This is a genomic window from Pseudohongiella sp. (genome assembly GCF_011050365.1).
Lineage (GTDB): Bacteria > Pseudomonadota > Gammaproteobacteria > Pseudomonadales > Pseudohongiellaceae > Pseudohongiella.
The window spans coordinates 1-115,343 of sequence record NZ_DRFV01000017.1; the positions used below are offsets into that span (position 1 = coordinate 1).

The 115,343-nt window shown below is 56.7% G+C and carries 105 protein-coding genes, 1 tRNA gene and 1 pseudogene; 37 read left to right on the forward strand and 70 right to left on the reverse strand.

Going from position 1 to position 115,343, the window contains the following annotated elements; all coding sequences use genetic code 11:
- Positions 1-228: 228 nt before the first annotated feature.
- From msrQ to ilvY, 4 genes are all read right to left on the reverse strand, one after another.
- Positions 229-873, reverse strand: coding sequence for a protein-methionine-sulfoxide reductase heme-binding subunit MsrQ (msrQ, locus tag ENH71_RS14585; protein ID WP_294136140.1), 645 nt, complete (start codon positions 871-873; stop codon positions 229-231).
- Positions 874-902: 29 nt separating this feature from the next.
- Positions 903-1,946 (reverse strand): protein-methionine-sulfoxide reductase catalytic subunit MsrP, encoded by a 1,044-nt coding sequence (gene msrP, locus ENH71_RS14590; RefSeq protein ID WP_294136142.1) that lies wholly within the window; start codon positions 1,944-1,946, stop codon positions 903-905.
- 80 nt (positions 1,947-2,026) lie between these two features.
- Positions 2,027-2,869, reverse strand: coding sequence for a CDP-diacylglycerol--serine O-phosphatidyltransferase (gene pssA, locus ENH71_RS14595; protein ID WP_294136143.1), 843 nt, complete (start codon positions 2,867-2,869; stop codon positions 2,027-2,029).
- 77 nt (positions 2,870-2,946) lie between these two features.
- A complete protein-coding gene (ilvY, locus tag ENH71_RS14600) occupies positions 2,947-3,843 on the reverse strand; it encodes an HTH-type transcriptional activator IlvY (RefSeq protein WP_294136145.1) in 897 nt (298 codons plus the stop codon).
- 151 nt (positions 3,844-3,994) lie between these two features.
- Between ilvY and ilvC the strand changes: the two genes are divergently transcribed.
- Entirely contained in the window at positions 3,995-5,464 is a 1,470-nt protein-coding gene (ilvC, locus tag ENH71_RS14605; protein ID WP_294136147.1) for a ketol-acid reductoisomerase, read from the forward strand.
- Positions 5,465-5,784: 320 nt separating this feature from the next.
- On the opposite strand, the gene ilvN is transcribed toward ilvC, so the two are convergent.
- The 5 genes from ilvN to rluD all read right to left on the reverse strand — a co-directional run bounded on the left by ilvN (position 5,785) and on the right by rluD (position 12,968).
- Positions 5,785-6,276 carry an acetolactate synthase small subunit gene (gene ilvN, locus ENH71_RS14610; protein WP_294136151.1) on the reverse strand — a complete coding sequence of 164 codons (492 nt, stop codon included), beginning with the start codon at positions 6,274-6,276 and terminating at the stop codon, positions 5,785-5,787.
- 1 nt (position 6,277) lies between these two features.
- Complete coding sequence (locus tag ENH71_RS14615) at positions 6,278-8,002, reverse strand: acetolactate synthase 3 large subunit (RefSeq protein ID WP_294136153.1); 1,725 nt, start codon at positions 8,000-8,002, stop codon at positions 6,278-6,280.
- 441 nt (positions 8,003-8,443) lie between these two features.
- Positions 8,444-11,056 (reverse strand): ATP-dependent chaperone ClpB, encoded by a 2,613-nt coding sequence (gene clpB, locus ENH71_RS14620; RefSeq protein ID WP_294137932.1) that lies wholly within the window; start codon positions 11,054-11,056, stop codon positions 8,444-8,446.
- Positions 11,057-11,217: 161 nt separating this feature from the next.
- Complete coding sequence (gene pgeF, locus ENH71_RS14625) at positions 11,218-12,012, reverse strand: peptidoglycan editing factor PgeF (RefSeq protein ID WP_294130808.1); 795 nt, start codon at positions 12,010-12,012, stop codon at positions 11,218-11,220.
- The gene (gene rluD / locus ENH71_RS14630) at positions 12,012-12,968 is read right to left on the reverse strand and encodes a 23S rRNA pseudouridine(1911/1915/1917) synthase RluD (protein ID WP_294130806.1); all 957 of its coding nucleotides are present in this window, start codon (positions 12,966-12,968) and stop codon (positions 12,012-12,014) included. The genes pgeF and rluD overlap by 1 nt, the downstream gene beginning before the upstream one ends.
- Before the next feature lie 88 nt (positions 12,969-13,056).
- Here rluD and bamD point away from each other — a divergent pair, with 88 nt between their 5' ends.
- Positions 13,057-14,067 (forward strand): outer membrane protein assembly factor BamD, encoded by a 1,011-nt coding sequence (gene bamD, locus ENH71_RS14635; RefSeq protein WP_294130804.1) that lies wholly within the window; start codon positions 13,057-13,059, stop codon positions 14,065-14,067.
- Between the two features lie 43 nt (positions 14,068-14,110).
- Here bamD and ENH71_RS14640 read toward each other — a convergent pair whose 3' ends face one another.
- The 3 genes from ENH71_RS14640 to thiO all read right to left on the reverse strand — a co-directional run bounded on the left by ENH71_RS14640 (position 14,111) and on the right by thiO (position 17,716).
- Positions 14,111-14,710: an SIS domain-containing protein gene (locus tag ENH71_RS14640; RefSeq protein WP_294130803.1), complete on the reverse strand. Its 600-nt coding sequence runs from the start codon at positions 14,708-14,710 to the stop codon at positions 14,111-14,113.
- Positions 14,711-14,758: 48 nt separating this feature from the next.
- Positions 14,759-16,444 (reverse strand): NAD+ synthase, encoded by a 1,686-nt coding sequence (locus ENH71_RS14645; protein WP_294130802.1) that lies wholly within the window; start codon positions 16,442-16,444, stop codon positions 14,759-14,761.
- 150 nt (positions 16,445-16,594) lie between these two features.
- Positions 16,595-17,716, reverse strand: a complete 1,122-nt coding sequence (gene thiO / locus ENH71_RS14650) for a glycine oxidase ThiO (protein ID WP_414704681.1) — start codon at positions 17,714-17,716, stop codon at positions 16,595-16,597.
- A gap of 152 nt (positions 17,717-17,868) precedes the next feature.
- Here thiO and ENH71_RS14655 point away from each other — a divergent pair, with 152 nt between their 5' ends.
- The gene (locus ENH71_RS14655; protein ID WP_294130800.1) at positions 17,869-18,444 is read left to right on the forward strand and encodes a GspH/FimT family pseudopilin; all 576 of its coding nucleotides are present in this window, start codon (positions 17,869-17,871) and stop codon (positions 18,442-18,444) included.
- A 29-nt stretch (positions 18,445-18,473) separates the two neighbouring features.
- On the opposite strand, the gene ENH71_RS14660 is transcribed toward ENH71_RS14655, so the two are convergent.
- From ENH71_RS14660 to pilV, 3 genes are read right to left on the reverse strand one after another with little or no spacing between them, the layout of a single operon-like run.
- Entirely contained in the window at positions 18,474-19,025 is a 552-nt protein-coding gene (locus ENH71_RS14660) for a pilus assembly PilX family protein (RefSeq protein ID WP_294130797.1), read from the reverse strand.
- Positions 19,022-19,771, reverse strand: a complete 750-nt coding sequence (locus ENH71_RS14665) for a PilW family protein (RefSeq protein WP_294130795.1) — start codon at positions 19,769-19,771, stop codon at positions 19,022-19,024. The genes ENH71_RS14660 and ENH71_RS14665 overlap by 4 nt, the downstream gene beginning before the upstream one ends.
- Positions 19,771-20,265, reverse strand: a complete 495-nt coding sequence (gene pilV / locus ENH71_RS14670) for a type IV pilus modification protein PilV (protein WP_294130793.1) — start codon at positions 20,263-20,265, stop codon at positions 19,771-19,773. The genes ENH71_RS14665 and pilV overlap by 1 nt, the downstream gene beginning before the upstream one ends.
- A 211-nt stretch (positions 20,266-20,476) precedes the next feature.
- On the opposite strand from pilV, the gene ENH71_RS14675 reads away from it, so the two are divergent.
- Positions 20,477-21,235, forward strand: a complete 759-nt coding sequence (locus tag ENH71_RS14675) for a sulfite exporter TauE/SafE family protein (protein ID WP_294130791.1) — start codon at positions 20,477-20,479, stop codon at positions 21,233-21,235.
- Between the two features lie 33 nt (positions 21,236-21,268).
- On the opposite strand, the gene ENH71_RS14680 is transcribed toward ENH71_RS14675, so the two are convergent.
- The 4 genes from ENH71_RS14680 to ENH71_RS14695 all read right to left on the reverse strand — a co-directional run bounded on the left by ENH71_RS14680 (position 21,269) and on the right by ENH71_RS14695 (position 24,269).
- The gene (locus tag ENH71_RS14680) at positions 21,269-22,654 is read right to left on the reverse strand and encodes an ATP-binding protein (RefSeq protein WP_294130787.1); all 1,386 of its coding nucleotides are present in this window, start codon (positions 22,652-22,654) and stop codon (positions 21,269-21,271) included.
- Between the two features lies 1 nt (position 22,655).
- Positions 22,656-23,330, reverse strand: coding sequence for a response regulator transcription factor (locus ENH71_RS14685; RefSeq protein ID WP_294130782.1), 675 nt, complete (start codon positions 23,328-23,330; stop codon positions 22,656-22,658).
- 3 nt (positions 23,331-23,333) lie between these two features.
- Positions 23,334-23,666 (reverse strand): PepSY domain-containing protein, encoded by a 333-nt coding sequence (locus ENH71_RS14690; protein WP_294130780.1) that lies wholly within the window; start codon positions 23,664-23,666, stop codon positions 23,334-23,336.
- Between the two features lie 75 nt (positions 23,667-23,741).
- Positions 23,742-24,269, reverse strand: a complete 528-nt coding sequence (locus tag ENH71_RS14695; RefSeq protein WP_294130778.1) for a glycine zipper 2TM domain-containing protein — start codon at positions 24,267-24,269, stop codon at positions 23,742-23,744.
- Between the two features lie 557 nt (positions 24,270-24,826).
- Here ENH71_RS14695 and ENH71_RS16180 point away from each other — a divergent pair.
- Positions 24,827-25,033, forward strand: a pseudogene (locus ENH71_RS16180) (cold-shock protein); the annotation flags it as partial.
- Between the two features lie 37 nt (positions 25,034-25,070).
- Here ENH71_RS16180 and ENH71_RS14705 read toward each other — a convergent pair.
- Positions 25,071-25,292, reverse strand: a complete 222-nt coding sequence (locus ENH71_RS14705) for a SlyX family protein (RefSeq protein WP_294130775.1) — start codon at positions 25,290-25,292, stop codon at positions 25,071-25,073.
- A gap of 277 nt (positions 25,293-25,569) precedes the next feature.
- On the opposite strand from ENH71_RS14705, the gene ENH71_RS14710 reads away from it, so the two are divergent.
- The gene (locus ENH71_RS14710) at positions 25,570-26,832 is read left to right on the forward strand and encodes an acyl-CoA desaturase (RefSeq protein ID WP_294130773.1); all 1,263 of its coding nucleotides are present in this window, start codon (positions 25,570-25,572) and stop codon (positions 26,830-26,832) included.
- 22 nt (positions 26,833-26,854) lie between these two features.
- The gene (locus tag ENH71_RS14715) at positions 26,855-27,385 is read left to right on the forward strand and encodes a TlpA family protein disulfide reductase (RefSeq protein WP_294130771.1); all 531 of its coding nucleotides are present in this window, start codon (positions 26,855-26,857) and stop codon (positions 27,383-27,385) included.
- A gap of 24 nt (positions 27,386-27,409) precedes the next feature.
- Here the strand turns inward: ENH71_RS14715 and srkA are convergent, their stop codons facing one another.
- Positions 27,410-28,420: an SrkA family protein kinase gene (gene srkA / locus ENH71_RS14720; protein WP_294130817.1), complete on the reverse strand. Its 1,011-nt coding sequence runs from the start codon at positions 28,418-28,420 to the stop codon at positions 27,410-27,412.
- A gap of 171 nt (positions 28,421-28,591) precedes the next feature.
- On the opposite strand from srkA, the gene ENH71_RS14725 reads away from it, so the two are divergent.
- Entirely contained in the window at positions 28,592-29,869 is a 1,278-nt protein-coding gene (locus tag ENH71_RS14725) for an aspartate aminotransferase type Ic (RefSeq protein WP_294130770.1), read from the forward strand.
- A gap of 40 nt (positions 29,870-29,909) precedes the next feature.
- Here ENH71_RS14725 and ENH71_RS14730 read toward each other — a convergent pair whose 3' ends face one another.
- Positions 29,910-30,437, reverse strand: a complete 528-nt coding sequence (locus ENH71_RS14730) for a hypothetical protein (protein WP_294130769.1) — start codon at positions 30,435-30,437, stop codon at positions 29,910-29,912.
- A 138-nt stretch (positions 30,438-30,575) separates the two neighbouring features.
- Complete coding sequence (locus tag ENH71_RS14735; RefSeq protein WP_294130767.1) at positions 30,576-30,908, reverse strand: DUF1820 family protein; 333 nt, start codon at positions 30,906-30,908, stop codon at positions 30,576-30,578.
- A gap of 154 nt (positions 30,909-31,062) precedes the next feature.
- On the opposite strand from ENH71_RS14735, the gene miaB reads away from it, so the two are divergent.
- The 7 genes from miaB to holA all read left to right on the forward strand — a co-directional run bounded on the left by miaB (position 31,063) and on the right by holA (position 39,091).
- Complete coding sequence (miaB, locus tag ENH71_RS14740) at positions 31,063-32,406, forward strand: tRNA (N6-isopentenyl adenosine(37)-C2)-methylthiotransferase MiaB (protein WP_294130765.1); 1,344 nt, start codon at positions 31,063-31,065, stop codon at positions 32,404-32,406.
- Between the two features lie 126 nt (positions 32,407-32,532).
- Positions 32,533-33,585 (forward strand): PhoH family protein, encoded by a 1,053-nt coding sequence (locus ENH71_RS14745; protein ID WP_294130816.1) that lies wholly within the window; start codon positions 32,533-32,535, stop codon positions 33,583-33,585.
- Complete coding sequence (gene ybeY, locus ENH71_RS14750; RefSeq protein WP_294130763.1) at positions 33,569-34,054, forward strand: rRNA maturation RNase YbeY; 486 nt, start codon at positions 33,569-33,571, stop codon at positions 34,052-34,054. The genes ENH71_RS14745 and ybeY overlap by 17 nt, the downstream gene beginning before the upstream one ends.
- 50 nt (positions 34,055-34,104) lie before the next feature.
- Positions 34,105-34,977: a CorC family transporter gene (locus ENH71_RS14755; protein ID WP_294130761.1), complete on the forward strand. Its 873-nt coding sequence runs from the start codon at positions 34,105-34,107 to the stop codon at positions 34,975-34,977.
- A gap of 87 nt (positions 34,978-35,064) precedes the next feature.
- Positions 35,065-37,551: a leucine--tRNA ligase gene (gene leuS / locus ENH71_RS14760; protein WP_294130757.1), complete on the forward strand. Its 2,487-nt coding sequence runs from the start codon at positions 35,065-35,067 to the stop codon at positions 37,549-37,551.
- Between the two features lie 38 nt (positions 37,552-37,589).
- Positions 37,590-38,069: an LPS-assembly lipoprotein LptE gene (locus ENH71_RS14765; RefSeq protein ID WP_294130754.1), complete on the forward strand. Its 480-nt coding sequence runs from the start codon at positions 37,590-37,592 to the stop codon at positions 38,067-38,069.
- A 14-nt stretch (positions 38,070-38,083) separates the two neighbouring features.
- Positions 38,084-39,091, forward strand: coding sequence for a DNA polymerase III subunit delta (gene holA / locus ENH71_RS14770; protein WP_294130753.1), 1,008 nt, complete (start codon positions 38,084-38,086; stop codon positions 39,089-39,091).
- 35 nt (positions 39,092-39,126) lie between these two features.
- Here holA and ENH71_RS14775 read toward each other — a convergent pair whose 3' ends face one another.
- The 3 genes from ENH71_RS14775 to ENH71_RS14785 form a co-directional block, all read right to left on the reverse strand.
- Positions 39,127-39,384, reverse strand: coding sequence for a DUF4404 family protein (locus ENH71_RS14775; protein ID WP_294130752.1), 258 nt, complete (start codon positions 39,382-39,384; stop codon positions 39,127-39,129).
- Between the two features lie 142 nt (positions 39,385-39,526).
- Positions 39,527-40,147 (reverse strand): hypothetical protein, encoded by a 621-nt coding sequence (locus ENH71_RS14780; RefSeq protein WP_294130751.1) that lies wholly within the window; start codon positions 40,145-40,147, stop codon positions 39,527-39,529.
- Positions 40,135-40,686, reverse strand: a complete 552-nt coding sequence (locus tag ENH71_RS14785) for a methyltransferase family protein (RefSeq protein ID WP_294130747.1) — start codon at positions 40,684-40,686, stop codon at positions 40,135-40,137. Before ENH71_RS14785 ends, ENH71_RS14780 begins: the two co-directional genes overlap by 13 nt.
- A 192-nt stretch (positions 40,687-40,878) precedes the next feature.
- On the opposite strand from ENH71_RS14785, the gene ENH71_RS14790 reads away from it, so the two are divergent.
- The 3 genes from ENH71_RS14790 to ENH71_RS14800 all read left to right on the forward strand — a co-directional run bounded on the left by ENH71_RS14790 (position 40,879) and on the right by ENH71_RS14800 (position 45,041).
- Positions 40,879-42,261 carry a nucleotidyl cyclase domain-containing protein gene (locus ENH71_RS14790; RefSeq protein ID WP_294130742.1) on the forward strand — a complete coding sequence of 461 codons (1,383 nt, stop codon included), beginning with the start codon at positions 40,879-40,881 and terminating at the stop codon, positions 42,259-42,261.
- Between the two features lie 126 nt (positions 42,262-42,387).
- Positions 42,388-43,860: an aspartate kinase gene (locus ENH71_RS14795; RefSeq protein ID WP_294130739.1), complete on the forward strand. Its 1,473-nt coding sequence runs from the start codon at positions 42,388-42,390 to the stop codon at positions 43,858-43,860.
- An 11-nt stretch (positions 43,861-43,871) separates the two neighbouring features.
- Entirely contained in the window at positions 43,872-45,041 is a 1,170-nt protein-coding gene (locus ENH71_RS14800) for an aminotransferase class V-fold PLP-dependent enzyme (RefSeq protein WP_294130736.1), read from the forward strand.
- 43 nt (positions 45,042-45,084) lie between these two features.
- Here ENH71_RS14800 and ENH71_RS14805 read toward each other — a convergent pair whose 3' ends face one another.
- The 14 genes from ENH71_RS14805 to ENH71_RS14870 form a co-directional block, all read right to left on the reverse strand.
- The gene (locus tag ENH71_RS14805) at positions 45,085-46,437 is read right to left on the reverse strand and encodes a sodium-dependent transporter (protein ID WP_294130733.1); all 1,353 of its coding nucleotides are present in this window, start codon (positions 46,435-46,437) and stop codon (positions 45,085-45,087) included.
- 24 nt (positions 46,438-46,461) lie between these two features.
- Positions 46,462-47,451, reverse strand: a complete 990-nt coding sequence (locus ENH71_RS14810) for a peptidylprolyl isomerase (RefSeq protein WP_294130730.1) — start codon at positions 47,449-47,451, stop codon at positions 46,462-46,464.
- Positions 47,448-48,113 (reverse strand): lipoyl(octanoyl) transferase LipB, encoded by a 666-nt coding sequence (gene lipB / locus ENH71_RS14815; RefSeq protein WP_294130727.1) that lies wholly within the window; start codon positions 48,111-48,113, stop codon positions 47,448-47,450. The genes ENH71_RS14810 and lipB overlap by 4 nt, the downstream gene beginning before the upstream one ends.
- Positions 48,110-48,406, reverse strand: coding sequence for a YbeD family protein (locus ENH71_RS14820; protein ID WP_294130725.1), 297 nt, complete (start codon positions 48,404-48,406; stop codon positions 48,110-48,112). Before ENH71_RS14820 ends, lipB begins: the two co-directional genes overlap by 4 nt.
- A 1-nt stretch (position 48,407) precedes the next feature.
- Complete coding sequence (locus tag ENH71_RS14825) at positions 48,408-49,556, reverse strand: D-alanyl-D-alanine carboxypeptidase family protein (protein ID WP_414704683.1); 1,149 nt, start codon at positions 49,554-49,556, stop codon at positions 48,408-48,410.
- An 86-nt stretch (positions 49,557-49,642) separates the two neighbouring features.
- Positions 49,643-50,443: a septal ring lytic transglycosylase RlpA family protein gene (locus ENH71_RS14830; protein WP_294130722.1), complete on the reverse strand. Its 801-nt coding sequence runs from the start codon at positions 50,441-50,443 to the stop codon at positions 49,643-49,645.
- Between the two features lie 135 nt (positions 50,444-50,578).
- Positions 50,579-52,552, reverse strand: coding sequence for a penicillin-binding protein 2 (gene mrdA, locus ENH71_RS14835; protein WP_294130720.1), 1,974 nt, complete (start codon positions 52,550-52,552; stop codon positions 50,579-50,581).
- 124 nt (positions 52,553-52,676) lie between these two features.
- Entirely contained in the window at positions 52,677-53,147 is a 471-nt protein-coding gene (rlmH, locus tag ENH71_RS14840) for a 23S rRNA (pseudouridine(1915)-N(3))-methyltransferase RlmH (protein WP_294130718.1), read from the reverse strand.
- Positions 53,137-53,505, reverse strand: coding sequence for a ribosome silencing factor (gene rsfS / locus ENH71_RS14845; RefSeq protein WP_294130716.1), 369 nt, complete (start codon positions 53,503-53,505; stop codon positions 53,137-53,139). The genes rlmH and rsfS overlap by 11 nt, the downstream gene beginning before the upstream one ends.
- 19 nt (positions 53,506-53,524) lie before the next feature.
- The gene (nadD, locus tag ENH71_RS14850; protein ID WP_294130713.1) at positions 53,525-54,193 is read right to left on the reverse strand and encodes a nicotinate-nucleotide adenylyltransferase; all 669 of its coding nucleotides are present in this window, start codon (positions 54,191-54,193) and stop codon (positions 53,525-53,527) included.
- Positions 54,190-55,449 carry a glutamate-5-semialdehyde dehydrogenase gene (locus ENH71_RS14855; RefSeq protein ID WP_294130711.1) on the reverse strand — a complete coding sequence of 420 codons (1,260 nt, stop codon included), beginning with the start codon at positions 55,447-55,449 and terminating at the stop codon, positions 54,190-54,192. The genes nadD and ENH71_RS14855 overlap by 4 nt, the downstream gene beginning before the upstream one ends.
- A gap of 114 nt (positions 55,450-55,563) precedes the next feature.
- Positions 55,564-56,520, reverse strand: coding sequence for a YbgA family protein (locus ENH71_RS14860; protein ID WP_294137923.1), 957 nt, complete (start codon positions 56,518-56,520; stop codon positions 55,564-55,566).
- Between the two features lie 32 nt (positions 56,521-56,552).
- Positions 56,553-56,858, reverse strand: a complete 306-nt coding sequence (locus ENH71_RS14865) for a GIY-YIG nuclease family protein (protein WP_294130707.1) — start codon at positions 56,856-56,858, stop codon at positions 56,553-56,555.
- Positions 56,851-57,819 (reverse strand): MBL fold metallo-hydrolase, encoded by a 969-nt coding sequence (locus ENH71_RS14870; RefSeq protein WP_294130706.1) that lies wholly within the window; start codon positions 57,817-57,819, stop codon positions 56,851-56,853. Before ENH71_RS14870 ends, ENH71_RS14865 begins: the two co-directional genes overlap by 8 nt.
- 112 nt (positions 57,820-57,931) lie before the next feature.
- Between ENH71_RS14870 and ENH71_RS14875 the strand changes: the two genes are divergently transcribed.
- The 4 genes from ENH71_RS14875 (at position 57,932) to ENH71_RS14890 (ending at position 61,799) form a co-directional block, all read left to right on the forward strand.
- On the forward strand, positions 57,932-59,128 hold the full coding sequence (locus tag ENH71_RS14875; protein WP_317622349.1) for a phosphoglycerate dehydrogenase: 1,197 nt from the start codon (positions 57,932-57,934) through the stop codon (positions 59,126-59,128).
- Between the two features lie 66 nt (positions 59,129-59,194).
- On the forward strand, positions 59,195-60,283 hold the full coding sequence (gene serC, locus ENH71_RS14880) for a 3-phosphoserine/phosphohydroxythreonine transaminase (RefSeq protein ID WP_294130703.1): 1,089 nt from the start codon (positions 59,195-59,197) through the stop codon (positions 60,281-60,283).
- The gene (gene greB, locus ENH71_RS14885) at positions 60,280-60,786 is read left to right on the forward strand and encodes a transcription elongation factor GreB (protein ID WP_294130700.1); all 507 of its coding nucleotides are present in this window, start codon (positions 60,280-60,282) and stop codon (positions 60,784-60,786) included. Before serC ends, greB begins: the two co-directional genes overlap by 4 nt.
- A complete protein-coding gene (locus tag ENH71_RS14890) occupies positions 60,744-61,799 on the forward strand; it encodes a GlxA family transcriptional regulator (protein ID WP_294130697.1) in 1,056 nt (351 codons plus the stop codon). Before greB ends, ENH71_RS14890 begins: the two co-directional genes overlap by 43 nt.
- Before the next feature lie 28 nt (positions 61,800-61,827).
- Here the strand turns inward: ENH71_RS14890 and ENH71_RS14895 are convergent, their stop codons facing one another.
- The 4 genes from ENH71_RS14895 to ENH71_RS14910 all read right to left on the reverse strand — a co-directional run bounded on the left by ENH71_RS14895 (position 61,828) and on the right by ENH71_RS14910 (position 64,650).
- Positions 61,828-62,082: a DUF1244 domain-containing protein gene (locus tag ENH71_RS14895; protein ID WP_317622351.1), complete on the reverse strand. Its 255-nt coding sequence runs from the start codon at positions 62,080-62,082 to the stop codon at positions 61,828-61,830.
- Between the two features lie 219 nt (positions 62,083-62,301).
- A complete protein-coding gene (gene hpf, locus ENH71_RS14900) occupies positions 62,302-62,721 on the reverse strand; it encodes a ribosome hibernation-promoting factor, HPF/YfiA family (RefSeq protein ID WP_294130693.1) in 420 nt (139 codons plus the stop codon).
- Between the two features lie 122 nt (positions 62,722-62,843).
- Positions 62,844-63,923 carry a lytic murein transglycosylase gene (locus ENH71_RS14905; RefSeq protein WP_294130692.1) on the reverse strand — a complete coding sequence of 360 codons (1,080 nt, stop codon included), beginning with the start codon at positions 63,921-63,923 and terminating at the stop codon, positions 62,844-62,846.
- Between the two features lie 160 nt (positions 63,924-64,083).
- A complete protein-coding gene (locus ENH71_RS14910; protein ID WP_294130691.1) occupies positions 64,084-64,650 on the reverse strand; it encodes a M15 family metallopeptidase in 567 nt (188 codons plus the stop codon).
- 140 nt (positions 64,651-64,790) lie between these two features.
- On the opposite strand from ENH71_RS14910, the gene ENH71_RS14915 reads away from it, so the two are divergent.
- On the forward strand, positions 64,791-66,719 hold the full coding sequence (locus tag ENH71_RS14915) for a beta-ketoacyl synthase (RefSeq protein WP_294130688.1): 1,929 nt from the start codon (positions 64,791-64,793) through the stop codon (positions 66,717-66,719).
- 6 nt (positions 66,720-66,725) lie between these two features.
- Here the strand turns inward: ENH71_RS14915 and ENH71_RS14920 are convergent, their stop codons facing one another.
- From ENH71_RS14920 to ENH71_RS14940, 5 genes are all read right to left on the reverse strand, one after another.
- Positions 66,726-67,238, reverse strand: coding sequence for a periplasmic heavy metal sensor (locus ENH71_RS14920; protein ID WP_294130685.1), 513 nt, complete (start codon positions 67,236-67,238; stop codon positions 66,726-66,728).
- A complete protein-coding gene (locus tag ENH71_RS14925) occupies positions 67,238-67,708 on the reverse strand; it encodes a hypothetical protein (protein ID WP_294130682.1) in 471 nt (156 codons plus the stop codon). Before ENH71_RS14925 ends, ENH71_RS14920 begins: the two co-directional genes overlap by 1 nt.
- Complete coding sequence (locus tag ENH71_RS14930) at positions 67,698-68,270, reverse strand: sigma-70 family RNA polymerase sigma factor (protein ID WP_294130680.1); 573 nt, start codon at positions 68,268-68,270, stop codon at positions 67,698-67,700. Before ENH71_RS14930 ends, ENH71_RS14925 begins: the two co-directional genes overlap by 11 nt.
- A 116-nt stretch (positions 68,271-68,386) precedes the next feature.
- A complete protein-coding gene (locus tag ENH71_RS14935; protein ID WP_294130678.1) occupies positions 68,387-68,779 on the reverse strand; it encodes a hypothetical protein in 393 nt (130 codons plus the stop codon).
- 86 nt (positions 68,780-68,865) lie between these two features.
- Positions 68,866-70,395 carry a fumarate hydratase gene (locus ENH71_RS14940; RefSeq protein ID WP_294130675.1) on the reverse strand — a complete coding sequence of 510 codons (1,530 nt, stop codon included), beginning with the start codon at positions 70,393-70,395 and terminating at the stop codon, positions 68,866-68,868.
- Between the two features lie 113 nt (positions 70,396-70,508).
- On the opposite strand from ENH71_RS14940, the gene ENH71_RS14945 reads away from it, so the two are divergent.
- Positions 70,509-73,922 carry a hybrid sensor histidine kinase/response regulator gene (locus ENH71_RS14945; protein ID WP_294130672.1) on the forward strand — a complete coding sequence of 1,138 codons (3,414 nt, stop codon included), beginning with the start codon at positions 70,509-70,511 and terminating at the stop codon, positions 73,920-73,922.
- Here the strand turns inward: ENH71_RS14945 and ENH71_RS14950 are convergent.
- Both ENH71_RS14950 and ENH71_RS14955 read right to left on the reverse strand, forming a co-directional pair.
- A complete protein-coding gene (locus ENH71_RS14950; protein ID WP_294130671.1) occupies positions 73,899-74,606 on the reverse strand; it encodes a response regulator transcription factor in 708 nt (235 codons plus the stop codon). The genes ENH71_RS14945 and ENH71_RS14950 overlap by 24 nt on opposite strands.
- 147 nt (positions 74,607-74,753) lie before the next feature.
- Entirely contained in the window at positions 74,754-77,054 is a 2,301-nt protein-coding gene (locus ENH71_RS14955; RefSeq protein WP_294130669.1) for a TonB-dependent receptor, read from the reverse strand.
- A 150-nt stretch (positions 77,055-77,204) separates the two neighbouring features.
- On the opposite strand from ENH71_RS14955, the gene ENH71_RS14960 reads away from it, so the two are divergent.
- The 4 genes from ENH71_RS14960 to ENH71_RS14975 all read left to right on the forward strand — a co-directional run bounded on the left by ENH71_RS14960 (position 77,205) and on the right by ENH71_RS14975 (position 82,368).
- Entirely contained in the window at positions 77,205-78,509 is a 1,305-nt protein-coding gene (locus tag ENH71_RS14960) for a GntP family permease (RefSeq protein WP_294130666.1), read from the forward strand.
- A gap of 69 nt (positions 78,510-78,578) precedes the next feature.
- Positions 78,579-80,198, forward strand: a complete 1,620-nt coding sequence (locus ENH71_RS14965) for a long-chain fatty acid--CoA ligase (RefSeq protein ID WP_294130663.1) — start codon at positions 78,579-78,581, stop codon at positions 80,196-80,198.
- Positions 80,199-80,268: 70 nt separating this feature from the next.
- Positions 80,269-81,468: an E22 family MetX-like putative esterase gene (locus ENH71_RS14970; RefSeq protein WP_294130659.1), complete on the forward strand. Its 1,200-nt coding sequence runs from the start codon at positions 80,269-80,271 to the stop codon at positions 81,466-81,468.
- Positions 81,469-81,600: 132 nt separating this feature from the next.
- Entirely contained in the window at positions 81,601-82,368 is a 768-nt protein-coding gene (locus tag ENH71_RS14975; RefSeq protein WP_294130657.1) for an enoyl-CoA hydratase, read from the forward strand.
- On the opposite strand, the gene ENH71_RS14980 is transcribed toward ENH71_RS14975, so the two are convergent.
- On the reverse strand, positions 82,335-83,093 hold the full coding sequence (locus ENH71_RS14980) for a J domain-containing protein (protein WP_294130654.1): 759 nt from the start codon (positions 83,091-83,093) through the stop codon (positions 82,335-82,337). The two genes, ENH71_RS14975 and ENH71_RS14980, sit on opposite strands and share 34 nt — an antisense overlap.
- A 10-nt stretch (positions 83,094-83,103) precedes the next feature.
- Complete coding sequence (locus ENH71_RS14985) at positions 83,104-83,838, reverse strand: VWA domain-containing protein (RefSeq protein WP_294137924.1); 735 nt, start codon at positions 83,836-83,838, stop codon at positions 83,104-83,106.
- Positions 83,839-84,024: 186 nt separating this feature from the next.
- On the opposite strand from ENH71_RS14985, the gene ENH71_RS14990 reads away from it, so the two are divergent.
- From ENH71_RS14990 to ENH71_RS15000, 3 genes are read left to right on the forward strand one after another with little or no spacing between them, the layout of a single operon-like run.
- Complete coding sequence (locus tag ENH71_RS14990; RefSeq protein ID WP_294130648.1) at positions 84,025-84,615, forward strand: (2Fe-2S)-binding protein; 591 nt, start codon at positions 84,025-84,027, stop codon at positions 84,613-84,615.
- On the forward strand, positions 84,612-87,053 hold the full coding sequence (locus ENH71_RS14995) for a xanthine dehydrogenase family protein molybdopterin-binding subunit (RefSeq protein ID WP_294130645.1): 2,442 nt from the start codon (positions 84,612-84,614) through the stop codon (positions 87,051-87,053). Before ENH71_RS14990 ends, ENH71_RS14995 begins: the two co-directional genes overlap by 4 nt.
- 10 nt (positions 87,054-87,063) lie before the next feature.
- A complete protein-coding gene (locus ENH71_RS15000) occupies positions 87,064-88,053 on the forward strand; it encodes an FAD binding domain-containing protein (protein ID WP_294130642.1) in 990 nt (329 codons plus the stop codon).
- 118 nt (positions 88,054-88,171) lie between these two features.
- Here the strand turns inward: ENH71_RS15000 and modC are convergent, their stop codons facing one another.
- The 10 genes from modC to ENH71_RS15050 form a co-directional block, all read right to left on the reverse strand.
- Entirely contained in the window at positions 88,172-89,239 is a 1,068-nt protein-coding gene (modC, locus tag ENH71_RS15005; protein ID WP_294130639.1) for a molybdenum ABC transporter ATP-binding protein, read from the reverse strand.
- Entirely contained in the window at positions 89,236-89,922 is a 687-nt protein-coding gene (gene modB, locus ENH71_RS15010) for a molybdate ABC transporter permease subunit (RefSeq protein WP_294130637.1), read from the reverse strand. The genes modC and modB overlap by 4 nt, the downstream gene beginning before the upstream one ends.
- Positions 89,923-89,951: 29 nt before the next feature.
- On the reverse strand, positions 89,952-90,707 hold the full coding sequence (gene modA / locus ENH71_RS15015) for a molybdate ABC transporter substrate-binding protein (RefSeq protein WP_294130635.1): 756 nt from the start codon (positions 90,705-90,707) through the stop codon (positions 89,952-89,954).
- Positions 90,704-91,528 carry a molybdenum-dependent transcriptional regulator ModE gene (gene modE / locus ENH71_RS15020; RefSeq protein ID WP_294130634.1) on the reverse strand — a complete coding sequence of 275 codons (825 nt, stop codon included), beginning with the start codon at positions 91,526-91,528 and terminating at the stop codon, positions 90,704-90,706. Before modE ends, modA begins: the two co-directional genes overlap by 4 nt.
- Positions 91,529-91,670: 142 nt before the next feature.
- The gene (locus ENH71_RS15025; RefSeq protein WP_294130633.1) at positions 91,671-93,614 is read right to left on the reverse strand and encodes an acetyl-CoA hydrolase/transferase C-terminal domain-containing protein; all 1,944 of its coding nucleotides are present in this window, start codon (positions 93,612-93,614) and stop codon (positions 91,671-91,673) included.
- Positions 93,611-95,122, reverse strand: a complete 1,512-nt coding sequence (locus ENH71_RS15030; RefSeq protein ID WP_294130631.1) for a GTPase — start codon at positions 95,120-95,122, stop codon at positions 93,611-93,613. The genes ENH71_RS15025 and ENH71_RS15030 overlap by 4 nt, the downstream gene beginning before the upstream one ends.
- The gene (locus tag ENH71_RS15035; protein ID WP_294130629.1) at positions 95,109-96,266 is read right to left on the reverse strand and encodes a YcjF family protein; all 1,158 of its coding nucleotides are present in this window, start codon (positions 96,264-96,266) and stop codon (positions 95,109-95,111) included. The genes ENH71_RS15030 and ENH71_RS15035 overlap by 14 nt, the downstream gene beginning before the upstream one ends.
- A gap of 220 nt (positions 96,267-96,486) precedes the next feature.
- A complete protein-coding gene (locus ENH71_RS15040) occupies positions 96,487-97,221 on the reverse strand; it encodes a hypothetical protein (RefSeq protein ID WP_294137925.1) in 735 nt (244 codons plus the stop codon).
- A gap of 201 nt (positions 97,222-97,422) precedes the next feature.
- Positions 97,423-97,507 (reverse strand) — tRNA-Leu (locus ENH71_RS15045).
- Between the two features lie 80 nt (positions 97,508-97,587).
- Positions 97,588-98,367: a methyl-accepting chemotaxis protein gene (locus tag ENH71_RS15050; RefSeq protein ID WP_294130626.1), complete on the reverse strand. Its 780-nt coding sequence runs from the start codon at positions 98,365-98,367 to the stop codon at positions 97,588-97,590.
- Between the two features lie 220 nt (positions 98,368-98,587).
- Between ENH71_RS15050 and ENH71_RS15055 the strand changes: the two genes are divergently transcribed.
- Positions 98,588-99,175 (forward strand): superoxide dismutase, encoded by a 588-nt coding sequence (locus ENH71_RS15055; RefSeq protein ID WP_294130624.1) that lies wholly within the window; start codon positions 98,588-98,590, stop codon positions 99,173-99,175.
- A gap of 111 nt (positions 99,176-99,286) precedes the next feature.
- Here the strand turns inward: ENH71_RS15055 and ENH71_RS15060 are convergent, their stop codons facing one another.
- From ENH71_RS15060 to ENH71_RS15070, 3 genes are all read right to left on the reverse strand, one after another.
- Complete coding sequence (locus ENH71_RS15060) at positions 99,287-99,886, reverse strand: outer membrane beta-barrel protein (RefSeq protein ID WP_294130623.1); 600 nt, start codon at positions 99,884-99,886, stop codon at positions 99,287-99,289.
- Positions 99,887-100,040: 154 nt separating this feature from the next.
- Positions 100,041-101,987, reverse strand: coding sequence for a CASTOR/POLLUX-related putative ion channel (locus ENH71_RS15065; protein ID WP_294130621.1), 1,947 nt, complete (start codon positions 101,985-101,987; stop codon positions 100,041-100,043).
- 148 nt (positions 101,988-102,135) lie between these two features.
- Entirely contained in the window at positions 102,136-104,706 is a 2,571-nt protein-coding gene (locus ENH71_RS15070) for a TonB-dependent receptor (RefSeq protein ID WP_294130619.1), read from the reverse strand.
- Between the two features lie 191 nt (positions 104,707-104,897).
- Here ENH71_RS15070 and ENH71_RS15075 point away from each other — a divergent pair, with 191 nt between their 5' ends.
- The 4 genes from ENH71_RS15075 (at position 104,898) to ENH71_RS15090 (ending at position 109,650) form a co-directional block, all read left to right on the forward strand.
- Positions 104,898-105,353 carry a hypothetical protein gene (locus ENH71_RS15075; RefSeq protein WP_294130618.1) on the forward strand — a complete coding sequence of 152 codons (456 nt, stop codon included), beginning with the start codon at positions 104,898-104,900 and terminating at the stop codon, positions 105,351-105,353.
- 46 nt (positions 105,354-105,399) lie between these two features.
- Positions 105,400-107,925, forward strand: coding sequence for a protein translocase subunit SecD (gene secD, locus ENH71_RS15080; RefSeq protein WP_294130617.1), 2,526 nt, complete (start codon positions 105,400-105,402; stop codon positions 107,923-107,925).
- Between the two features lie 134 nt (positions 107,926-108,059).
- Positions 108,060-108,869 carry a motility protein A gene (locus ENH71_RS15085; RefSeq protein ID WP_294130616.1) on the forward strand — a complete coding sequence of 270 codons (810 nt, stop codon included), beginning with the start codon at positions 108,060-108,062 and terminating at the stop codon, positions 108,867-108,869.
- Positions 108,859-109,650, forward strand: coding sequence for an OmpA/MotB family protein (locus ENH71_RS15090; protein ID WP_294130615.1), 792 nt, complete (start codon positions 108,859-108,861; stop codon positions 109,648-109,650). Before ENH71_RS15085 ends, ENH71_RS15090 begins: the two co-directional genes overlap by 11 nt.
- Positions 109,651-109,663: 13 nt before the next feature.
- Here the strand turns inward: ENH71_RS15090 and ENH71_RS15095 are convergent, their stop codons facing one another.
- Genes ENH71_RS15095 through purE form a run of 3 tightly spaced genes read right to left on the reverse strand, consistent with a single transcriptional unit; the run spans position 109,664 to position 112,222 of the window.
- The gene (locus ENH71_RS15095; protein WP_294130613.1) at positions 109,664-110,587 is read right to left on the reverse strand and encodes an alpha/beta hydrolase; all 924 of its coding nucleotides are present in this window, start codon (positions 110,585-110,587) and stop codon (positions 109,664-109,666) included.
- A 48-nt stretch (positions 110,588-110,635) separates the two neighbouring features.
- Positions 110,636-111,724 (reverse strand): 5-(carboxyamino)imidazole ribonucleotide synthase, encoded by a 1,089-nt coding sequence (locus ENH71_RS15100; protein ID WP_294130611.1) that lies wholly within the window; start codon positions 111,722-111,724, stop codon positions 110,636-110,638.
- 6 nt (positions 111,725-111,730) lie between these two features.
- Positions 111,731-112,222 (reverse strand): 5-(carboxyamino)imidazole ribonucleotide mutase, encoded by a 492-nt coding sequence (purE, locus tag ENH71_RS15105; protein WP_294130609.1) that lies wholly within the window; start codon positions 112,220-112,222, stop codon positions 111,731-111,733.
- Positions 112,223-112,499: 277 nt separating this feature from the next.
- Between purE and ENH71_RS15110 the strand changes: the two genes are divergently transcribed.
- Positions 112,500-113,633 (forward strand): OmpA family protein, encoded by a 1,134-nt coding sequence (locus ENH71_RS15110; RefSeq protein WP_294130608.1) that lies wholly within the window; start codon positions 112,500-112,502, stop codon positions 113,631-113,633.
- 85 nt (positions 113,634-113,718) lie between these two features.
- Here ENH71_RS15110 and ENH71_RS15115 read toward each other — a convergent pair whose 3' ends face one another.
- Positions 113,719-115,194 carry a hypothetical protein gene (locus ENH71_RS15115; RefSeq protein WP_317622348.1) on the reverse strand — a complete coding sequence of 492 codons (1,476 nt, stop codon included), beginning with the start codon at positions 115,192-115,194 and terminating at the stop codon, positions 113,719-113,721.
- Positions 115,195-115,343: the final 149 nt, after the last annotated feature.

A 115,343-nucleotide genomic window follows, 5' to 3' on the forward strand; every position in this document is an offset into this window, starting at 1 on the left:
TATACGCGTTTCAAGCAATCTGGCAAGCACTTTTTTTCACTTTCTTTGCCAGCTTGTCACCGGCAAATAACTCTGAAAAAACTGCTGCTGTCTTCCCTTGACCAGAGCGTTATCTCGTCAAGGGCGCGCATTATGCCACAGTATTAATTTGCTGCAAGTGTTTTGTCAAAATTTCGCTGAAAAATTGCGACTATCTTGTGAACATCATCTGTCGTTTACGGCTACAGCCTATGCCGTTTGCCGACGACCGGATTTGACGCGCCGTTTAAGACGGGTCACCAGACGATATCCCAAAAGCAGGAGGAGAAGTGTACCATAAAAAACTGCATCAAAAAGATCTGTGCGCAGAATCCACAACAAGTGCAGCAACGCCAGCAATGACGCCAGATACACCAGCTGATGCAGGCGTTTCCAGCGTCGTCCCAGACGGCGCATCATGGCCTTGGTTGAGGTGACGCCCATGGCGACAAGAATCAGCAGCGCAGTAAACCCGACAGTAATATAGGGGCGCTCAACAATGTCGCTGCCGATTTCGGACCAGCGCAGCTCCAGCAGAAACACCATATAGATGATGAAGTGCAGCACCGCATAGAACAGGGCAAACAACCCCAGTGTCCGGCGCAGCGGGAACAGACCGGCCAGCCCGGTCTGTTCCCGCAAGGGCGTTATGGCCAGACTCATCAGCAGAAATCGCAGTGCCCAACGACCGGTCTCCAGCGCCAGCTCCCGAGCCGGGTCCGCGCCCAGGGTATTCAGCACCGCGCCCTGCAACAGATAAGCAAACGGCAACAACGCCAGACAAAAGATCACAGCACGCACAATCCGCCAGAATCGCGGATTGCGCAGAGCCTTTACCTGTGACAACGATCTCAAAAGACAACCACCAAGAGAAACCCGCTGGCTTAATAGTATCGCGCCAGATCCATGTCCTGATACAGATGCGCTACCTGATCTGCGTAGCCGTTAAACATCCGCGTTTCTATACGCCCGGAGCTGAACAGCGTCGTGGGCAGACGCGTTTCCATGTCCTGGCGCCAGCGCGGATGATGCACTTCGGGGTTCACATTGGCATAAAAACCGTATTCACTGGGCTGCAACATATTCCACGAGGTCTCGGGTTCTGCTTCAGTGAAATGAATACGGACAATGGACTTGATGCTCTTGAAGCCATACTTCCATGGAATCACCAACCGGATCGGCGCACCGTTCTGCGGCGGCATGTAATTGCCATACAAACCAACGGCGAGGAAACTCAGCGGGTTCATCGCCTCGTCCATACGCAGCCCTTCACGGTAAGGCCATTCAATCACACTGAAGCGCCCACGCTGCCCCGGCATCTGCTCCGGATCCAGTAGTGTTTCAAACGCAACGTATTTGGCTTTGGACGTGGGCCCGACCCGCTTGATCAAATCCGCCAGCGGAAAACCGATCCAAGGAATCACCATAGACCATCGCTCCACACAGCGCAGACGGTAGATGCGCTCTTCCAGCTGGTGCGGCTTCATGAAGTCTTCCAGATCATACGACCCCGGATTGTCCACTTCGCCGGTAATCTCGATCGACCACGGATCGACGTTGAAACTTTGCGAGTTCTGGAAAGGATCTGACTTGTCAGTACCAAATTCGTAAAAGTTGTTATAGCTCACGACATCGCGATAGGGCGTCAGATCCTCATCCGTCCAGAACTTGCCGCCTCGTTCAGCAGCCTCAATGCCGGCAAACTTCTCCTGCCACCAGGCTGCCGGCGCCGAACGCTCCATGTCAGCAGGTGCGCGGGCACGCAAGCTATCGCCGGAAGCGCCAAACGCAGATATCGGCATCGCCGCCAGGCCACCGGCCGCAGCTCCAAACTTGAGCGCATCACCCATGAATTGCCGCCGGTTGCGGTACACCGACTCCGGCGTAATCTCAGAAGGCAGGATATCGGGGGCTGATTTGATCAACATAACTACACCTCTCACGCCCTCAGGCGGGCATCGGATACAGGGCCTGTGCGGCCCGGCGTTTCACGAGTTCATGGCACTTATTACGCTGCCGGATCGCTCTCGGTTTTACGCTTGCGGGCCGAAATTTTTCTATACAAAGAAATAACCGGACCGGAAATAGCGTACACAACACACATTAACAATAAAACTTCATGTGGACGCTGGGCAATCACCACCAGCAGCACCACCGCCATCAGGAATACCACGTAAGGCACCGTGCCCTTGAAGTGGATCTCCTTGAAGCTGTAATAACGATAATTCGACACCATCAGCAGACCGACAAAGGCCGTCAGCACTGCAGTGGCACCCGACAACCAGACACCCGGCTCAATACCATACTTGTAGGCAACCCACACCACAAAGGTGACCAGGCCTGCCGCGACGGGACTTTGCAGGCCCATGAAAAACCGCTTGTCGACAGTACCAAGCTGGACGTTGAATCGCGCCAGCCGCAGCGCAGCGCACGACATAAAGATGAAACTCGCCGCCCAGCCCGCGTTACCAATAGACGACAGCGTCCAACTGAACACGATCAGCGCCGGTGCCACACCAAACGACACCATATCAGCCAGGCTATCGAACTGAGCCCCGAATGCGCTCTGGGTATTGGTCATGCGCGCAACCCGCCCGTCCAGACCGTCAAGCACCGCCGCAATCAGTATCGCCCAACCGGCCGCGTTAAAGTTACCGTTCATGCCCGCAATGATGGCGTAGAAACCCGCAAATAATGCGCCCAGCGTCAGCAAATTGGGTAACAGATAAATCCCTTTGCGACTTATTTTCTTGCCATCCTGAGAGACAAACTCCTCATGTTCATCAATCGGAATAAAGCTGTCTTCCAGCTCCTGGGCATCATCGCCTGGTGGATTTTTCTCCGTCTCCATACACTACCCCTGGCCAGTTAAAGTGTTGATTATACACGTCCGACAGTGGCTTGCGAGGCCCGACATGCATCGCGCTACTACTGGCCTGCAGCGGCAACCTGCCACAATGCATTCACCAGCGGATTGGCAAATTTGCGACGCCGGGCGCACAGCCCGACTGTGAACGGACGCAACTCATGCATCACCGGCAATATCTCGATCCGGTCACTGACCGGGCTATTGTCCACCACCACTCTGGGCACCACCGCGACACCGCAGCCCAGACTGACCATACTGACCATGGCCTCATGGCCACTGACCTGGGCGTACACCCGCGGCTTCTGACCGCGCTGCGCAAACCAATGTTCCAGCCGCGACCGCGCCAGGCCTGTCTCCGGAAGGATCACCGGCAGCGCCTGCCAGTCATAATCACCGCTGTCCCTGCCCTGCTCCAATAACTGCCGCACCGGGCATGACAGCACCGGCCCGATGCACACCAGCGGGGACTCACCCAGTGGCAGGAATGCCAACGAGGCCGGCAGCCGATCGGGCATGGCAGCAATCGCGATATCGTCCTGCCCCGCGATGACCCGCTCCAGAGCCAATGCTGAGTCGCCGGTATGCAACTGCAGCTCCACCTGCGGGTAGACGGCACGAAACTGTTGCAGCAACTCATGCAGAAAACTGTAGCTGGCCGTCACCGAGCAGAACAGGCTCAGCGTGCCATGCAGGCCGTCGCCGCGACGCTGCAGGTCGGACTTGAGCTGCAGCAACTGGTCCAGCGTCTGCACGGCATAGTCGCGCACTTGCAAGCCGGCGGTGGTCAAACGCACGGTTCGGTTGTCCCGCTCGAACAGGGCGACGCCGAATTCGTGCTCCAGCCGCTGTATGGCGCGCGTCAGACCCGACGCACTGATATGTAATTCCTTGCTACTTCTGGCAAAATGCAGGGTTTTACTGAGATGAAGGAACAGCCGGAGGTCTTTGAGGTCCATTTTTAACGTCCAGTTTAAGAGCCGACAAGGCTTTACGTTGCGCGAATCGAAACAGTTGATTGCAAATATATCATTTTACGCAATCCGACCAAACCTTTATCATCCACCCCGACTTTTAATTGCCAGATAAACGGCCCAGAGGAATACCAACATGAACTACTTCAACACCCTGCCCTTGCGCCTGCAATTGCAGCAACTGGGCAAATGCCGCTTTATGGATCGCGCTGAATTTGCTGACGGCGTTAACCGCCTGTTAGGCAAAAAGGTTGTCATCGTCGGTTGTGGCGCCCAGGGCCTGAACCAGGGTCTGAACATGCGCGACAGCGGCCTGGATATCAGCTACGCACTGCGTGCGGAAGCGATCGCCGAAAAGCGTCAGTCCTGGAAAAATGCGTCGGAGAACGGCTTTAATGTCGGCACTTACGAAGACCTGATCCCCCAGGCAGACCTGGTACTGAACCTGACCCCGGACAAACAGCACACCGCCGTGGTCAAGCAGGTCATGCCGCTGATGAAAAAAGGCGCTTGCCTGGCCTATTCCCATGGTTTCAACATCGTTGAAGAAGGCATGCAGATTCGTGACGACCTGACCGTCGTTATGGTGGCACCAAAGTGCCCGGGCACTGAAGTACGTGAAGAGTACAAGCGCGGTTTTGGCGTACCGACACTGATCGCCGTACACGCGGAAAACGATCCCAATGGTGACGGCCTGGACATTGCCAAGGCTTACGCGGCCGCCACCGGTGGTCACCGCGCGGGCGTGCTGGAATCGTCCTTCATCGCCGAAGTCAAATCCGACCTGATGGGTGAGCAGACCATTCTTTGCGGCATGCTGCAGGCCGGTTCCATCCTGTGCTACAACCGCATGATTGAAAAAGGCGTCGAAGCCGGTTATGCCTCCAAACTGATCCAGCACGGCTGGGAAGTGGTATCGGAAGGCCTCAAGCACGGCGGCATCACCAACATGATGGATCGCCTGTCCAACCCGGCCAAACTCGTTGCCAACTCATTGGCACAGGAACTCAAGGATATCATGGCGCCGTTGTTCCAGAAGCACATGGACAACATCATTGCGGGCGAGTTCTCTCGTGACATGATGGAAGACTGGGCCAATGACGACAAGAAGCTGCTGACCTGGCGTGAACAGACTGCCGAAACCGCGTTCGAGAAATCCACCCCGGGCAACATGGACATCTCCGAGCAGGAATACTATGACAATGGCATCCTGATGGCCGCCATGTTGAAAGCCGGCGTTGAGCTGGCCTTCGAAACCATGACCGCTGCCGGTATCATCGAAGAGTCTGCCTACTACGAGTCACTGCATGAAACCCCACTGATTGCGAACCTGATCGGCCGCAAAAAGCTGTATGAAATGAACAAGGTAATCTCCGACACGGCAGAGTACGGCTGCTACCTGTTCTCACACGAATGTGTACCGCTGCTGAAAGACTTCATGCAGAAAATTGACACCGACGTCATCGGCAAAGGTCTCAACGTCAAGGACAACAGCGTCGACAATGCGGAGCTGATCGCGGTCAACCAGGGCCTGCGCAATCACCCGATCGAAGTTGTCGGTCGTCGTCTGCGCTCCTACATGACCGCCATGAAAAAGGCCATCTAAGCCCTTTTCCGGCGCTCAATAAAAAAGGGCCGGAGCCACTGAATTATCAGTAAGCTCCGGCCCTTTTTATTTTCAACAATTATCAATGCTGCCCGACGGCGCTGGCTGAGGAGCAAGTGGCAACGAGCGACCAATCAGGCCGCGCTTTTCCGCAGCAAATCCGCCCGATAAAGCGCGAGGATTGTCCGAGTCCCGAGCGCAAGCGAGGTCGAGTTCCGCAGCGCCGGGCGGATTTGCGGAGGAAGCGGTCGGTCGCGACTGCTACTTGCTCCTCAGCCAGCGCTGCCACTGAACTCATACAGGAGGACTCGCATAGTCCCTCAGAGACTAAGCACCTTCTCCCCCCGAGAGATACCCGTCACCCCGGTCCGCGCAACCTCCAGCACAGAAGCATTGCCAATGGCCGCCAGAAAACTGTCCAGCTTATCCGACGCACCCGTCAGCTGAATGCTGTACACCGTGCTCGTCACATCCACAATCTGACCCCGGAAAATATCCGTCGTGCGCTTGATCTCCGCCCGCTGTGCCCCCGTCGCCTTCACCTTCAGCAACATCAGCTCACGTTCAATGTGCGAACCTTCGGTCAGGTCAACCAGCTTCACCACATCAATCAGCTTGTTCAGATGTTTGGTGATCTGCTCGATCTTGCGATCATCGCCAATGGTCGTGATCGTCAGCCGTGACAGGGTATGATCCTCCGTCGGCGCTACCGTCAGTGATTCAATATTGTAATTACGCTGAGAAAACAAGCCCACCACACGAGACAAAGCGCCAGGTTCATTCTCCAACAGAATGGATATAATGTGCCTCATCTTATGTTCGCTCCGTTTTGCTCAGATACATATCCTTCATCGAACCACCCTTGATCGCCATCGGATACACATGTTCCGAAGGGTCAACTGCCACATCAATGAATACCAACCGGTCTTTCAGGGCAAACGCCTCTGTCATTTTCTGGTCCAGCTCCGACAACTTCTCGATGCGAACCCCAACATGACCATACGCCTCCACCAGTTTGACAAAATCAGGCAGCGACTCCGAGTAGGTGCTATTGGAATAACGGCCGCCATACTGCATATCCTGCCACTGCCTGACCATACCCAGCGACTCATTGTTAAGACACACAATCTTCACCGGTAATCCGTATTGCAGACAGGTAGCCAGTTCCTGGATACACATCTGAATACTACCCTCACCGGTAATACATACCGAGATCGCATCCGGAAACGCCAGTTGCACACCCATGGCGGCCGGAAAACCGAAACCCATGGTGCCCAGACCGCCGGAATTGATCCAGCGACGTGGCTTGTCAAAATGATAGTACTGCGCAGCAAACATCTGATGCTGGCCGACATCAGATGACACGTAGGCTTCGCCCCCGGTTACCCGATAAACACTTTCAACCACCTGCTGCGGCTTGATCACATCGTTTTCAGCCGGGGTCACTTTCAGGCACTGCTTGGCGCGCCAGCCCTCTATCTGCTGCCACCACAAATCCAGCGACTTGCGATCCACTTTCGCGTCAGCCTGTGCGACCAGTTCCAGCATTTCTTCCAGTACGCTGGTGACCGAGCCCACAATAGGCACATCCGCCGCTACCGTTTTTGAAATCGAGGCCGGATCAATATCCACATGCAGAATCTTGGCACCCGGGCAGAACTTGGAAACCGCATTGGTCACGCGGTCATCAAAGCGGACACCGATACCCAGCACCACATCACTGAAATGCATGGCGTTATTGGCTTCATAGGTACCGTGCATGCCCAGCATGCCGAGGAACTGTTTGTCCGGCGCCGGGAACGCGCCCAAGCCCATCAGGGTATTGGTGACCGGGTAACCCAGCTTGCGTGCAAACTGTGTCAGCAACTCGGACGCGTTGCCCTGGATGACCCCGCCACCGGCGTAGATAATCGGGCGCTTGGCGGCCAGCAGAATCTCCACTGCTTTCTTTATCTGCCCGGTATGGCCTTTGGACGGTACCGAATAGGAACGCATCTTCACCGTCGACGGGTACTGGTACTCGAACTTGCGCGCCGGATCCGTGGCATCCTTGGGCACGTCGATAACGACCGGGCCGGGTCGGCCGGTCGTCGCAATATGAAATGCCTTTTTCACCACCATGGGAATATCTTCGGCGTTCTGCACCATAAAACTGTGCTTTACGATGGGCCGGGACACACCCACCATGTCGGTCTCCTGGAACGCATCGGAACCGATCAGGGAGCTGTCCACCTGACCCGAGATGACTACCATGGGAACGGAATCCATAAATGCTGTCGCAATGCCGGTAATGGCATTGGTTGCGCCCGGGCCGGACGTTACCAGCACCACACCAGGCTTGCCGGTGGCTCTGGCATACCCGTCAGCAGCATGCGTTGCCGCCTGCTCGTGACGGACCAGAATATGAGCCACCTTGTCCTGGTTGAATATCGCATCGTAAATATGCAGCGCGGCGCCGCCCGGATATCCGAACAACAGCTCAACGCCCTCGTCGTGCAGCGCACGAATCAGCATTTCACCACCAGAAAGCAATTCCACAGTTATAGCCTCTCAAATAAAAATGTGACACCAGCAATGGCATCAATAAGACACTGTCCGGGGACAGAATCTTCGCAGATAAAGTTAATCTTTTTAAAACCAGGACCAATCAACAAGATCAATCAACAAGGATATCGGAGCAATATGGCAGCCTTGAGCCACATAAGCAGCCTTGAGCCACATAAGCAGCCTTGAGCCACATAAGCAGCCTTGAGCCACATAAAAAGCTCTGAAACATGACGGTTCCGGACGTCGGTAACGTACTGGAACCTAGGTGGATGTTGTCTGACACCTAAGCAAGCCCCGGGGCTGACATTTTTCGACGCAACCCGGCCAGAGCAGATTGGGGGAGGGGATTACCTTCTCAGTCTGCGTGCGGCGGGGAACCCGGTAAGAGTGCCTCGCCAGCAACACGCAATTTTCCCACGATTTGACGTATTGTCAAGCGCGAGGCCCTTGTTGTGAGCGTTTATCGAAAATAAAGCCATTCTCGTCAACATCAACAAGAATACAGTCACCGGGCTCGTACTCTCCCTGGATGACACGCTGCGCCAGCGGGTTCTCGATCCAGTTCTGCACCGCGCGGCGCAGGGGCCTGGCGCCATATACCGGGTCGTAGCCCAACTCGGCCACTTTATCCAGCACCGCATCCGAAACCTCAATGGCCAGGTCATTGTAATTCAGGCGCTTGTTGAGCGAAGCAATCTGAATATCAGCAATACCCCGGATCTGGCTGGCTGCCAGCGGATGGAACACAACAGTCTCGTCGATACGGTTGACGAATTCGGGACGGAAATGCCGCGTTACCACCGACATCACATCCTGTTTCACGCGCTCGTACGCCGCCTCGTCGGTAGGGTTGTCACCCAGCATTTCCTGGATACGGTCAGAGCCCAGGTTGGACGTCATCACAATCACGGTATTGCGGAAGTCCACGGTGCGGCCGTGACCATCGGTCAGTCGACCATCATCCAATACCTGCAACAGAATGTTAAAGACATCCGGGTGCGCTTTTTCCACCTCGTCCAGCAACAGCACCGAATATGGCCGGCGGCGCACGGCCTCGGTCAGATAGCCACCCTCTTCATAACCGACGTAGCCGGGAGGCGCCCCGATCAGGCGAGCCACAGAGTGCTGCTCCATAAACTCGGACATATCGATACGCACCATGGCTTCTTCGGTATCGAACAGAAACTCGGCCAGAGCTTTGCACAGTTCAGTCTTGCCGACACCGGTTGGCCCCAGGAACAGGAAGGAACCGTTGGGACGGTTCGGGTCGGACAGGCCGGAACGCGAACGACGCACGGCGTTGGCCACGGCAGTGATCGCCTCGTGCTGGCCAATCACACGTTTGTGCAGTGCATCTTCCATCTGCAACAACTTGTGCCGGTCGCTTTGCAACATTTTGGATACCGGTATCCCGGTCCAGCGCGAAACCACATCAGCGATCTCTTCCTCGGTCACCCGGCTGCGCAACAACTGCATGTCCATCATCTCGGCCTGGGTAGACATATCCAGGGTTTTTTCCAGATTGGGAATCACACCGTATTGCAACTCGGACATTCGCGCCAGGTCGCCGGCTCGGCGAGCGGACTCCAGATCAGCACGGGCTTTTTCCAGATTACTCTTGATAGACTGGGTGCCATGCACCGAGGCTTTTTCTGCCTTCCAGATTTCGTCGAGGTCGGCAAACTCTTTTTCCACGCGCTGAATGTCTTCCGCCAGTTTCTCCAGACGTTTACGCGAAGCGTCATCTTCCTCTTTTTTCAGCGCCTCCCGCTCGATTTTCAACTGAATCAGGCGACGCTCGAGCTTGTCCATCTCTTCCGGCTTGGAATCGATTTCCATGCGAATCATGCTGGCTGCTTCGTCAATCAGGTCGATGGCCTTGTCCGGTAACTGACGATCGGGGATATAGCGCTGTGACAACCGCGCCGCCGCGATAATCGCCGCGTCTGCAATCTGCACGCCGTGGTGAACTTCGTAGCGCTCTTTCAGGCCACGCAAAATCGCAATGGTGTCCTCCTCCGAGGGTTCATCCACCAGCACCTTCTGAAACCGGCGTTCCAGTGCAGCATCTTTCTCGATGTATTTGCGGTACTCATCCAGCGTCGTGGCGCCGACACAATGCAGCTCGCCGCGGGCCAGCGCCGGCTTCAGCATATTGCCGGCGTCCATGGAGCCTTCTGCCTTGCCGGCACCCACCATGGTGTGAATTTCATCAATAAACAGAATGACCGAACCTTCCTGTTTGGAAAGCTCTTTCAGCACGCCCTTCAAGCGCTCCTCAAATTCCCCACGAAACTTGGCGCCGGCGATCAAGGCGCCCATATCCAGGGCCAGGATTTTTTTGTCTTTTAAACCCTCTGGTACTTCGCCGTTGACGATACGCTGAGCCAGACCTTCAATGATGGCAGTTTTACCGACACCCGGCTCCCCGATAAGCACCGGGTTGTTTTTGGTCCGGCGCTGCAGTACCTGAATGGTGCGGCGAATCTCACTGTCACGGCCAATCACCGGATCCAGGCCGCCTTTGCCGGCACGCTCGGTCAGATCGATACAGTATTTGGACAGCGCCTGCCAGGATTCTTCCGCCTCGGCATCGGTGACTTTCTCGCCGCCGCGCAAATTATTGATCGCTGTCTGCAGAGCTTTTTCGGAAATACCAAAGCTGATCAGCAGACGGCCCAGCTCACCCTTGTCAGCCATCGCCGCCAACATGACGGATTCGCTGGAGATGAATTTGTCACCGTTTTTCTGAGAGGTCTTGTCAGCCTGATTCAGCAACCGTCCCAGCTCGTTGGACATTGCCACATCAGCACCATTACCTTCCACCTTGGGCAGGCGCTGGAGGATGTCGTTGAGTCCTGTGCGCAAAGCCGTCAGGTCGAACCCGGTTTGCGACAGTAAGGGACGTACCGAGCCACCCTTCTGATCGAGCAGGCTGATCATCAAATGCACAGGCTCGATAAAATTGTTGTCATTGCCCAGCGCCAGCGATTGCGCATCAGCCAGCGCGGCTTGGAGCTTGCTTGTCAGTTGATCCATTCTCATCATTCACCTCAGCGAACCAGTTTCCGCACCGGACAGCGGCCCGGTCGTCATTTGTCTATGATGTATAGATTGAGGTTAAACCGGACAAATTCAAGCGTGCGAGGGGATTTGGCAGCAGATAATGACCGCTGTCTAAACAATTGTTGCGCTGGATCAAGCCTTCAAACAGCCTGCCTCTTTAAATAGATCAGACTGGCCATGCGCCCGGTCACACCATCGCGCCGGTATGAGTAGAAATGCCGGTGATCACAGACAGTGCATTGCCCGCCGCCATGAACATCCGAAACGCCGACAGCCAACAGACGTTGCCGTGCCACCGCATAGATATCCATCAGGCTCTTGCCCGGTTTGCCGGGCACCGGCACAAAACCATCCGCGGTGGCCGCAGCCGCCATAAACGCGGCCTTCACCTCATCACCGATTTCAAAACAGCAGGGCCCGATTGCCGGTCCCAGCCAGGCCATCAGCTCAGAGCCCCGACACCCGGTAGCAGAAACAGTATTTTCCAGCACGCCTTGCACCAGCCCCCGCCAGCCAGCGTGCGCCGCTGCGGCAATGCGGCCATCGCGCGAACAGATCAGCACCGGCAAACAGTCAGCGGTCAACACTGCGATACCGTCACCCGGCTGCATGACGCAGCCGGCATCCGCCTGCCGCCTGCGCAAGGGGTTATTGCCAGCCACCACGGTGATGGCACGGGTGCCGTGGACCTGGTGTAACCATTGCAGACGTTTGAGGTCAGGGACGGCATTCCGCAGCAGACGCCGGTTACGCGCTACCGAAGAGGCCTTGTCACCCACATGTGTTCCCAGGTTCAGGCTGTCATACGGCGGCGCACTGTATCCGTCCAGCCGGGTAGTCACCATCGCGCCGATGCTGGCAGGCGCCGGCCAGTCCGGCGTCTGCCAGCGCAACCTGGCAGGAATCAGGTCCCGCACACCGGCTGCGCCCGACATCAGTCTGAATCCCGCTTCAGAATATCCAGTAGCTGCAACATGTCCTCCGGAGCTGGCACTTCCCAGCTCACCTCTTCCCCGCTATCAGGGTGGACAAACCCCAGCCGGGCAGCGTGCAGCGCCTGCCGCTTGAACTGCCTCAGCTGTTCAGCCAGTTCGGGGCTGCAGCCGGCGGGGATATGCAACCGCCCGCCGTAAACCGGGTCTCCGATCAGCGGGTGCCTGATATGACTCATATGGACACGAATCTGGTGCGTGCGGCCGGTTTCCAGTTTTAACTGGACGTGAGTATGCGCCCGGAAGCGCTTGATCACCCGGTAATGGGTGACCGACGGTTTGCCACTTTGGACCACAGCACGTTTTTTGCGCTGCACCGGATGTCGCCCCAGCGGCTCGTCCACCATGCCGCCCGCGGTCAGTACACCCTGAACCACCGCTTCGTACTGGCGGGTAACCGTGCGTTTCTGCAATTGACGAACCAGCCGGTGATGGGCGGGCAGAGTCTTGGCGACCACCATCAATCCTGTCGTATCCTTGTCCAGCCGGTGCACAATACCCGCCCGCGGCAGGTGTTGCAGTGCGGGACAATGATGCAGCAAACCGTTCATCAGGGTGCCACTGCGATTGCCGGCGGCCGGATGCACAACAGTGCCAGCGGCCTTGTTGAGCACCAGCACAGCGTCGTCTTCGTAGACGATATCCAGATCCAGCGCTTCCGCCTGCCAGCCATTGTCAGGCGCCTCGTCCATTTCGGCTCTCAGCTCCAGCCTGTCACCGGCACTGAGACGATCCTTGGCCCGCTTGTGACCGGTGTTGACGAGCAGAAACCCGTCTTTTATCCACTGCTGTAATCGTCCGCGCGAATAATCTGCGAACAAACTGGCCGCAGCCTGGTCTAATCTGGCGCCATCAAGATCGTCGGGGACAATGGCGGATAGGGAAATTCGTTCTGACATATTTGGGTATAGACCGGATGGTGTGGTTAAATAAACGATTAACGACAGGCATTATAGTCTGTTTTGCCAGTCAAGAGGTGTATTGAGCGTGCGAGTACTGCTAATCCTTGCGTTATTCATAACTGTTGTTTCCTGTTCTTCGTTCGGCGAGGACCGCGATGAATTTGCTTCCATGTCAACGGAAGAGCAATTCTACCGGACTGCCAATCAGCAGTTGAATGCATCAAACTTCACCGGTGCGGTGCGAACCTATCAGGCACTTGAGTCACGGTTTCCGTTCGGTCAGTACGCCGCCCAGGCACAACTGGAACTGATCTACGCTCACTATCGTGCTTCCAATGTGGAGGGTGCGCGTGCCGCTGCGGACCGTTTTATCCGCTTGCACCCTGACCATGAGAGTATCGACTACGCTTACTACATGAAAGGGGTGGCAACCTTTTCCGAGAACACGGGTTTCATGAGCCGCTTTTTGCCCACCGATCCTTCCAAGCGGGACATCAGCCGGGCGCGCGATGCTTTTAATGAATTCTCCCTGCTCATGACCCTGTATCCCGACAGCGATTACACTGCCGATGCACGCGCCCGTATGGTGTTCCTGCGCAACAATCTGGCCGCCTACGAAATCCACGTCGCCAACTATTATCTGGAGCGACGCGCTTATATTGCAGCGCTGAACCGGGGCCGTTATGTGGTGGAGAACTTCCAGGGCAGCCCCGTGGTTGCCGATGCCGTGGCCATCATGGTGGAGTGTTATCTGCGCCTGGGTCTGAACGACCTGGCAGATACGTCACTGGCGCTATTGCGCACCAACTACGCCGATCATGAGACGCTGGACAACAATGGCGACTTTATCGTGCGTAATCACGTCACCAACCCGTCATTGTTGTACACGGTCACCTTCGGCCTGCTGGGCAGCAACGAAGATAACACACCACTGGCACCAACCAGCCGGCCCCAGCGTTCTGTCGCGCCCGACAATGCAGTACCGGAACGCGGCCGATCACTACTCAATATCCTGACCCTGGGTCGCTTCGGTCGTGATGCAGCCTCGGCGCCGTTGCCCAGCGAACCCCCGCCCGGCTCTCCCAACCCGATCTGACTGACTGCCGCCGGGCGCCAAAGATGCCCGGCGGCGCTATAACTCAGACCGGATAATTCTCCGGGAAGAAGTCCCGCTCAATCAGCTCAATCAAAATGTGTATCACCTTGATATGCACTTCCTGCACGCGGTCAGCGTAGCGACTCGCACCGGCACTGATATCAACCGTGGCCAGCTGGCCCAGAGCTGATCCGGCAGTGCCTGTCAGGCTGACGACATGAATGCCGTTATCACGGGCATATTCCGCCGCCTTGATCACATTTTTGCTGGTACCACTGGTACTGATGGCGAACAGACAGTCTCCCGCTCTGCCCCGTGCCTGCAAGTAGCGCGAAAAAATATGCTCGTAGCCAAAATCATTGGCAACACAACTGATATGCCCCGGATCACTGATGGCGGTGGCTGAAAGCCCCGGGCGGTTGTCGCGATAGCGCCCCGTTAGCTCCTCGGCAAAATGCATGGCATCGCTCATCGAGCCGCCGTTGCCACAGCTATATACAGCGCCGCCATTGCGCAGGGCTGCGATCAGCGCCGCCGCCGCCGCCGCAATAGCATGGGTACTGTTTTCATCTGCTAGAAACCGCTCGAGATAATCCCGTGCTTCCGTCAACGTGCCAGTTATGATCTGTTTAGTGTCGTTCAAACCCACCTCCTTGCCGGGTGCCGGGCCGGGCTATTGATTGCACGCAGCTCATTCACCTGCGGCCCACCCCTGCGTAATCGGGTAGCGGCGGTCGCGGCCAAAGGCCCGCTCTGTCAGGCGCACGCCGATGGGTGCCTGACGCCGTTTATATTCGTTGATATCCACCAGGCGAATGACCCGACGCACCTCGTCGTCTGCGAAACCTCTGGCAACAATCGCCTCCGCGCTCAGATCAGCTTCAATATACAAGGCCAGAATCTGATCCAGACGATCATAAGGCGGCAGATTGTCGTCATCCTGCTGTCCCGGAGCCAGTTCAGCCGACGGTGGGCGGTCGATAACCTCCGGCGGGATCACATCCGCCTCGCCGCCTTCCGCAGCAGCGGCATTACGGTATCTGGCCAGACGATACACCAGCGTTTTGCTGGCGTCTTTCAGCACATTAAAACCACCAGCCATGTCACCGTACAACGTGGAGTAACCAACAGCAATCTCGCTCTTGTTACCGGTGGTCAGCACCAGAGCGCCTTTTTTATTGGAAATGGCCATCAGCATCACGCCCCGGCAACGAGCCTGAATATTCTGTTCGGTCAGGTCTGTTGGCAGGCCGGCGAACTGGCCCGCGAGGGCGCCCGCAAAAGCCTGGTAACAGTCGGTAATCGGAATCACATCATAATTCACCCGCAGTCGTTCCGCCTGCGCGGCTGCCAGCCGCACGCTCAATTCGGACGTATAGGTAAAGGGCATCATGATTGCTGTTACCTGGTCGGCACCCAATGCATCGACGGCAATCGCCAACGTCAATGCTGAATCAATACCACCTGACAAGCCCAGAATGACAGAGCTGAAGCGGTTTTTGCGCACGTAATCCTGCAGGCCCAGCATCATGGCCTGGTAACAACGTTGTTCGACGTCTCTGTCTGTTGGTGTCATCAGCACCGAGTCCGGGCCTATGGCGGCCCCCGGGTCAGCAAGCTCGGGCCAGGCCAGCGAATTTTCAATCCGGAATACAACCGGTATCAGCGCTTCGGTGAATGCCGGCCCCACAACGGTGACGTTACCTTCCGCGTCCGCAATCATGGAGTTGCCATCGAAGACCAGCTCATCCTGCCCGCCTACCTGATTGACGTAAAGGATTGGTGTACCCGACTCCAGACCACGTCGCGCCAGCAAACGCTGGCGTCGCTCCTGCTTGTCGGCATGAAACGGCGATGCATTGATGTTGATCAGCAAACCCGCACCGGCCTGTGACGCCTGCCGGATGGGCAGTGGCTCCCACAGGTCTTCGCAGATTGTCAGTGCTACCGGCAAGCCTTTGATGTTGATGATGCAGGGAGCACTGCCAGCCTGAAAATAGCGGCGCTCGTCAAACACCTGGTAATTGGGCAGGCTCTGTTTGCGGTAGGTCGCTTTTATCTGACCGTCGTGGATAACCGACAACGCATTGTAGAGCTGTCCGTTTTCCAGCAATGGATAACCAACGACCAGGTGGGCGGAGACGCCGGCCTCGCAGAGCTGTTGCAATGCGGCCGAGATCCGCGGCGCCAGACTGGGTCGCAAAAGCAGGTCCTCAGCCGGATAGCTGATCAGACTCAGCTCCGGGTAAACCACCACATCGGCATTGTGAACACTGACGGCTTCGCGCGCGGCCTGCAGGATTGCCGCGGTATTACCGGGAATATCTCCCACCATCAGATTCAATTGCGCCATTACTATCGTCAACTGGCTGCTCATACGATCCTCTATTGTTCCGGTCTTCCTGATCCTGCGGAGAAAAGCTGCGGTATTGTCGGTCAAACGTGCAGCAGAAGTAAAACGCCAAATACGCGCTTTCCAAGGTATACGCCGGTTACGGCCAAACCGGGCAACCGACAACAAACATCATCACCATGCCACCGGTTTTATGCCCCGCATCCCGGGATCGTAAGGCTCAGGGTCCAGTCCCGCAGAGGTGCCGGTCAACAGTGCCACCAGTAGATCAGCGGATGCGGGCGCCAACACCAGACCATTACGATAGTGGCCCGCATTGACATAAACATTGCTGAACCCGGGTATTTTGCCGATAAACGGAATACCGTCCGGCGACCCCGGCCGCAATCCGGCCCACTGCTGCAAGACCGGCAGTGACGACAGCACCGGCAACATCTGCTCCGCCGATGCCCGCAGGCTGTCGCAAGCCTGAGCGGTAACAGACTTGTCAAACTCGCTATGCTCCAGGGTACTGCCCACCAGAATATGGTGGTCACGCCGGGGAATCAGGTATCGCCCCTGGCTAAGCACGATACCACTCAGTAAAGGCCTGTCCGCCTTGTACAACAGCATTTGACCTTTAACCGGCGTCACCGGAAGTGTCTGCCCTAGCATGGCCAGCAGCAAGCCGGTCCAGGCACCGGCGGCCAGTACAAACGCATCTGCCTGCACTTTGACTTCCTGGTTCTGATGTCGCAGCCACACCGCTGTCAGGCGTTCGCCGTCAGTTTCAAAACGCAGAATTTCGGACTGTTCGCGCACATCAACAGACGCCTGCAAACGCAAACTGGCCGCCAGCGCCCTGACCAGTCGTGGGTTCCGGACATTCGCTACGGTTGGCATATACAGGGCACGTTCGCTGCCACTGGCGAGCCCGGGTTCGCGTGCATAAATCTGCGGTGCCTGCCAGGTTTGCATGGGCCGCCCATGTCGCTGTGCCCATTGCAAGGCATCAACATGATCCTCGGCGTCCAGCATCAACAGGCCACAAATGCTCAGCTCCGGATCAATGCCGGTTTCATCAGCCAACGCCTGCGCCAGTTCGGGATAGGCATCCTGGGCCCGGTTGGCCAGCGCTGTTACCGGTTCGGAGTACCGCCACGGATACAGTGGCGATACGATGCCACCGCCCGCCCAGGAAGCTTCGCGACCGCACTCACCCCGTTCCACGAGCTGCACACTGGCGCCACCATGACTCAGGCCGCGGGCGACAAGCATTCCGGAAACGCCGCCGCCAATTATCAGAAAATCACTCAATATCCTTTTCCTTTCAACCTTTCAACCTTTCAACCTTTCAACCTTTTATTCTGCCAGCCCGACGACCCGACATGCCGCGCCTGGCGGCCGGACCCTTAAAAGTCGGCGCTGGGTGGCGGCCAGCGACTATACTCTGCACAAGGAGGTTCCCCATGTCCGGCTCATTCAATTTGTATACTCAACAGGGTGTGAGTTTGCTGGAACTGTTCGCGACGCTGGCAATTATAGCAACACTGACCTCTCTTGCCCTGCCTGCATTCACCGTGCTGGAGCGGGAGGAGTCGTCCAGAGTGCTGCGCCAATTCCTGACTCTGGTGGAAACGGGGCGCAGCGCTGCCATCCGGCGTCGTCACACGATCACCTTGTGTCCTGTTGATGAGCAGCGCAGGTGCACCGCAAACTGGCAAACCGGCGCCATGCTTTTTTTTGATAACGATGACAACCGGCAACGCAGCATGGATGAAGAACCGGTCGCAATTGTACGTTGGCCGGAGCTCAGGGGCCAACTTGACTGGCGCGCCTTCGGCAATCGGCAGCGCCTGCTGATTGATCATTACGGCGGATTGAGCGGCCAGAATGGCAACTTTACCTGGTGCCCGCCCGCTCACAGCAGCGAGCCTGCCCATCAGCTTGTACTCAACGGCAGTGGACGCTTTCGTTTTGCCCGTGATAACGACGGAGACGGCTATCGGGAAGACAGCCGGGGTCAGCCACTGCGCTGCTCATGACCGGCAGCACACAGCCGTTGCCAGTGACATCAGTGCAGCCGGCGCCATTGCCGGTTTGTCGAGGCAAAATCGCCGGCCTCGCAGGCAAGCGCGTCAACACAGCAGACCCGGCGCTCCAGACCCAGACCGACATCTGTGCCCGGACGCACCCCTGATGCCCGGACTGCCAACTGATACAGCGGCCCGCAAGTAACCGCAGGCGCACCGGGCGCGGAAAAGTAAAAATCATGTCCGGCACTGACTGCCTGATAAGACATTTTTGTGGCACCCGAGTTTTCCATCATCCCGGGCGACATCACGATACTGACCTCGACATCCGACAAAGTGCTCAGTGTCACCTGCAAGCCATCGGACTGCACGCGCGCCAGCAATGACGAATCCAGCGCAAACAACAAGGCTTCAGCGGCATGGAAGACACGATCGTGATCCCGGTAGTTCAGCGCCAGCGACGTACCCAGCAACGCCGCATCCACCGCCGATAACGCCATCCTCGCCAATACCGCCATGAAAATCAGCGTCAACAGGAGCGCCGAGCCGCGTTGTCGCTGACGCCACTGACAGCACCAAAAAACAGACTTCATATCGTCCTCTGACCACGCCCATGCAACTCAGACTGCCGCAATGCTGTGCTGAATGTCATCGTCAAGCCACCGCTGCCCGCCTCCCCGCTTATCATCACCTGCTGCACTGACAAAGTGAGATTCACGCTGAACACCCGGGACCAATCGCCGACCTGATCGACACTGACATAGGCAACCCTGGGCTTATCGACAGGTTTATGGTCAGCTCCACGGGCTAATTCAGAGGCAGGTTCGGGCGCTACCGGCAACAGCTCGATACCGACCGTTGCGGTCATTGCTGTCACACCCTCGATCAGTTCTTCCGCTGCGCTCAAGGTACCGTCGCTACGTAGCCGACGTCGGTACAGCCCTGCCGGCTGGCCGGCGCTGCTGCGTCGTGCGATATAAAGAAAGTGAACCGGCTCCTCACAGTCACTGGTACGCAAACGCAATACATGACTTCCGGCAAGAGCACTCACCGATCCGGTGTTGGCCGCCAGTATTTCAATCCCGGGGCCAGCCCCGGTAGTCGGTACCGCGTCGCCAGCCGCACACGGCGCCGCCGATTCAAGGATACTGGCTCGCAAGATAAACTGGGCATAGGCCGCCCGCTGTTGCAGGTCCTGCTCCGAACGCTGCACCGATTGCAGGCGCATGCTACCCGTGAAAAGCTGCATGATGACAGCACTCAGACCGGCACCAAGAGCCAATGCGATCAACAACTCCAGCAGTGTCATACCCTGACAGCGCAACCACGACAGCCGCATCACAACACCACGACCCCGCTGCTGAGCGGCATCGAGGCGAACTGTTCGTCATCCTCGCTACCGTGCCAGCGCACCAGCACGCGATACACGCGGGCAGCATCGGGGTAGCCTGCCATGGGGGTCGGCACGATCTCGCCACGACCGGAGGGCAGCAAAGATTGCAGTTGCCAATGCCACTGCGCGAGATCATGTGCCGCCAGTTCGATATACCAGCAGCCGGTGCGGGACTCGCAATCGACATTGACCTGACCCTGCGGCATGTTCGCCAGCGACGCAGCAAAACCCGCCGGGTTGGCTTTCATGCGCTCGATCATATCGTACAGCAACCACTCAGCCTGCAGAAAATGGCGGTTAGCTTGCACCGTGCCCACGCCCAGGGCCTGCATGGACAGAACGGCAGCAATGCCCGTGGCGATGATAAAACTGCTCAACAGCACTTCCAGTAGCGCCATGCCACAGTGCTTTTGCGGTGCGTTGACAGAACTGGTTTTCATCGCATGCTGCTTCCATCACTGGTGCTTTTCCCGTACATGTATCTGAATAGTAGTCAATCAGAGGGCGCCGGGCCGATCCAGTTGCTCAAGTGTGCGGCGCGACACACTATCGCAAATCTGGCCTCACCCCGCGCGTTTTGGCATTACCTGAAGTTTTTACCTATAATCCGCGCTTCACTTCTTCAGCGCCTCAGCGCCGTGCGGTCCCCTCATGGAATATGATCCGTTGTTACTCGCTTTGCTGGCATTCCTGGGGCTTATTGCGGGCTGGATAAACACCCTGGCAGGCGGCGGTTCAAACCTGACCCTGCCCATGCTGATGGTGCTCGGCCTGCCACCGGACGTGGCCAACGGTACCAATCGGGTAGGCGTGATTCTGCAGGGCATGGTGGCGGTGAAAGGCTTTCATCATTACGGCAAACTGGACACCCCCTCGATCCGGTCCATTCTGGTACCCAGTATGATCGGCGGCGCCCTTGGCGCGCTGACCGCTGCACTGATGCCCAATGTCGCGCTGAAACCACTGCTGCTGGGTACCGTACTTACCATGTCTGCCGTCATCCTGATGCGTCCGGGCTTTATCGCGCCGCCGCCGGGAACACCGGTGAAATCAGTCAGCGAAAGTCGGGCTGCCTGGTGGAGTCTGTTGCTCGCGGGAGTTTACGGTGGGTTTGTTCAGGCCGGGGTGGGGTTTATTCTGCTCGCCGCACTGGCCGGGGTTTTGCGTTACGATCTGGTGCGTGCCAATGCGCTCAAGATGGTCTGCACTCTGGCTTTCACCGCCATATCATTGCTGATTTTCATCTGGTTTGACCAGGTGGCATGGGTGCCCGGCCTGATTCTGGCGCTGGGCACCATGCTGGGCAGTTTTCTCAGTGTGCGTTTTGCCATCAGTGTGCAACAAAGTACCATCAAGTGGTTTCTGTTTGCCATGACATTGGTGTCATGCGCGGCTGCGGTCCTGTTCTGAACAGGCATACGAACACGTCGGTGTCATAACCTGTCAGTCCGCAACCCGGATATTATCAAACACTATCACAATGGCAGCGCCGCCCAGTCTGCTATCAGCCACACTGACGCTGGCACCGTAGCCGGTCGCAATGTCGGCCACGACGGCCAGGCCAATACCCTGCCCCTGTGCCAGCGTGTCGAGCCGAACGCCGCGTTGCAATACCCGATCACGATCATCAGCTGATATACCGGGACCATTGTCTTCAATTTGCAGGCGCATGCTGGGCGGCGCATCAGACAACAGCACCGCCGATACTGCCACCTTGCCACGTCCATATTTGCAGGCATTGTCCAGCAGGTTGCCGAGCATCTCCATCAGATCGCGTTCATCACCCAGAAAATTGAGTGCAGGATCGATATTAAGCTCTATGTTTACCGCTTTGTCGGCATACACTTTCTGCAGTGTACGCGACACCCTTGCGACCACGTCGGCAACGTTTACCTGTCGGGCCAGCGTGCTGGCGTTACCCGCGCTGACCGCGCGCTGCAATTGATAGGTCACAATCTGATTCATCCGATCAAGCTGTTCCTGCACCAATGATTCCTGACTGTTGCCGGCAGCGTCACGGCCAAGCTCGCCCTGAATCACCGCCAGCGGAGTTTTCAGGCTATGCGCCAGATCCGCCAACGTGGTGCGATATCGAGACTGCTGTTTGCGTTCAGACTGAATCAGCAAATTCAGGTTCCGGGTAACGGCACTCAACTCCCGCGGGTATGAAGTATCAAGTGCCTCACTTTGCCCGGCTTCAATCTGTTGCAGGTCCGTTGCCAGCCGCCGCAACGGCGCCAGCCCCCAACGTAGCAGCAGCACCTGTAGCACCAGCAACAGTACTGCCAGCCCTCCAAGCCAGGACCATAAACTGTTTCTGAAACCTGCCGCTTCAGCCTTGAAAGTGTCGGTTGACTCCAGCACCGAGAACAGGATTGGCGAACGCCGGTTTTCCCAGGTCACCGCATAACTGCTGACAAAAAATTCGCTACCCGATGTCGTTTGCAAACGACCAAAGCTGGTATTACCAATGCCCAGGTCATAGTCCAGACTCAGCGTTTCATAATCAATATCAAGCGCCGACGACGTTCGCAACAATTCGCCTTCGCTAGCGCTGCTGATAAAACCATAGAGATTGGAATTAAGTTGTGAAAACCGTGGCTCGCGGAGATTTTCACTGAAATAGAAATTACCATCTGTTTCATCGACGGCGGCCAACAGCACATAGATCTGCACTTGCAGCTGCTCAGCCACGCCCGTCTCCAGGCTATTACGGAAAGCCCGGTCAAGTACCACACCGGTCAATCCCAGAAATACCGTCAGCAATACACTGACCGCAACCAGCAGCCGATTCTGCAGGGAATACCCACCGATGCGGGTCGTCACCATGTCAATCCATTGCCCGCATGCGATAGCCCTGGCCTCGCACGGTTTCGATGGGCTGCAGAGTCTGTTCAGGATCCAGTTTCTGTCGCAGTCGACGCACAAAAACTTCCAGTACATTACTGTCCCGGTCGAAGTCCTGGGCGTACAGGTGCTCGGTCAGTTCGGCCTTCGAGATGACCTGGTCGGGGTGCAGCATGAGGTACTCCAGCGTTTTGTACTCATAGGCGGTGAGTTCGACACTGGCACCATGAACCGTCACACGTTTGGCAGAGGTGTCCAGCTGTACCGGACCACTGACGATGGCAGGGCTGGCGAATCCGGCGGCGCGGCGTAACAGTGCGTTCAGGCGCGCCTGAATCTCTTCCAGCCGGAACGGTTTCACCACATAGTCATCAGCCCCGGCATCCAGACCCGCCACTTTGTCCTGCCAGTCACCGCGAGCCGTCAGAATCAGCACGGGGTATTTCTTGCCGGCCTCCCTCAGCTTGGTGATAACGCTGATACCGTCAAGCTGCGGCAGTCCGAGATCTATGATGGCGGCGTCGTAGTCATATTCGGTGGCCTGATACAGACCAGTGACACCGTCGGCCGCATCATCTACGACGTAGCCGGCCCGCTCGAGTCCCATTTTCAGTTGCTGCCGCAACAGGCTTTCATCTTCCACGACCAACAACCGCATGCTCTACTCCCTGCTCAACTCACCTGTCGCCTGATCCACAAATACCGTGTAGATGTTACCCTCGTTATCAAGCCGGACCCGATAACGCAGGCGGCCGTTCTGTCTCACTTCATTGATACTTATGACGGTGCCGGGAAAATTGGCCCGCACTCTCTCCAGCGCCTGTTCCTGATTTACCGGGCCGACCTGTTCAGAAGCCTGCCCGCCCTGCGGCTGCGCCAGGGATGTCGCGGGCAAGCCGGCCATCAGGCCAGACACCAGCACCGCCATGACACCCGACAGCACCAAATGCCGGGCGCGTTGCTGATGATCCTGTATCCAAACTGGCAATTTCATATATCCCCACTGAAAATGACTATTGACTGTAAAACCGGCGCCGCGAGCCAGGCAGCCAATCCGCCATCGGGGCTCTCACTGCACTGGCTCGACCTGCACCCGCAAGCGAATGCGCTCACCGGGGTTGTCATCCATGCGCACCGAGAAGTCTTCACCATTGTATCGATACCTGACCTGATACCCCATCAGCCGCTCTTCATCGTAGTATTCATCCACGACTTCGCAATGCTGCACGGTCTGATACCGGGCCGGCTCGTGCCGGTTATTGGCGTTCACTATATCACGGCCGACAGAGTGCCCCAACACGGCACCCACCACAGTACCGACTTTGCGGCTGGAGCTGTTGGTGCCGACTGCATTGCCGATCGCTCCCCCCACAATGGCGCTGAGCAGCGCCGGTGTGCGGCTGCCCGATCGATGCGAATCCCTGACTCTGACCTGCTCCTGCCAGCACTCTTCCCGCGGCGCGGAGACAGTTACCGACTGGTAAATCGGTCGTGACTCCAATACGTCAGCATAAACATACCGGGTCTGGGCCAGTGCTGGTGACGACATACACAGTGCGCTGACACTGAGGGTCAGCACGCCGGCTGGCTTTAACACGGGCGCTAATGGCTTTAACACCTTCGCTAATGGCTTTGACAGCTGAGCTAATGGCTTTAACATCCGGGCTAATGGCTTTTTCATATCACACCTCACTATTATTCTGTTTCGGCTGACAGATTAAGGCGCAGGAGCTGAATCCAGACTTAACGACATGACGGTTTCGCCTTCAGCTGTGCGAAAACTGCCGACACCTGACAAAGGAGGCAACATAGACTATTGATTTGACGGGGAATACGGGTACAATCCGGACTGCTTCACATAACAACAATTACAATTCACCAGGCTTTCTCGTTTTTGCTCGTTTTGCTCGTTTTAGCCTACGCACCATCAAGAGACAACACATGTTCCGCAAAACCCTTGTTTCCGCCATTATTGTTACTCTGATCAGCATTCCCGTCGTTTTTTTCCTGCACCCGCTGATCAACACGCCGATTTTCTACGTTGGCCTGATCTTTCTGGCCTGTCTGGCAACGGCGACACTGGCCCAGATGGGAGCCACCAAGCCAGCCAAAAAACGCAAGTCCGCACCTCGCCGCCGGACCAGCAACGCGCCACGCGAGCTCGGTAACGTCAAATGGTTTAATGCCAGCAAAGGCTTCGGCTTCATTACCCGCGACAGCGGTGATGATGTCTTTGTCCACTTCCGCTCAATACAGGGAGAAGGCCACCGGGTCCTGAAAGACGGCCAGCGTGTCGAATTCAGCGTCAGCCAGGGCGATAAAGGTCTGCAGGCCGACGATGTGGCTGCTGCCCAGGACTGAGTAGCGGAACGATTGCCCCCAAAAACAGCGGTCCTTATCAATAATGTGGGGGCCTGTCGTCAATGGCGCCGCCCTGCACCATCCGTTCGGACTGCGCCTCCATCAGTTCCGCCAGCTTTTCGCGGTGCAGGCCCAGCTCCCGGGTCAGGGTTTCAATCTGCTGCTGCTGCCGGGTGACAACATCATTCAACGCCTGAATACTATCCTCCTGAAAGGCAAACCGGGTTTGCAGATCGACCAGTGTTGCTTCTGTAGACATAATCCACCCCCTGTTAGTGATTGTTAACACCACTGCATAGCACGATGGTCAGATCATGATACCGCGTGGCAGATCACCACTCCAACCGGTTTCGTGATTCGCCAGACTGACTGATGGCAGCCATCTTTTTATTATTCGCCAAGTCATGCAATAATCACGGTTGAATAACTGTCTTATCAAACGTGGAAAGTGGCAATGTCGGTCCCGTACTTCGGCCCCGATCGCGCCCTGCGGCACCCGCCGTCCGTCACAAAGTCATATCAGGAGGCACTTCGTCTTGACCGGTCAATCCTCACCACAACACACGTCAGAGTCGCCGAGCACTGCGTCGTCGAGCACTGCGTCGTCGAGCACTGCGTCGCCGAGCACTGCGCCGCCGAGCATAGCCGACTGGGATCACGCGCCCATCAACTGGACCAACATGATCCTGTTTACCCTGACCCCGCTGTTTGCGGTGACCCTGGTACCGCTGTACGGCTTTGTCTACGGTTACAGTGCCTACGACTGGACTGTATTTGTCCTGCTGATGGGGTTCTGCGGCATATCGATTACCGCCGGGTATCATCGGCTCTGGTCTCACAAGGCGTACAAAGCGCATCCGGCGCTGCGGTTTATCTTCGCCCTGGGTGGCGCCTGCGCGCTGCAGAACGATGTTTTCAACTGGGCTTCAGATCATCGCAGGCACCACGCGTTTGTCGACAACAATGATAAGGACCCCTACTCTGCCGGTCGCGGCTTCTGGTTCTCCCATATTGGCTGGATACTTCGTCATTATCCCAGCAGCACCGAGGACTTTTCCAATATCAAGGATCTGCAAAAGGACCCGATCCTGCGATGGCAGCACAAGCACTACCTGGCGCTGGTCCTGTTCATGAATATCGCTGTACCTGCGTTCCTGGGATATCTGGGGGGTAGCATTATCGCAGGCTTGCTGCTGGGCGGGCTGCTCCGCCTGGTGCTCAGCCAGCATGTGACCTACCTGATCAACTCACTGGCGCACATGTGGGGCAAACAGACATTCAGTGAAAAAAGTTCGGCCCGGGATAATCCCCTGATAGCATTGCTAACCTACGGTGAGGGTTATCATAATTACCACCACACCTTTCAGTGGGATTACCGCAACGGCATCCGCTGGTGGCACTACGATCCCACCAAATGGCTGATCCGTAGCTGTGAATGGGTCGGTCTGACCAGTGATCTGAAGCGGGTAACACCCCTGAGCATCGAAACCGCTCGCCTGGAAATGCAATACCGCAAAGCCAGCGAACGCTGTGAAGCCCTGGCCAACGCCGACACCTTGCGCACACGACTGGAAGACGAATACGAGCAGTTAAAACATACTCTTGATCTGTGGGCGCAACATCGTCAGCAATGGTATGCCGCCAAGTCATCGCAGATCCACGACCAGCTCCACGAAAAGTGGGAGAAAATCGCGCTGCGTGACAGCTACCGGGAAGTGCGCTTCCAGCTCAAACTGCGACGTCAACGCTGGCGCGAACTGCTGCATAGCTTCTCCGATGTACCATCAGCCACCGCGTAACGACAACAGCGAAAGGACAACCATGACCGTTTTTTGTAAGTCTTTCTGGCGCTCCCTGTTTGCAGGCGGTGCTGTCACCCTGGCCTTGCTGGGCGCAATGCCGGCCACTGCCGTTGAGGAAGGTGAACCGGCGCCTGACTTTACCCTGCCGGGTGTGCGCGCCTCCGACGCAGCAGTGCAACTTAGCGAACTGCAGGGCAAGGTGGTTTACGTCGATTTCTGGGCCTCCTGGTGCCTGCCCTGTCTGCGCTCTCTGCCGCAGATCAACGGTCTGTATGAGCAGTATCGCGACCAGGGTTTTGAGGTGGTGGCGATCACCATCGATGACCCGGTTGAAGATGCCACTGAGTTTCTCGAAGACCTGGAAGTACCGCTGGCCTACTCCGTGGTGCTGGATGCGACTGCGGATGTCATGGATCAGTATCGCGTCGTCGGCATGCCGACCTCATTTCTGATTGACCGCGATGGTGTGATTCGTAAAGTTCACAAAGGCTTCCGCGAAGGTGACACCGAGCTGCTTGAGCAGGCATTAATTCCGCTGCTGGCTGAGTGACGCCCACCCCCGTCCGACTCAGGGTTAAGGGTATAACCGCAACAGAGGCTCGTTCAGCGCCGACATTTGTTCGCGCAGCTCAAGTATGTGTTCTGCCCAGTAGCGCTCCGTGTTGAACCACGGAAAACTGTGCGGGAACGCCGGATCCTGCCAGCGCCGCGCCAGCCAGGCGCTGTAGTGCATGATACGCAAGGTACGCAGTGGCTCGATTAACGCCAGTTCGCGTGCATCGAATTCAAAAAATTCCTCATAACCTTCGACGATCTCCAGCAATTGCCCTTGCTGCTGATCACGATCGCCCGCCAGCATCATCCATAAGTCCTGAATAGCCGGCCCGCTCATGGCATCGTCAAAATCAACAAAATGCGGTCGGTCGTCCCGCCACAGAATATTGCCGGGATGACAATCGCCGTGAAGTCTCAGGATTCGGCAATTTTTCGCCTGAGCAAACACCGGCAGCAACCGGTCGATCAGATCCCGACTCAGACTTTCATAAGCCGGCACCAGGGAAGGCGGAATAAAATCATTGGCCAGCAAAAACTCGCGGCTGGCAATGGCAAAGCGTTCAGTACTCAGCGTGACCCGATGCTCAAACTGCCGCTGCGCGCCGGCCAGATGCACTCGCCCCAGGAAACGTCCCATGACCAGCAGATTATCGGGATTGTCGAGTTCCGGGGCGCGCCCCGCCAGGCGCGGAAACAGGGCGAAACGAAAATTCTGCTCGCCACAGGCAAAATTGTGCAGGGTTTGCTCAGGCAGCCCGTCACCCGGACTGATCCACATTGGCGGCACTACCGGTATATCAAGGTCGGCCAATTCCTGGGCAAAACTGTGCTCTTCCAGAATTTGCTCGTTGCTCCAGCGCTCGGGGCGATAGAATTTGGCTACAATATAGTCGCCGGATGCCAGGCCAATCTGATAGACCCGGTTCTCGTAACTGTTCAACCCGAAAACGCGCGCTGTGGTTTCCAGCCCGAGACTTTCCACCGCGTCCAGCACCTGGTCGGGCCCCAGCAGCTCATAGGGATGCGTCAGCGAGGACGAAGACAATGGCGTATCGTGCATGTGGTTGGCCTGTAGATCGAGTTTGGCGCGAGTATACTGTAAAATACCCTCCGTAAGCCGAAAACTTCAACCCGTCCACATCTCAGCGCCAATCTTCCGCCAGCGCAATATTGCGCAGCGAGAGTCAGTAAGGAGTTATTCTTGAGCAGCAACGACGCACAGGCCCATCATCAGAATCTGTTAGACCGATATCAACAAATTCAGGCAAAAAAGCTCAACCTGGACCTGACCCGGGGCAAACCCGCCACGGCACAACTGGCCCTGAGTGACGCCCTGGATGGTATTTTGCAAGGTAACTATGCCTGCGCCGATGGCAGCGATGCCCGCAACTACGGGGGTGCCCTGGGTATTCCGGAAGCACGTGAGTTTGCCGCGCAGTACCTGGGTGCCAGACCGTCCCAGGTACTGGTGGGCGGCAACAGTTCGCTGCAGCTGATGTATCAGATTGTCACCAACGCCTATTATCATGGCGTGAAGGCCGGTGCAGCACCGTGGAGCGAAGAAGCCGGCACTACCGGCACCATCAAGTTTCTGTGCCCGGCCCCGGGTTACGACCGTCACTTCAGTATCTGCGAAACCCTGGGCATCAAGATGATCCCGGTGACCATGGACCAGAACGGTCCCGACATGGATCAGGTGGAATCCCTGCTGCGTGCCGACCCGCTAATCAAGGGCATCTGGTGTGTGCCCAAGTACGCCAACCCCAACGGTGTGGTTTATTCCGACGAGGTCGTGGACCGATTCGCACAACTGGGAAAAATTGCCGGCGCCAACTTCCGCATCATCTGGGACAACGCCTACGCTGAACACCACCTGGTGGAAAACCCGCCGGAGCTGGCTAACCTGCTGGCACTGAGTGAGAAATACGGCACGCTGGATAATGCTGTGGTGATCGGTTCAACATCCAAGATAACCTTTGCCGGCGCGGGCATCTCTTTTATGGCCAGCTCAGAGGCCAATATAGCGGGTTTTGTCGACCTCCTGGGCATCGCCACCATCGGCCCGGACAAAGTCAACCAGTTGCGTCATATGCGCTTCCTGAAAGACATGCCGACCCTGCGCAAGCTAATGCAGGGCCACCGGGAGATTCTGCAACCCAAGTTTGAGCTGGTGCTCAGGCACCTGGATGAAGGTTTGTCTGCCAAAACCCACAACGGCCAGCCGCTGGGCAGCTGGACAAAACCCGCCGGTGGTTATTTTGTGCTGTTTGATACCCAGCCGGGGCTGGCAGACAAGGTGGTTAAATTGTGCGCCGGCGCCGGCGTCAAGCTGACCCCGGCCGGTTCGACCTGGCCGTACAAAAAGGACCCGGCCAACACCAACATCCGGCTGGCTCCGTCGTTCCCCGGTCTGAGCGAAATCGACGAAGCCATGCAGGTGTTTGTGCTGTGTGTTGAACTCGCGACACTGGAACAGTAACACCACCCCCGCAAGTCAGATCCGGGAGATGTCGTCAGCCTTATCGGCGGCGTTCCCGGATTACCACACTGTTGCGTTCGACACGGCGATAGTTCGAGTGTCTGCGCGCATCCTTGTTGACGTAGATCACTTCCCGGCGGTCGCGCGACCAGCTGCCGCGGGAGGGCGCATGATCACGATAGTAGCCGCCATGGTAGCCGCCGTGATAGTCACGCTCGGACCCGCCATAATGCCGCTTGTTGTCGTATCGGTCGTATTTCCGGTGGTCGTCTCTGCCTTTTCGCCCATAGTAGCCGTAGGCCTTGCCGTGCGGCGCATGGCCGAAACCGGATACTTTATGACCATATCTGTGGCCATGGGAATCATGGCGCTGCGACGTGGTGATGACGCGGGTGGAATGCGAGGGGACAACATACACGGACACGGGGCCACTATGATACGTCAGTATTGGCGCTGAATAATGTGTTTCACGAACCACGGTCCGGCGGTCGTGATCAGCGAATACATGGCTTGCACCCAGCGCCGCGACCAATGTAACTGCCATCATCAGGGGTTGCTTTATTCTCATGAGCTGTTCCTCCACAATGCGAATTTCTCAACACTGTTTATAAAACAACCCCGCTGAACACAGACTTAACGGCAGCCATCCGGGACCAGAAACGTCGGCAAAGCGCTTCCAGAACAATGGCGGCACCGGGAGCGTCTCTCAGGTATCACTTAAATTTCGTGTGCCAAAGCCGGGCATGGGAAACGGCATGATATTGTCACCGCTGGAGATTTTCGCCACGCCAGTTTTCTCGACCTCATCAATGCGCAGGATCGCCTGTAACGGGATAAAACTGCGTTTGACGTCCTGAAACTCCATTTTCAGCTTCTCTTCACTGGGATCCACCACCATCTGACTGCGCTCATCGAACAGGAACTCCTCTACCTCAATGAAGCCATACAGCTCACTTTGATAGACCTGACGGGCAAAGAGTTCATAGACTTTGCCCTTATTGAGAAAGGTAATGCGGTAGATTTCCTGGCGGCTGGCCATGCGGCTGAGTACTCTTGCGTCGTGGGCGGTCTGGACGATTGCGTTGCTGGCGTTTGATGACCTGCCATTGTAGCCTAAACAGCCCCCGCAGATACAGCATCTGCATAAATTTGCTGTTATAATCCGCGGCTTTTCGACGTTTTCCGGAACCGATATGAGACCCATTGATCAGATCGCACCACGCAAGAAAGTCTATATCAAGACCCATGGCTGCCAGATGAACGAATATGATTCGTCGCGCATGCTGGACCTGTTGCGTGAGTCGCAGCAGGCTGATCTGGTTGATACGCCTGAAGAAGCCGATATTCTGCTGCTCAACACCTGCTCGATTCGCGAAAAAGCGCAGGAGAAGGTTTTTCACCAGTTGGGCCGCTGGCGAGCGCTGAAAGAGGCACGTCCGGGTGTCAAGATCGCCGTCGGTGGTTGCGTGGCCAGCCAGGAAGGCGCTGCCATTGGCAAACGCGCGCCTTATGTCGACGTGGTGTTCGGTCCGCAGACCCTGCACAAACTGCCCGAAATGCTTAATGCCTCGGGCGGCAAAGGTCCGGTGGTAGACATCAGCTTCCCGGAAATCGAGAAATTCGATCGTCTGCCCGAGCCCAGAGCGTCAAGCTGCGAGGCCTTCCTCACCATCATGGAAGGTTGCAGCAAATACTGCTCATTCTGCGTGGTGCCGTATACCCGCGGCGAAGAAGTCAGTCGTCCGCTGGACGATGTGCTTGCCGAAGCCGTGCACCTGGCCGGCCAGGGCGTGCGCGAAATCAATCTGCTGGGACAAAACGTCAATGCTTACCGCGGTCTCAGTCACGATGGCGGGATTGTGAATATGGCAACCCTGGTGCAGTACATAGCAGCCATCGAAGGCATTGATCGCATTCGCTTTACCACATCACACCCGGTCGAGTTCAATACGCCGCTGATCGAGATGTACCGCCAGGTGCCCGAGCTGGTCAGCCATCTGCACTTACCTGTGCAAAGCGGCTCTGATCGCATTCTGGCCGCGATGAAGCGCGGTCATACGGTGCTGGAGTACAAATCCATCATCCGCAAGCTGAAGGCGATACGACCGGACATCAGCATGTCATCTGACTTCATCATAGGGTTTCCCGGCGAGACCCAGAAAGATTTTGAAGACACCATGAACCTTATCATCGAGGTGGGCTACGACCACTCCTTCAGCTTCATCTACAGCCCGCGCCCCGGCACCCCGGCGGCAGACCTGCCCGACCACACCAGCGAGCAGGAAAAGAAACATCGGCTGGCGGTGCTGCAGGCCCAGATCCTGCGCCAGGCGGCCGCTATCAGTGAATCCATGGTGGGCAGCACGCAGCGCATCCTGGTAAGCGGCGCCTCCAAACGTGGCGACGCCATGATGCAGGGACGCACCGGGAACAATCGTGTGGTCAATTTCCACTGTGACGACCTGTCACTGACCGGCTCATTTGTCGATGTGAAAATTGTGGAAGCATTCCCCAACTCACTGGCGGGCGAACTTTAACTTGCACTATACTGACCTGACCGGCCGGCGCGTATGCACTGGCTGGCAGCATTCCATTCTGACGCACTGTCAGGTCTGCATTGCGCACTGAAGCGCCAGACTGACCGGAGGTATGACCCCAGCTACATGGCTACTGAACAACAGACGCAACAGTTCACACTGGAACCGGAGAACGCACTTCGCCTGGCCAACCTGTGTGGACACCTGAACGAACATATTCATCAGATTGCCAAATCGCTGACCCTGGAAATACGTCAACGTGGCAATGTCTTCCAGCTTTCCGGCAATGCACCAGCGGTCAGGGAGGGCGCGCGCGTGCTTGATTCCCTGTACCAGGCCACGGCAGACGGCTCAGTTATCAGTCCGGACATGGTGCACCTGACATTAAAGGAATCCGGCTTTCAGCCTGACGCGGCCGGACATTCTGACGAGGCGCCGGCGCAGGAAGTTGAAGACAACTTCAAAGCGGTGCTGATCAAGACCCCACAAAGCTCCGTCAAGCCCCGTGGCAAGCACCAGCGCCAGTATGTCGAAGCCATCCGTCAGCTTGATATTAATTTTGGTATCGGTCCCGCCGGCACCGGCAAAACCTATCTCGCGGTGGCCTGCGCCGTGGAAGCCTTGCTACAGGACAAGGTCAAACGCGTCCTGCTGGTGCGACCGGCGGTCGAAGCCGGCGAAAAGCTGGGCTTCCTGCCCGGTGACCTGTCGCAGAAAATTGACCCGTATTTGCGTCCGCTATACGATGCGCTGTACGAGATGCTGGGTTTTGAGAAAGTGACCCGCCTGATCGAAAAGAACGTCATCGAGGTTGCGCCGCTGGCCTATATGCGTGGCCGCACGCTCAATGGCGCATTTATTATTCTGGACGAAAGTCAGAATACAACCGTGTCGCAAATGAAAATGTTTCTGACCCGGATCGGCTTTGGCTCAACCGCAGTCATCACCGGCGATGTTACCCAGATCGACCTGCCCAAGGGCACCCGTTCGGGGCTGGTTCATGGCCTGAAGGTATTGCACAACGTGCAGGGCATTGGCTTCAGCTTTTTTGACTCCAAAGACGTGGTACGGCATTCATTGGTGCAAAAAATCGTTGAAGCCTACGATGAGTATGAGCGCAAAAACACCATCACACCCCTGAACCAGGACAGCGGCTCAAGCCATGACCGTGATAACTGACCTGATCAATGACAGTGATGAGGCCGACATACCCGGGCCTGCCCACTTTCAGCAATGGGCTGAAACCACAGTGCAACGGGCACGCACATCCGGTCAGACTGACAAACCGGTGTCATTGAGTATTCGTATTGTGAACAGCGAAGAGTCGGCGATGCTCAATCAGACCTATCGCGGCAAAACCAATGCCACCAACGTCCTGTCCTTTGGCTGCGAACTACCCGGAGTGACGTTGAGGCAACTGGATGAAACGCCACTGGGCGACCTGGTGATTTGCGCGACGGTAGTTATCCGGGAGGCTCAGGAACAAAACAAAGCCGTACTGGCACACTGGGCGCACATGGTTGTGCATGGCATCCTGCATCTGAGTGGCTACGACCACATTGATGAACGCGACGCTGAACAGATGGAAGCACAGGAAATCCGTATTCTGGATCAACTGGGTTTTTCTGACCCTTACATTACACACTAGCGCAGTCTGACAGCGACACACACTTTCAAGAACCGGAGATCATTTCAGGCATGACTGAAGAACCACCGAGTACAGAGCCAAAGCAGCGTTCCTGGCTGGAACGCATCGTCCAGGTTTTTTCTGACGAACCCACTGACACCAAAAGTCTGTTGACCCTGCTGCGCAACGCTGAACAGGACCAGGTGCTGGACGCCGAGGCGCTCAGCATCATCGAAGGCGCCCTGCAGGTATCCCAGATGCAGGTGCGCGAGATCATGATCCCGCGCTCGCAGATGGTGACGGTATCGGTGCGCCAGTCCTTGCAGGAAATTCTCGACATCGTGGTTGAGGCTGCCCATTCGCGCTTCCCGGTGACCGGCGAGAACCCCGATCAGGTTATCGGCATCCTGTTGGCCAAGGACCTGCTGCCGCTGGCATTGGGCGATAACGCTGAGCGCTTTAATCTGAAAGACATCATGCGACCGGCCACCTGCGTGCCGGAAAGCAAGCGACTCAATGTGTTGCTGAAGGAGTTCCGCGAAACCCGCAATCACATGGCAGTGGTGATTGACGAGTACGGTGTGGCCTGCGGCCTGGTAACAATCGAGGACATTCTTGAGCAGATTGTCGGTGAAATTGATGACGAGTATGATGTCGACGACGAAAACTACATCAAAAAGTTCGATGACAATCAGTACATCATCAAGGCGCTGACCCCAATCGAAGAGTTCAACGAACACTTCGGCACGGATTTCAGCGACGACGAAGCTGATACCGTGGGCGGTCTGGTGCTCCAGCACCTGCGACACATCCCTGAGCGCGACGAAACTGTGACCATCGGCACTTTTCTGTTTACCGTGTTGAATGCGGACAGCCGGCAGGTGCGCCTGCTAAAACTGAGCATATTGAGTGACAAGGCAAGCAGCGGCAACGTTGACGGCTGAAAACAACCCTGCAGAAACCAGATCACAGCCGGTAATTAATCAGCAGACCAAATCAAAGACAGACGGATCAGAGACTAGCGGACATCCATGAGCACACCAAGCGAATCGCAGTATCAGCCTCAGCAGGTCGAGGCAGAGGCCCAGCAGTATTGGGACAGCAATGAATCCTTCAAGGCTGTTGAAGACAGCAACAAGGACAAATTCTATTGCCTGGCCATGTTCCCCTACCCAAGCGGCCACCTGCATATGGGCCATGTGCGCAACTACCTGATTGGTGATGTGATTTCCCGTTTCCAGCGCATGCAGGGCAAGAATGTACTCCAGCCCATGGGCTGGGACGCATTTGGCCTGCCCGCCGAGAACGCGGCCATGCAACGCAAAACTGCGCCGGCCACCTGGACCTGGAGCAATATTGATTACATGCGCGCACAGCTCAAGCAGCTGGGCTACGCCTATGACTGGAGCCGTGAACTGGCTACCTGCCACCCCGACTATTATCGCTGGGAGCAATGGTTCTTCACCCGACTGTTTGAGAAAGGTCTGGTTTACAAAAAAGAAGCGGAAGTCAATTGGGATCCGGTTGACCAGACGGTGCTGGCCAACGAGCAGGTGGTTGACGGCCGTGGCTGGCGCTCCGGTGCGCTGGTTGAGCGGCGCAAGATTCCGCAATGGTTCATCCGCATCACCGCGTATGCGCAGGAATTGCTGGACGACCTGGACAAGCTTGACGGCTGGCCGGAAGAAGTGCGCACCATGCAGGCCAACTGGATTGGCCGCTCGGAAGGCGTGGAATTATCGTTTGCTGTCGAAGGCAGCGATGAAGCGCTCAGCGTTTATACCACGCGCCCTGACACCCTGATGGGCGTCACCTATGTCGCTGTGGCGCCGCAGCATCCGCTGGCAACGCAGGCGGCGGCCAGCAGCAGTGCGATCGCGGACTTTGTAGAACAGCAAAGCCACATCAAGGTCGCTGAAGCCGACATGGCGACGATGGAAAAACTGGGCATGGACACCGGATTCAAGGCTGTGCATCCGGTCACCGGCGACACCGTGCCGGTCTACGTTGCCAACTTTGTACTGATGGCGTACGGATCCGGGGCCGTCATGGCTGTGCCCGGGCATGACCAGCGCGACTATGAATTCGCCAGGAAATACGGTCTCGATATTCGCCAGGTAGTCAAACCTGCCAGCGACGATGTGAGCTGTGACCTCGATGAAAAAGCCTTCACCGACAAAGGCATTCTGATCAACTCGGGTGAATTTGACGGCCTGAACTTTGAGCAGGCATTTGCACGAATTGAGGCCTGGTTGCGCGAGCGGGGCAAAGGCGAAAAGAAGATCAACTACCGCCTGCGTGACTGGGGCGTGTCCCGTCAACGCTACTGGGGCGCCCCGATTCCGATCATCAATTGCTCATCCTGCGGTGCAGTGCCGGTGCCGGAAAACGACCTGCCTGTCATCCTGCCGGAAGATGTCAGCTTTACAGACTCGGGCTCACCCATCAAAAAGATGCCCGAATTTTATCAGACTACATGCCCGACGTGCGGCGCCGACGCCGAACGCGAAACCGACACCTTCGACACCTTTATGGAGTCGTCCTGGTACTATGCGCGTTACACCAGCCATGATCTGAAAACCGGCATGCTGGATCAACGGGCGGACTACTGGTTACCGGTAGACCAATACATTGGCGGTATCGAACACGCCATCCTGCACCTGCTTTACGCGCGCTTTTTCCACAAGCTGATGCGCGATGAAGGCCTGATCGGCTCCGATGAACCTTTCAAACGGCTGCTGACCCAGGGCATGGTATTGAAAGACGGCACCAAGATGTCCAAGTCCAAAGGCAACACGGTGGAACCTGCCACCCTGATTGAGCAGTATGGCGCCGATACCGTGCGCCTGTTTACCATGTTCGCAGCACCACCCAATCAGTCACTGGAATGGTCTGACAGTGGCGTCGAAGGCAGCGCCCGCTTTTTGCGCAAACTGTGGCGAACCATGACCGCACACGATGCCAGCGGTATCGTCGGGATTGACGCACCGTCGCTGTCAGCCGAACAGAAGCAGCTGCGCTTCAAGACCCACAGCACATTGCAAAAAGTGGCGGACGATTTTGGTCGTCGGCAAACCTTCAACACGGCCATCGCCGCCGTCATGGAGCTGGTCAATACCATCCATAAATTTCAGGATGACACGGCAACACCGGACGCTGCCAACGCCCAGGACAGGAGCATCGTGCATGAGGCACTGGAAGTTGTGCTACTGACCCTGTCACCGATTGTGCCGCACTTCTGTCATGTGCTTTGGCATCACCTGGGGCATCAGCAAGCGATTATTGATCATCCCTGGCCCGCAGCAGACAAAGGCGCACTGGAACAGGATCAGATACAACTGGTGATTCAGGTCAACGGCAAGCTCCGTGGCAAACTGGACGTCGCCAAGGACACAGAACAGAAAACACTGGAAGCTCTCGCCCTGGCCGATCTCAACGTGCAGAAGTTCACCGAAGGTAAAACCGTGAGGAAGATCATCGTGGTGCCCGGAAAACTCGTCAACATTGTGGTGAGCTGATGCAGACACTGCGCCGGATTTGTCTGGGGCTTGTGATAATGGCTGTCAGTAGCTGTGGTTTCACGCTACGAGGCACCGAACAGGCTGCGCTGTCCTTTGACCAAATGGCCATTATCCAGCCAACCGGCTTTTATCCACTGGCCGGATCACTGGCGGAGACCTTGCGGGCCAACGGGGTCACGGTGCCCGAGCCCGACACCGGCTCGGCCGGCACAAATCCGGCCGCAAGCACCGGGTATGCTCTTGCCTTGAGCCCGGAAACGCTGGAGCAACGCACGATCACCATCAATACCCGCGCCGGCGCCGGTCAGTACGAGCTGATCCTCAGTGTTGATGCCAGCCTGTATCAGGATGGCGCTCTGATCGGCGGCCCGGAAACCATCACCACACGCGGTACCTTTTATGAAGATACAGCCAATATCAGCGGCAGCAACAGCGGGCGCGACCTGGCTCTCGAAGATATGCGCCGCGCGATGGCTGAACAAATGCTGCGACAACTTCAGGCCCTCAATCTCTAATGTGACAAGCTGATATGAAAATTTATCTGGATCAGTTGAGCGCACAGTTGGGCAAATCATTGCCGGCCATGGTGTGGCTCAGTGGCGACGAACCTCTGCAGATGCGCGAGGCTTCTGACCTGGTGCGGCAGAAGTGTCGGGAACAGGGTTTTTCCGAACGCGAGTTACACGACGTTGATAACAGTTTCGACTGGCGTGAACTGGTGAATGCTAATAACAGCATGTCGCTGTTCTCCGATAAAAAACTGATCGAGCTCCGCCTGAAGAGCAGCAAGCTGGATGACACCGCCCGCAAGACTTTGCAAAGTTGTCTTGATGACCCGTCACCCGACAACATGCTGCTGCTGATCAGCCCCCGGATCGAAGCTGCCAGCAGCAAAACCCAATGGTTCAGGAAGCTCGAGGCCGCGTCTCTGGTCGTCCAAATTTATCCGATCGACGCGAACCGACTGCCACGCTGGATACAACAACGCATGCAACACCACGGTCTGCGCGCCGATGCCGATGCCGTGCAGTTGTTGGCCGACCGCATAGAAGGCAATCTGTTAGCCGCGGATCAGGAAATTGTGAAGCTGAGCCTGCTGTTTGGCAAAGACGCCCACATAACGTCCGAGCGTATCGCACGCAGCGTAGCTGATAACGCCCGTTACAACGTGTTTGGCCTGGTGGACGCCTGCCTGGCCGGGAATGCACAACGCGCCGTGAAAACCGTCCGCAGGATGCGCGATGAAGGCTCGGAAGCATTGATGATCACAGCGATGCTGGCCAAAGAGCTGCGACAACTGACCGATATGGGTAGCCGCTTGCAGCGCGGCGAGGCGCAAGCTGCGGTCTTTCAAAGCCATCAGGTGTGGAAGAACAAACAGGCGCTGACCGAAAAAGCACTGCGCCGGTTAAAACCGGCAGCAACCTTGCAGCTACTGGATCAGGCGAGAGATGTCGATCTGGCGGTCAAAGGCATGCATCAGGTGCCGCCCTGGATTGCACTCGAGCAACTGGTGACCCGGTTCGCCACGACCTGAAGGTCATGGTTGCCGCCGTCTGAGTAAAACCATCTTCAAATGCCGATTCGGCTCAGGGTAGCGATCAGCTCGCGCATGATACGCTCGGCTACCGGGTGTGTCGCCGCAAACCGGGCCTCCAGCGCAATGGCATCATCCAGCTCAGGGCTGTTGGGCTGTGAGGCTTCAACCAGATCATCGATGTTTCTGTCGACTTTCTCGGCAAGTGCGCGAGTATCTTCATCCAGCGTATCCGTATTGGAGAGCTCAGCGCGAAGCTCTTCTAACAGCCGTTTTACTTTATCCTGATTCAAGACCGGATCCCCCTGCGGTTGGCAATATTGCTATGCAGGTAATCATAATCATTGTCTGGCTGTGGCACAAGCAAACCCGCCTGCCTCCATGCAGACCGGTTCGCCTGTTTACCAACAACACACGGTGTCCTGAATGCCGATATCAGGCCTTGGCAGCTACCCTTGAATAGGCGCGCTGCTTGAGGCGACGATGAAAACGACGTTCACGACTCTTGTACTCAAACCAGTAGCGTGGCACGTTCAGCAGTAACGACCAGCGCGTGGTGTAACTGACCCGTATCGTCGAGTGACTCTTCTCGCCGGCCATCAGCATGGGTTCGCCTTCGTATATATCCTTGGCACCGGTCATGGCATGCACGTGACGTATATTGAGGTTACGCTGGTTCGCCATTAACAGTACGTACTGTTTCCGGCACTTGAAGGCATCCAGAATCAACCGTAGCCAGATACCAAACTGCTCCGCGGCGGTCTTTAGCGAGGCGCTCATCCAGACACCATTGATCTCCATCATATCGTAACTGTCATTCTTGAAGAAATCATGTTCAGCACGCACCGCATCGGGAACAAACATCAGACTTCTGAACTCGGGCCTGGTCACCAGCATGTAGCCTCCGACCATTTCATCACCCTTGAAACCGGCAACGAACGTACTGCGCTGAGCATAGTCATAAGGCAGTTTGACACCGACATAACTCTCGAACCGGCTCAAAAACATGTCAATATCCTGATCACTGGTCAATGTCTTGAATTTCATAGCTTCCATTTTTTTATCCTCGGTAGGAACATGCCTACTTGTTGTTGGTAGTGTTGGTACTGCGGTGCTTGCGTGCTCTTCAGGATCAACCTCTCCTCCTTCCGCGCGGAAAGTGTATAAAAGGCGATCAGGTAAATCAGAGTTATCCACAAAAACAGAGAATTGAACAACAGGGTACTACCCGTCCAGGCCAGCATGTAGGAGACATAAAACGGATGCCGGAACAGACCAAAAGGACCTGTTGTCACAATACTCCCTACGTGATTACTAAAAGCAAAATCGAGTGACTTTGCTGTAAAAATTGCCCACCAGAATAGCATCAGCGAAAACAGATACAATAGCAGACAAATCCCTAACGCTAGTTTTGTGACATCCGTCACATTATAGAAGTAATAAGCCGTCAGTATCATTTGCACAGCCACTGCCAGATCATACGCCAGCGCAGCCAGTCGCGGCGTACCCGAATTAACCTTGAAGAAACGCAATCGCCCCCACAACAGGCTCAGAACAATCAGCAGATAAATAAAAAATACGAACCAGGTAAGCATGCGGTAAAACTCCATAAACCAGAAATTATATAACCGCTTTTATACACTCCGGCATTGTGGCGCGCAATTGCTGATCGGATGTAAATCTGTATAATCGTCTAACCCACCAGCATTGGTGAGATATGTCAGATAGCGGACCGGGTTATTGCAGACGTCAACATTTATCACGGATCAGCAGCGACCAATAATAATATGAACTTTGATAAATACTCGGCGTATTGTAAAGAGCACCTGGACGAGTTCCGTAATGAACTGCGCGACGATGCCTCGCGCGCACTCAGCAACTGGCCAGGCAAAACGGCAGCACTGCTGCTGGTAGCCTCCTCTGTGTTTACCTGGCTCAGCCTGCGGGCAGCCGACAACCCCCTTGCCAACAAGGCCCTGCTGGCTTATGCCTTTCCGATATTGCTGATTTTCGCCTACCCCTGGGCTTCACTGATCGTTTCCCGCCTGGACAAGTATTCCCGCACCGTGCTGGACATCTTCCTGCTGGGCATACTGTTCGGATTTTGCCAATCACTCAGTTATGTGTTCGCACCGGACATGAATACAGTAGAACGGTCTGATACGTTTCTGGCCCTGTCCGGGCAGATAAACTTTGTCATCCTGATGACAACGGCGTTCTCATATCACGCATCCTTTGCCGTAACACTCAGCCGAAATACCGTGTTCACTTTGCTGGCAGCGATCCTGATTTACCTGATCAGCCCGCAATATCTGTCCATTAACGCCATGCAGTTTGTGCAGGGTTATCTGGGTGGCATTATCGTCAGCTGGATCTTTTTCCGGCGTATACAAACCCGCTTTTACTATAAGTCAATCGACGCAGATACCCGCCAGCATCTGTACAAACAATTGTCCAAGCTGGTGTACCCTCACCAGCTTGCCAGAATCAAGGCCGGAGACCAGCTGGAAGAGACCATGCCGGTGGCCAAAAGTGAAGCCATCATTAACGTTTTTGACGTACAAAACTCCAGTGCCATAAAACACGAGCGTACCCAATCGTTTTTCCTGGAAATCTTTCGTGCCTTTTCACAGATATGCATGATGGGTTATCAGCATAATCCGTTGCAGTCCCGCGCCTTCCGCCTGAAAGAAACCGGGGACGGCTTTATCAGCGCCATTGGCTACCCGTTCCTGACCGATCAGAAAGACACTCTGGCTGATCATTCCGTCGAAACTGCTCTGCTGATGTTTCGTGCGTTCAATACCGAGGTCGAAAAATTCGGTTATGGCTACCCGATCAAAGCGGCGATGGGGCTGGCCTATAATTCCGTACAGGGTACTTTCCAGAGTAGCGGCATTCGCTCCTATGACCTGTTCGGTGATGCACTGATTCAGGCCTATCGCTATGAAGAGATGCGCAAAAATCCCATGATTTCTGACATTATCCGCCAGCAGGCCAGGCAGATGGGCCTGACTCACTACAATATCCTGATCGTTCAGGAGGTCATCTTCAATTCCCTGTGCGATCGTTATAAAAACTTGTTTCACGGCATAACACTGTCCGAAATCGGCTACCCGGTCCCCCAGGACCCGGATGCCCGTTACGTTTATTTCCACATCCTGGAATAGGAGCTCCACTCTGCCTGCGATCCGGGCTGACATGAAATTACCTGCCCGTTGCGCTATAATTGCGCCCCGTTCGATCAGTTCACCACTGATCAGAGCCCTATTCAACCCAAAATCACAGGACTCGTAATGACAGACGCGCAAGCATCAGACAAGCATCTCCAGCACACCGTCGAGAAGATCGGCGGTACTTCTATGAGCCAGTTTGACGCCGTCAAAAAGAATATTTTCATGAACCCGGCGCTGCAAGGGAATTATTACCAGCGCATTTTTGTGGTCTCCGCCTATGCCGGCATAACCAATATGCTGCTCGAGCACAAAAAAACCGGGCAACCCGGCATTTTCGCACTGTTCTCTGATGCCGAGGAATCACAAAGCTGGCACGATGCCATGGCAGCGCTACGCACACGCATTACGGAGATTAACGGCGAGCTGTTCGCCGATCAAAAGCCGGAGCATCTGCAAAAAGCCAATGACTTCATCATGGGCCGCCTGGATGATGCCGAGCATGTGCTACGGGACGTCTCCAGCCTCTGCCAGCATGGTCATTTTGCCCTGAATGACTATATTCAGACGATACGCGAGATGCTGGCGAGCCTGGGTGAGATTCACAGCGCCTATAATACCGCTCAGCTCTTGCAACTGAACGGCATCAATGCACGGTTTGTCGATCTATCCGGGTGGGCCAGCACGCACCAGTATTCGCTTGACGAAAACATCAGCCATGCTTTCAAAGATGTCGACCTGAGCACGGAGCTGCCCATCACGACCGGCTACAGCCACTGTGAAGGCGGCCTGATGGCGATCTTTGATCGCGGCTACAGCGAGATGATCTTTAGCCGGATTGCGGTGCTCACCGGTGCCAGGGAAGCCATTATCCATAAGGAATTTCATCTCAGCAGCGCTGACCCCGGTGTCGTTGGTGCCGACAACGCGGTACCTATCGGGCGCACCAACTATGATGTCGCCGATCAACTGGCTAACCTGGGCATGGAGGCCATCCACCCCAGAGCTGCCAAGGGCCTGCGACAGCAGAATATCCATTTGCGCGTCAAGAACACTTTTGAGCCGGAGCACGGTGGCACACTGATCACCCGTGACTACGTCAGTGATTCAGCCTGCGTTGAAATCATCGCCGGACGCATTGGTGTTTATGCCATTGAGCTGTTTGATCAGGACATGGTGGGAGATCTGTCCCATTACGAAAAGCAGTTCCTGGCACAAATCACCCGCTACAAAGCGCAGGTCATCAACAAGGACCTGAATGCCAACACCATTACGCACTACCTGTCCGCCAACCTGAAGACGGTCAAGCGCATTCAGGCCAGCCTGGGCGAACTGTTTCCCGGCGCCGAGATCAACGTACGCAAAGTGTGTATCGTATCTGCCATTGGCAGCGACCTGAAAATCCCCGGCATGCTGGCTCGCAGTGCACAGGCCCTGGCCGATGCCGGCGTCGATATTCTGGGTGTACATCAGTGCATGCGGCAGGTTGATATCCAGTTCGTGCTCGATGAAGAGAACTACACCAAGGCCATCAAGGCCATGCATAAACAGCTGGTCGAAGTTTACAATCACGGGCGCGCCATCAAGCTGGCATAACGGGGCAGACAATGAATACAGATTTTTTGCGTGCTCAGACCCCCGCCTGCCAGAATCTGATTCATTTCAACAACGCCGGTGCGTCGCTATCCCCGCAGCCAGTCACCGACGCGCTGTTTGAGCATCTGCTGCTTGAACAGCGCATCGGTGGTTATGAAGCCGGGGAAGTGACCCTGGACGCCCAGGAGAACTTTTATCATGCCTTTGGCCGTCTGCTGAACTGCAACCCGCGCGAAATCGCCTACATTGAAAACGCCACACGCGCCTGGACGCTGCTCCTGCAAGCGCTGCCTCTGGCTCACGGCGACCGCATCATTACCGGACAGTCGGAATACGCCAGCAATTACATGACCCTGCTGCACCTGGCCAAAACGCGTGATATCCGGATTGATGTCATACCCAACAACAGCGATGGTCAGATTTGCCTGAAAACCCTGAGTGACAGGATTGACGAAGACGTGCGGCTGATTGCGCTGACGCATGTACCCAGTCAATCCGGCGTGATTCATCCGGCCGCTGAAGTCGGCAAGATCGCCCGCAAGCACCGGATTTTCTATCTGCTGGACGCCTGCCAGTCGGCCGGCCAGATCGACCTGAATGTCGATGACATTGGCTGCGACATGCTCACCGGTAGCGGCCGTAAATACCTGCGTGGCCCGCGCGGCACCGGTTTCATGTATGTCCGCCAGAGCACCCAGGACTTTCTGGAACCACCCAGTGTCGACCTGCATTCGGCGAGCTGGACGCGCAAGGACAGCTACACCTTCCGTGATGACGCCCGACGATTCGAAAACTGGGAGCATTTTGTTGCCGGTAAAATCGCCCTGGGCGCTGCCGTCGATTACGCCTGCGATCTTGGGATGCCTGCTATTGAGGACAGGACCTGCACACTGGCCGCGCTGCTGCGCGAAAAACTGCGACAACTGCCCGGCGTATTAGTGCATGACCAGGGTCAGCGCCTGAGCGGCATCGTCACTTTCAGTTGCGACGGGCAGGATGCCTCAGCGGTGCACAAAGCGCTGCGTCAACACCATATCAATACCTCGATCGCCCGGCACCAGACCAATTTACTGGATTTCTCCAGCCGCAACCTGCCGGACATCAATCGGGCGTCGGTGCATTACTACAACACCGAGCAGGAAGTCGACACCTTCTGTCAGGTGTTGTCAGCCCAGCGCTGACCGGCGCCAACCCGTTATCTGCTGTGATGCTCAGCGCTGTTAATCAACCCAGTATCATCTGCGCATAAACCGCCAGGATGGCCAGCGGGCAGATATAACGGATATAGAAGGGCCAGATTTTCCAGAACAGGCCCTGCTCTGCCTCCGGACAGCCCTGTTTGATCTCGGCCAGGACCCCGTTCCGATGCCAGATCCAGCCCACAAACACTGCGAAGAAGAACCCCAGCAATGGCTGGCTGTACTCGGTGGTCACCGACACCACCAGATCGAATAATGTGTCGAAATTCAGCACCAGTAACAAACTGATGACGGTAATGGTCAGCCCCAGCACCAGTACCGCTTTGCGCCGGGAAGCACCACGCTCTTCAACCACGTAGGAGACCGGCACTTCCAGCATGGAGATGGAAGAGGTCAGCGAGGCTATGGTCATCAGCACGAAGAACGCCAGAGCCACCAGGATGCCGGCGTCACCCATTTGCTCGAACAAGGCCGGCAGTACCGCGATGATCAGTCCCGGACCGGCGATCAGACCACCCTGGGCATCATAGATTTCAATGCCATTGGCCAGTGCCACATACATCGCAGGCAGAATCAGCAGACCGGCAGTGACTGCGATACCGATATCGAGCAAGGTAACCATGCCGCCCAGTGCAGGCAGGTTCTCGCGTTTGCTGACATAGGAGCCGTAAATCAGCATGGTGCCCACGCCCAGCGACAACGAGAAAAAGGCCTGACCCATCGCGCTCAGCAGCAAACCGGTATCTGCCAGCTGACTGAAATCTGGCACCAGATAGACTCTCAGCCCCTCCATGGCACCTTCCAGTGTCATCACATAAACGATCAGCGCCAGCAATATGAACACCAGTGCCGGCATCAGCCGAGTCGCCCATTTTTCAATACCGTGACGCACGCCGGCATTGACCACGTACAGTGTCAGCATCATGAAAGTAGCGGTAAACAGGCTGTCGCGGACCAGTCCACCGGTCGCCAGCCACTGAGACAACGCCGTCAGTCCGGCAATGTCGGCCATGGCAGAGAACATGAAGGCCATCATCCAGCCACTGACAATGGCATAAAAGCACAGGATCAGGCTCACCGTGATCATGCCCGCGTAACCAACAACGATGCCCAGCTTTTCGGTAGCCGGCCCCCGCGCCAGTCCCCGCAACGCGGTCACGGCGTTGGCCTTGGCATGGCGCCCGATGATCAGCTCTGCCATCAGGGCGGGATAGGCCAGTGCAAATGCCAGCACAAGATAGGTAAACAGAAACGCCGCGCCGCCATTACTGGCAGCGTTGGTAGGGAAACCCCAGATATTGCCAAGCCCGACTGCCGACCCGGCAGCTGCCATCAGAAAACCGAAACGTGAACTGAATTCGCCGCGAGGTGCACTCATATTGGTCTGGCTCTTGTCTGATTATTATTCTTCGTAGGACTCAACAATAAAGCGCAACTGGGCCGCATCCGCCAGTCGCATCACAACGTTGCGGATGACGCTGACCTGACCATTGTCATTGAGCTCAATCTGGGGCAGGCGCAAACGCTGATCAGCGGCGTCGAACACACCCCGGCCTTCCGGCGCGATCGCCAGTGGCACAATACTGTCCGGGACAACGTCGAATATCAATTCCGGGCCATCATTGACCAGACGCATGTTGAGACTGAGATTTCCCAGCTCACCGGCATCCACCGACGTCGTCAGCAGAGCGTTGCCGTATTCAAAGACGTTAACCGCAGAGCTCAAGCGGTCAACCCGATGCATGTTAATCAGCACCAGATTGGCTTCAACCGGCAACTGATTTTGCTGGGTATTAAAATCCCTGACCGGTAACTGTTGAGCTTCACCACCAACGTTTATGACCGGCAGATCGTTTATTGCATCGGCCACTGCGAGGCCGTCGCCCAGAATCCGCCCGAATACGGTAAAGCCACCATTCTGCTCGTCCAGACTGGCATTGTCCGCCAGATTGACAAACCACTGGCTGGTTGCGCTGTCTGGCGCGCCACCAAACTTTGCCATGGCCAGCGTGCCCCGGGTATTGGAGGTACCGGGTTCATTACGGACATTGCCTTGTGATGGTATCGCGATGACAGAACAGGTGGTGGGGTCCATTCCCGTGACACAATCGCGCTGCCACTGGTAGGCACCCGCCTGCACCACAAAGTCGGTTTCAGAACGATGAAACAGGGAGCGGGCATAATCACCCCGATCCACATAACCCAGAAAATTGGACACCGTATCAGGCGCAGTCTCATCAAAAAGCTCGATAGTGAAGCTGCCATAACTGGTACTGACTCGCACCAGCGGTTCTGCCTGCACTGTACCGGACAATGTCAGCGCTCCGGTCAGCAGAGCTGTCAGCAGGCCACCTTTTAACACGTTGCTTTCCAGGTTTTGCAAAAAACTCATTCGAACTCCTGTCTGACATCTATCCAGCTATACTGGTCAAGTTGCGGCAGCAGTTGCTGCAGCAAGATTTTTTCCATGGTGACCATCATTTCCGATGGCTCAGTATCTTTAACAAAGTCTGCTACCTGCGTCACCGCAAGGCCCTGATAACCGCAGGGGTTGATGCGGGCAAACGGCTCCATGTCCATGGCGATATTCAGGCTCAGCCCATGATACGAGCAGCCGCGCCGGATGCGTAACCCCAGCGCCGCTATCTTCGCGTCATCGACATAGACGCCTGGCGCTCCTGATCGGGTCCGGGCTTCAATCCGGACCGCCGACAAGGTATCGATAATAGCCTGTTCTATCAAACTCACCAGCTCACGGACACCCAGGCCCGCACGCCTGACATCAAGCAGCAGGTAGATTACCAGCTGGCCGGGACCATGATAGGTTACCTGACCACCACGATCTATCTGTACGACAGGAATATCTCCGGGCGCCAGCAGATGCTCCGGTTTACCCGCCTGACCCTGCGTAAATACCGGCAGGTGTGACAATACCCACAATTCGTCCGGGGTTTCATCCTGCCGCTCGCTGGTGAATGTCTGCATGGCCCGCCACACCGGCTCGTAGTCACGCAGCCCCATGCGGCGGATGATCAGCGGACGGTTAGTTGTCATAACACCAGTCTGACCGCCGATAATGTTTTGAGATCGGCAAACAACCGCTCGAGCTGCTCGATTCCGGTAGCCTCAATGGTGATGGTCAGCGCGATGTAATTGCCCTTGGCACTGGGCCGGGCCATTACCTGCTCGTCATCGACGCCTGCGGCGTGACGCCGGAAGATCTCAAGCACCTGCTGCTCAAAACCGTCAACGGCCTCACCCATGACTTTCACCGGATAACGACAGGGAAAGGTTATTTTCGGAGCTTCCTGCCCGGAAGCCGGCGTGCTGGTTTCGTCGGATGTCATCTCAGCTGAACAACCCCATAAAGAACAGGGTCAGCGCATCAATCAGGCGGCGCAGAAACCCGCCCCGCTCAACTGCCTGCGTGGCGACCACATCACCGGCATACAGTACTTCGTCGTCCAGAGTGATCTCAACGGCGCCCATGACATCACCTGCTGCAAAGCCGCCACGAATGACTTCGTCGGTGTCCAGCGTGGCCACCAGATCTTCCGAGCGACCGCGTGGAATTGTGATCAGCACCTCTTCCTGAATACCCAGATCGACTGAATTCTGCGCACCCGACCAGACGCGTTCCGAGCTGACAACTTCACCTGCGTCATAAAGTTTGTAGGTTTCAAAAAAGCGGAAACCATAACTCAGCATTTTCTGGGTTTCGACGACCCTGGCATCTTCGCTGGCGGTACCCATGACCACTGCAATCAGCCGCATACCATCACGCTGTGCCGACGCCACCAGACAATATCCTGCCTGTGTGGTCCAGCCGGTTTTCATGCCATCGACGGTGGGGTCGCGAAACAGCAGGGTATTGCGATTTGGCTGCGTGATGCCATTGAAGGTGAATTCGCGCTCGGCATAAATGTCGTAATGCGTGGGATGCTCCACAATTGTCGCCCGGGCGAGGGCTGCCAGATCGCGCGCAGACATCAGATTGGTGTTGCCGTCGTCGTCGAGACCGCTGGAGTTCACGAAGTAGGAGTCGTCCATGCCCAGTGCACGGGCATGCTGGTTCATCAGGTCAGCAAACGCGGCTTCGCTGCCGGCAATGTGTTCTGCCATGGCAACACTGGCATCGTTGCCGGACTGGATGATGATACCGCGCAACAGATCTTCGATACGGACCCGGCTGTTAACATCAACAAATGTTTTCGAGCCCTGGGTGCGCCAGGCTTTTTCGCTGATAAATGCCAGATCATCATAGCTCATGTTGCCATTGTCAATTTCGACCTCGGCAATATAGGCTGTCATCATTTTGGTCAGACTGGCAGGCGGCAGAGCCTCGTCGGAGTTCTGCTCCATGATGACATGACCGGTCGTGGCATCAATCAGAATATAGCTGCTACCGGCTATTTCCGGCGGACGAGGCATGATGGACTGAGCCGACACGCCGATACCCGTCATTAACATAACTGCTGCCAACAACGACGACAACATTGCAGAAACCCGCGGCTGGCGCCTGGAAAACAGTTTGCCCGTTGTCCCGTTAAAACCTTTCATACATAAAATCCCGGTCGGTGTGTTTATTCATCTACCATATAGGGTTGTCCAAGATCGGCCGCAACCATCATGTCAGTGATTCGTTCAATTTCCTGTGGATCGGCGATCGGCCCTACCCTGACCCGGTGTAGTTGCTGCGCATTTTGCGCCTGCACCGATCGGATAAACACCGGACGCGTCGTCAGCTCGCGCAGACGGCTGGAAAGCCGCTCCGCGGCGCGCAAATCAGAGAAAGCACCTGCCTGCAGATACCGGCCACCGGCGCTGGCCACGGCAGCATTGCCCGCGGCCGACGCGCCGGCAAGCAATACATTTTGTTGCCCCGGTATGATGGACTCTACATGAACCAGCGCCGTACCCTGATCGGAAAAGCCCAGCTTGTACGCTCCCGCGTAAGACAGGTCAATGATGCGGTCATTGTGAAATGGACCCCGGTCATTGACCCTGACGATAATACTGCGCTGATTCTCCAGGTTGGTGACCCGCGCATAACTGGGTATCGGCAGCCCCGTGTGCGCTGCAGACACCTGATACATGTCGAAGGTTTCACCGTTGGAGGTCAGATGGCCATGAAATTTCTCACCGTACCAGGAGGCAAGCCCGGTCTGCTGAAACCCCTCTTCACTGGCCATCACCCGATACTGTTTGCCGTTGACGTTATAGGGTGAGCGATTACCTGCCATGGTGCGGTTAAGTGGCACCAATTCGACATCACGAATACGGGCAGGATCCATCGGCGCGCTGGGCGCACGGTCCTGGGAGATGCTATAACGACCGGCGTTGGCAACCGGCGCGGAGCCGGCGGATTGCGGGGATGGTGACACACTGCTGCAGGCAGCAACTAAAACGCTACCAAGCATTAGAAAAATTAATTTATAATTCAACGTCTTAACCTTCCTTCTACATCAGCGCAGGATACACTGCCAGGCGTTTTCAAACTCGACGTCATGTTACCGCAATTAATGATTAGCTGTCAGCAACTGACCACCTTCGCCGCCCTGTTCCATCAACTGCTCCTGCTCAATGATGGGCAGCATATAGGCATCCAGAACTTCGCGCGCCAGCGGTCCGGCGACTGAGCTACCACCTTCACCATTCTCAACAAACACGGCGACAGCGATCCTGGACTCGGGCGAGGCATCAAAGGCGATAAACATGGCATGATTAAGGTGTTCGTCGCGGATTTCATCAGGTTCTATCCGGTTACCCCTGGCATCTACCTGTACACCCACCACCTGCGCGGTACCTGATTTACCTGCCATCGGGTAAGCCAGCGGTCTGGCGCCCTGCACATAATCATAGGCAGTGCCTTCATGTCTGCGATGCTCACGCTCACGCGGCTTACTGACGGTGTGCTCCATGGCCTTGCGCACCAGGGCCACCTCTTCACGGGACGGCAGCAGCGGCTGCGTCACCTCACCTTCATCAAATATTATGGCTGCAAAATCCTGTTCGTCGGCACGGATTGACCTGAGCATGCGGGGCCGCTTGAAAACACCGTGATTGGCCAGTGTCGCCGCCGCACTGGCCATCTGCAGGGTCGTTGCCTGGAACATACCGTTGCCAAAACCCTCGGCCGGCGTCTCCCCCGGATACCAGGGCTCTCCGCGAGTTTCCCGCTTCCATGCCGGTGACGGCACCAGACCTTTCGAGGCATTGGGCACGTCCAGCGCCCAGTTGGCACCAAAACCGAAAGTCACCAGGTAGTCGTGAATACGGTCTATACCCAGCTCAACCGCAGTGTGACTGAAATAGGTATTACAGGACTGATAGATGGCACGCTCCAGATTGATCGGGCCATGGCCGGATTTATCCACCCACCAGGTCCAGTCATAATACGGTCGCCTGCGTTCGGCCAGCTGGTAATACCCGGGGTCATTAATAACAAACTCCGGCGTGATGACACCGTGATACAGGCCGGCCAGGCCAATAAAGGGCTTGATCGTCGAACCCGGAATTCTGGCATGAGTTGCGCGATTGAACATCGGTGAATGGCGCGAGTTGTTCAGCTCCGCCAACTGGGTCCGGCTGATGCCGGTAACAAACAGATTGGGGTCATACCCGGGCTGACTGACCATGGCCAGAATACCACCGGTTTTCGGATCAATGGCCACAATAGCGCCCCGTCGATCGCCCAGAGCTGCCTCTGCTGCCGTCTGCAAGGCGATATCAAGATGCAGCTGTATGTCGGCGCCCGGCTCCGGGTCTGTTCGACCCAGAACCCGCATGACACGACCGCGATTGTTTTTCTCTACGGTTTCAAACCCGACACTGCCGTGCAGATAGTCCTCATAGGTTTGCTCGATGCCGATCTTGCCAATCTGATTGGTGCCGCGATAATTGCGCACCTCCTCTTCGCTCATGCCCTGCAATTCATCACGGTTGATTTCCGATACATAACCCAGCGCGTGGGCAGCACTTTGCCCGAACGGGTAATACCGGACCAGCTGTGCTTCAACCGCGATACCCGGCAGCTGATGCTGATTTACAGCGATATGAGCAATCTCTTCATCGGTGAGCTGAAACTTTAATGGCACCGATGATTGTGGCACCGCGCGACGACCCAGGCGGGCCTGGTACTGCTCGACATCTTCATCGGTCAGGCCGATCACGTCGCGCAAAATTGACAGCGACTGATCAAAATCAGCAGCCGCTTCGCGCACCACTGTCAGGTTGAAAATCGGTCGGTTATCAGCAAGCAGGTTGCCGTTGCGATCGTAAATCAGACCGCGGGTCGGCGGGATGTATTGTGAATGCAGGCGATTGCCATCCGAGCGGGCGGAGAAGTATTCATGGTTCAGAAACTGCAGATTGATCATTCGACCAATCAGCGCCAGTACCAGCAGCAAGACTACCCCACAGGCAAAAACCAGGCGCCGGTTGAATATCTGAATTTCCTGCTTATGTCCGTCGAGACGAAATCTTGGAGCCATAATTGTTGTTTCAATCGCGTGGAGGTGCCATTGCCGGATAATCCCGGATACTCGTGCCAGACCGTGTAATTTTCCGATTTATTGCAAGTAAGACAAGGTTTTGCGCAATAAGTTTACATTGCTTTCAAGCGCGATGGTAGGGATGACCCGATAGCAGACTCCAGACCCGGTAAATCTGCTCCGCCATCACCGTTCTGACCAGGGGATGGGGCAACGTCAGTGCCGACAACGACCAGCGTTCATCGGCGCGCTGCAGACAAGCGGGGGTCAGACCATCCGGGCCGCCGACCAGCAGACTCAGATGACGGCCGTCGTCCCGGATTTGCGAGATTCTGGCGGCCATCGCTTCCGTGCTCAACACCTTGCCCTGTACATCCAGCGCTACCACATGATCGCGCGGACTGATCCGCGCCAGCAACGCCTCTTCTTCCTGGCGCATGGCCTGTTCGATACTGCTGCTTTTGCCACGTTTACCCAATGGCACTTCAATACAGTTGAAACTGAACTCGGCGGGCAGGCGTTTGCTGTATTCCTGCACGCCCTGCTCCACCCAGGCCGGCATTTTGGTGCCGACTGATATCAGATTAATCTTCACCGTTGTCCCGTGGCATTTTGCGGTCCTCCGGCTCCAGCCGGAAATCCCACAGATCCTCCAGACGATACAGGGCACGCGTGGCCCCCATCATCAGGTGCACGATGACCGAGCCCAGATCGACGAGGACCCATTCCGCCTGCAGCCGCCCTTCAACACCATTGACATCGAGGCCGGCAGCTTTGGCTTTGACCACAACCTCATCTGACAGGGCTTTCAGATGGGTATTGGAGGTACCTGTGCAGATAATCATGGCATCTGTCACCGGGGTCAGGTCTTTCACATCAAAGGTTTCGATATGCTGACCCTTCACATCTTCCAGCGCAGAAATCACCAGCGCGATTATATCGTTAGTATCCAATTAAACTTTTCTCCTGCCGTCAGGCATTGTCGTGGGGCGTTGTGTAAAGTTGATGTTGCCGAATGTAATCGAGGACCACGCCCGGCATGTCTGAAATTTTCTCTGCGTCAGCGGCAAGCGCCTGACGAATATCCGTGGAAGCAGCCGGCTCTGCCAGTTCATCCAGCACAAACACCTTGCCGCATTTGCTGTCGAACAACGATGCCGGACTGTCAGCCTGCCGGCTCAACAACCATTCCGCGTCCTGCTTTGCCATGCCACCTGCCGCCAGGTGCACCCCCGGACGGCTGACCGCGCACAGATGACTATAGTCGAGCAGCTCGCGCCAGCGGTGCCAGCCAGGCAAGGTATTGAAGCTGTCCCAACCCATGACATAAACCAGCGTGGCCTCGGGGAACTGCGCCGCCAGCGACGCCAGCGTGTCCACCATATAGGACACACCCGGACGCCGCAGCTCGCGATCATCTGCCTGCAGGCGCGGCTCACCCAGCTCAGTCAGGGCCAGTTTCAGCATGGCAAGGCGGTGCGCTGCCGATGCGCTCGCCTGATTCCGGTGGTTTGCCACCGCGCAGGGCACCAGTCGCACATGGTCCAGTTCCAGCGCCGTCAGCGCGGTCGCAGCAACCCGCAAATGGCCTCGGTGAACGGGATCAAACATGCCTCCCATGATACCGATGCGCAGACTCATGTGCGAATATGGCCATCACCGATGACGATATACTTTTGCGATGTCAGCCCTTCCAGGCCAACCGGACCACGGGCATGCAGTTTATCGGTGGAAATACCGATTTCTGCACCCAGACCGTATTCAAAACCGTCCGCAAACCGGGTCGACGCATTCACCATCACCGAACTCGAATCCACTTCACGCAGGAAACGCTGCGCACGGTGAAAATCTTCGGTAATGATGGCTTCCGTGTGCCCGGAACTGTATTGATTGATATGCGCAATCGCGGCGTCCAGATCGGGCACCAGACGCACCGAGAGTACTGGCGCCAGGTACTCTTCCCCCCAGTCCTGCTCATTGGCTGGCACTGCGCCCGGCATCAGCATCAGCGCTCGCGGACATGCGCGCAACTCAACGCCGTGGGCTTCATAACGTGCCGCCAGCTCCGGCAACACCCGCTCCGCCACCGCTTCCGCGACCAGCAGCGACTCCAGTGTATTACAGGTGCCATAGCGCTGGGTCTTGGCGTTCAGCGCAACCTTGATGGCTTTCTGCAGATCCGCTTTGTCATCAATATAGACATGGCAATTGCCGTCCAGATGCTTGATCACCGGCACCTTGGCGTCAGCGCTGATACGCGCGATCAGGCCTTTGCCACCCCGCGGCACGATAACGTCAACAAATTCCGGCATCGTGATCAGCAACCCTACCGCAGCGCGATCGGTAGTTTCCACTACCTGCACTGCATGAACGGGCAGTTGCGCGGCCTGCAGGCCAGTGCGTATACAGTCGGCAATGGCCTGGTTGGAATGAATAGCCTCGGACCCGCCGCGCAGAATGGCCGCATTGCCCGATTTCAGGCACAGACTGGCAGCCTCACAGGTCACGTTGGGGCGCGACTCATAAATAATGCCAATAACGCCCAGGGGGACACGCATACGCCCGACCTGGATACCACTGGGGCGGTAACGCATATCCGTGACCTCGCCAATCGGGTCCTGCAGGGCTGCCACCTGACGCAGCCCCTCCAGCATGCCGTCAATACGGGCCGGGGTCAGCGCCAGCCGGTCGAGCATGGCCGCGTCCAGAGCTTTGTCTCGGCCCGCCTGCAGATCCAGCTCGTTGGCGGACTGCAGACGCTCACGGCTGGCATCAATGGCGTCTGCCATGGCCAGCAGCGCAGTATTCTTTTGCGCGGTGGTCGCGGCGGCCATGATGCGGGAAGCCGCACGGGCCTGCTCGCCCAGCGTGTTCATGTAAGCGTCAATATCGCCCATTGGTTTATCGTCCGGCAACGTGTCAATTCAGAAAAGGCGGGCATTATAGCGCCGCACGGGGGCAGGACACAAAAAAACAGCGCCATATAATCGCAATTATCAATAACTATGCGGTCAAATATGGTTCTGCAGGCTCATTTGTGACGGATATGGGTGCATGTACCAGGAACGACTGATGTACTCATTGGGGTGTTTGCGGAAATGATGGTTGAGCAATGTGACCGGCACTATTAAAGGTAACTGGCCCAGTCGGTAGCGTTCATAGGCATCCACCAGCTCCGCCTTGTCGCCGGCATCCAGGTGATCGCGCAGATAGCCCTGAATATGCTGCAACACATTGACATGATCACCACGGCTGGCGCGCTTCTTTAACGCAGCCATCAGGCTTCCGATGTACTGCGCTGCCATGTCAGCCACCGTGTCTTTGCGCACCGATGCCAGCATGGGCCCCAGCTCACGGTAGGTTTTCTGGCAGTGGCTCATCAGGATCAGTTTGTGACGGGCGTGAAAGTCGGTCAATGTCGCGACCGTTACGCCTTCAGCCAGCAGCTGGCGCCAGCGGTACATGACGTAGACACGCTGGATGAAATTCTCGCGCAGAACCGCGTCACCCAGGCGCCCCTCTTCTTCAACCGGCAGTTCCGGAAAATTCTGCATCAGCCGCGCAGCAAAAATACCCACGCCGTCACGCACAACCTGTTTGCCATCATAGACCTTGGCCCGCTCCATGCCGCAGCTGGGCGAGTCTTTCTTGAGAATAAAACCACACAGCTCAGCCTGCCATGCGCGTTGTGCGTCAGCACTGTCGATCAGCGCCTGAGTATAGTCCAGCTGATAGTCCTCGTTATCCACACAGGCCACCTCATCATCACGGCGGATCAGACGGATGGGCCGTCGCGGGATCCCCAGACCGATGTCTACCTCGGGACAAAAGGAGCGAAAATGAAAGAACTCGCCCAGGGTCTGATCAATGTAGGAATGGAGTTTATGACCGCCGTTGAAGCGGACTTCCTCGCCGAGCAGGCAGGCGCTGATGCCTACGGGAATTTTCTCTGACTGATGCTGATTCACCGAACACTCCTGATCATTCTTTTGAGCCCTGATCATTCTTCTGTAGATAGTAGCAGCCGTTGATCACCGGCAACCAGTTTGAGTTTGTCAGCCCGGGGCAATTGCTTGATCCGATACTCGAGCTTCAGCGCAGTACTGCGATCACCCGCCGGGCACTGGAACACCAGGGTCAGCGGGGCCCGGCCACGGAGATACCGCGCGGTCTTCGGACCCTGCGCCTGATGTTCCGCAAACCGTCGCGCAACGTCAGTGGCAATGCCGGTGTACAGACTGCTGTCCGCGCAGCGCACCAGGTAAACGGACCAGCTTGCGCCATGGGATTTGACGCCCTCAGTCACGCTGCAAATACCACTGCGTCGCTGCCCCGGTAGCGTCACCGTCGGCACTGGCGCGACCATCACGCTGCAATTTGATCAGATGCGCCAGCAAAGTCTTTTTTGCCCACGGAATCAAGTGTTCAGCAACATCGTCATAGGCCTGCACCACCAGCTCATCAAGCGTGGCCGGGCCCAGATCCTGCAGTGCAGTGACAATTTTCTGTTCGCGGCGCAGGCGATGCCGGATCAGTGTCGAGATCATCTGTGCCGGCTCATGCATGATGTCCCCGTGCCCCGGCGCCAGAGCCTGCAACGGCAATTCACGCAATTGCTCCAGCGATGCCAGGTAGTCGCGCATATCGCCATCGGGCGGCAGAATGACGGGAGTGGTTCCTTGCAGGATGTGGTCGCCGGTGAACAGCAAGCCGTCTTCTTCCAGCAAAAAACAGACATGGTTGGAGACATGCCCCGGTGTATGTATCAATTGCACTGTAAAACCATCACAGGTAATGCGCTCCCCATCCAGGAACAGTCGATCCGGCGTGAAGCTGGCATCCTGATACAGTGCGTCCTGCGGCGGCGCAAAACCGATCACACTGGCACCGGTCAGGGCCTGCAACGCGGCAGTCCCGGGCGAATGATCACCATGGCTATGGGTGACAAAGATCCACTTCAGTGGCCGACCCGACAGCGCCTGCATGATAGCGTCGGTATGCGCCGGCATCGCAGGCCCGGGATCAACGACGGCCATCTCGCGCTCACCCAACACATAGGTATTGGTGCCCGGCCCGGTCATCATGCTGGCGTTTGCGCACAACACCCGTTGCACAGATATCCTGCCTGTGCCAACCATGATGGGCTGGCCGGCAACAAAGCGTGTCTCTTCCAATGCATTCCCCCCCTGCCAGGACTGGCGCGATGCGCGTTGCCCTGTTGTCTTCAGCGCCGCCATGATAGCGGGTTTATGGATCGGGGCAAACACGTCGGCATGCGCCGGCCGGGTTGCAGGCTGGTTTTTGCTGTCGATTCACGTTATAAAAGGCTGCTTTTTCTCATCCGGTAGTTCTTCCATTCCGCATCAGGGCAAGGGAATCATGTCAGAGACGCAACTGCTAAGAATAAAAACCTATAATCAGATTTCAGACAAAGGCTTGTCGCGCTTTAACAGCACTCACTATTGTGTAGATCCGGCACAGGACGATGCCGAGGCGATCCTGTTGCGCAGCTACAAACTGCAGGAGTCCGAGCTGACGGCCAGTGTCAGGGCGGTCGCCCGCGCCGGCGCCGGGGTAAACAATGTGCCGTTGTCAGCGTGCACTGATAAAGGCATTGTTGTCTTCAACACCCCGGGCGCCAACGCCAACGCGGTGAAAGAGCTTGTCCTCAGTGGCATGTTACTGGCTTCGCGCGGCATCCTGCCTGGCATGCGTTATGTCGGCGAACTCAGGGACATGACTGACAATGCCGAGATGTCCCGATTGCTTGAAGCCGAGAAGAAACGCTTCGCTGGCAGCGAACTGGCGGGCAAGACCCTGGGAGTCATCGGTCTGGGCGCCATCGGCTCTCTGGTCGCAGGCATGGCAATAGACCTGGGCATGAAAGTGCTGGGCTACGACCCGGCACTATCGGTGGATGCGGCCTGGCGGCTGCCCAACCAGGTGCAGAAAATCGAGAACGTCAGCGCTCTGTTGAGCAATGCTGACTATGTCAGCCTGCACCTGCCGGTACTTGAATCCACCCGCAACCTGATCAGCACTGACATGGTTGCCGCCATGAAGCCCGGTTTGTGCCTGCTGAATTTCTCTCGCGACGAAATAGTCGATACCGATGCGGTTGTTGCCGGTCTGAATGCAGGCCAATTGCGTATGTACGTCAGCGATTTTCCGCGTCATGAGCTTATCGGTCGCGACGATGTCATTCTGATGCCGCACATTGGTGCCAGCACGGCGGAGGCGGAAGAAAATTGTGCCATGATGGCAGCCGAACAGCTGAAGGATTTCCTGGAGAATGGTAATATCCGCAACTCGGTGAACTACCCCCCGTTATTTCTGGATCGCGTGCCCGGTGCGGGTGCCGGAACCCGCCTGGCGATCAGCAATAAAAATGTGCCGGGGATGCTGGGCAAGATTCTTTCCATCCTGGCCGAACAGGACATCAACGTCATCGACATGATCAACAAAAGCCGGGATGGAATCGCCTATAACCTGATAGATCTGGCCACGACCCCGTCAGAGACGGCAGTCGCAGCCATCGCGAACACCGGAGACGTGGTCAAAGTCACTGTACTTTGACCATGTGCCCGGGGGCGCTGTTGCTTCAACCCACTTATCAATAACCACTGCTCAGGAACGACAACTATGAATCGCGTGTATAACTTTGGTGCCGGCCCGGCCATGCTGCCGACTTCTGTCATGGAGCGAGCGCAACGGGAGTTTCTGGATTACAACGGCATGGGTGCCTCGGTTATTGAAATCAGTCACCGTAGTAAAGAGTTCGAAGCATTGTTGACGCACACGGATGATCTGATCCGGGAGATTTCCGGGCTGCCTGACGATTTTGAAATACTTTATGTACACGGCAGCGCTCAACTGCAGTTTTCCGCCGTGCCGCATAATCTGCTGGACCTGAACCCGGCGCACAAAGCTGCCTATCTGGAAACCGGCAACTTTGCCACGCTGGCGCGCAAGGAAGCGTCACGCTTCGGCAACATCACAGTAGCGGCCACCAGTGAAGCCAGCAACTTTGATCGTATCCCGGACTTTGATCCCGCGACGCTGGACCCGGATACCTCATACGTACACCTGACCAGCAATAACACGATTTTTGGTACCCGCTGGAACCACTTCCCGGACACCGGCAAGATACCACTGGTGGCAGATATGACCTCCGAACTGCTATCCCGCCAGCTGGACTTCAATAAGTTCGGCCTGATTTTTGCCGGTCTGCAGAAGAACCTGGGGCCGTCCGGCATGGCGACAGTACTGATTCGCAAAGAGCTGTTGGGCCATGCGCTGCCCAACACACCGAATCTGTTGAACTATGAAACCTATGCCAAGAATCACTCGATGCCCAACACCATCAACACCTTCGCGGTATACATGATGAACCTGGTGCTGCAGTGGCTGAAAGAGCAAGGTGGCCTGTCCGCCATGGAAGCGCTGAATGCACAAAAAGCCAAGCTGATCTACGATGTCATCGACAACAATGATTTCTATATCGGTTCGGCCCACCCCGATCACCGCTCGGAGATGAACGTGTGCTTCAATCTGCAGGACAGCACACTGGACAAAAAATTTCTGGATGAAGCCCTGGTGCGTGGCCTGTATGCACTGAAAGGTCATCGCCTGGTGGGCGGTATCCGCGCCTCCATTTATAACGCCATGCCGCTGGCAGGTTGCCAGGCTCTGGTTGACTTCATGCAGGAATTTGCAAAGCAAAACGGATGAGTCGTTACCGACCACCGGCACCGCCCAAATCCAACTACCTGACCGCCGAAGGGGAAACCCGGCTGCGGCAGGAGTTGGATTTTTTGTGGCGCGATGAACGCCCCAAAGTCACGCAGCAGGTCAGCGAAGCGGCAGCACTGGGGGACCGGTCCGAGAACGCAGAGTATATATACGGCAAAAAACGTCTGCGCGAAATCGATCGCCGCGTGCGTTACCTGCGCAAGCGTCTGGAAGATGCCACCGTCGTCAGGGCACTGCCCAGCGATATCAATAAAATCTATTTTGGTGCCTGGGTAGAGTTGGAAGACAGCAGTAGCAACGTCAGTTGGTACAGAATCGTCGGTCCCGACGAAGTCGGCGACAAACCCGGCTATGTCAGCATGGATGCTCCCCTGGGCCGCGCTCTGCTGGGCAAGCAGGTCGATGACGAGGTTGCCATTGTTTCCCCCGGCGGACGCACTTGCTATTACGTCGCCGCGATCCGGTATACCATGCCGGCATGAAACGGATCTGCATCCTCGCATTCCCCCAGGCGCTGGCCTCCAGCATGGCCATCCCGCTGGAAATGATCAGTGCTGCCGATACCATTTTCCGCCTGCGCCATCAGCAGAGAAAAAGCACCGTCAAGCTGCAAATAGTCGCCGAAGACAACAACAGCATCACTGTGTCCGGCGGCATGAGCATCAACCCTGGCTGCCGGCTTGCCGACACCGGCATCTGCGATCTGATCTTTGTACCGGCGTTATGGGGTAATCCGCGCGCCGCGGTTATGCAACACAGCGCAAGCGTCGCCTGGCTGACGCAACAGTATGCCGCCGGCGCTACGGTGTGCAGCGTCGGCAGCGGCAGCTACTTCCCGGGAGCAGCCGGGCTATTGGACGGCAAGCCGGCAACCACACACTGGCGCTATTTTGATGATTTCGAATCGCGCTACCCGCGCATCAAGCTGCAGCGTAAACGCTTTATCACGCATCAGGACCGACTGTACTGCACCGGCAGTGTGAACGCCGTGCGTGATGTCATGCTGCACTTTGTTGAACAGCTCTTCGACAGCAGCACAGCGGACGAAGTGGCGCGACATTTCACGCACGAACTGAAGCGCTCTTATGAGTCACTGCTGCTCGCCGTTGATCAGCAGGATACTCACCACGATGAGCTGATTATCAAGGTGCAGGAATGGCTGCAGAAACATTATCAACGCGACATCCGGATGCGCGACCTGGCGCCGAGGTTTGGACTGAACGCCCGATCGTTCAACCGTCGCTTCCGCCAGGCGGCCAATAAAACACCGGTGGAATACCTGCAGGAAGTGCGCATCTATCAGGCGCGTGAACTGCTCAAGCACAGCAATCTCAGCATTGCGGAAATTGCATTTGCTGTCGGATACCAGGATGTCAGTTATTTCACCGGTCTGTTCAGGCGAATGCACGACGTCACGCCCAATGCATACCGGCGACTGGTAAGGACCAAACTGTTTAATGTGGGAACCCGGCACACTCCGGGGAATGACGGATAGTCGACGCCATCAGCAAGTCACCCATGACTCAGGCGAGGGGAGTCTGGTGCTTGTCCTTCCACTCGGCATAGGGCATGCCATAGACACGTTCGCGGGCCTGTTCGTAGTCAATATCCAGGTTCTGCGCCTGGGCTTCAGCGGCGTACCATTTGGCAAGGCAGTTGCGGCAAAAACCGGCGAGATTCATCAGATCTATGTTCTGTACCTGCTTGTTTTCATCCAGGTGTTTCAGCAGTCGGCGAAATGCGGCCGCATCAAGCGCCATGGCTTGTTGCTCAGAGATTTTTTCGTTATCGGGCATCTGAATACCAGCTCCTGTTTCGGTGGTAGGCTTTTTATGTGACTCTTTATGTGACTCTTTCTGTGACTCTTTCAGTGACTCTTTCAGTGACTTCGGGTGGGGGGGGGACTTTCTGAGGGCTTACTGGGTGACTGCCTGTGCAACCTGGCAGCGGGCCATGACACCCCGCCACCAGGCTGATCAAACGCTCACGTGCTGACTTCAGCCAACGGCGCTGTTGTACTCAGGCAGGTCATCTTCATCCACAATGCCATCCATACCGTCATCAACAGCATCCGGGTTTTTGTGCAAGGCCTGTGCGCGGTGCTTCTTGTCGACCGACTTCAACTGGCGTTCGGCAGCATTAAAGGCATCCCGAATCGCGACATACAAATCCTCGTGGGCATGGTTATCATGTTGTTCCTGGGTTACCACCACCTCTTTGTTCGGTGTGTGCAACTCAAGCGTGACAGAATAAACTTTACCTTTGTGATGGTTGTTATGAGGTGAATCCAGTACCACACGACCTCCGATGATATCGCCATTGTATCGGCGCAACTTCTCGACTCGTTTGTTGACGCTTTCGGTCAAGGCATCGGACTGGTCAATGTTGTGAAAAACAATCTGAAACTCATTGGACATAATAAATTGTCTCCTGATTTGCTTTGTTCATCTGTCATGGGGATGTGAATTCTCGAAACGGCTGACTACCCTCCTCGCCTGTGCAGGCGTTTGTAAAATACAGTGCTATCTGTATTACTTATCTAGTAGCTGTCGGCAAGTTTTGCAACCGCCAGCGCATAATTATTGGCACAGTTATAGGTCAGGATGACGCGAAAGTTCGGATAGGTCATGAAGGCACTGCCTGCTTCGCCATCCGGCAACACGATGGATCCGGGAAAGTCAGCCTGCGGCAGGTCGGCACCGGCAGCGGTCCGCACGCCGGCCATCTGCCACTCGGCCAACGATCGCTGCACCGTATGCCGACGCAGCACACTGCAGGAGAAACTGGCATCACCCTGACTCCATTGGTCGGCACGTTCATGATAGTCATCGGGCAGGCTTACTTCGCGCCCCCATCGTTGCCCCGCCTGCCAACCACGCTGGCTCAGGTAGTTGGCAATCGACGCGAACACATCCGCCTCGCTGGTCCAGATATTGCGCCGACCGTCACCATCATGGTCGACGGCGTAATTCACAAAACTACTGGGCATGAACTGGCTCTGACCCATTGCTCCAGCCCACGAACCTTTCATGTCAGCGTGATCAATATGCCCTTCCTGCAGGATCTGCAGCGCGGCATGCAGCTCCCGACGAAAATACTCAGCGCGCCGCGGGTCGTAGGCCAGCGTCACCAATGCACGCACTACATCGGTGCCGCCGGTAAAGTTTCCGTAGTTGGTTTCAATGCCCCAGATGGCAACAATGAAGCGCGCCGGCACACCATATTCGGCGGCTACCCGGGCGAGAACATCGGCATGTCTTGCTATGCGTTCGCGGCCAGTCTGAATACGCCAGTCGGTGACACGCTTTTCCAGATACTCGTCCAGTGTTTCGACGAATTCCGCCTGATTGCGGTCGTTACTGACGACCTGGGGGATGGGAGTCACTGACACCAGCGCCTGTTCGATGATGCGCTCCGATATGCCGCGGTCGCGGGCCTCGGCAATGAGTGTCTGCAGCCATTGCTGGAACTCTGCATCGGACTGGGAATCGGACTGGGCATCCGACTGGGCATCGGACTGAGCGTGTACCTGCATACTTGTGTTCAGATATACCACTGACACCAGTGCCAAAATGACCAGATACCTACCAACTGCAACAGCACCCAACGCTTTCAACATGCAATGACAACTCCTGTTCTGACACAGTCCCTGACGGGACCGCTACACGGACGCTCAACCAGCAATTCAATATTGGCGACTTCTTGCGTGTGCTGAATTTTAGCGTACTCCTTTGCCCCGGTTTTGTCCAAGGGGTCTTGAGCGATTTTTGCAGGCTTTTTCAGCCCTCATTTCGGGCAGCCGAAAAACACCAATGCCAGGGCTCGTAGGTGATCGCTGATGCGCTTCCCTCTGGATAGGACAACACAAAACCAAATTCATCCGCGTTTTTCATCAGCCATGCAAAAGCAGCAGTCTGATCGAAAACGGTTTCCAGTGGCGGGCTGTCCGGCGTGGCAATATCCAGCGCACGTCCCGTATGGTGCTCACTGTACCCCGGCGCCGCGTTGACCCGCAAAATGTCATCCAGCGTGCGGCCGCTGTCGAGCTTGCGGCGAATAACATCCGCCTGATACGCGGCTGCGCGATAGGCAGACACCAGCAATAAGCTTACCCCATCGCCGGCGGCACGATCACGCATGGCATGCCATGCGGCCAGGGTCGCCGGTGTCATCTGTTGCGACCTGCCAAACATGTCGGGGCCTGCCGCCACCAACTGCGCAGGCTCGGCCTGTAACGGCAATCCAATGGTGTCGCCGTAGTCGTCAGCAATACCCAGCGCAGCGTGCAGTGACTTGATTTGCGTAATGTAAGCGGGCTCAACCCTGTTCTCTGTCTTTTTTACCATACTAAATGACCATTAAGACCTATTTTTTTCTGACTGGCTTTGGTTATAGTAGCTTAAACTGTTTTGCCGTACAGCGTTCGTGCGCGCAGCAGGCACCAACAAGCAGTGGCATCTCACAAGCAGCCGCACAGGAGACAGGCATGGCAGGACTACCGGTAATCATTGGCTTTGGCGGCATCAATTCCGCCGGACGCAGTTCTCTGCATCATGGTTATCGCCGGTTGGTACTGGATAACTTGCCTACCCACGATGCCATGCAAACCCGGGCCAGTCTTGCCGGCCTGATGGGGCTGTTGCAGCACAAGGATGGCAAGTGGCTGAATGTCGCTGGCGAAGCCATTGATCTGCATACCTACCTGCACAGTATTGATCCGGTTCTGAAGGCCGGCACACTCATACGCAAACTGGAAAAGAACCTGTTCGACCCTGACCAACTGCTGTTTCACAAACGCGCGACGCTGCACGCCGACAGTGAACTGCCGGTGACGTTCCTGATCAAACGCCAGCAGCTACCTGATCAGATCCCGCTGGGCTGGCTGATCAGTGACGCCAGCGACGGCCAGGTGCGCGTGGAAGTGCCTATCGCACTGAATGTGTTGACCGAGAATTTCCGGCGCTCGCCTGTCAATTCCGCCGGCCAGCTACCCAGTGGGTTTGACCCCAAGGACCTTTATCAATCCCGTAATCATCCACGCGGACTGCAATTGACGGTATTTGGCGCCAGCGACGCCATACAGTCCATGGGCATTGACTGGCAGACCGTGCTCAAGCATGTGCCGGCGGACCAGATCAGTGTCTACGCCGGCAGCAGCATGAGTCAGCTTGACTATGAAGGTAATGGCGGTCTGCTGCAGGCGCGCTTGCTGGGCAAAAAAGTGTCGTCCAAACAACTGGCGCTGGGGTTCGCTGAAATGCCGGCTGACTTTATTAACGCCTATGTGCTGGGCAATTTAGGGACAACCGGCACCAATGCAGCAGCCTGCGCCACGTTTTTATACAATCTGCGCCAGGGCATGCGCGATATTCGCAACGGTACGCATCGCCTTGTTATTGTCGGCACCTCTGAAGCTCCGTTGACGCCAGAGGTCATGGACGGCTACACCACCATGGGTGCACTGGTTGATGACGCCGCTCTGCTGGCACTGGACAAGCACAAAGGCCTCAGTACGCCTGACTATCGCCGCGCCTGTCGCCCGTTCGGCGACAACGCCGGTTTTACCCTGGGAGAGTCAGCCCAGTTTGTCATTCTGTGTGACGACAAACTGGCACTGGAGATGGGCGCCAACATTCACGGCGCCATCAACGATGTGTTTGTGAATGCCGACGGCTACAAAAAGTCCATTTCCAGCCCCGGCGTCGGCAACTACATCACCATGGCCAAGGCAATGGCGGCGACCCAACAGATTATCGGAGACAAGGGGTTGCAGCAGCGCAGCTATGTGCAGGCACACGGTACCGGCACACCTCAGAACAGAACCACCGAATCACACATTTTCAGTACCCTGGCAAAAACCTGGGGCATAGACCACTGGCCGGTGGCCGCCCTGAAAACCTACCTCGGGCACTCGCTGGCGTCGGCGTCCGCCGATCAACTGGTGGCCAGTCTTGGTGTCTGGCGTTACGGCATCATCCCCGGTATCGCCGGTACCGACGCGATTGCAGACGATGTGCACCAGGACAATCTCGAGTTCCTGCTGCAACACAAAGAAGTCGGCCGGGAAGGCATGGAGGCAGTATTGCTCAATGCCAAAGGCTTTGGCGGCAACAACGCCACAGCTTCAGTGTTGGCACCACATGTCACGCTGAAGATGCTAGCCCGACGTCATGGCGAAAATGCACTGAAAGCCTGGCAGGAACGCAACGAAAAAGTTCAGCAGCACGCGGCCGACTACGACGAGGCGGCCCGTCGTGGCAGTGCAGAGATCATCTATCGCTTTGATCACAATGTGCTGGATGCCAGTGGGCTCAGCATCAGCCGCGACCAACTGCAGGTTAAAGGCTATGCAAACCCGATCGCATTGCGGACTGACTGCGTTTACCGCGACATGCTGGACGATGGCGAAAGCTGAGCGTGATCAATCCGGCGAACCCTGAGAAGCCGCTTCGTCACCAGACGGGTCGCCGCCCGAGCGACGAAAGCCACTTGCTTCCACCGGGTTACGCCGACCTGACATAAAACGAAATACCCGACTACGCTGTTCTGGTGCCAACTGACTGACAACTGCCAGCGTCCCCTCGTGAGACAGTTGCTGATAACGCAGATTAATTTGTCGCAGTTCCTCGAACGCGACCAGAATCGCTTCTTTGTCCAGCGCATCCTGCGCCAACAGACGATTCACCTCTCGCTGCGCACGAAACATCTGTCCGCGCACCGGACGCAATGACTCACCGTATTGCTGCAACTGAGGCCGCAATGACGCCTGCAGCTGTGGTTCCAGATCTCGCAAGATCCAGCCCAGACTGGGCGGCGTCGATGACCTGTCGCGGTGGTCCAGCATGCGGGCACCAATAGCGCCAACAAAGAACAGGTTCAGGGCCAGCGATGCAACCAGTGTCCAGAGCAGCGCGCGTCTTTTGTTCATGCTCATTACAGGATCTCCGCGTAATCGCTGAGCGAAATCAAATATAGCTCTTCTTCGACCGTTGTGGCGTAAACCTCGGGCACCAGCTCTAGCCGAAAGCCCACCAGCAACCCGATCGCCAGCGGCAGACAGGCGGCGGCCAACGGGCGCCACAACTGACGCAGCTCAAGGCTGGTCGCGGGCAACAACCACGCCAGCAGGCGCTCGCCAGCGCTGCGGGCAACAGGGGGCAGTTTGTGGCGCAACAAACGCGCCTCCAAACCGTTAAAATCCGGTACCTGTGACGCCGATGACTGCAGCCACTGATCAAGTGCCCGCGCGTCATCAAGCTTGGCGCGGGCGCTGGCATTGTTGTCCAGAAAAGTCAGCGCCGCCGCTCGTTCGGCAGCCGGCCAGCACGCCGCATCGGCACCATAGGATGCCAGCAGCTGAGCAAACCGTTGTGATGACAGTTCCTGCTTAATGTCATTGTTCATGACTGCCTCCGCTAGCCGCAGCACTTTGGCTGGCAGCCTGCCAATAAATTTTCAGCGTGCGCCGCGCGCGCGCCAGCAGCGATTCAAGTGCCTCAACGCTCACCTCCAGGATGCCTGCGACCTCTTTGTTGGACAGGCCCTGATAGTGCGTCAGCACCAGAGCGCTGCGCTGGCGTTCGGGCAGCCGACCCAGTGCCACTTGTAACTTGTTATATTCGATGTTGTTGTCCAGCATTGCTTCGGCGCTCATCTGATCGCCAACAAGGTCATCGCTGAGTTCGTTGGCCAGCGCAGCCTTGTTTTTACGCATAAAATCAATACAAAGATTGTGGGCAATCCGGTGCAGCCAGGTTGATAGTGCAGCCTTGCCTGGCTGCCAGCGCGTTGCTTGTGTCCAAAGTCGCAGAAAAGTCTCCTGGGCAATATCTTCTGCTTCGCTTTCACTGCCCAGCATCCGGTAGGCGTAGATAGCAATGGGCCTGGCGTGGCGGCGCACGGTATCAGCATAAACGCGCTGATCACCGGCCACGATAGCGACCATGATATCCTCGTCTGTCAGCATCCTGTATCCATCAGCTACCGGTTCCCTCTGCTCCCTGATGCGGAGCGCCGCACCGCCGGTAGTGCTACCGACGCAGAGAGCTGCAGCACTCATGGCATCAGCGCCGGGGCGTCCGTTCAGCCCTGACCGTGGTCGTGCGTGGCGCCGGCTTGCCCGTTCGGGTCGTCCTGGCCCTGGCCCTGACCCTGGCGTTCACGCATTTGTTCGCGCATGCGCTCACGTTGCTCCGGGGTCATGTTCTGCATACGTTCACGCATCTGCTCACGCTGCTCCGGCGTCATCTGCCCCATGCGCTCACCACGCGGTGGTGACATGGCACGACCGGCACCCCGGATTTCCCGAAACTCCTCCAGAGACAGAACGCCGTCGCCATTGCTGTCAAGCTGACTGAAACGCTGGGCGAGCTGCTCGTCACTCTGACCGCTGCCGGCATCATTCTGCGCGGAGACTGTCGTGGCCAGACCAATACTCAAGGCCAGACTGGCGAGTAATGAATTGATGGTTGTCATTTTGTGCACTCCGAATAAGATTGATTCAAAGGCTTATACGGCGACGCCAGGATTATCCGTCGGTCGCCGATAGTTTCCGCGCGGTTTCAGGAAACCGTCACCGGCTGCGCTTCGGCAATGCGTGCCTGCCACTCTGCCGGACCGGTGCGATGCACCGATGTGCCGTTGACATCAACGGCTACCGTGACCGGCATATCCTCCACCACAAACTCATGTATCGCCTCCATGCCCAGATCTTCAAATGCCACGATCCGGGAGTTACGGATAGCTTTAGATACCAGGTATGCGGCACCACCGACCGCCATCAGGTACACCGCCTTGTGCTTTTTGATGGCATCAATGGCGACCTGCCCACGCTCCGCCTTGCCGATCATGCCAAGCAACCCGGTTTTGTCGAGAATGGTTTCGGTGAATTTGTCCATACGGGTGGCCGTCGTCGGCCCTGCCGGCCCGATCACTTCATCGCGCACGGCATCAACCGGGCCCACGTAGTAAATAAACTTGCCTTTGAGATCTACACCGTCAGGCAGAGACTCGCCGCGACTGAACATCTCTACCATGCGTTTGTGCGCGGCGTCACGCCCGGTCAGCATCTTGCCCGACAGCAACAGGGTTTCACCCGGCTTCCAGCTTTCCACATCGGCCTGCGTCACAGTATCCAGATTGACACGCCGGGCCGTGGGGCCGGCGTCCCAGGTGATCTGCGGCCAGTCTTCCAGCTTTGGCGGGGTCAGGTGCGCCGGGCCGTCACCTTTGAGTACAAAATGCGCATGACGGGTGGCTGCGCAGTTCGGAATCATGGCCACCGGCAGCGACGCCGCATGGGTGGGATAATCCTTGATCTTGATGTCCAGCACAGTGGTCAGCCCGCCCAGGCCCTGTGCACCTATGCCCAGCGCGTTGACTTTGTCCATGATTTCAAGACGCAGCTCTTCCACCCGGTTTTGCGGGCCTCGCGCGCGCAGCTCGTGAATATCAATCGGATCCATCAGTGACTCTTTTGCCATCACTGCAGCTTTCTCTGCGGTGCCGCCAATGCCAATGCCCAGCATGCCGGGCGGGCACCAGCCGGCGCCCATGGTCGGCACCGTCTTCAGTATCCAGTCGACAATGCTGTCGCTCGGGTTGAGCATGGCCATCTTTGACTTGTTTTCGGACCCACCGCCTTTGGCGGCGACAGTGACATCGAGCACATCGCCGGGCACGACTTCCATGTGAATCACGGCGGGCGTGTTGTCTTTGGTATTTCTGCGCGCCCCGGCCGGGTCCGCCAGAATGGAGGCGCGCAGCACGTTGTCCGGATGCAGGTATGCCTGACGCACACCTTCGTTGATCATATCAGCCACACTCATGGTGGCATCGCCCCACTGCACGTTCATGCCAATTTTGACAAACACCGTCACGATACCGGTATCCTGACAGATGGGCCGTTTGCCTTCTGCACACAGCCGCGAGTTGATCAGAATCTGCGCCATGGCGTCTTTTGCCGCCTGCGACTGTTCGCGCTCATAAGCCTCATTGACGGCTTTAATGAAATCCAGTGGATGATAATAGGAGATGTACTGCAGCGCATCGGCTACACTCTCGATCAGATCGTCTTGTTTGATGACTGTCATTTGCTGGTTCCCGATTGGCCAGTGCGGTCAGCGCGTGGGCCTGGTTGGTTCAAGGACAAAAACGGCATAAATTCTATCATAAAGGCTCCCTGGTTGAGGCCCGGATACACCGCATGTTACCAATTTCTGTTGTCCTGATTGCTGCCTTTGCCTACCTGGCACTGTTGTTCACTATCGCCTCGCGCGGCGAACGCAGCACAAAAACGGGAGCACGCCCCTGGCGCTACACCCTGGCGCTCGGCGTTCACTGCACCACCTGGGCTTTCTACGGAACTGTCACCCAGGCCGCGCAGTATGGCTGGTGGTTTGCCCCGACCTACCTGGGCGGTATTTGCATCTTCCTGTTTGCTCATCAATTTCAGTTGAAAATGCTGGATCTGGTTAAAGCGCAGAATCTTACCTCCATTGCCGACCTGATCGGTTCACGCTACGGCAAGTCACACCTGCTGTCTGCCCTGGTCGCTATCATTTGCCTGATAGCACTGGTGCCTTACATATCCTTGCAATTGCGCGCCGTGGCCGCCAGCTTTGCTGCCGTCACCGGCCTGGAGCCCAGCGCCGCGCCCTGGTTTCTTGACCTGGCTGCCGCTGTCGGTCTGGCCATGATCGGGTTCTCCATCCTGTTTGGTGCCCGTCGCCTGAGTCTGGCGGAACAGCATCCCGGCTTGATGGATGCGGTCGCCTTCGAATCCATTGTCAAACTGCTTGGCTTCTGTGTCGTGGGACTTTTTGTCACCTATCAGCTATTCGATGGTATCAATGACCTGGTGCTGTCAGCCGCCGCCAACGAGCAGGCCCGCGCGCTGCTGGAACCCAAAGCCAATGGTGCCTATATCTATGTCACCCATATGGTGCTGGGGGCACTGGCGATGTTTGTGCTACCACGGCAATTCCAGGTCAATTTCATTGAAAACACCAGCCCGGAGGAATTAAAAAAAGCACGCTGGGCATTTCCGTTATACCTGTTTGCCATCAACTTCTTTATTTTGCCGATCGCGCTGGCGGGCGTCATTCTGGCGCCCGACGCGCGCACCAGCGACACCTTCCTGCTGACCTTGCCGATTCTCGCCGACCGGCCGGACATCAGCCTAATCGCGTTCATCGGAGGGCTGTCCACTTCCACCAGCATGGTCATCATGGCAACACTGGCCCTGGGCATCATGATGTCCAACGACGTGATCACGCCGTTATGGTTGCGCGCACGGCGCAGTGGCAATCTGATCTCCGACCTCACGCCACAGGGCGTTCTGCTGACGCGCCGCCTGACCATGGTTGTCATTGTGGTGCTGGCTTATGTCTATCACAAACTCACCGAAGGCGGACTGCCGCTGGTCAGCAACGGCCTCATCGCCATGGCTTTGTTGTCGCAGTTGGCGCCTTCGATGTTTGGCGGACTGTTATGGGAGCGCGCCAACCGTGCCGGCGCCACTGCCGGGTTGTTGATGGGCACCTCGGTATGGGCTGCGCTGTTGCTGCTGCCCTCGCTGAATCCGGAGCAGCCACTGACCGACAGGGCTATCAGTGATGGCGTGGTACTGAGCCTGGCCGCCAATATCGTGGTTTATGTCCTGGTGTCATTGCTCAGCCGGCAAACAACTGCCGATCACCAGCAAGGTGTCAGGTTCACGCGTGCCGCCCACAAAGCCGACGTGCTGGCGACCGAACACACGGACAATCACGCGCAGCAGGTCACCTGGGGACGTCTGCGCTCGGTGTTATCCCGGTTCATGGATCCACAGGATGCCGAGGGTCTGAACCAGCGCCTGGGACTTAGCATTGCCCATGTCCCCGAACAGCGACTGGTGCATCCGATGCTGCTGATTCGGCTGGAGCGGGAGCTGGCGGGTGCCATTGGCAGTTCGGCGAGCCGGTTGTTGATCGGCAGCCTGGCACGGCAATCGCCGGTGGCCGTGGAAGAAGTGGTGGACTGGGCATCGGAAGCGTCGCAGCTTTACCGCTTCAACCGTGAACTGCTGCAATCATCGGTGGAGAATATTCCGCAAGGTATCAGCGTTATCGACAAAGAACTCCGACTGGTCGCATGGAACCGGCGCTACCTGGAGATTTTTGCATACCCGGAGGGCCTGATCCGCGCCGGCATCACGGTTGAAGAGATTCTGCGCTTCAATGCCAGACGGGGTCTGTTCGGGCGCGCGGATGCCGATGTCGAAGATGAAGTAAACAAACGCCTGGATTATTTGCGTAGCGGCAGTCGTTACCGATACCAGCGCCAACAACCCTCCGGCCAGGTGATTGAACTGCAGGGCAACCCGATGCCTGATGGAGGTTTTGTGACGACCTACACAGATATCACCGAACTTGTCACCGCGCAGAATGAATTGCAACAGATCAACGCCGAACTGGAAGCGCGTGTGGCCGATCGCACTGAAGCACTGTCAGTGGCCAAGCAGGTTGCCGAGCACGCCCATCAGAGCAAGTCCAAATTCTTTGCGGCGGCAGGACATGATCTGATGCAGCCGCTGAACGCCGCCAGCCTGTTCTGCGAAATGTTATTAAAACGCATGAAAAGCGACGACGCCAATCTTGCCATGCAGATTCAGCAATCCCTGCAAAACGCAGAAGAACTGCTGACGATGTTGCTGGAAATGACCAAACTGGAGTCAGGCAATCTGCAACCGCACAAAAAGGATGTAGCCTTGTGGGACATCCTGGCGCCTCTGAACGCATCCTTCACACTGCTGGCAAAAGAACAGGGTCTGCAATTCAGCATGCAACCGACCCAGGTTGTCGTGCACACCGACCAGAAAATCCTGCTACGCATCCTGCAGAACCTGCTGAGCAATGCCGTGCGTTATACCCCGCAGGGCAAGGTGTTATGTGGTATCAGGCGTAAATCTGAAAATCGCATCGAGTTACAGGTATGGGATACCGGCCGCGGCATACCGCCGGAAAAATTCAATGAAATTTTCATGGAGTTCAAACAGCTGGATCAGCATGACCACAATCCCGGTCTGGGCCTGGGACTGGCCATTGTCGATCGTATGTGCAGGCTGCTGGACATTCCCATTCGCCTGGAGTCGCACCTCAATCGCGGCACCTGCTTCGCCCTCAGCCTGCCTGTCAGCGCCTGGCGCAGCCCCGCGCTGACCAGACAGCGGCAGACCAGTGACAGCTCCCAGTGGTCACTGCCGGATAACACCCATGTACTATTGCTGGATGATGACCCTGCCATCCGCGACGCACTGTCTTCACTGTTACGGGAATGGGGTGCTTACGTCACCGCCTGCGCTACCACCCGGGAAGCGCTGGAGGTTGACCGCCGGCCCGATCTGTTGCTGATTGATTATCACCTGACGGACCAGCACCTGAGCGACCAGCAGGTCGGGACCGATGCCATAGAATTGATCAGGGCGCGCTGGGCGAGCGACATTGTGGCTATCCTGAGCACGGCAGACCCCAATGAAACCATACGCGAACAAGTGATTGAGGTCGGTGCCCACTTTTTGCCCAAACCGGTCAAACAGGCGGCGTTAAAACGTCTGCTAAAGGGTATCGGCTTCGGCTAGGGAGTCCTCGTCATCAGCACGCAGCATGTCATGAAACAGCACCCCGGCCTGCGTTCTGTTGATGACACCAAGTTTGCGCAGAATGGCAGAAACATGTTGTTTAATGGTGGTTTCCTGAACATCCAGCTCATAGGCTATCTGCTTGTTGAGCAGGCCGTCGGCAATACAGCGTAGCACTTTGAACTGCTGTGGCGTCAGTTGACTCAATTTACGGGCAAAGTCCTGGTGCAGCGAGTTTTTCTGGACCAGACCAGCACTCTGCAGATGGGCAGGCAGCCAGTTGTCTCCGCCCAGGACCGTTTCCACCGCATTGACAATGTCCGGCATCGGCGCTGATTTGGGGACATAGGCACTGGCCCCAAAACTCATGGCACGCTCGACCACATCCAGTTGCTCATTCGCGGAAACAATCACCACCAGGATATCGGGAAACTGATTACGAATGGCAGTCAGGCCAGTCAGGCCCTGATTGCCCGGCATGTTAAGGTCCAGAAATACCAGCTCGATCTGAGGATGCCGCAACAATAGCGCCAGCAGGGCGTCAAAACTCTCGGCCTCCAGCACCTCGCCGTTAAGTGTGGTTGCCAGCGCATGCCCCAGCGCAGCGCGAAACAGGGGGTGATCATCAGCAATGATGACTTTGGCCAGCGCAGTGGTATCGGAAGGTGTTGAACGTTGAGTCATGGTTTCCTAATCTAATTCAGGCCAATAAAAAATGCCACCATCACAACAGCGATGGTGGCACAAGGTCATGGAGAGGAAATCCTTGGACCTGACATCTACCCCAAACCAACGGGACACGCCCGGCTGGTTTGGGGTCTGCGTACCAGGTTATCGGCCGAAGCGATAACCCAGCGACAGATTGATGGTACGCGGCGCACCGTAATACCCGATCAATGTTGTGTCACCACCCAGCCCTGGCGCATAACCATTGGGCAGAGACGGGTCGGCTGCACCCACAAAAGCATAGTTGCCAACCAGAAACTCTTCATCGGTCAGGTTCTTGCCATGCAGCCCGAGTGACATCTTGCCATCAGTGCTGGTCCAGCTGACGCCCAGATTAATAAGGCCGTAACCGTCCTGTTCCAGTATGTTGCCCAGTTCGGTCAGGCTGTACTCGCTGCGGTAGCTGTAGTTGCCGGTAAACACGATATCACCGGTCGAGATTGGCATATCGTAGTTGAAGCCAACGTTAACGGTCTGCTCCGGCGTATTGGTGATGACAAAATCGTCGGTGATATCGATCCGGTTCAGGTCGGCATCAAAACTGAAAACATTTTCGAAGTCCGCATCAATTAAACCTACATTACCGAACAGGCTCAGGTTCTGTCCCGCCAGCCAGGTAAATTCAAACTCCAGACCTTTGGCTTCAGACTGACCGACGTTGCCCAGTCGCTGATTCAGCGCCGCATTATCATCCGGATCAGGGATCACAGAGATGTACTGACGGTTTTTATGATCCAGCATAAAGGCCGCTGCATTCATACGAAACGTTGTCGTCAGGTCCGTCTTGATGCCGACTTCATAGGATTCAACATCTTCGGGGTTCGCCGCAGGCTCGGCTGTTGTCGCCCGCGGATTGAAGGTACCGGATTTGAAACCTTCGCTGTAGCTGGCATAAACCATGGTGTCAGCACTGGCCTGATATTCAACGCTGACTCGCGGCGTTACTTTGGACCAGTCGGCGCTGTCGTCCAGCACAATGGGTGTAGCACCCGCTGTGCGCACATAGCCTGGCAGCCAGCCTGATTCCGGATACACAGTGTCGAAAATCAGGCCGTTGCGCACCACCGATTCCTTGTCATCCTTGGTGTAACGGATACCACCACTGACGCTCCACTGGTCATTGAACCGGTAGGTACCGTCCGCATAAACCGCCGTGCTTTTGCTGTTGCTGCAACCGGACACTTCGCGGGTCAGGCCGGGCGCACCCAGCGACTGACCGAGTTCTTCCAGGATGGCATCAAACACACCACACGACTCTGAATCGAAGTAGTACAGACCCGATACCACATTGAAATTGTCAGCGCGGTAGTTGAGCTGGAATTCCTGGGTAAACCATTCATCTTCATAGATTGCCGGTACATCAAAGATTCGCAGCGGGGTGTTGTCAAAATCGATATTGACCGGTGAGTAGTTTTCACGCTGCGAGGTGATCGATTTCAGCGTGGTTGAGTTGTTGACGTCCCACTGAACCGTCAGATTCACGCCCTCAGTCTCCACCTTGTTGGCAGTGGGCAAACTGGTATAGGAGTCGTAGATGCTGTCCGGCACGGGCGCCTGATCAGTCAGCAAACTGGGCAGCAGACGATAGCCACCTTTGGAATTCGACGTGTCTTCAGTCCTGTCATAACCCAACTGGATAAACACATTGTCGGCAGGCGTGTATTCTGCCGTGATGCGATAGGCCTGCAGATCCTTGTTGTAGTTCTCCATGTCCTGGCCCGGCAGATCGCTGACCAGGAATTTGCCAAAGCCATCCCGCGTCAGGTTGGCGTAACCAAAGCCCAGATAGAAATCATCCGTCACCGGCACCTGGCCGACCAGTTTGAGATCCCGCTGGCCATAGGTACCGGCCGTGACGGTGGTAGCCAGCTCGGCCTCTCCGGTCATGCGCTGCGTCACGTATTTAAGGGCACCACCAACAGTGTTCTTGCCATACAGCGTACCTTGCGGCCCACGCAGAACCTCGACGCGCTGTACGTTAAGAATATCCAGCACCGCGCCCTGCGGTCGTGCAATGTACACGTCATCTATATAGATACCGACACCGGACTCGTAGCCCCACAACGGGTCTTCCTGGCCGACACCGCGGATAAACGCGGTCAGCGTGGAGTTGGTCGCACGGCTTTCCTGCAGGGTTGTGTTGGGAGAGAACTGTTGTACTTCAAGGATGGTCTCCAGACCGCGGTCAGAGATATCCTCCGCGCCCAGAGACGTGACTGCCAGTGGCACCTGCTGCATGTTTTCAACAGTGCGGCGCGCGGTGACTTCGATGCTCTCCAGAATACGGCCTTCAGGCTGCCTGGTTTCCTGCGCCGCATCCTGTGCCAGCGCGGGGAATGCAAAACCACCCATAGCCGCTGACACTGCTATTGCGCAGGTTGAATATCTGAATTTGGTGTGTTTCATTAGACGAGCTCCCCTTGGAATTTTTATTACTCGGTCGACACAATACCCTAAGTCACTCCTTTTTGTGACCTGTACCATAGTACTATGGGTTGCAACGCTGCATTCAGGAACAATAGCCCCCACCAAGAATAACAAGTCCAAGGGGTCTTCATGTCAGATGTTGTCAGTTTAGCAGGCCTGGTTGGCGGCCTCGCCTTGCTCATTGTGCTTACTCTGCGCGGCTGGAATCTGTTTATCAGTGCCCCGGTCTGCGCACTTATCGTTGCCCTGACCAGTGGCATCCCGATCTTCCTGGCCGAGCAGAACTTTGTCCAGAGCTATATGACAGGCTTCACCGGCTTTATCGCTTCCTGGTTCTTCATGTTCCTGCTCGGATCCATCTTTGGCAAATTCATGGAAGACACCGGCGCAGCCGACAGCGTCGCCGGCTGGATCACCGGCAAGTTGGGCAAACAACGCGCCGTTCTTGCTGTGGTCATCGCCTGCGCGGTGCTGACCTACGGTGGCGTCAGCCTGTTCGTGGTGGCGTTCGCGGTATACCCGATGGCATTGAGCCTGTTCAAGGAAGCCAATCTGCCCCGCCGCTTCATTCCGGCGGCGCTGGCCTTCGGCTCGGTGACCTTTACCATGACGTCTGCCGGCTCGCCGGAAATCCAGAACTGGATCCCCATGGAGTATCTGGGCACCACGCCATATGCCGCCTGGGAAGTCAGTCTTGTTGTTGCTGTTTTCATGGCGCTGTTTGGTTATTGGTGGCTGCAACGCATCATCGGCGCCGCGGTCAACCGGGGTGAGAGCTTCCAGGCCAGAGATAACGACCCGAAACTGCAGGAACGCCACTTGCCGCATCCGGCAACGGGAATGCTGCCGCTCGTCGTGGTTCTGGCACTTTCGTTTTTTTATCATGACAGTTTGCAACAGAACGCACTTATCGTGGCCTTGCTTGGCGGCGTGCTGTCACTGATGGCTATTAACTGGCGCTACTTTAACGACATCCAGGTGGCGCTCGGACACGCCACCACGGGCGCCCTGATTGCCATCGGCAATACTGCCGCGGTCGTCGGCTTCGGCGGCGTCGCGCGCATTACACCAGCGTTTGATATGGCGGTGCTGGCAGTGACATCATTGCCCGGTAATGAACTGGTGGGCGCAGCGGTCGCTGTCAGCGCTATCGCAGGCCTGACCGGATCCGCCTCGGGTGGCCAGGTCATTGCCCTGCCCGCCGTGGCGCCGCATTACCTGGATCTGGGCGTCAATCCCGAACAACTGCACCGTGTGGTGGCCATTTCTTCAGGCGCGCTGGATTCCCTGCCACATAATGGTTACGTGGTGACAACCATCCGCGGCATCTGTAATGAGACACACAAGGATGCGTATTGGGCAGTTGGCGCAGTTACCGTCGTGGTGCCATTGATGGGTCTGTCGCTGGCCCTGCTGCTTTTTAATCTGTTTTGAGCTGAGCCCGCCGGGCTCAGCAGCAACGACCAATCGACGAATACACCGGTTTACCCGCAGGAGATGACAATGCTCGGCAACATGATGGACACCCAACTACTGATCATTGACCTGCTGCGTCATGCCCGCGATCGCCACCCGTCACAAGCTGTGGTCTCGCGTCGTCTGGAAGGCGATATTCATCGCAGCGACTACGCACAGATATGGCAGCGCAGCAGTCAGCTGGCGCACGCACTGGATGCGCTTGCGGTCAAACCGGGTGACTGTATTGCGACTCTGGCATGGAATACACACCGTCACATGGAACTGTACTATGCCGTCTCTGGCATCGGCGCGATACTGCATACCGTCAACCCACGATTGTTCAGCGAACAGATTGACTACATCATCAATCACGCCGAAGACAAGATCGTGTTTGTTGATCTGCCCTTTGTCAAATTACTGGAACCCCTGCAGGACAAATTGACGAGTGTGAAAGCTTTTGTGGTCATGACTGATCGCGCCCACATGCCTGACACCTCATTGGCTCAGCTATACTGCTTTGAAGAACTGATCGAAGCGCAGCCAACTGACTATGACTGGCCGCGGTTTGATGAAAATACCGCCGCCGCCCTGTGTTATACCTCCGGCACCACTGGCAACCCCAAAGGTGTATTGTATTCACACCGAGCCATGGTGTTGCACGCACAGGCCACCGCGTCACGTGAGCTGCTGGACCTCGATACCCACACCGTGCTGATGCCCATGGTGGCGATGTACCACGCCGGCGCCTGGGGCGCTCCTTATGCAGCCCCACTGGCCGGATGCAAACTGGTATTGCCAGGGGCGGGCATGGACGGCGCCAGCATGTCGGAACTGATCAACAGTGAAGGTGTGACTGTGGGCCTGGGTGTGCCCACAATCTGGCTGACCCTGCATAACCATTGGGCGGACAATGACGTCAGCAACACCACACTCGAACGCGTCTGTGTCGGCGGAGCAGCTTCTCCGCTGGGCATGGTCAAACTGTATCAGGAGCGTTATGGTATTTACTGGCAGCCTATCTGGGGCATGACCGAAACCGGACCACTGGCGACATCTCTGCCACCCACGGCGGATGTCATGGCGTTGCCCATGGCCGAACGCTATCGGCAACAAACCTCGGCCGGACGCGCCGCGTTTGGTGTGGAGATGGCCCTGTTTGACGCCGATGATCAACGCGTCTGTCACGACGGAACGGCGACCGGAGAATTGCGTGTACGCGGCCCCTGGATCAGTTCGCAGTATTACCGGAATGACGATCTCAGCGCGTTCCCGGATGGCTGGCTGGCAACCGGCGACATTGCCGTTATCGACCCGAATGGCACCCTGCGGGTAGTCGATCGAAAAAAAGACGTGATCAAAAGCGGCGGCGAATGGATCAGCTCACTTGAGATTGAAAACATTGTCAGTCAGCATCCCTCGGTCAACGAGTGCTCGGTGATCGGCGCCAGGCATGAAAAATGGGACGAACGGCCAGTGCTGATCGTGGTGCCGAATAAAAACACCAGTATGACGCATGAAGATGTGGTTGCGTTTCTGGACGGCAAAATTGCCCGCTGGTGGACGCCGGACCAGACCATCTTTATTACCGGATTACCCAAGACCGGCACCGGTAAAGTACTGAAGAACGAATTACGCGAACAGTACGGCAACGTGCTTGTGTCCTGAGCATCAGCGCTCGCTGCACAAACGCAGACAGGGCCAAGTGCCACAGACAGATTGAACAAGGAAACGGATCATGATGAGACTGAAAAATATTGTATTGCCCGCTTTGCTCGGCTGTTGGCTGAGTGCATGCATGTCATCGTCGCTGGCAGACGACTCCGTCAGCCTGGTCGAGAAGCAGGTGTTTACGACGCAGAACTTTTCCACCTACAACGGCCAACAGATCGCAGAGGTCAATGTCGGCTGGGAAGCCTACGGCGAACTCAATGCCGCCAAAGACAATGTCATTCTGATCACGCACTTTTTCTCCGGCAACAGCCATGCGGCCGGACGCTACGCTGCGAACGATGCATTGCCCGGATACTGGGATGCGCTTATCGGCCCTGGCAAAGCGATAGACACCGACACCTACTACGTGATCAGTTCCGATACCCTTGTCAACCAGGAACCACACAACCCGATGGTGACCACCACCGGCCCGGCCAGCATCAATCCGGCCACCGGCGAGCCGTACGCTCTGGACTTCCCGGTCGTCACCATTCGTGATTTTGTCAATGTGCAGAAAGCCCTGCTCGACAGCCTGGGCGTGGAGAAACTGCACGCTGTTGTCGGTGCCTCAATGGGATCGTTGCAGGCACTGGACTGGGCCACGGCCTACCCGGACTTTGTTGAACGGGTCATTTCCGTAATTGGCGGCGGCGCCGTTGACCCATGGACCATCGCCACCTTGCAGCAATGGGCCAATCCGATCATCGCTGATCCAAACTGGAATGATGGCAACTATTACAATGCTGACGCACCCACGAAGGGTTTGCGTCAGGCACTGTCCATGGTGACCCTGCAAGCCATGCATCCGCAAATGTTCAATCAGATTTACGCCAGCAGTTCTCCGCGGGAAACAGCGCCGCTGCATGACATCCGCGAAAACTTCTCGGTCGTCAATCAGCTTAATGCGGCGGCACAAACCCGCACCACCTTTGCTGACGCCAATCATCTGCTGTACCTGGTGCGCGCCAACCAATTGTTCATGGCCGGCTTTGCCCGGGACCTGGCTGCCGGCCTGATGCCGGTTACCGCCAAAACACTGTTTCTGCCGTCCAGCAATGACCTGTTGTTGCAGCCCTATCTCGCGCAGGAAGCACACAACACGCTGCAGTCGCTGGGCAAGGAATCCTACTATGAGGAGATCGATGGTCCCTGGGGCCACCTGAATGGTGTTTACATGCTGGAACAGAAAGCGGGCCTGATAACTGATTTCCTGACCAGCGATTGAAACAGGTTGCAGGAAATCAGGTTTAATTGTGCGTTGCAGCTCGCAAACTGAAGCCATTCAGGATCCCTACCCAAGAGCCGGGTCTTGCTCTACAATCGGGGTCAAATCCAACCATCAAGACGAGCCTTAACCATGATTTCCTCACCCGATCAGCACATTATTTATCAGGTCTCCCAAGGTGTTCTGGTTATCCAGATTGATCGACCCGACAAAAAAAACGCGCTCACCCAGACCATGTATGGCGCACTGGCCCAGGGCATCGTGGCAGCGGACAAGGACGACGAGATAAAAGTTATCCTGATTCGCGGGACAGAGGCGTGTTTTACCAGCGGCAACGATGTTAATGATTTTGTTAAATCACCTGATCTGGGGACTGAACGCCCGTCAGTGCAGTTCATGAAAGCCATTGGCCATGCCCGCAAACCGGTGATTGCGGCGGTGGGCGGCTTGGCCATCGGCATCGGTACCACCATGTTGCTGCACTGTGACCTGGTGTACGCCGCCGAGGAATCGTTCTTACAGTTGCCGTTTACCCGCCTGGGGCTGTGCCCGGAAGCCGGGTCCAGCCTTTTGCTGCAACAGATAGTCGGACACCAGCGCGCCAGCGAACTGCTCTTGCTGGGCGAACGCTTTTCGGCGCAGAAAGCCAAGGACTACGGTATCATCAATGAAGTACTGCCAGCGGCCGGTTATCTGGAACACGCCATGACCAAGGCGCATGAACTCGCCCGCCTGCCAGCGGATGCAGTACAGACATCGAAGGCGCTGATCAAACGCAATCAGGCAAAGCCGCTGGACGACATCATCACCACGGAGCTGACAGAGTTCGCCCGGCTACTGCAAACGCCGGATGCGCAGGCCGTATTTCAGGCCTTTCTCAACAAAAAGTCCCGTGCCTGATTGATCCGCTGCGCCAGATAATCCGAGCCGCCGCGATCCGGATGCATCTTCTGCATCAGGCGGCGGTGCGCAGTCGTGATGGCTTCGCGCGAGGCACCGCTGTCCAGACCCAGAATCTCCAGCGCCAATGGCTCAGTCATCATGGAGTCACTGCTGGCAGGTCGCGACTGCTCTGAGCTGTCGGCGTCAGCATGCGCCTGCCAGTCGGGGAACATGCGATCCAGGTAAGCTTCCAGCAATTGTATTGAATCAGCATCCTGGCGGCACTCGCCGGCAAGACTTAGCAGATCTTCCAGCGCCAGGGTCGACAGCTGTTTGCCGGCAAAACGTCCGGCCAGGACTTCTCCATCCATGGCGCCGGTGCTGTGCGTCAGCTCCATCGCCAGCCAGCGTGTGTTGATTGCAGACACACCCGGGCCGGCCGAGTCCCCGCGCGGCGATGACGACTGCGACTGATACTTGGGTCGTAACATGGGCAGTATGCGCATCAGCCAGTGACCATTGCGCAACAGGAACGTGAGCAGAAACAGAAACGGTGCCGCCAGTGCCTGCACCGGCAGACGACCCATCACGATCAACACCATGATCACCAGCAGCGCGGCAGCCAGCCCCACCAGCCACTTGAACTGGCGCGCGGTCAGAGAATACCGCTGACTGAGTCGGCGCAGGCCCCAATAGGCCAGCCATGCCAGCACCAGCGGAGCCAATAAACGAAGGATAATCAAATAGTTGTCCTCAACGTGACAATTGGTGTCCGAGCAGCTTTACCGCTGGATGCGCTTTTTTGCTGAAATCCTGCAAGGCCTTGAGGCCGCCGCTGGCATAAACCGCCACCGCTTTCAGCAGGTCCCGCAACTGATCGGCACTGTCACGATCAAACGGCGAATAGGCACCACCGGAAAGACGCGCCATCTCGACAAAACAACGGCGCGCCGTGGCCTCATTGCCTTCCTGGAACAGGAACAGTGGGACATTCAGCAGCCCCAGCTCGCCGGCGCGCTGACACAGAACATCCATGTTCTCCTCCATACAGTCGCCTATGTATACCACGGCGTGAATTCTGGACTGGCGTGTTTCCGCCTTAACATGATCCAGTAACCTCCCGATCTTGGTGATGCCGGCCTGACAGCGGATCCCGGTCATCCTGGAGAGCAGGGGCGCGGTCTCCAGATACCACTCGCTGGCATAGAACTCCGTGATACCGCGGAAGTAGCACAGCTGCACCTGCAAGCCACCCAGCGACTGGGCGCTGCTGAACATCTCCGCCTGCAGTTGCATGGCCTGATCCCAGGTGGCTTCACGGCTGGCTGTGGCGTCCAGCGCAAACACCAGTCGACCCGCCGCATTGCCGGTCTGGACCGGTGGCATGGCGGCGACTTTCTGCAAAAATGCATCCAGTTCCGGGCGTGATGCCACCGACTGGTTGCCAGCGTCCGGCTTTGTATCGGCGTTTGCCTTGGGATTGAACATTTTTTCGATATCTTTCATAGTACCGACGATTGTAGCTGAATCAGAACTAATTGTGACATTTCACCTTTTGAACTTGAACAAAAGCGAAATGCGGCCTACCCTTAGAGCTTGGAAGATAAAATACGACGGTACACTACAGTACTGCTTACCTCCATCAGTCACTAATAATATGTGGAGATCCTACCCGTGACCCCTAAACTCACACGCAGACGATTTATCAAAAGCGTGATATTTTTCGGAGCGGCTGCATCCAGCGGCGCCGGATTCTATCTCGCATCAGCGGCGGCCCAGCGGCCCGCCGGGGGCGTCGAGCGCCTTGTGTCGCTTAACGTCAACGGGCGCACGCGCCGCGTCGACGTGACACCCCAGGAAACGCTGGCTCACACCCTGCGCTACAAACTTGGCCTGACCGGCACCAAAATCGGCTGTAACCGAGGTGAGTGCGGCGCCTGCACCGTGACCATAGACGACGTTACCAACTACGCCTGCTCCACCCTGACGCACTCCGTAAAAGGACGCCAGGTGGTCACCGTGGAAGGTCTGCGCGCCGCCGACGGCACCCTGCACGCAGTTCAGCAGGCATTCATTGATGAGCTTAGCCCGCAGTGTGGTTTCTGCACGCCGGGTCAGATCATGTCCGCAGTTGCACTGCTGAAGACAAACCCACGGCCAACCCGCGACGAAGCGCGTCAGGCGCTGTCTGGCAACCTGTGTCGCTGTGGTGCTTATGATCACTATCTGAATGGCGTGATGCGCGCCTCGGGGCAATTGTCATGACATATAAACATATTGGTAAGAACTTTACGCCGCCGGATATCGAAGCCAAAGTTACCGGCGCCGCCCGCTACGCTGAAGACTTTAAACGCGAAGGCATGGTATTTGCGCGACTGCTGACCAGTCCGCTGCCTGCCGGGCGCATTGTCAACATCGATTACTCTGAAGCACTGGCAATGGACGGCGTGGTCGGCATTCTGACCACCGAAGACCTGCCGCAGGCGGCTCCGCCCGCCAACCCGGCACTGGCATCAGATATCATTACCTACATCGGCCAGCCTATCCTGGCAGTTGCTGCGGTGACCGAAGAGATTGCCGAAAACGCAATCGAAAAGATCCGCATCGATTTTGAGCGTCGCCCATTTGTGGTAGACCCTCTGGACACTCTCGTCGAGGGTGGCCCCAACCCCTACCCGACCGGTAATACGCTGGTACGCAACGCTGGTGACGCCGCTGCGGGCACTACCGCATCAGGCACTGACGTGGGCGAAGTGAAGTGGTCACGTGATGCCATTAACGCCTTCCGTGCCGGTCAGGTTCCGGAAGGCGCCAACTTCCCGGAAGAGTGGGCATTTGGTGAGCTGGAAGCAGAATTCGCACAGTGCACCACGATTGTTGAAGAGCCTTTTGTCACCATCGGCCAGCCTCACCATGCGCTGGAGCCACGCACCGGCATGGCATACTGGGAAAATGGCCGTTGTTTCTTCCACGGTTCACTGCAGAGTCACACCATCGGTATTGCACCGCTGGCAGGCATGCTGGGCATCGATCCGGCCAACCTGGTGTTCATCAACGAGAACACCGGCGGCGGCTTCGGCGGCAAGATCTTCCCGTATCCGGTCATGGCTGTCACCGGCCACCTGGCGCGCAAGATCAATCGCCCGGTACAACTGCGTATTACCCGGGAAGAAGAGTTCTACATTGGTTCTGCACGCTCCGGCATGCAGGGTCGCATGAAGCTGGGCCTCAAGCCCAACGGTGACGTCGGCGCAGTCGACGTGATCATCGTTGGTGACGCCGGCTCAGGCGGCGGTGCCAGCAACAGTTCAGCAGCCGAGCACATCTCCCTGATGCTGCAACCGGCAGCCATGCGTTTCCGTGGCGTAACACTGTATACCAACACCACGCCCCGTGGCGCCCAACGTGGCCCGGGCCAGAACGAGATGGCCGCCGTGTTGGCGCCGATCTTTGACAAGGCTATCCGCCAGGCCGGCCTCGACCGCATGACGGTTCGCCGTCAGAACGCACCAGTCAGCGAAGACCTGATTGGTCCACGTCGCGGCGCCCTGACCAGCGCGTTTTTCCCGCAGGCCATTCAAATGGGTGCGGACATGTTCAGCTGGGATGAGCGCATGCAGCGTTCCGGTCAGCGTAATGGTAACAAGGTGACCGGTATCGGCCTGGGCATGGGTTATCACTCAGCCGGCGCCAGCGGTTACGACGGCCTGTGCCGAATCGGCACGGACGGTCGCCTTTACCTGCACACCGGTGTCGGCAACCTGGGGACGTACTCGTACGCGTCTGTTGTCCGCACCGCTGCGGAAGTACTCAAAGTGGACTGGAATAACTGCGAAATCGTTCGCGGCAACTCTGACCTGCACCTGCCTTACAGCACGTACCAGGCCGGCAGTAACACCATGTTCACGGAAGTGCGCACAAACTTTGTAGCCGCACAGGACGCCCTGCGCAAGCTCAAGGACATCGCCGCCGCGGATCTGGGCGGCGTGGCTGATGATTATGAAATCGACGGCCAGCGTGTATACCTGACCAGCAACGCCGAGCAAGGCATGACATATGCGGAAGCGGCGCAGCGCGCTGTGGAGATGGGCGGTGAATACAGCGGTGAGACATTCCCTGATGAGCTTAATGATGTCACCAAACGCTCGGTACAGGGCCTTGCCGGCACCGGCCTGATTGGTGTGGCCAAGGACAGCCGTCACTCGGGTACTGTTCCGTCCATGACCATCGGTTTCATGGAAATCGAACTGGATCTGGGCACAGGCAAATATGACATTGTGGATTACACCGCTGTTGCAGACTGTGGCACCATCATCCACCCGCTGGGCTTCAGCCAAAGCATGAACGGCGGCGGCGTATGGGGTGTGGGTCTGTCAGGCTACGAGCGTCATGTCTACGATCCTCAGAATGGTCTGTCGGCTAACGTTGGACTGTACCAGGCGAAAATCCCGACCTATCTGGATGTTGCCCAGAACAACAACACTGCCGGACTTAATATCCCGGATCCGCAGAGTCCGATGGGCTCACGCGGGGTCGGGGAGCCTTCACAGGGCTGCGCGGCAGCGGCACTTTCCAGCGCCATATCCGACGCACTCGGTGGTCACTTGTTCAATCGCGCACCGGTGACACCGGACATGATCATCAATCATGTAGCGCAACTGGACCATTTCAACACCGGCGACCTGAAAACGAACACATTCTGAGGTATAAATTATGCCAGCTTATGACAATATGCCAGCGATGGAGCTCTACCAGCCGGTGCAGGTTGAGGACGCTTTAGCCCTCGCCTCCCGTCTGGCAGACAGAGGATGGTTGCTCGGTGGCGGTCAGGACACCTACGGGTGGATCAAAGACCGTGCCAAACGCCCAGAGGCACTGATTGACCTGAACGGTATCGAATCGATGCGCGGAATCCGGGAAACCAGTGATGGCATCGAAATCGGTGCCTTGGTTACCTTGACCGAAATCGGAAGCAACCCGCTGATCCGTGAGCGTTATGAACTGCTCGCAAAAGCAGCATCAGCAGTGGCCAGTCCACAGATACGCAATGTCGGCACCATCGCCGGCAACGTGTCTCAGGACGTGCGCTGCTGGTACTACCGACGCGGTCTGGACTGCTACCGTGCCGGTGGCAACCTGTGTTATGCCGACACACCGGAAGCACAGAACCGCGAGCACGCGTTGTTCAATGCCAGCCGTTGCGTTGCCGTCACGCCGAGTGACACCGGCCCTGCCCTTGTCGCTCTGGAAGCACAGATGGTCATCAATCGAGAAGGCAGTCAACGCGTAGTCTCAGCAGAGGACTTCTTTGTTGGACCCGCGATTAACATCACCAGCACCACCGTCATGGAACCCGACGAGATTCTGACCGCGGTCAGAATTCCGGCTAAATGGGCAAATGCCGAGTATTTTTACGAGAAAGTGGCCGACCGTAATGTCTGGGATTTTGCCCTGGTCAGCATGGCCGCAGTCATGCGTACCGAAGGTGGCAACATTCAGGAATCACGTCTGGTCTGTGGTGCCGTGGAATGTACGCCACGTCGTCTGCGCTCTGTTGAGCAGGCCATTCAGGGTCAGCCACGTAACCAGGCGACAGCCGACATGGTTGCCGGTATGGCCAGTGAAGGCGCTCAGCCGCTGACGCACAACCACTTCAAGATGCCATTGATGGACAGTCTTGTTGAGCGTGTACTGACAGCGTAAGCGTTTGCCAAAGCGTTAAGACGTTTCAATCAAAAAAGGCAGCTGCCCGCAAGGACAGCTGCCTTTTTTGTTGCCCACCACTTTTGAATAGTAAGCCAAGGTCAAGTCCGTCATCACGTCAACGCATCAATGCCACAGATTTGATCAGCGCAAAAACGCTCTGCCCGGCCGCCAGCCCCAATTGTTGCGCCGACCATGGCGTGATCTCGATCAGCAGCGTTTGCCCATCCTGCAGAGTGGTATCAAGCAGGACACGGTTGTCCGGCAGCTCATGTAACTGACGAATGGTCACCACCAGATGATTGCGGATACTGATACGCGCCGGATCGTCCAGCGCAACGCTGACATCGCGCGCCAGCACGCGCAGCCGGGTCGGACCGCTAACAGTAGCGTCGGGCGCCTGCACCCGCAGCTGCGAGCCTTCCGGTCCGAACAACCGCATGCCGTGTTCGTCGGCGGCCCCGAGGGCACCTTCCAGCACCGATGACGGCCCTTCGTCGGCAAACAGCGGGGAGTCCGGTTTGGCCAACGCCTGCTGCAAGGAACAAAGCGCATCGATCCGGCCATCACGCATAAACACCACGCGATCGGCCAGGCGCTGCACCTCGTCGGGTGCGTGGGTAATCAGTGCCATGGGAATACCGGACGCCTGCGCCAGCCGCGACAGAAAGGGCATGATTTCGCGTTTGGTCTGCGTATCCAGCGCTGCCAGAGGCTCATCCAGCAGCAACAGTTGAGGACTACACAACAATGCCCGTCCCAGCGCCACGCGTTGCTTTTGCCCCCCTGAAAGCTCATCGACCGGGCGCGACAATAATGACTCCAGGCCCAGCATGGCGCTGACTTCCGGTAGTTGCAGACGGCGCAGTTCAGGCGGTGTGCGCTTGTAACCGTAGAGCAGATTGCCAGTCACTGACAAATGAGGCAGCAAGCTGGCTTCCTGGAACACCAGTCCCAGTCGACGTTTTTCCACCGGCAGCCAATGCGAGTCGCTTTGCCAGCATTCATCACCAAACCATACCTGTGCGTTCCTGACCCGCTCAAGACCAGCGATGATGCGCAGCAGAGTGGTTTTGCCGCAACCGGAGCGACCGAACAGCGCGGTCACGCCCTGCGCCGGCCATCGGGTATCGACATCGAGTTTAAAATCGCCACGCTGCAGCTGTGCTCTTATCTGCAGGCTCATACTTTGGCCACCTGGAATCGGCGATTGATGCTGTACACCACAAACAGCACCACAAACGAGAACACCACCAGCAGCAGCGAAAGCCGGTGCGCAGCAGCATAATTCATGGCTTCGGTATGCTCGTAGATCAATATCGACAACACCTTGGTTTCGCCGGGGATACTGCCACCCAGCATCAGAATCACCCCGAATTCACCCACTGTGTGGGCAAAACTCAGCGTTGCCGCGACAATAAAACCGCCCCGGCACAGCGGCAGGATGACGGTGACAAACCGATCAACCATGCCGGCACCCAGCGACGACGCCACTTCCACATGGCGTCGCCCCAGATTGTTGAACGCTTCCAGCAGAGGCTGCACTGCGAACGGCATCGAGTACAGCACCGAAGCCAGCAAAATACCTTCAAACGAAAACGCCAGATGGCTCAACCCCATACTCTCCAGCGTACTGCCGACAGGCCCCCGGGGGCCAAGTGTCACCAACAGATAAAAGCCAAGCACAGTGGGTGGGAGTACCAACGGCAGTGCCACCACCGTCTGGACCACAACACGCAACGCTGATTTCCCACTGGCCAGCCACCAGGCCAGTGGCGTGGCAATTACCAGCAGTATCACAGTGGTAAAAAAACACAGGGTCAGTGTCAGCTGGATCGCCTGCCAGTCGGCAGCACTCAACTCAAACATGGTCGCTGTTACTCCACTGTCGCGCCGCGTCAATCATCAACATCAAACCCGTTGTCGCGAAACACTGCCTGAGCGGCAGGCGTTGACAGAAACTGCGTAAACGTCGCGGCGACTGCATTGTCGGCGCCACGGCGGGTCACAACATAACCCTGCTCCAGCGGCTGATGCAGTGCCGCGTCGATCACCGTATAACCACGTGCGGCCAGCTCAGGCTGCCTCACCAGCGACAACGCGATGATTCCGACGTCGGCAGCACCGGATTGCGCCATCTGTGCAACCTGGGATATATTTTCACCAAACACCAGCTTGTCTTCGACATCATCCCATACACCAACTGCCTGCATGGCTTCACGGGCACGCTGACCGTAGGGCGCCACGGTGGGCTGAGCGATGGCTACTCTACCGATGCGCTCAGCGCCAAGATCCTGCAGGGTCATGGCGGAGGCGTCAACATTGAAACTCCATAGCGCTATCCGGCCTTTGGCGTAGACCTGCGGCTCGGTTGCCGCAGCGCCTTCGTCAGCCAGCCGCCGGGGAAAGTCCATATCGGCAGACATAAAAAAATCGAAGGGCGCGCCATTGAGGATCTGTGCAGTCAGTCTGCCAGAGGCTCCGTAAATGATGACGATGTCGTGCTGTGGATACTCTGACTTGTACGCCGCCACCACCCTGTCCAGCGTCGGACGCAGAGACGACGCGGCGGCAATCGTCATCTGCTGGGCATATGACAATGGTGCCGACAACATCGCACCAATGCTCAGCAGCAAGGTAAGCATCAGTTTCATGATGACACGCCAAGAATGACATGCGACGCCTTGATCAGGGCACAGACTTTGGTGCCTTCGCTCAACGCCAGTTCATCCAGGCTCGGCCGAGTGATAATCACTGCCAGGGTATTGCCGCCCGCCAGTGCCAGCACCACTTCGGCATTGACCTCTCCGGCGACGATACGGGTCACGCTGCCACACAGACGGTTGCGCGCCGACGTGCGGATGTTGTCACTGGCCAGCGCCAGAATAATCCAGGACGCCTTGATGATGGCCTGAACTTCACGACCCGGCTCCAGTGTCAGCTCTTGAGCGCTTTCGCGGGTGACGATGGCATGCAGAGTGTCGCCGCCCGGCAGACGTAAATTGACCTCAGTGCTCACGCCGCCCTCATGCACACTCTGCACCGTTCCCGCCAGCACATTACGGGCGCTGCTTTTCATACTCAGCCTCCTCATCATCGCCAGCGATTTGCCCAGGTCACCCTCAGCCTTCAACCGGGCCATAAACTCACTCTGTAAACTCTGCAAACGACTCAGATCCCTGATCACCTGACTGCCTTCTGCGCTCAACCGCGCACCACCACCGCCACGGCCACCATGCTGCACATCTACCAGCACGGTGCCGGCCAGATTGTTCATCGCATCCACAGCGTCCCAGGCGGCCTTGTAGGTCATCCCGACATGCCTGGCGGCAGCGCTGATGGAACCGTGTTCGGCAATGGCCATCAGCAACGCAAGACGGCGCGGTGATATTTCGCCGAGATCGGTGGCCAGCGACAAGGGCGCCACAAACTCACCTACCCTTTGCGAGGTGTTTTTCTGACGATCTGCTGCCATATCAATACACTGCCCCCAATCCAACATATAGCCAGGTATATCTTGAAAGCAATGATATATACCTTGCTATATATTGCAAGCATTCGACGCAAAACCGCGCTTTGTTACATGAAATCGATGTCGGAGAATAATGACAGGCGGGTTATTTCGACTCGGTACGCAGGGCATGGAGCAACAGGCGCCGTTCCAGCCAGGCTCCCGGTCTGCGGGGTGAATCCAGCGACATCCGGGCCAACAGCGCGTTTTGATCAGGCACCCTGCCAACAGAAACCAGGGCCTTGAGTACGGTCATAATTTTGTCTGTACGCGTTGCGGTGCCCGCCTCAAGTGCCTTTAACGCTGCGCTCAGCTGCAGTTCATGGTCGGTAAAATCATGCCCGAACGGAAAGGCGGGAAACAGCTCACGGCTATCCTGCTGCGACAGCACGCTACGAATGGTATCCGGTGTATTGTGCTGCCAGTGCGCCGGTGGCTTAAAGTCAGTGGCGATTTTGCCCGCCTGTTGCGCTTGTGCCAGCAGCCCGGCCTGAAAGCGGGCATCGGCCAGCCCGATCAATCGACAGTAGACCTCCTCGTCCGGCTGGCCCCTGAGATCGGCAATACCGTACTCGGTAATCACGATGTCACGCAGATGGCGGGGTATGGTGCAGTGGGCATAGTTGAACACAATATTGGACTGCGCCTCGCCTCCCTTTTCCCGGGTACTGCGCAGGGTGACAATGGAGCGCGCATCGGGCAGTTCGTGGGCCATGGCAACAAAATTGTATTGTCCGCCAACGCCGCTGATAACACGGCCATCGTCGAGACCATCGGAGATCGCGGCACCACTCAGCGTGTGCATCATCGCCGAATTGATGAAGCGGCTATGCACCCGTTGTGAGGCCTTCAGGCGTTGATCACCCAGGCGGTGGTCAAACAGATCATTGATAAAATTGACACTGGTCATGCAGATTTGCTCGCGCTGCTCCGGTGGCAGCTTGCGCAGACCCTCGTAAAACGCATTCGAGCCCAGGTAGAAGCCACCATGCATGACCACATCGCCCGCCACTTTGCGGGTCAACACACCGGCGTGCATCAGATGCAGAAATCCTTCCATCATCATCTCACTGCAACCGTACAGCCCCTTGTCAAAGCGATCCATGCCGCCCAGATCAGCCACAAAAGGAAACCGCTGGCTGATGTTGAGCCGCTCATACAGCTGCCGCCACCGGGCGTTCTGTTTATGCCGCAGAATCGTGCTGTGTACCAGCGCAGTGCCCAGGGATCCGATGCCCACCTGCAGGGTGCCGCCATCACGCAACAGCGTGCTGGCATAAAAACCGATGAGATGATCCTGTGCACTGACCGCAGTCTGCGGCACCGAAAACAGCGGATGCTCAGTGGACGGCTCATCCAGCACCACGTCAAACGTGTCCGCTGCCACCGCCGCGTCATTGCCCATGAATGGCAAGGCACGATTGATTTCTGCCAGCAGCGCCACCGGGGTGCCTTCTTGCTGCCGCTGACGTAACAGCGGAATCAGATCCAGCGTAAGATCCGGGTTACTGCTCAGACTGAGTCTGTGCTGCCCGCCTGCCGCATTCACTTCCGGGACCGGGTCAGAATCATAAACAGAGCCAGGTACCACCATTTGTGCAATGACATTGATTCCCTGCGCCATCAGGTCTCTGACCGCGTGCGTATAGTTGCTACAGACATAGTGGCGTTGCTGCTGCGGCTGATGCAGAAAACTGCCGGCCTGAAAGAAGAATTCAGACACTTTGACATTGTCAGGCAGTTTGCCGGCAGCCGCATCGCGTGCGTACCCGAGCTCGGGAATGGCGCCATAAAGCCGTTGTATGAATGGTTCTAGAAATCGGCGTTCCAGCGACGAACCAGCCTTCGGCACCTGCAGCGACAGCCCCGTGACGATGTGGAGCTTGAGTGACGGATCATCGATGGCGCGCTGATACAGCGCATTGGCAAAGCGCAAGGGTTTGCCAATGCCCAGCGGCAACCCCAGCACTATATCGTGCCCCACCCTGTCAATGACAGCATCGACCGCCGCGCGGGTGTCTGACAGCAGCATGGGTCCGGAACTGTTCATGACTTCTTACCTTTGCCCCACCGGACAGCCTTCTTGAACTGGTGGCGCAAACGCTTTTCGCTGGCAGCGCCGGTGACCCGACGCCGGTTGCGTTGCACCCGTTTTGCCTCCTCCAACTCAGTGCGTAAAGCATCGGCGACTGCGTCCAGGTTCCACTGCGATGCGCCGATACCGACCGGCAACACCTGAGCGCCCGGCATGTCCCTGCCAATGGCGTTGACGGCTGCCGCAATGGTCGCCTGCGCCGTTGCTGACGGCGGACTCTGCTCACTGATCGCTTCCTTCACCACCTGATCGATGGCACTGGCCACCACCAGAATCACCGGTTTTCGTCGCCGGGAATGCGCCTCGAACCAGCTATCAACCTGCGACTTCAAAGCCGCATCCAGATTGCGGGCGGGACGATTGGCGCGGATCACCCACACAATCACATCGGACTGCGTGATTTCTTTGAGCATCTGTTCATTACCCCGCGCGGAGCCGTCCAGCCCCTCGCTGTCGAGCAGGTGACAGGCAGTGCCGTCAAACTCTGCCTTATAGGTCACCAGGTCAGGCGTTGTCGCAGCCGCATCGGTTTCGGCATGTTCTGCCGCCAGCAGCGCGTTGATCAGAGATGATTTACCGGCACTGGTCTGGCCGACAAACAGCACTCGCAGCGGTTCGTCAGGCAATGCCAGTCGCGCCTGGTCATCTGCCGTGGTGGAGAGGCGCATCTGCATCAGTTCCTGATCGGAGAAACGCAAGCGACCGGAATACAGCTCAATGGCAGCGTAAGCAACTTCCTCCAATAAAACGGCCTGCATGACACCCATCATGTTGTCAGTGACATAGTCGGTATCCTCACCGGACATCAGCTGCTCCAGCTCACGCAAAACACCGGCGGCCGGGTTGACTGCAAACCTCGCCACACGACTACTGCCATGCGCAATCTGCCACAGCACATTGGCCCGGTCGCGCTGCCGCCACAGCCAGTACAGTGTTGCCAAAGATACCTGGTCGGAGAACGGCATTTTGTTGCGCAGGTGTTCGCGGTAGCGCGAGGCCGTGGATTCGAGCAGCAGCAGGGCTTCCGGCAAGGTGAAATTCAGTGCGGTTTTTTTCTTGCCGCCCAACCCGGCAGCAATCAGATTGACCACCTCCAACGCCTGTTCGGGCAGATCTTCCCAGGGCGTAGCCGATTGGGTGAGCGTTGCGATGTGCTGACTGACATCGGCAAAGACGGCTTTCTCGGTTGGCAACCAGTCCGGATCCGGCGACACCGACAGATCTGCGGCACTTGCCCCGGTCCAGGCATTACGTCGCCAACGCTTGCGCAGGAAACGTCTAAGTACCAACACAACCGCGCTGACCAACAAGCTGATGGCCAGGAACCATAACATGGCGCCCTGCTGTATCAGCCAGACAAATCCCAGCGCTATCAACAGGACAAAAGGCAGGCCAAGCACAAGCACCACCAGCAGGTGGTCCCAGCGCAGGAACGCTTGCCGCAGCTTGTCACTTCCCTTCACGGCGCGCCCTCCGCAAAGCGTCAGTGTAAAGCGCCCTCAACTCATCCGTGTCGATCGCCTCGCCATGCTGGGTGCGAAACAGATACATGGCGGCCGCGCGCCCCAGTGCGTAGGTTGCGGCAAAACTGATCGCCCCGGCTGCCGCTGCGCCAGCGGTCTGGCCATACACCGGAATCAGTTTGGATAGCTGACGCACGGCGTAGCTGGCACCGTAGCGGAAGGCGGCACCGGCGCCCAACGCCAGCGTAAACTCCGTCATCCGTGCCCGCGTCCAGCTAACGCAATAGTGTTTGCCCAGCACCCGCAACATGGCCGCCTGCAGCGTTGGCACGGTGACCGCGCCCACCACCGGTGCCACATCCGAGGCGCCGGCCGCGCTGGCATACCAGAGGATTTCCGCCCGGCGTGCGGCAAATGCAGTGCGCTCGGCGCCCCGACGCTCCTCACGCGCCAGCAGCAACGCCACTTCCGGCGTTACATCATCCAGCAGCGTCACCAGCTCATCGACCCCGTTATGGTCATCTGCTGACTCTTCAGGTGCCAGCATGGTTTCCACATAAGGCAGTGGCTTGCCAGCGGCGTTTTCAAAAATCTGCTGCGTTTGCTGACGGGCACGAAACCGGGTCTGCTCCTCCGGCAGCAGATCCGCACCGTTGTGCACCACAATGATTGGCGTCGCCGGGCGGCGTTTGCATACTGCAGCAATGGCCGCTGCCACGTCTCCCTGCACGGGGTCGTCCAGCCTGGCGACTGCCAGCAACACATGGCTGCGTTGCTCACAGGCATGCAAGTCATCCCCCGGATCATAGCCGGTCTCGCCCAGGCCACGGGTGTCCAGAAACCGCATAAGCGGCAGTTCTTCCGGGAAATCGAACATGAATGCTGTGCGTGTGCACGGCTCAAACCCGTTACCCACCTGCGCCGCACTCAACCCGGTCAGCGCGCGGATAAGGGAGGATTTACCGGCGCCGGTCTTGCCCAGCAACCAGACCACTGGCAAGGTGCGCTTGACCTCATCGGCAACCCCGGCCAGACCCGGATCCAGGTTCGTCCCGGCCTCAAGGTGCGTTTCACTTTTTTCGTTAGGGTCCGAGCTATTGCTCTGGGCAAGCAGTTGCCAGAGTCGCTCAAAGTATCGGTTCATCTGCACTCCCTGATTGTGCACGGTCCGGCTGTACACATGATGTATCCCGGTGCATGGTATAACACCAGTATACGCAGGGATGCGGGGGCGGTTCCAGCGGTGCGGCACAGTCGAGGTGAGCATACGGCAAAAGCTACCTGTTATCGCTCTGCTATCATGGCGGCGAGCATATCGACAGCATTTCAGTTTCTGGCCGTCAGATACCTGCCATGATTTTTAGTCAACGCCCTGTCAAACTTTGCAGCTGCTGCTCAACGATTGCGGTCTGAGCCTCCAGTCCAGTCATACCGCGCGTAAACTCCAGCCACTCCTGGTAATAGGCAATGGCCGTAGAAACTTCATCGACACTCGCGTGCAGTTGACCAAGCGCCATCAATGCCCGCGAATTAATGTCCGGGCGCAGATCTTCAACTGTCAGCAGAAGAGAGAAAGCGGAAATGGACTCCTGCCACATTTCCAGCCGGACAAGGACATTGGTATAAAAATTAAGCAGTGTTGCCTGCTCAAAAGGCGTCATGGAATCGAAATCCGAGTAAAGTGCATTGAGCTCGGCCAGGGATTCTTCCCATTGATCCTCCAGCTGCCTCTGCTGGGCCTCCTGGATCACATAGAATACGCGGTCGCTGAGCACCGGCTCAGATGAATCCAACCGTTGGCCCGTTGAGTTACGGCCGGCCACCGGGGCCCCTGATGCGTCTACACCAGAGCCGGGAAGGTTGCTACTGCTGCCACTGGCAGATTCTGACCCCGCTTGTTGCTCTCCGGCCGGGCGTTGCGACGGCACAACCCGCGATTCAATGACAGAGTCGGCCGTCGCAGCGTTCGGCACCGAATCTTCGCTCTCCTGGCTTTCCTGGCTTTCCTGGCTCTGCTGGCTCTGCTGATAACTCACGGCAAAAAGCAGAAGTGCAACCACAACCAAAGCCGGAAGTAGCGTTTTAAGTTCAGGCTTCATCGGCAACCCTCATTGTTTTTATTGCTCGGGAACAAATCTGCTTAATGCACGATGTCGCGCACAGCGATCAGGCGAGGAATCTGCATCCAATGAAATCAGATCAGGAGAAGGGTGACAAGTAGCCAACGGGTTTATTGCGTCAGAAATAGGCGCGGGAAACAATCACTTAAACACATGTAACTGAACAACAGGATATTTTAATGGTGCGGACGGAGAGACTCGAACTCTCACACCTTGCGGCACTGGAACCTAAATCCAGCGTGTCTACCAATTCCACCACGTCCGCCTGCGATACCGGGTCAGCGTGTCGCTGACTCCGGCGCGAGGAGCGGCGCATTATAACCAGTTATGCGGCCACTGTCAGTGTCAGTTTGCGCGCATGTCTTCGATTTGTTGTTGCAGGCGCAGCACGGTCTGGTTGACCTGCAGGCGATAGGCATCAATCGCCTCGACAGCCTCTTCAACCCGGATCAGACGGTCGTTGAGGCCACCCGAAGCACCTTCGGCGGTGCTGATCTCGGCGCGCAGATTGACTACGTCCTGGGCCACGCCACGCACTTCCTGCAGGGTATTGTTCATGGTATTCACGCGACCAGCCAGAGTTTCCGATGCCTGCCGCAGATCAGCAACGCTGCGGCGGTTTTCCTCGACCAAATTGGTCGCCTGCAGGAGCCGCTGATTGGTTTCCTCAACCAGGGTCAGATTTTCCTGCGACCGCGTCTCGGTGATGGCAACACGACCGGTCAGGTCGGTCACGTCGGCGTTAGTGGCATTGCGAGCCGCCCACAGCTTGTCGATCTCGGAAAAATTGAAGTCTACCCGTTCAATGATGTTGCCAGTGGTTTCTTCGGCTGAATCACCCACCATGGCCAGCCGGTTTTCCAGATCGAGGATTCGGCTGTTGGCCTGATCCAGGCGTCGCAGATTCTCCTCATAGACCGTGTAGGCCAGGCCCGCGCCGGCCAGAATGGCCAATGTCAGCACACCCAGCATAATACGCACTGGCCAGGTGCTGACCTTGATGGTTTCGGCGTAACTGACAGGTTTTACCAGGTCCGGCTGCCGTCGCGCATGCTGTCGATCGACCACTTCGTCCCGATCGGGCACCATTGACGGAATATCACCCAGGTCATCATTGTCTCGCATCGTTCTACACCTCAATGCTTTGGTACGCGTACATACAGTTACCCTGTATTGTAGACGCAATGCGGTCCCGTCGGCAAAGGCTGTCTTGTGCCCATTTCCTGCGCTTGATCCCGCCCCCTGTCGTCCGCATCAGGCTTTGCCACCTTGAAACACGGGCCGTACTGATTTATGCTGAAAAGCTGAATTCATGACTATCACCAATTGATTTGTCGAGGCTTGTATGAAATTAGAATTACCCGATCTGCCCTATGCTGCCAATGCACTGGAACCGCACATGTCCGCAGAAACACTGGGCTTCCACCACGGCAAACACCACAACACCTACGTGGTCAAAGGCAACGAGCTGCTGGCTGATGCCGGCGTCGATGCCGATAACCTGGAAGATCTGGTACGCGCAAGCGCCAAAGTGGGCGGCCCGCTGTTTAACAATGTGGCTCAGGTTTATAACCACAATTTCTTCTGGAAGAGCATGAAGCCTGCCGGCGGCGGCGCGCCAAGCGGCGCCATCGCTGACAAGATTAACGCTGATTTCGGCAGCTACGATGACTTCAAGAAAGAATTTACCGCTGGCGGTGTCGGTCAGTTCGGTAGCGGCTGGGTCTGGCTGGTACTCGATGGCGGCAAACTCAAGATCGCCAAGACACCTAACGCTGAAACGCCACTGACCACCAGCGCCAAACCAATCCTGGTGTGTGATGTGTGGGAACATGCGTATTATCTGGATTACCAGAACCGTCGCCCTGACTTCCTGGCAGCGTTTCTGGAAAATCTGGTCAACTGGGATTTTGCCAACCAGAATCTGGCGTGATTTGCGCGGGCTGATGCCCGCAAAGCAGCGATAAAAAAGGCCGGCCTGTCTCTGACAGATCGGCCTTTTTTATAACCTGATGATTTACAACCTACTGATCAACTTTTGACATCAGAAGATCAGACGCAGCCCCAGCCCCATCAGATCTTCATCAGAGTTCCGCTCGTAGGTCAGCGTACCTGACAACGCTGGCAGAAATTCGTATTCAAGTCCGACGCCGGGAACTGTTTCATTGTCACCTGCACCCAGATCCGTATGTTTGACGGCCACAAAAAATTCCGCCTCCGGACTGATATTCATACGCGCACCCAGCTCAAACCTGGCACCCTCGCTGTCCTCATCAAAGGTAAAGGCGCCAAGACGACCAAGACCAAGACGACCGCGAACGTCGTATTCGATGTAACTGGCAGTGCCGTAAACACTCGCGGTCTCATTGCGACCGAAAATATAACCCAGGCCAAATGACTGTATGTCGCCGTCAAAGTCATTCCCCGGTGAATCATCATCCAGCCCAAGATCGGTGAAACTGGCCACAGCGAGGATTCTGTCAACAATCTCCAGACTGGCATTTATGCCAAAACCGTCGACCTCAATACCGGCGCTTTCACCTTGCAGGTAGGCGACCTCAACATAACTGTACTCATTGGCATCTGCCAGCGCCAACCCCGGCGCCATCAGGCCAGCGAACAATAACGGCTTGATATTCCTCATTAACACTCTCCCCTCATCCATATTATATGTTCAGGCAGCCAGAATGCCCGGCTGCGGCGAGAGTATAGCAGAGCGTCCCGCACTGCATATGAAGCAGCACAGATTGATAGCTAAATTCCTACGCCCCCTTTGCCGCCCCTTTTCCGCACAAGCGTCACAACGTGGTCAGTACCACCAGCTGGTCGCCCGGCAACAAGTCCATGGCTTTGCCCCGCGGCGGATTAAGCTGAAGCCGTTTGCCATGCGCGTTGGGCTGCGACCGGCAAATGCCCAGTGCGGTCTCACCTACGGCACCTGCCTTGACTTCGAACTCACCAAAGCTGGCTGCCGCGCGCAGATGATAGTCATCCGGATCGTTGAACAGAATCTCGGCGCCCTGGGCAGTGAACAATTCATCATAGACCAGCCTGAGCTCACGCCGCAGCGTTACCTGGGACAACATATGACTGAGAATCATGGAGCTGATAATGGTTTCACTGCTATTGCGTTCCAGCAGGTCTTCGTTAGCAGGATCGCTCAGTTCCAGCAATATCTGCGGCTTCACCTGCTGGTCCTGCAGAATCTCATCCAGTACCAGATAACCCACTATGGCCCGCGCATCCGCTTCCTCGCCCGAGCTCAGCCGGTCGCTGCACAACAACACGATACTGTCGTAACGCCCCGGCTGCAGACGCCGGAGCTCACCTTCTACCATATAATCAGCTTCAATATGCTGACATGCCACCCGGGCCGCATTGTCGCTGTAGCGAGAAATATCGGCAATCCGCGCACTGGCAGGGACAATAGAGACCAGATCAACGTCAAAGTCATAATCATCATAGCTGGCGAGCTCGGTGATGATCGCCGGCACACGACGATTCCAGCCCAGTATTAACAGCCGCTTCGACTGCACACCTGGCGTGTCCTCTTCCACTGCTGCAATCCGGTGAACGCGACGGTCGCTGACGGCATGTGCCCGGGGTTCGGTTTCATCGAACGAGCGTGCCATCAACACCAGCGTGTCTTGCGGCGTCAACACCTCATCAGAAGGCACATTCAACCTGGCATGTAACTCTCCTGCCGCATCAGGTCGCATCAGGCCGAACATGATGGCGTCAGGACAACGCGCTTCGACCTCGGTTATCGCCAGACCGGCATAGGGTGCAGCCGGCCGCAGATACAGCTCGTTACCCTCGTGAGCCGTCAGCAGCTCGCCATAGAGCTCTGACAAGCCCGGATGAATGATATTCTGCGCCACTAACCGACTGATGGTGGCATCACCCGCCACTACTTCCAGTGGTCCTGGATAGGCCCGCGAGGCCACCGAGAACTTGCGCACATCCTCGACCTCGGTCACCACATAGGGCAGCGGTTGGTTACGCTCCCGCGCCTGGGCATGAATGGACAACAGTGCCTTCACCGTTTCCACATCCGAGGTCACCAGACTATCGGGCTCATGCGACTGAAATGGGATAATGACAGCAGCCGCCTGCAGGCAGGCGACGCGATGCAGGGCCTCTGGCTGCAGCGCCGAACCACTGCGCAGAATGATATGTTTGGCCCGTCGCCCGATGCCGGGGTCCTGGCGCAGCAGCTGAATCTGTTCCGATGACACCTGCTCCGACAGCACGACAATCTGCAAACGCTTGATATCACGTTCGCGCAGGAAGCGGCCAACGCGGGATGTCGACATTACCAGTTCGCGTAACAACGGCACAGTGCGGTTATTCCAGCCCAGAATCACAATATGGTTTTTCAGGGACACCGGCGTCAGGCCCAGCTCAAGTTGCTCCATGATGGCGATCAACCAGCGGGTCATGATCGCCACCAGAGCACCCAAAAACACCACATAACCACTGACGGTCAACCAGGTCGACACGATACGGCGCCAGGTGCCTTCGTCGTCCCCCAGGTATCCCGGATCAGTCAGGCGCAAAAATGCCCACCACACGGCATTGCCCAAATGCTCGTCGTATTCCCCCAGCGGCAACACCAGCATGCCGCCCACCAGGGAAATCAGACCAATCACCGCAACCACCACTAACAGCTGGTAGGACGCGCCTTTGACAAACTGGCGTTCGACAAAAAATTTTAACCGGTCTATGAATCGGAGTCGAAACATCCTGGCGGGCTCCTGAGGGTGACATTGTTGTTCTGGCAATCAGTATAGGAGCCCTGACCGGCCGGGGCAATGCGCGACTTCAAAACGAAAAAACCCGGCGGACGATTCATAATCATCCACCGGGTTGTTGTCTGCCGTTAGTTCGGGGTCAGAATTGACCTTTAAAGCCAATAGCAAACGTCGGGCCATACTCCTCGAACTGGAAAGTGTAGTTCTTGCTACCCTGGTAAAGCTCAAGCGCCTCATCGGTCAGATTAGTGAACTCTGCGACCAGCTCGAACTGTGGACTGAACCGGTATGACGCGGTCAGGTCCACCTGCGTATGCGGTGCCACATAGAGGTCGAAGCGCTCGTTGTCGCCGACTTCGCTCAGGAACTTGTCACGGTAGGAGACACTCAGGCGCGTGCTGAACAGTTCGTTCTCGTAGCCCAGGTAGACGTTACCGGAACGCTCCGCGGCTTCCGGCAGCGCAAAGGATTCGCCGGCACGCTCATTGATTTCCAGATCGGTATCCAGCGCCGTCAGGTTAAGTCCGGCCAGCAAACCGATCAGAGATTCATCAAACACTTCGAAACCCTGCTGCGCATTAAATTCGATACCCGTCACTGATGCTTTGGTACCGTTAACCGGTTGGTCAACTTCAAAGCCGACGAATTGCGGGTTTTGTCTTGTGGAAAAATCGACAATATAGTCATCGATATCCTTGTAGAAGACGCCAGCCGATATCACGCCTGAGTTGCCGTAGTACCAGTCAGCCAGCAGGTCGAAGTTGCTTGACTGGTAGGGGTCCAGGTCCGGATTACCCAATTGGATTTCCATGTCCTCACGATTGATCTGCGAGCGCGGGGAAATGTCGCTGAAACTCGGGCGCGCGATGGTGTTGCTCCACGCTGCGCGAACCACCAGATTGTCCGTCGGCTCGTAGCGCAGGTGCACGCCGGGCAAAAAGTTGGTGTATTTTGAAGACACAGACCTTTCGTTAATGCTGAGGGCGCCGTTTTCGTCAAACACCAGCTCATTGCCGTTCGCGCGGTAATCCGTGCGCTCGACACGGGCACCGGCAATCACACGAACGCGATCAAGGTCCCAGGTACCCATCATGTAGCTCGCAATCACGTCCTCTTCGGCGCTGTAGTCCTGTGCCGAATTCAGCGCCAGGTTTTCTTCAACATCCCGTGGACGGGCCTTGAATTCACTGCGATTGGAATTGTAAAAATTCACGAAAGCCGAAGAGCTGATGCCCTGACCAAGGTTACTCAGGCCATGGGACGGTGCGCCAGTAGTAAACTGTGACAACAGCACATCCGGTGTGTCGCGTTCTTCGAACTCATTGACGTCGGCTACCTTGTCCTTGAAGCGACCATCGATACCGGTTTTTACCGTCAGGGACTCAATACCAAAGGCCATCGGCACTTCGATGTTGAGAGCAAAGTTGACGTCATCATCATCCACTGACAAAGGTTCGTTAACGACCCGGTCCAACTCGTAGAGACTGTTGTCCAGGTACCCGACGGCCGGCGCGCCATTTTCCATGAATGTGTAAACGGGGATACCCTGACCCAACTGCACCATCGCGTCCAGCGCATTGCCGGTCTTTTCGAAACGACCTTCCTGCTCATCCGGCACACGTTCGTCGGTCGTGGAGATACCGGCGTTGTAGTCCAGTGACCAGGTCTGGAAATCGTGCTCGGCACCCATGGCAAATGCCAACGTATCCTGTTCCTTGGTGCGGAAACGGATGCGGCGGCGGAAGCTGTCTTCGGGCATATCAGCATAGGTTACGTTGCTGCCGTCATAGGCCGTGATGGTGGCGTCCTCAAACACGAACACGTTGCGCTGACGGGTTTCTGCGTCAGTGAACTCGCTGTAAACCGTGTTGGCGTAGAAACGGGTGCTGTCGTCAGGCTGATACTCCAGATTGAGGTTGAAACCCAGACGCTCGCGTTCAATAAAGTATTTACGCTCATTGACTTCCAGCAGCGTGAACACGTCCTCGCCATTGAACTCGAGGAAATCGTATTCCGGCTCGATATTGTCAGACTCCAGTTTACGGTTCAGGTAGTTCAGACCAAACGAGATACCGATATTGTCGGAGCCACCAAAACCGTCCACCACATCACTGAAATTAAACTGAGCCTTGGGGCTGGTTTCACCGCTCAGGTCGTTGTGCGAGCCTTCCAGGCGGTAAGTGATCTGACGGCCGTCTCGATCAAAAGCCGACGCTGAGCTGACATTGATTGCGCCTCCAACGGCATCACCCGGCATATCCGGGGTCGGCACCTTGACAACTTCAATGCCGTCCACCGAGCCGCTCGGAATCACGTCCAGTGGCACCGCACGCGAACCGTCTTCCGGAGTGCCGATACGCATGCCGTTGATGGTCACCGTGCTCAGTCCGGCTGAGACGCCGCGCACGCTGACAAAGCGGCCTTCGCCCTGGTCGCGCGAAATGGTCAGTCCCGGCAGTCGCTGCAGCGACTCGGCGACATTCTGATCTACAAACTGACCCATGTCGTCAGCAGAGATGTAATTGGCAACCGCGTCAGACTCACGATACAGGCCCAGAGCCCGGTTGGCCGCTTCACGCTGGCCAAACACCATGATGGTTTCCATCTGTGCAGCGGACGGCTCGCTTTGCGCCATGCCCGTGCTGCTCAGTCCGGCAAGCATCAGCGCTGCGGTCAATTTGCGGTAGGTGAACTGTGGGAATTCCTGCATTACATCGCTCCATTATCAAAGTTTTGTGGCAGTGTAAGCAGCATTTATGACGAAACCGTGTCACTGGCGCTACAGTTTAGTGACACGGCTGTGTATGACCGGTGACACGCACGTGTCGGGCGCATGACAACACCGGCTGCCGGAGTTGAATTCGCTTGCGCCGTGGCGCGGGCAGGCGTATAAGGCATGTTGTGAACAGCACACATATCAGCCCCCGCACCAGCACCTCACGGTCGCCATCGACAAGCGTCTGTGGCTGGATTTTTGCGCTGATTTTATGCTGCCTGCCCGGCCTGTCGTGGCCGGAATCCGCACTGATTGTCGGCAACGCGCAGAACGCAGCAACGTCGCCGACGGGCATGCTGCAGACGACCAACACACAGGTCGCCATAAACACCCACGACACGGCGCTGACCTCATCGCAGCGCCTGCTGTCGCAGGCCACGCGCACTGGCGCGCCTTGCCAGAATACCGACACGAACTCACCGGACCCGTCCGGCCCAGCGCAGGCTGTATGGCCACTGCCGGCAAGCTCTGATCTTCGCGCACTCGTTTGCGGGCAAGGCTATGACGTTGACGTTCTGCGCCTGGTAACTCGCTACACGGCAGCGCCCTACTCCCCCCGGTCTCCCCCCGTTCCCGCCTGAAACGCTAACCACATTTTCATAGCTTTCAGTTTTTGCGAGGACAATCATGCGATCTCTACGCCAGCGTACCCTGTGGTACGGATTCATCATTATGCTGGGCCTGCTCAGCGCACTGCCCGCCGCCCTGCCCGGCGGGGTTCAACAACGCCTGCCCGACTGGTATGCCAATAATCAGTTCAGTCTGGGCCTTGACCTTCGGGGCGGGTCCCACCTGCTATTGGCAGTCGACATGGAAGACCTGCTGCAGAGTGAAAATCAGCAGTTCGCCGATAGCGTGGCCGACAGGCTGCGTCAAGCCGGCATCCGATATCTGCGGCCACAGGCAACGGCCGAGCAGATTACTGTGACGCTTCGTGATGCAAGCGCAATGCCGGAACTCATCCGTATTGCCAGAGAGTCCGTGGCTGACAGCCAGAGCGCGCTGCCGACATACACGCTCGACAGTGACGCGGGCACCTTAACCCTGCTCATCACCGATGCCCACCGGGAGGCTTTGCAGCAGGACGCCGTCACGCAAAGTCTGGATATCATCCACCGCCGTCTGGATGAAACCGGCATGGTGGAGCCCAGCATCACGCGTCAGGGCAGCGACAGTATCGTGGTACAACTACCGGGCATCAGCGACCCCGGCCGCGTCAAGGAGCTGCTGGGCACAACTGCCAAAATGAACTTCCATTGGCTGGCCGACAGCCGCTCTACCGATATTGTAGAGCGTCCCGGACAACAGGACGGGGAAATCTATCGCCTTGAGCGGCAGATTGCCATGGAAGGTCGTCATGTGCGCAACGCCAACATGGTGCTGCAACCACAGACCGGGCTGCCAGTTGTGAATTTTGTGCTGGATAAAACCGGCGGTCGCCTGTTTGGTGACATGACACAGGAAAATATTGGCCGGGCGCTGGCTGTGGTATTGGATGACCAGGTCATTACCGCACCGGTCATTCGCAGTGCCATCACCACTGGCAGCGGTGAAATCAGCGGTGGCTTTAGTGCCGTTGAGGCTACCGACCTCGCCATGCTGCTGCGCGCAGGTGCGCTGCCGGCCGCCCTTGATATCATAGAGGAGCGTAGCGTTGGGCCCAGCCTGGGCAGCGATTCGATCCAGATGGGACTGATTACCGGCCTGATTGGCGCTGGCCTGGTCCTGCTGTTCATGGCGGCCATTTACGGTAGCTGGGGCCTGATCGCCTGGCTTGGGCTCGGCATCAATATGGGTCTGATTTTTGGTGTCCTCAGCCTGCTCGGCGCGACGCTGACGCTGCCCGGCATCGCCGGCCTGATTCTGGTTATGGGCATGGCTGTGGATGCGAATATCCTGATCAACGAACGCATACGGGATGAACTGCGCCAGGGCAAAACCGCATGGTTGTCGCTGGAGAACGGTTTCAGCAAGGCCTACAGCACCATCATCGACTCCAACGTCACCACCCTGATTGCCATCAGTCTGCTGTTCCTGATGGGGTCGGGGCCGGTCAGAGGGTTCGCCGTCACCATGGGTATCGGACTGCTGACATCACTGTTCACCGCGGTGGCCGTGACCCGGGTGATGATGGAATGGCGAATCCGGCTAGCAACCAGTAAAACCCTGTCGGTATCCGGATTGGCGATGCTTGACCGCATCGGCGATCGTTTCAGCGGCGGCAAACGTGTCATTAATTTTATGCGTGCCAGTATCGCCGGTCTGGTGGTGTCTGCCATTCTGTCTACTGCTGCAGTCGGCCTGCTTGCCAAGCCCGGTCTGAACTACGGCATCGATTTCAGCGGTGGCGCGCTGGTGGAGGTCAGCGCCCCGGATACGACCATTGAACAACTACGCAGCAGTTTAGTGGCTGCGGGCCTGGACAATATCTCGGTACAGGAAACCGGCGACATCGATGGCGCCAGCGCCTATCAATTGCGCCAGCCGCTGCAGACCGATCGCGACAGCGGCGCTGTTATCGAAGAAATCAAAGCGGCCATCATGCAGGTGTCGCCAGATGCCGACGTCCTGCGCTCTGACATGGTAGGCCCACGCGTCAGCGGGGACTTTGCTGACCTGAGCATACTGGCCGTGTTACTGGCAGGCGGCGGCATGCTGCTCTACCTGTGGTATCGCTTCGAAAATCACTTCGCGGTGGCAGCGGTGATCACCATTGGACTGGATCTGACCAAAACGCTGGGCTTTTTTGCGCTGGCCGGCATCGAATTCAACCTGACGGCCGTTGCTGCTCTACTGGCATTGATCGGCTATTCGGTGAATGACAAGGTGGTGGTTTTCGATCGAATTCGTGAAAATTTGCGGGCACAGCCGGATCAGGATTTTTCCGCGCTGGTCGATAGAAGTATCAGCGCCACCCTGACCAGAACCGTTTTTACCTCGCTCAGCACCCTGGTGGCGATCGTGCCCATGGCCATCGCCGGTGGCAGCGCCGTCTCCAGTTTCGCGCTGCCCATGCTGTTCGGTATTGTCATCAGCACCAGCTCGTCGATCTTTATCGCAGCGCCCATCGTCGTATTCTTGGGCAAGCGACGGCAGCGCCAGGGTCGTGATCAGCTTCATACGCCTGCCCCGGAACTGGATATGTCACCCTGAAGCCCGCGCGGCAACTAGCGCAGTCGCATCAAACCAGCGGAAAAGCTCCGTCCTTTCGCTAAAGTATCGGCCCCCGCGGCCGATACTTTTTGCGTTAAAGCCACCATTTTATGAATCGACAGCCAGGGCCCCGCATGAATCCTTCAACCATCATAGGCATGCTCGCCAGTATCGCACTGCTGGGCAGCGTGCTGTTTTTCTCTGCGGAGTCGGAGTCAAGTTTTCTTAACCTGCCAGGGTTGGCCATCGTTATCACCGGCACCATGGCTGCCACTTTCATAAGCTACCCGCTGAAGGAAGTCGTACGTGTATTCGGGCTGGTGGCACTGGTATTCCGACGTGAAAACACCTATACGCGGGACGACATCAAGGAAATGGTGCAGGTCTCACGCCTGTGGTTTCAGGGCAATATCAAGGATGTGGACGACGCCCTGGCCAAAATCAAGAACCCCTTTCTGCGTACCGGCATACAATTGGTCATCGCTAACACTGACGAGCAGGAAATCATCGACACGCTGCGCTGGCGTATCGCGCGCGTAAAGGCGCGCGAGCGCGCGGAGGCCCATATATTCCGTACCATGTCGACCTATGCTGCCGCATTCGGCATGATCGGCACTCTGGTCGGCCTGGTCAATATGCTGGCCGTTATGGACTCCGGCAGCCTCGACATGATTGGCCCGCAAATGGCGGTAGCACTGCTGACCACGTTTTACGGCATTCTGCTGGGCAACGTTTTCCTGCAGCCGATCGCGGTAAAACTGGAACGTCGCACCGAAGAGCGTCTGATTGCCATGAACATGGTACTGGAAGGCATTGCCATGATGAGCAAGCGGCGCCCACCATCGTTCATTGAAGATACCCTGAAATCGTTTGCCGCTACTTATCAGGATGAAATACGCGACAAGGGCATGCCGCCCATAAGAGGAGCGGCGCGTGGAAAATAGTCGTTATGCCGTCGACATGATTGGCGATGAAAGCAGCGCCTCGGACAGCACTGACAATAGCTGGATGCTCAGCTACCTGGATGTGCTGACCCTGTTGATTGCGTTTTTCGTGCTCCTGCTGGCCATGAGCGAACCCAAGACCGACGACGACAACATGCCTGCCGAGATCTCGCAAACCGGGTCCGCCGGCTCTGCCGCCGGGTCCACTACGCAGACACCTCTGGACGAAACCGGGGGCGTGATGCCCGGTGGTATTGGCGTGCTGCCGGAGTACAACAGCCTGTTGGAAGGCAGGTCCGGCGAAACCACACCGGATGCGGAAGATGATGGCACCGACGACGATTTTAACGAGCGCTTCGGAGATCTGGAGAACAGCCTGAATTCACTGTCCCTGCAAGGCGTGGATGCGCAACCGGGGCGAGAGGGCCTGACCTTGCGAATTGCCGACAACCTGTTGTTCGCCAGTGGCCAGGCCGAACTGAGGTATGAAGGCATGATACTGATCAGTCAACTGACAGGGTTTCTTAATGCATTTGAGGGCGAAATATCGATTGAAGGCCACACCGATAATATCCCTATCAACACGCCGCAGTTTCCATCAAACTGGGAGCTTTCCAGCGATCGCGCCATCTCTGTATTGCGCTACCTGGAGTTTGACGGCATCCCGGCCACTCGCATGCGAGCGGTGGGTTATGCTGACACCCGACCTCTTCAGCCTAACGATACGCCGACCAATCGTGCCGGCAATCGCCGCGTGGAATTGATTCTGCGCGAGCCTTGAACGACCACTGCGCTCAGCTTGGCTGACGCTGAATATAGTCTCCGATTTCCCGGATCACCGTAGTCGCCTCGGGTAATAATGGCACGAACAACGGCCAGACATGTGGCTGCCCGCGCCAGATGCGCAGATCGGTGGGCACATCCGCTGCCGCCGCCCGCTCGGCAACCCGTATACCGTCATCACGCAACACTTCATTATCGCTGACGTAGATCAACATGGGCGGAAAACCGGCGTATTCCGCGTACAACGGCGATGCCCGGGCGTCCGTGGCGGGCGCCCCATCGAGATAGGTTGCTGCCGCCCGGCGAATCCCGTCACCACTGAACATGGCGCAGGTCGCGGAGTTTTTATCTGCCGACTCGCCAGTGACGGCCAGATCCGCGTAGGGGGACATCAATACTGTCGCTGCAGGCATGGGCAGACCGGCGTTGCGAATCTGCACCAGCAAAGACAGGGACAGGCCGGCACCCGCGGAATCACCGGCCAGCACAATATCGGCAGCATCATGCTCATTGAGCAGGTAACGGTAGGCGGCGATCACATCGTCGGCGGCAGCGGGGAACGGATGCTCGGGCGCCAGGCGGTAATCCAGCACAAACACACGGGCATCACAGGCCACTGCCAGGCGCGAGGTAAACGCGCGATAGGATAACGGTGAACCAAACAGGTAACCGCCCCCGTGGCTGTAGAGCACAACGCGCCTGGAACTGCATGTCGTCGGTATCAGCCACTCACCGTTGATGCCTTCAAGTTGTACGGGCTCCACGTCAACATTGCTGGCAATAGGGTTTTTACCCATATCGCGGTCCAGGGTCTTACGAAACCGTGCCGGATCAAAGTCGGGACGTAACAGTTTGGGCTTGAAGCGGCGGCGCAGAAACCAGCTTAAAAACCGGGAGCGCAGGGAACGGCGTTTAACAGTAGTACGGGTCAGCATCGGGTCACCTGTGGGCTTACATGCAAGCAGTTGTACCACAGGCGCCATTCATTTGTCAGCCGCCATCAACGCCCTGATCTCACCAAGCTGACGCTGCACCGCCTGCGCGCTGGTGCTGCGGACCGTGGCATGACCTACCTTGCGTCCTTCCTTGAAGGCTTTGCCATAGGCATGCACATGACAATCGTCAATGGCCGCAAGCCCCGCAATGTCGGGCACACTGCCAATAAAGTTAACCATGGCGCTTTCACCAAGTTTTTCGGTGGAACCCAGCGGCAGCCCGGTTATTGCGCGCAGATGATTTTCGAATTGGCTGCATTCGGCAGCCTCAATTGTCCAGTGCCCGGAATTGTGAACCCGGGGCGCTATCTCATTGGCTGTAAGCCCGCCATCCACTTCGAAGAACTCGAATGCCAGCACACCCACGTAATCAAGATGCTCCAGCACGCCGGCCGTGTACTGCTCGGCCAGTTTTTGCAGCGGATGCTGAGCGCTGGCGATGGACAGCCTGAGCACGCCATCACGGTGCGTATTGTGAACCAGCGGGTAGAAGTTGCAGGCGCCATCACGGCCGCGCGCGGCGATCAATGACACTTCACCACTGAACTCGACGAAATCTTCCAGGATACAGGGCACACTGCCCAGCTCGGCATAGGCGTCACTGACATCGGAAGCTTCGCGAAGCACTTTTTGACCTTTTCCATCGTAACCCAGAGTGCGGGTTTTGAGGACTGCCGGCAAACCGATGCTGACGACAGCCTGTTCCAGCTCCACCTGCGAATCAATCGCGGCGAAGGGTGCAACCGGAATGTCCAGGCTGCGAAACAGGTTTTTTTCCAGCAGACGATCGCGGGCGATACGCAAGGATTCAGCACACGGATATACGGGTACAAACTGCGACAGAAATGCCACGGTATCAGCCGGTACGCTTTCAAACTCAAAGGTCACCATATCGACCTGATCGGCCAACTGTCGCAGGTGTTCGTGATCGTGATAATCAGCGTGAATGTGTTCGCCCAGGGCCGCCGCGCAAGCGTCCTGCGCCGGATCCAGAAAAACGAATTTCATGCCCAGCGGGGTGCCCGCCAGCGCCAACATCCGGCCCAATTGGCCACCACCGATAACGCCTATTTTCATGATACCTCAGGCCTGCCGTGGATCAGAGTTGTCCAGCACATTGCTGGTCTGCTTGGCGCGAAACGCCTGCAGCGACTGCTGATGTTCAGGATACTTGTTGCCCAGAATACTGGCAGCCAGCAGTGCCGCGTTGACCGCGCCTGCCCGGCCAATAGCCAGAGTTGCCACCGCAATACCAGCAGGCATCTGCACAATGGACAGCAACGAATCCACACCTGACAGCATGGAGGATTGTACAGGCACACCCAGCACCGGCAGATGAGTTTTAGCCGCACACATGCCCGGCAGGTGCGCAGCGCCGCCAGCACCGGCGATGATCACCTCAATGCCGCGACCTGCCGCCTCGCCTGCGTAGGAAAACAGCAGATCCGGGGTGCGGTGCGCCGAAACCACCTTGACCTCATGCGGTATTCCCAGCTGTTCCAGCATATCAACCGTGTGGCTCATGGTCGCCCAGTCCGATTTTGACCCCATGATCACGCCAACCAGTGCAGACATAGATGTCGCCTCTGTGCAAGAAAAAGCGCGTAGTATACCTGAAAATCACTCGTTTCAGTAATGATTTCAGACCTTGTCTGCGCGCAGAATTTCCGCTCCGGGCAGGCAGCCGATCACGTAAACAGAGCATCAGACCAGCAAAAGAAGCCGGAACTGTTGTCTGCATCGACGGTCAGCTGGCGGATAACGCATAATCCAGCGCAACCTTCCCTGGGTATACTATTTGCCACCGAAAAGCTACTATATGTCACGTCGATACTCCAGGAGGAGCTCACCAATGAAACATACCCACAGATTTATCAAACGACCACTGACAGCTTTAGTATTTTCCACACCGTTGTTGCTGGCCGGATCCTTTACGCTCGCACAGGACAGCGGCTTTTACATCGGCGGCAATTATGGCGAAAGTTATGGCCGTCTGTCACGTGCAGAGGTTGCAGAAACTTTTGAGGCGAATGGCCGCCAGGTTCTCCTGCTGGACAAAACAGACGAAGATAACGCAGGCAAGCTTCTGTTCGGTTACGATATCAATGATGTTTTCGCTGCCGAGTTCAGTTATTTCAATCTGGGCAAATACCAATTCAACACGACTCTGGCGCCCGCGCAGAACATGAGAGGCAGAGCCGCCATTGAGGGTTTTGCGCTCGACCTGCTGACCAAAATGCCTATCACCGACAATCTGTCAGCGTTACTGCGCGCCGGCGTAACACGCACGTCTGTTACACAGTCGTTTTCGCGTTTCCCAGTGACACCCGCAAACAGTTTTGACGACCGAACGCCTCGTGAGTTCGAGGGCAAGGCCGGATTTGGTCTTGAATATGACTTCAACGAGGCATTGTCTGCGCGCGCGGAACTGGAATACTTCAATTTGCCCTCAAGCCAGATGCTCGGAGACAGTGCCCATATGGCAAGTGTTGGTCTGGTTTACCGCTTTGGCCGCAGCGCAGCGCCGGCACCCGTCGCACCGACACCGGCGCCTGCCCCAAGGCCGGAGCCGACCCCACCGCCGGCACCAGAGCCAGAGCCCGTCAATATCACGCTGGAATCCCGTGCCCTGTTCGAGTTTGACGATGCAACAATCAGTGCGTCGGGCCGACAGGAGCTTGATGGCTTGCTGCGTCAGCTCAGCGAAATTGATTACGACTCGACGATTGTAGTCGGCCACACAGACCGTATTGGCGGCCGTGAATATAACCTCGGCCTGTCCCAGCGTCGTGCCGACGCAGTGCGAAACTATCTGATTGAGGGTGGCATTCGGGCGAACACCATTACTGCCAGAGGTTTAGCCAACGACGAATCCCTGCTCGCTCCGACGGATTGCCGCAACCTGGGCAGCAACCAGGCAACAATTGACTGCCTGCAGCCCGATCGCCGCGTTGTCGTGGAAATCGACGGCACCCGCGAGCCGTGAGCCACTGACAAAAAAAGGGCCAGCGCGTTGCGCTGGCCCTTTTTTTGTGACTATGGAAAACCGGTTCCCTGTCTAGCCAGCTGCACTACAGGCCGGCCTTGACGCCAATCGCGAGAATCTCGTTTCTTGAACTTTGGCTGGACCATGAGGTTCCAACCAGGCTGCCAGGGTTACCCCCACTGAGAAAATTAAGTGGCACCCAGCCTTTGACCAAAACCGCCTCTGAAAAAAGATTGACACTGGGTGTGAGGAAGTAAGATGCGCCAAACACCAGCTGGTCCTGTTTTTCCCAGGGTGAACCCGATGGGCCCGCTCTGTAGCGACTGAACTCAGCTGACAAGTCCAGCATTTCCGCCAAACCGACGTCTGCAGCGTACTTGCCACCCAAAGTGAATGTCTGGTTCTTCGCTGCCGCAAACTGAGGCATGTAGGGATTGTAGGTACCAGGCCAGACCTCTAGGGTCTCCGCATATTCAGCCGCCAGCATTGTACGTGCGCCCTGATAAACCGCATAAACCGCGGCAGTATCAACGTTGTCTTCGCAAGGATTAAAATGGACTACGCCTTGTGGACTCTGGTTTCGTGTCACCCCGGGAATGAAGACAGGTGTGGTGTGCGCCGTGTCAGGGGTATCCATATATTGCTGACAATAACTGGAGCCATATTGATAGCTGGCACCGATATTCAGGCTCGCATCGTGCTCAAGAGCTGCAGTATAGTTTGCATCAAATGCAAAATTGTTCAGCCTCGACGGCACATTGGTGCCATCAACCGGTGCGTTTGCATTTCTGAACTGCGCTCCCCCCTGAATTGCCATGGCCCTGAGATGCCAGTGGTCAGTCGCATACCCCAACAAACCGCCATAGGCCAGGCCGGCAAACGAGTGCCAGTTGGTGGAGTTTGTGAACGGACTGACGGTATCATTCCAGCCAAAAGGGATGTCCATTTTGCCAAGCGAAGCATACACTGGCGACTTGTTTAAATTACCCCAAAGAATGTAAGCTCTGCTGACACTGACATTGTTACGCGGCAAGCCGGTAATGGTAGAGTTTGCAGCGAAACTCTGCTCCGGGTTGTAAAGCAGCTCAACGTAGCCGGTCAAGTCCTCTGTCAGCTTTGCCGTCATATTAATATTGACGGAATGCACAACAGCTTCGGACGAGTTTTCGCCTATTTGGTTAGCGGACGTTGGATGACGCATCAACCAGCCAAATTTTGAGTTCTCGTTCGCATTCTGGTAGTTGACAAGCCCCGTTATCTGCCCGCCCAGAGTAAGGTTTTTGTCCAGCACATTGTCCTTGAGCGCCTCAAGTTGGTACCTTTGTCGGGTATTGGTCAAGACAGTGTGATCCAGCATCCTGAAATTATACTCAGCGCTGGTTCCTACCAGATCGTTCGAATTGTTTTCAGCAAGGGTGGCGCCATCTTCGGCGTCATCAGCGGCCACGAGTGCTTTTAGCGCTGCATTCTCCTCCTCCAGGGCAGTGAGCCGCTCGATCACTGCTTCAAATTCTGCGCGGCTGATGCCGGTTTCCTGCGCCCAAACTGATGGTGCTGCCAAGGACATTGCTGTCACTGACAAAAACCACACTGACTTCCTGAACGTTGTCATAATACTGAACACTCCATGAGGTAATAAAGAATCAACTGGTCAATTAAAATGCTGAAGAATGGCGGAAACACACCTCTTCGGCAAAAAAAAGGGCGAAT

Bases quoted from the DNA above. Each gene is read 5' to 3' on its own strand.
- msrP (WP_294136142.1), bottom strand. From the start codon at position 1,946: ATGTTGATCAAATCAGCCCCCGATATCCTGCCTTCTGAGATTACGCCG.
- pssA (WP_294136143.1), bottom strand. From the start codon at position 2,869: ATGGAGACGGAGAAAAATCCACCAGGCGATGATGCCCAGGAGCTGGAA.
- ilvY (WP_294136145.1), bottom strand. From the start codon at position 3,843: ATGGACCTCAAAGACCTCCGGCTGTTCCTTCATCTCAGTAAAACCCTG.
- ilvC (WP_294136147.1), top strand. From the start codon at position 3,995: ATGAACTACTTCAACACCCTGCCCTTGCGCCTGCAATTGCAGCAACTG.
- ilvN (WP_294136151.1), bottom strand. From the start codon at position 6,276: ATGAGGCACATTATATCCATTCTGTTGGAGAATGAACCTGGCGCTTTG.
- clpB (WP_294137932.1), bottom strand. From the start codon at position 11,056: ATGAGAATGGATCAACTGACAAGCAAGCTCCAAGCCGCGCTGGCTGAT.
- pgeF (WP_294130808.1), bottom strand. From the start codon at position 12,012: ATGTCGGGCGCAGCCGGTGTGCGGGACCTGATTCCTGCCAGGTTGCGC.
- rluD (WP_294130806.1), bottom strand. From the start codon at position 12,968: ATGTCAGAACGAATTTCCCTATCCGCCATTGTCCCCGACGATCTTGAT.
- ENH71_RS14645 (WP_294130802.1), bottom strand. From the start codon at position 16,444: ATGAGCAGCCAGTTGACGATAGTAATGGCGCAATTGAATCTGATGGTG.
- ENH71_RS14655 (WP_294130800.1), top strand. From the start codon at position 17,869: ATGTCCGGCTCATTCAATTTGTATACTCAACAGGGTGTGAGTTTGCTG.
- ENH71_RS14660 (WP_294130797.1), bottom strand. From the start codon at position 19,025: ATGAAGTCTGTTTTTTGGTGCTGTCAGTGGCGTCAGCGACAACGCGGC.
- ENH71_RS14665 (WP_294130795.1), bottom strand. From the start codon at position 19,771: ATGCGGCTGTCGTGGTTGCGCTGTCAGGGTATGACACTGCTGGAGTTG.
- pilV (WP_294130793.1), bottom strand. From the start codon at position 20,265: ATGAAAACCAGTTCTGTCAACGCACCGCAAAAGCACTGTGGCATGGCG.
- ENH71_RS14675 (WP_294130791.1), top strand. From the start codon at position 20,477: ATGGAATATGATCCGTTGTTACTCGCTTTGCTGGCATTCCTGGGGCTT.
- ENH71_RS14680 (WP_294130787.1), bottom strand. From the start codon at position 22,654: ATGGTGACGACCCGCATCGGTGGGTATTCCCTGCAGAATCGGCTGCTG.
- ENH71_RS14685 (WP_294130782.1), bottom strand. From the start codon at position 23,330: ATGCGGTTGTTGGTCGTGGAAGATGAAAGCCTGTTGCGGCAGCAACTG.
- ENH71_RS14690 (WP_294130780.1), bottom strand. From the start codon at position 23,666: ATGAAATTGCCAGTTTGGATACAGGATCATCAGCAACGCGCCCGGCAT.
- ENH71_RS14705 (WP_294130775.1), bottom strand. From the start codon at position 25,292: ATGTCTACAGAAGCAACACTGGTCGATCTGCAAACCCGGTTTGCCTTT.
- ENH71_RS14715 (WP_294130771.1), top strand. From the start codon at position 26,855: ATGACCGTTTTTTGTAAGTCTTTCTGGCGCTCCCTGTTTGCAGGCGGT.
- ENH71_RS14730 (WP_294130769.1), bottom strand. From the start codon at position 30,437: ATGAGAATAAAGCAACCCCTGATGATGGCAGTTACATTGGTCGCGGCG.
- ENH71_RS14735 (WP_294130767.1), bottom strand. From the start codon at position 30,908: ATGGCCAGCCGCCAGGAAATCTACCGCATTACCTTTCTCAATAAGGGC.
- miaB (WP_294130765.1), top strand. From the start codon at position 31,063: ATGAGACCCATTGATCAGATCGCACCACGCAAGAAAGTCTATATCAAG.
- ENH71_RS14745 (WP_294130816.1), top strand. From the start codon at position 32,533: ATGGCTACTGAACAACAGACGCAACAGTTCACACTGGAACCGGAGAAC.
- ybeY (WP_294130763.1), top strand. From the start codon at position 33,569: ATGACCGTGATAACTGACCTGATCAATGACAGTGATGAGGCCGACATA.
- ENH71_RS14755 (WP_294130761.1), top strand. From the start codon at position 34,105: ATGACTGAAGAACCACCGAGTACAGAGCCAAAGCAGCGTTCCTGGCTG.
- leuS (WP_294130757.1), top strand. From the start codon at position 35,065: ATGAGCACACCAAGCGAATCGCAGTATCAGCCTCAGCAGGTCGAGGCA.
- ENH71_RS14765 (WP_294130754.1), top strand. From the start codon at position 37,590: ATGGCTGTCAGTAGCTGTGGTTTCACGCTACGAGGCACCGAACAGGCT.
- holA (WP_294130753.1), top strand. From the start codon at position 38,084: ATGAAAATTTATCTGGATCAGTTGAGCGCACAGTTGGGCAAATCATTG.
- ENH71_RS14780 (WP_294130751.1), bottom strand. From the start codon at position 40,147: ATGGAAGCTATGAAATTCAAGACATTGACCAGTGATCAGGATATTGAC.
- ENH71_RS14785 (WP_294130747.1), bottom strand. From the start codon at position 40,686: ATGCTTACCTGGTTCGTATTTTTTATTTATCTGCTGATTGTTCTGAGC.
- ENH71_RS14790 (WP_294130742.1), top strand. From the start codon at position 40,879: ATGAACTTTGATAAATACTCGGCGTATTGTAAAGAGCACCTGGACGAG.
- ENH71_RS14795 (WP_294130739.1), top strand. From the start codon at position 42,388: ATGACAGACGCGCAAGCATCAGACAAGCATCTCCAGCACACCGTCGAG.
- ENH71_RS14800 (WP_294130736.1), top strand. From the start codon at position 43,872: ATGAATACAGATTTTTTGCGTGCTCAGACCCCCGCCTGCCAGAATCTG.
- ENH71_RS14805 (WP_294130733.1), bottom strand. From the start codon at position 46,437: ATGAGTGCACCTCGCGGCGAATTCAGTTCACGTTTCGGTTTTCTGATG.
- ENH71_RS14810 (WP_294130730.1), bottom strand. From the start codon at position 47,451: ATGAGTTTTTTGCAAAACCTGGAAAGCAACGTGTTAAAAGGTGGCCTG.
- lipB (WP_294130727.1), bottom strand. From the start codon at position 48,113: ATGACAACTAACCGTCCGCTGATCATCCGCCGCATGGGGCTGCGTGAC.
- ENH71_RS14820 (WP_294130725.1), bottom strand. From the start codon at position 48,406: ATGACATCCGACGAAACCAGCACGCCGGCTTCCGGGCAGGAAGCTCCG.
- ENH71_RS14825 (WP_414704683.1), bottom strand. From the start codon at position 49,556: ATGTTGTCGTCGTTGTTGGCAGCAGTTATGTTAATGACGGGTATCGGC.
- mrdA (WP_294130720.1), bottom strand. From the start codon at position 52,552: ATGGCTCCAAGATTTCGTCTCGACGGACATAAGCAGGAAATTCAGATA.
- nadD (WP_294130713.1), bottom strand. From the start codon at position 54,193: ATGAGTCTGCGCATCGGTATCATGGGAGGCATGTTTGATCCCGTTCAC.
- ENH71_RS14855 (WP_294130711.1), bottom strand. From the start codon at position 55,449: ATGGGCGATATTGACGCTTACATGAACACGCTGGGCGAGCAGGCCCGT.
- ENH71_RS14875 (WP_317622349.1), top strand. From the start codon at position 57,932: ATGTCAGAGACGCAACTGCTAAGAATAAAAACCTATAATCAGATTTCA.
- serC (WP_294130703.1), top strand. From the start codon at position 59,195: ATGAATCGCGTGTATAACTTTGGTGCCGGCCCGGCCATGCTGCCGACT.
- greB (WP_294130700.1), top strand. From the start codon at position 60,280: ATGAGTCGTTACCGACCACCGGCACCGCCCAAATCCAACTACCTGACC.
- hpf (WP_294130693.1), bottom strand. From the start codon at position 62,721: ATGTCCAATGAGTTTCAGATTGTTTTTCACAACATTGACCAGTCCGAT.
- ENH71_RS14905 (WP_294130692.1), bottom strand. From the start codon at position 63,923: ATGTTGAAAGCGTTGGGTGCTGTTGCAGTTGGTAGGTATCTGGTCATT.
- ENH71_RS14910 (WP_294130691.1), bottom strand. From the start codon at position 64,650: ATGGTAAAAAAGACAGAGAACAGGGTTGAGCCCGCTTACATTACGCAA.
- ENH71_RS14915 (WP_294130688.1), top strand. From the start codon at position 64,791: ATGGCAGGACTACCGGTAATCATTGGCTTTGGCGGCATCAATTCCGCC.
- ENH71_RS14920 (WP_294130685.1), bottom strand. From the start codon at position 67,238: ATGAGCATGAACAAAAGACGCGCGCTGCTCTGGACACTGGTTGCATCG.
- ENH71_RS14925 (WP_294130682.1), bottom strand. From the start codon at position 67,708: ATGAACAATGACATTAAGCAGGAACTGTCATCACAACGGTTTGCTCAG.
- ENH71_RS14930 (WP_294130680.1), bottom strand. From the start codon at position 68,270: ATGCTGACAGACGAGGATATCATGGTCGCTATCGTGGCCGGTGATCAG.
- ENH71_RS14935 (WP_294130678.1), bottom strand. From the start codon at position 68,779: ATGACAACCATCAATTCATTACTCGCCAGTCTGGCCTTGAGTATTGGT.
- ENH71_RS14940 (WP_294130675.1), bottom strand. From the start codon at position 70,395: ATGACAGTCATCAAACAAGACGATCTGATCGAGAGTGTAGCCGATGCG.
- ENH71_RS14945 (WP_294130672.1), top strand. From the start codon at position 70,509: ATGTTACCAATTTCTGTTGTCCTGATTGCTGCCTTTGCCTACCTGGCA.
- ENH71_RS14950 (WP_294130671.1), bottom strand. From the start codon at position 74,606: ATGACTCAACGTTCAACACCTTCCGATACCACTGCGCTGGCCAAAGTC.
- ENH71_RS14955 (WP_294130669.1), bottom strand. From the start codon at position 77,054: ATGAAACACACCAAATTCAGATATTCAACCTGCGCAATAGCAGTGTCA.
- ENH71_RS14960 (WP_294130666.1), top strand. From the start codon at position 77,205: ATGTCAGATGTTGTCAGTTTAGCAGGCCTGGTTGGCGGCCTCGCCTTG.
- ENH71_RS14965 (WP_294130663.1), top strand. From the start codon at position 78,579: ATGCTCGGCAACATGATGGACACCCAACTACTGATCATTGACCTGCTG.
- ENH71_RS14970 (WP_294130659.1), top strand. From the start codon at position 80,269: ATGATGAGACTGAAAAATATTGTATTGCCCGCTTTGCTCGGCTGTTGG.
- ENH71_RS14975 (WP_294130657.1), top strand. From the start codon at position 81,601: ATGATTTCCTCACCCGATCAGCACATTATTTATCAGGTCTCCCAAGGT.
- ENH71_RS14985 (WP_294137924.1), bottom strand. From the start codon at position 83,838: ATGTTCAATCCCAAGGCAAACGCCGATACAAAGCCGGACGCTGGCAAC.
- ENH71_RS14995 (WP_294130645.1), top strand. From the start codon at position 84,612: ATGACATATAAACATATTGGTAAGAACTTTACGCCGCCGGATATCGAA.
- ENH71_RS15000 (WP_294130642.1), top strand. From the start codon at position 87,064: ATGCCAGCTTATGACAATATGCCAGCGATGGAGCTCTACCAGCCGGTG.
- modC (WP_294130639.1), bottom strand. From the start codon at position 89,239: ATGAGCCTGCAGATAAGAGCACAGCTGCAGCGTGGCGATTTTAAACTC.
- modB (WP_294130637.1), bottom strand. From the start codon at position 89,922: ATGTTTGAGTTGAGTGCTGCCGACTGGCAGGCGATCCAGCTGACACTG.
- modA (WP_294130635.1), bottom strand. From the start codon at position 90,707: ATGAAACTGATGCTTACCTTGCTGCTGAGCATTGGTGCGATGTTGTCG.
- modE (WP_294130634.1), bottom strand. From the start codon at position 91,528: ATGGCAGCAGATCGTCAGAAAAACACCTCGCAAAGGGTAGGTGAGTTT.
- ENH71_RS15025 (WP_294130633.1), bottom strand. From the start codon at position 93,614: ATGAACAGTTCCGGACCCATGCTGCTGTCAGACACCCGCGCGGCGGTC.
- ENH71_RS15035 (WP_294130629.1), bottom strand. From the start codon at position 96,266: ATGAACCGATACTTTGAGCGACTCTGGCAACTGCTTGCCCAGAGCAAT.
- ENH71_RS15040 (WP_294137925.1), bottom strand. From the start codon at position 97,221: ATGAAGCCTGAACTTAAAACGCTACTTCCGGCTTTGGTTGTGGTTGCA.
- ENH71_RS15050 (WP_294130626.1), bottom strand. From the start codon at position 98,367: ATGCGAGACAATGATGACCTGGGTGATATTCCGTCAATGGTGCCCGAT.
- ENH71_RS15055 (WP_294130624.1), top strand. From the start codon at position 98,588: ATGAAATTAGAATTACCCGATCTGCCCTATGCTGCCAATGCACTGGAA.
- ENH71_RS15060 (WP_294130623.1), bottom strand. From the start codon at position 99,886: ATGAGGAATATCAAGCCGTTATTGTTCGCTGGCCTGATGGCGCCGGGG.
- ENH71_RS15065 (WP_294130621.1), bottom strand. From the start codon at position 101,987: ATGTTTCGACTCCGATTCATAGACCGGTTAAAATTTTTTGTCGAACGC.
- ENH71_RS15070 (WP_294130619.1), bottom strand. From the start codon at position 104,706: ATGCAGGAATTCCCACAGTTCACCTACCGCAAATTGACCGCAGCGCTG.
- secD (WP_294130617.1), top strand. From the start codon at position 105,400: ATGCGATCTCTACGCCAGCGTACCCTGTGGTACGGATTCATCATTATG.
- ENH71_RS15085 (WP_294130616.1), top strand. From the start codon at position 108,060: ATGAATCCTTCAACCATCATAGGCATGCTCGCCAGTATCGCACTGCTG.
- ENH71_RS15095 (WP_294130613.1), bottom strand. From the start codon at position 110,587: ATGCTGACCCGTACTACTGTTAAACGCCGTTCCCTGCGCTCCCGGTTT.
- ENH71_RS15100 (WP_294130611.1), bottom strand. From the start codon at position 111,724: ATGAAAATAGGCGTTATCGGTGGTGGCCAATTGGGCCGGATGTTGGCG.
- purE (WP_294130609.1), bottom strand. From the start codon at position 112,222: ATGTCTGCACTGGTTGGCGTGATCATGGGGTCAAAATCGGACTGGGCG.
- ENH71_RS15110 (WP_294130608.1), top strand. From the start codon at position 112,500: ATGAAACATACCCACAGATTTATCAAACGACCACTGACAGCTTTAGTA.